Annotated in this window: 77 protein-coding genes, 3 tRNA genes, 1 rRNA gene and 1 riboswitch (1 of these 82 only partly in view); of the genes, 34 read left to right on the top strand and 47 right to left on the bottom strand. The window is 63.9% G+C overall.

Features of this window, described 5'->3' with window-relative positions:
* Nucleotides 1-246: 246 nt before the first annotated feature.
* The 3 genes from BLS26_RS22725 to BLS26_RS22715 all read right to left on the bottom strand — a co-directional run bounded on the left by BLS26_RS22725 (nt 247) and on the right by BLS26_RS22715 (nt 2150).
* Nucleotides 247-322 (bottom strand) — tRNA-Ala (locus tag BLS26_RS22725).
* A gap of 57 nt (nt 323-379) precedes the next feature.
* Nucleotides 380-456, bottom strand: a tRNA-Ile gene (locus BLS26_RS22720).
* A 203-nt stretch (nt 457-659) separates the two neighbouring features.
* Nucleotides 660-2150, bottom strand: a 16S ribosomal RNA gene (locus BLS26_RS22715).
* 884 nt (nt 2151-3034) lie between these two features.
* On the opposite strand from BLS26_RS22715, the gene BLS26_RS22710 reads away from it, so the two are divergent.
* Entirely contained in the window at nt 3035-5110 is a 2076-nt protein-coding gene (locus tag BLS26_RS22710) for a LysM peptidoglycan-binding domain-containing M23 family metallopeptidase (RefSeq protein ID WP_092514766.1), read from the top strand.
* Nucleotides 5111-5296: 186 nt separating this feature from the next.
* Complete coding sequence (locus tag BLS26_RS22705) at nt 5297-6925, top strand: SMP-30/gluconolactonase/LRE family protein (protein ID WP_092514764.1); 1629 nt, start codon at nt 5297-5299, stop codon at nt 6923-6925.
* Nucleotides 6926-7013: 88 nt separating this feature from the next.
* On the opposite strand, the gene clpB is transcribed toward BLS26_RS22705, so the two are convergent.
* Nucleotides 7014-9653: an ATP-dependent chaperone ClpB gene (gene clpB / locus BLS26_RS22700; protein WP_092514763.1), complete on the bottom strand. Its 2640-nt coding sequence runs from the start codon at nt 9651-9653 to the stop codon at nt 7014-7016.
* A 221-nt stretch (nt 9654-9874) separates the two neighbouring features.
* Between clpB and BLS26_RS22695 the strand changes: the two genes are divergently transcribed.
* Both BLS26_RS22695 and BLS26_RS22690 read left to right on the top strand, forming a co-directional pair.
* Nucleotides 9875-10651, top strand: coding sequence for an MOSC domain-containing protein (locus BLS26_RS22695; protein ID WP_092514762.1), 777 nt, complete (start codon nt 9875-9877; stop codon nt 10649-10651).
* Nucleotides 10652-10706: 55 nt separating this feature from the next.
* Nucleotides 10707-11753 carry a YeiH family protein gene (locus BLS26_RS22690; RefSeq protein ID WP_244541657.1) on the top strand — a complete coding sequence of 349 codons (1047 nt, stop codon included), beginning with the start codon at nt 10707-10709 and terminating at the stop codon, nt 11751-11753.
* A 1-nt stretch (nt 11754) separates the two neighbouring features.
* Here BLS26_RS22690 and BLS26_RS22685 read toward each other — a convergent pair whose 3' ends face one another.
* A complete protein-coding gene (locus BLS26_RS22685) occupies nt 11755-12471 on the bottom strand; it encodes a TIGR02594 family protein (RefSeq protein WP_092514761.1) in 717 nt (238 codons plus the stop codon).
* A 227-nt stretch (nt 12472-12698) separates the two neighbouring features.
* Between BLS26_RS22685 and BLS26_RS22680 the strand changes: the two genes are divergently transcribed.
* Entirely contained in the window at nt 12699-13565 is an 867-nt protein-coding gene (locus tag BLS26_RS22680; protein WP_092514760.1) for an alpha/beta fold hydrolase, read from the top strand.
* 97 nt (nt 13566-13662) lie between these two features.
* Here the strand turns inward: BLS26_RS22680 and metW are convergent, their stop codons facing one another.
* Nucleotides 13663-14331, bottom strand: coding sequence for a methionine biosynthesis protein MetW (metW, locus tag BLS26_RS22675; protein WP_172804667.1), 669 nt, complete (start codon nt 14329-14331; stop codon nt 13663-13665).
* A 1-nt stretch (nt 14332) separates the two neighbouring features.
* Entirely contained in the window at nt 14333-15550 is a 1218-nt protein-coding gene (locus BLS26_RS22670) for a homoserine O-acetyltransferase (RefSeq protein ID WP_092514756.1), read from the bottom strand.
* An 83-nt stretch (nt 15551-15633) separates the two neighbouring features.
* Nucleotides 15634-15713: riboswitch (SAM riboswitch) on the bottom strand.
* Nucleotides 15714-15877: 164 nt separating this feature from the next.
* Here BLS26_RS22670 and BLS26_RS22665 point away from each other — a divergent pair.
* The 3 genes from BLS26_RS22665 to BLS26_RS22655 are packed head-to-tail and all read left to right on the top strand — an operon-like array spanning nt 15878 to nt 18819.
* Nucleotides 15878-16726 carry a chorismate mutase gene (locus BLS26_RS22665; RefSeq protein WP_092514755.1) on the top strand — a complete coding sequence of 283 codons (849 nt, stop codon included), beginning with the start codon at nt 15878-15880 and terminating at the stop codon, nt 16724-16726.
* 57 nt (nt 16727-16783) lie between these two features.
* Nucleotides 16784-17881, top strand: coding sequence for a histidinol-phosphate transaminase (hisC, locus tag BLS26_RS22660; protein WP_092514753.1), 1098 nt, complete (start codon nt 16784-16786; stop codon nt 17879-17881).
* On the top strand, nt 17878-18819 hold the full coding sequence (locus tag BLS26_RS22655; protein WP_092514751.1) for a prephenate/arogenate dehydrogenase family protein: 942 nt from the start codon (nt 17878-17880) through the stop codon (nt 18817-18819). The genes hisC and BLS26_RS22655 overlap by 4 nt, the downstream gene beginning before the upstream one ends.
* A gap of 709 nt (nt 18820-19528) precedes the next feature.
* Here BLS26_RS22655 and BLS26_RS22650 read toward each other — a convergent pair.
* From BLS26_RS22650 to BLS26_RS22635, 4 genes are all read right to left on the bottom strand, one after another.
* Nucleotides 19529-19768, bottom strand: a complete 240-nt coding sequence (locus BLS26_RS22650; protein WP_092514750.1) for a hypothetical protein — start codon at nt 19766-19768, stop codon at nt 19529-19531.
* A 355-nt stretch (nt 19769-20123) separates the two neighbouring features.
* Nucleotides 20124-20351: a hypothetical protein gene (locus tag BLS26_RS22645; protein WP_092514748.1), complete on the bottom strand. Its 228-nt coding sequence runs from the start codon at nt 20349-20351 to the stop codon at nt 20124-20126.
* Between the two features lie 304 nt (nt 20352-20655).
* On the bottom strand, nt 20656-20883 hold the full coding sequence (locus BLS26_RS22640; protein WP_092514746.1) for a hypothetical protein: 228 nt from the start codon (nt 20881-20883) through the stop codon (nt 20656-20658).
* A gap of 267 nt (nt 20884-21150) precedes the next feature.
* The gene (locus BLS26_RS22635; RefSeq protein ID WP_092514745.1) at nt 21151-22338 is read right to left on the bottom strand and encodes a DUF2125 domain-containing protein; all 1188 of its coding nucleotides are present in this window, start codon (nt 22336-22338) and stop codon (nt 21151-21153) included.
* A 167-nt stretch (nt 22339-22505) separates the two neighbouring features.
* Between BLS26_RS22635 and BLS26_RS22630 the strand changes: the two genes are divergently transcribed.
* Nucleotides 22506-23105, top strand: a complete 600-nt coding sequence (locus BLS26_RS22630) for a gamma-glutamylcyclotransferase (protein WP_092514743.1) — start codon at nt 22506-22508, stop codon at nt 23103-23105.
* A gap of 148 nt (nt 23106-23253) precedes the next feature.
* Here BLS26_RS22630 and BLS26_RS22625 read toward each other — a convergent pair whose 3' ends face one another.
* The 3 genes from BLS26_RS22625 to ftsE all read right to left on the bottom strand — a co-directional run bounded on the left by BLS26_RS22625 (nt 23254) and on the right by ftsE (nt 25727).
* Nucleotides 23254-23970, bottom strand: coding sequence for a YdcF family protein (locus BLS26_RS22625; RefSeq protein WP_092514741.1), 717 nt, complete (start codon nt 23968-23970; stop codon nt 23254-23256).
* Nucleotides 23971-24055: 85 nt separating this feature from the next.
* A complete protein-coding gene (locus BLS26_RS22620; RefSeq protein ID WP_092514740.1) occupies nt 24056-25027 on the bottom strand; it encodes an ABC transporter permease in 972 nt (323 codons plus the stop codon).
* A 40-nt stretch (nt 25028-25067) separates the two neighbouring features.
* A complete protein-coding gene (ftsE, locus tag BLS26_RS22615; RefSeq protein ID WP_074831559.1) occupies nt 25068-25727 on the bottom strand; it encodes a cell division ATP-binding protein FtsE in 660 nt (219 codons plus the stop codon).
* Between the two features lie 185 nt (nt 25728-25912).
* Here ftsE and BLS26_RS22610 point away from each other — a divergent pair, with 185 nt between their 5' ends.
* Both BLS26_RS22610 and BLS26_RS22605 read left to right on the top strand, forming a co-directional pair.
* The gene (locus BLS26_RS22610; protein WP_092514739.1) at nt 25913-26800 is read left to right on the top strand and encodes an MJ0042-type zinc finger domain-containing protein; all 888 of its coding nucleotides are present in this window, start codon (nt 25913-25915) and stop codon (nt 26798-26800) included.
* A 39-nt stretch (nt 26801-26839) separates the two neighbouring features.
* The gene (locus BLS26_RS22605) at nt 26840-27217 is read left to right on the top strand and encodes a response regulator (protein WP_092514738.1); all 378 of its coding nucleotides are present in this window, start codon (nt 26840-26842) and stop codon (nt 27215-27217) included.
* A gap of 134 nt (nt 27218-27351) precedes the next feature.
* Here the strand turns inward: BLS26_RS22605 and BLS26_RS22600 are convergent, their stop codons facing one another.
* The gene (locus BLS26_RS22600) at nt 27352-29943 is read right to left on the bottom strand and encodes a TIGR02302 family protein (protein WP_092514737.1); all 2592 of its coding nucleotides are present in this window, start codon (nt 29941-29943) and stop codon (nt 27352-27354) included.
* 227 nt (nt 29944-30170) lie between these two features.
* Here BLS26_RS22600 and BLS26_RS22595 point away from each other — a divergent pair, with 227 nt between their 5' ends.
* Entirely contained in the window at nt 30171-31079 is a 909-nt protein-coding gene (locus BLS26_RS22595) for an NAD(P)-dependent oxidoreductase (protein ID WP_092514736.1), read from the top strand.
* 134 nt (nt 31080-31213) lie between these two features.
* On the opposite strand, the gene lysA is transcribed toward BLS26_RS22595, so the two are convergent.
* The 3 genes from lysA to argH form a co-directional block, all read right to left on the bottom strand.
* A complete protein-coding gene (lysA, locus tag BLS26_RS22590; protein WP_092514735.1) occupies nt 31214-32479 on the bottom strand; it encodes a diaminopimelate decarboxylase in 1266 nt (421 codons plus the stop codon).
* 11 nt (nt 32480-32490) lie between these two features.
* Nucleotides 32491-32763: a lipoprotein gene (locus BLS26_RS22585; RefSeq protein WP_092514734.1), complete on the bottom strand. Its 273-nt coding sequence runs from the start codon at nt 32761-32763 to the stop codon at nt 32491-32493.
* A gap of 198 nt (nt 32764-32961) precedes the next feature.
* Complete coding sequence (argH, locus tag BLS26_RS22580) at nt 32962-34359, bottom strand: argininosuccinate lyase (RefSeq protein ID WP_092514732.1); 1398 nt, start codon at nt 34357-34359, stop codon at nt 32962-32964.
* A gap of 106 nt (nt 34360-34465) precedes the next feature.
* Between argH and BLS26_RS22575 the strand changes: the two genes are divergently transcribed.
* Nucleotides 34466-35155 carry a redoxin family protein gene (locus BLS26_RS22575; protein WP_371360657.1) on the top strand — a complete coding sequence of 230 codons (690 nt, stop codon included), beginning with the start codon at nt 34466-34468 and terminating at the stop codon, nt 35153-35155.
* A 323-nt stretch (nt 35156-35478) separates the two neighbouring features.
* Nucleotides 35479-36405: an alpha/beta fold hydrolase gene (locus tag BLS26_RS22570; protein WP_092514731.1), complete on the top strand. Its 927-nt coding sequence runs from the start codon at nt 35479-35481 to the stop codon at nt 36403-36405.
* A 64-nt stretch (nt 36406-36469) separates the two neighbouring features.
* Here BLS26_RS22570 and BLS26_RS22565 read toward each other — a convergent pair whose 3' ends face one another.
* The 6 genes from BLS26_RS22565 to BLS26_RS22540 all read right to left on the bottom strand — a co-directional run bounded on the left by BLS26_RS22565 (nt 36470) and on the right by BLS26_RS22540 (nt 40513).
* Nucleotides 36470-36667: a putative motility protein gene (locus BLS26_RS22565; protein ID WP_092514730.1), complete on the bottom strand. Its 198-nt coding sequence runs from the start codon at nt 36665-36667 to the stop codon at nt 36470-36472.
* Between the two features lie 167 nt (nt 36668-36834).
* On the bottom strand, nt 36835-37716 hold the full coding sequence (locus BLS26_RS22560; RefSeq protein ID WP_092518417.1) for a 3-hydroxybutyryl-CoA dehydrogenase: 882 nt from the start codon (nt 37714-37716) through the stop codon (nt 36835-36837).
* A gap of 195 nt (nt 37717-37911) precedes the next feature.
* Nucleotides 37912-38856: an electron transfer flavoprotein subunit alpha/FixB family protein gene (locus BLS26_RS22555; protein WP_092514729.1), complete on the bottom strand. Its 945-nt coding sequence runs from the start codon at nt 38854-38856 to the stop codon at nt 37912-37914.
* Nucleotides 38856-39605, bottom strand: coding sequence for an electron transfer flavoprotein subunit beta/FixA family protein (locus BLS26_RS22550; protein ID WP_092514727.1), 750 nt, complete (start codon nt 39603-39605; stop codon nt 38856-38858). Before BLS26_RS22550 ends, BLS26_RS22555 begins: the two co-directional genes overlap by 1 nt.
* 127 nt (nt 39606-39732) lie before the next feature.
* Nucleotides 39733-40305: a cob(I)yrinic acid a,c-diamide adenosyltransferase gene (locus BLS26_RS22545; protein ID WP_092514725.1), complete on the bottom strand. Its 573-nt coding sequence runs from the start codon at nt 40303-40305 to the stop codon at nt 39733-39735.
* 13 nt (nt 40306-40318) lie between these two features.
* Nucleotides 40319-40513: a twin transmembrane helix small protein gene (locus BLS26_RS22540; protein WP_092514724.1), complete on the bottom strand. Its 195-nt coding sequence runs from the start codon at nt 40511-40513 to the stop codon at nt 40319-40321.
* Between the two features lie 167 nt (nt 40514-40680).
* On the opposite strand from BLS26_RS22540, the gene BLS26_RS22535 reads away from it, so the two are divergent.
* Nucleotides 40681-41541, top strand: coding sequence for a YihY/virulence factor BrkB family protein (locus BLS26_RS22535; RefSeq protein ID WP_172804811.1), 861 nt, complete (start codon nt 40681-40683; stop codon nt 41539-41541).
* Here BLS26_RS22535 and BLS26_RS22530 read toward each other — a convergent pair.
* A complete protein-coding gene (locus BLS26_RS22530; protein ID WP_092514722.1) occupies nt 41468-42766 on the bottom strand; it encodes an ATP-binding protein in 1299 nt (432 codons plus the stop codon). The two genes, BLS26_RS22535 and BLS26_RS22530, sit on opposite strands and share 74 nt — an antisense overlap.
* Before the next feature lie 85 nt (nt 42767-42851).
* Complete coding sequence (gluQRS, locus tag BLS26_RS22525) at nt 42852-43724, bottom strand: tRNA glutamyl-Q(34) synthetase GluQRS (RefSeq protein ID WP_092514721.1); 873 nt, start codon at nt 43722-43724, stop codon at nt 42852-42854.
* 121 nt (nt 43725-43845) lie between these two features.
* Between gluQRS and BLS26_RS22520 the strand changes: the two genes are divergently transcribed.
* Nucleotides 43846-44583 carry a DNA-3-methyladenine glycosylase gene (locus BLS26_RS22520; RefSeq protein WP_092514720.1) on the top strand — a complete coding sequence of 246 codons (738 nt, stop codon included), beginning with the start codon at nt 43846-43848 and terminating at the stop codon, nt 44581-44583.
* On the opposite strand, the gene BLS26_RS22515 is transcribed toward BLS26_RS22520, so the two are convergent.
* Nucleotides 44540-45427 (bottom strand): LysR family transcriptional regulator, encoded by an 888-nt coding sequence (locus BLS26_RS22515; protein WP_092518416.1) that lies wholly within the window; start codon nt 45425-45427, stop codon nt 44540-44542. The two genes, BLS26_RS22520 and BLS26_RS22515, sit on opposite strands and share 44 nt — an antisense overlap.
* Before the next feature lie 155 nt (nt 45428-45582).
* On the opposite strand from BLS26_RS22515, the gene BLS26_RS22510 reads away from it, so the two are divergent.
* The 6 genes from BLS26_RS22510 to BLS26_RS22485 all read left to right on the top strand — a co-directional run bounded on the left by BLS26_RS22510 (nt 45583) and on the right by BLS26_RS22485 (nt 53771).
* Nucleotides 45583-46557: a nitronate monooxygenase family protein gene (locus tag BLS26_RS22510; RefSeq protein WP_092514719.1), complete on the top strand. Its 975-nt coding sequence runs from the start codon at nt 45583-45585 to the stop codon at nt 46555-46557.
* A 53-nt stretch (nt 46558-46610) separates the two neighbouring features.
* Nucleotides 46611-47795: an ABC transporter substrate-binding protein gene (locus BLS26_RS22505; protein WP_092514717.1), complete on the top strand. Its 1185-nt coding sequence runs from the start codon at nt 46611-46613 to the stop codon at nt 47793-47795.
* A 21-nt stretch (nt 47796-47816) separates the two neighbouring features.
* A complete protein-coding gene (locus tag BLS26_RS22500) occupies nt 47817-49349 on the top strand; it encodes an acyl-CoA synthetase (protein ID WP_172804666.1) in 1533 nt (510 codons plus the stop codon).
* Nucleotides 49350-49599: 250 nt separating this feature from the next.
* Complete coding sequence (locus BLS26_RS22495) at nt 49600-50682, top strand: DUF2855 family protein (RefSeq protein WP_092514715.1); 1083 nt, start codon at nt 49600-49602, stop codon at nt 50680-50682.
* Nucleotides 50683-50860: 178 nt separating this feature from the next.
* A complete protein-coding gene (locus BLS26_RS22490; RefSeq protein WP_092514713.1) occupies nt 50861-52645 on the top strand; it encodes an NAD(P)/FAD-dependent oxidoreductase in 1785 nt (594 codons plus the stop codon).
* 157 nt (nt 52646-52802) lie between these two features.
* Nucleotides 52803-53771, top strand: a complete 969-nt coding sequence (locus BLS26_RS22485) for a peptidyl-alpha-hydroxyglycine alpha-amidating lyase family protein (protein WP_092514712.1) — start codon at nt 52803-52805, stop codon at nt 53769-53771.
* 140 nt (nt 53772-53911) lie between these two features.
* Here BLS26_RS22485 and BLS26_RS22480 read toward each other — a convergent pair whose 3' ends face one another.
* Entirely contained in the window at nt 53912-55669 is a 1758-nt protein-coding gene (locus BLS26_RS22480; protein ID WP_092518414.1) for a chloride channel protein, read from the bottom strand.
* A gap of 188 nt (nt 55670-55857) precedes the next feature.
* Here BLS26_RS22480 and BLS26_RS22475 point away from each other — a divergent pair, with 188 nt between their 5' ends.
* Nucleotides 55858-56415: an HNH endonuclease gene (locus BLS26_RS22475; RefSeq protein ID WP_092514711.1), complete on the top strand. Its 558-nt coding sequence runs from the start codon at nt 55858-55860 to the stop codon at nt 56413-56415.
* Between the two features lie 7 nt (nt 56416-56422).
* Here the strand turns inward: BLS26_RS22475 and BLS26_RS22470 are convergent, their stop codons facing one another.
* The 9 genes from BLS26_RS22470 to BLS26_RS35905 all read right to left on the bottom strand — a co-directional run bounded on the left by BLS26_RS22470 (nt 56423) and on the right by BLS26_RS35905 (nt 65321).
* The gene (locus tag BLS26_RS22470; RefSeq protein ID WP_092518413.1) at nt 56423-57307 is read right to left on the bottom strand and encodes an SMP-30/gluconolactonase/LRE family protein; all 885 of its coding nucleotides are present in this window, start codon (nt 57305-57307) and stop codon (nt 56423-56425) included.
* Between the two features lie 29 nt (nt 57308-57336).
* A complete protein-coding gene (locus BLS26_RS22465) occupies nt 57337-58419 on the bottom strand; it encodes an aldose epimerase family protein (RefSeq protein ID WP_371360656.1) in 1083 nt (360 codons plus the stop codon).
* Nucleotides 58416-59348, bottom strand: coding sequence for a Gfo/Idh/MocA family protein (locus BLS26_RS22460; protein ID WP_092514710.1), 933 nt, complete (start codon nt 59346-59348; stop codon nt 58416-58418). The genes BLS26_RS22465 and BLS26_RS22460 overlap by 4 nt, the downstream gene beginning before the upstream one ends.
* Nucleotides 59345-60139, bottom strand: coding sequence for a FadR/GntR family transcriptional regulator (locus tag BLS26_RS22455; protein WP_092514709.1), 795 nt, complete (start codon nt 60137-60139; stop codon nt 59345-59347). The genes BLS26_RS22460 and BLS26_RS22455 overlap by 4 nt, the downstream gene beginning before the upstream one ends.
* Complete coding sequence (yjfF, locus tag BLS26_RS22450) at nt 60136-61179, bottom strand: galactofuranose ABC transporter, permease protein YjfF (RefSeq protein ID WP_092518411.1); 1044 nt, start codon at nt 61177-61179, stop codon at nt 60136-60138. Before yjfF ends, BLS26_RS22455 begins: the two co-directional genes overlap by 4 nt.
* Nucleotides 61176-62159: an ABC transporter permease gene (locus BLS26_RS22445; protein ID WP_092514708.1), complete on the bottom strand. Its 984-nt coding sequence runs from the start codon at nt 62157-62159 to the stop codon at nt 61176-61178. The genes yjfF and BLS26_RS22445 overlap by 4 nt, the downstream gene beginning before the upstream one ends.
* Nucleotides 62156-63700, bottom strand: a complete 1545-nt coding sequence (locus BLS26_RS22440; protein ID WP_092514707.1) for a sugar ABC transporter ATP-binding protein — start codon at nt 63698-63700, stop codon at nt 62156-62158. The genes BLS26_RS22445 and BLS26_RS22440 overlap by 4 nt, the downstream gene beginning before the upstream one ends.
* Nucleotides 63701-63970: 270 nt before the next feature.
* Nucleotides 63971-64936 (bottom strand): galactofuranose ABC transporter, galactofuranose-binding protein YtfQ, encoded by a 966-nt coding sequence (ytfQ, locus tag BLS26_RS22435; protein WP_092514706.1) that lies wholly within the window; start codon nt 64934-64936, stop codon nt 63971-63973.
* A gap of 172 nt (nt 64937-65108) precedes the next feature.
* Nucleotides 65109-65321 carry a hypothetical protein gene (locus BLS26_RS35905; protein ID WP_157676550.1) on the bottom strand — a complete coding sequence of 71 codons (213 nt, stop codon included), beginning with the start codon at nt 65319-65321 and terminating at the stop codon, nt 65109-65111.
* A gap of 27 nt (nt 65322-65348) precedes the next feature.
* Here BLS26_RS35905 and BLS26_RS22430 point away from each other — a divergent pair, with 27 nt between their 5' ends.
* The 6 genes from BLS26_RS22430 (at nt 65349) to BLS26_RS22405 (ending at nt 70871) form a co-directional block, all read left to right on the top strand.
* Nucleotides 65349-66857 carry an AMP-binding protein gene (locus BLS26_RS22430; RefSeq protein ID WP_092514705.1) on the top strand — a complete coding sequence of 503 codons (1509 nt, stop codon included), beginning with the start codon at nt 65349-65351 and terminating at the stop codon, nt 66855-66857.
* A 194-nt stretch (nt 66858-67051) separates the two neighbouring features.
* Complete coding sequence (locus BLS26_RS22425) at nt 67052-68023, top strand: S1C family serine protease (RefSeq protein WP_092514703.1); 972 nt, start codon at nt 67052-67054, stop codon at nt 68021-68023.
* A gap of 198 nt (nt 68024-68221) precedes the next feature.
* Nucleotides 68222-69103 carry a hypothetical protein gene (locus tag BLS26_RS22420; protein ID WP_157676549.1) on the top strand — a complete coding sequence of 294 codons (882 nt, stop codon included), beginning with the start codon at nt 68222-68224 and terminating at the stop codon, nt 69101-69103.
* Complete coding sequence (locus BLS26_RS22415) at nt 69082-69480, top strand: hypothetical protein (RefSeq protein WP_092514701.1); 399 nt, start codon at nt 69082-69084, stop codon at nt 69478-69480. The genes BLS26_RS22420 and BLS26_RS22415 overlap by 22 nt, the downstream gene beginning before the upstream one ends.
* 58 nt (nt 69481-69538) lie before the next feature.
* Nucleotides 69539-70609: a phospholipase gene (locus tag BLS26_RS22410; protein ID WP_092514700.1), complete on the top strand. Its 1071-nt coding sequence runs from the start codon at nt 69539-69541 to the stop codon at nt 70607-70609.
* Between the two features lie 55 nt (nt 70610-70664).
* On the top strand, nt 70665-70871 hold the full coding sequence (locus BLS26_RS22405; RefSeq protein ID WP_092514699.1) for a hypothetical protein: 207 nt from the start codon (nt 70665-70667) through the stop codon (nt 70869-70871).
* 82 nt (nt 70872-70953) lie between these two features.
* On the opposite strand, the gene BLS26_RS22400 is transcribed toward BLS26_RS22405, so the two are convergent.
* The 6 genes from BLS26_RS22400 to BLS26_RS22375 form a co-directional block, all read right to left on the bottom strand.
* On the bottom strand, nt 70954-71622 hold the full coding sequence (locus BLS26_RS22400; protein ID WP_092514698.1) for a DsbA family protein: 669 nt from the start codon (nt 71620-71622) through the stop codon (nt 70954-70956).
* A gap of 40 nt (nt 71623-71662) precedes the next feature.
* Nucleotides 71663-72442 carry a sulfite exporter TauE/SafE family protein gene (locus BLS26_RS22395; protein WP_092518393.1) on the bottom strand — a complete coding sequence of 260 codons (780 nt, stop codon included), beginning with the start codon at nt 72440-72442 and terminating at the stop codon, nt 71663-71665.
* Nucleotides 72443-72533: 91 nt separating this feature from the next.
* A complete protein-coding gene (locus tag BLS26_RS22390) occupies nt 72534-73256 on the bottom strand; it encodes an LrgB family protein (protein WP_092514697.1) in 723 nt (240 codons plus the stop codon).
* Nucleotides 73253-73639: a CidA/LrgA family protein gene (locus BLS26_RS22385; RefSeq protein WP_092514696.1), complete on the bottom strand. Its 387-nt coding sequence runs from the start codon at nt 73637-73639 to the stop codon at nt 73253-73255. The genes BLS26_RS22390 and BLS26_RS22385 overlap by 4 nt, the downstream gene beginning before the upstream one ends.
* 60 nt (nt 73640-73699) lie before the next feature.
* Nucleotides 73700-74179, bottom strand: coding sequence for a PaaI family thioesterase (locus BLS26_RS22380; protein WP_092518392.1), 480 nt, complete (start codon nt 74177-74179; stop codon nt 73700-73702).
* Nucleotides 74180-74184: 5 nt separating this feature from the next.
* On the bottom strand, nt 74185-74616 hold the full coding sequence (locus tag BLS26_RS22375) for a thioesterase family protein (RefSeq protein ID WP_092514695.1): 432 nt from the start codon (nt 74614-74616) through the stop codon (nt 74185-74187).
* Nucleotides 74617-74722: 106 nt separating this feature from the next.
* Here BLS26_RS22375 and BLS26_RS22370 point away from each other — a divergent pair, with 106 nt between their 5' ends.
* On the top strand, nt 74723-75304 hold the full coding sequence (locus tag BLS26_RS22370; protein WP_092514694.1) for a TetR/AcrR family transcriptional regulator: 582 nt from the start codon (nt 74723-74725) through the stop codon (nt 75302-75304).
* 47 nt (nt 75305-75351) lie between these two features.
* Here the strand turns inward: BLS26_RS22370 and BLS26_RS22365 are convergent, their stop codons facing one another.
* Nucleotides 75352-75837 carry a hypothetical protein gene (locus tag BLS26_RS22365; RefSeq protein ID WP_092514693.1) on the bottom strand — a complete coding sequence of 162 codons (486 nt, stop codon included), beginning with the start codon at nt 75835-75837 and terminating at the stop codon, nt 75352-75354.
* Between the two features lie 188 nt (nt 75838-76025).
* Here BLS26_RS22365 and BLS26_RS22360 point away from each other — a divergent pair, with 188 nt between their 5' ends.
* From BLS26_RS22360 to BLS26_RS22350, 3 genes are all read left to right on the top strand, one after another.
* Nucleotides 76026-76304, top strand: a complete 279-nt coding sequence (locus tag BLS26_RS22360; RefSeq protein ID WP_092514692.1) for a PsiF family protein — start codon at nt 76026-76028, stop codon at nt 76302-76304.
* 128 nt (nt 76305-76432) lie between these two features.
* Nucleotides 76433-77518 (top strand): AbrB family transcriptional regulator, encoded by a 1086-nt coding sequence (locus tag BLS26_RS22355; protein WP_092514690.1) that lies wholly within the window; start codon nt 76433-76435, stop codon nt 77516-77518.
* Between the two features lie 697 nt (nt 77519-78215).
* A complete protein-coding gene (locus BLS26_RS22350) occupies nt 78216-79178 on the top strand; it encodes an IS110 family transposase (RefSeq protein ID WP_092509475.1) in 963 nt (320 codons plus the stop codon).
* Between the two features lie 417 nt (nt 79179-79595).
* Here BLS26_RS22350 and BLS26_RS22345 read toward each other — a convergent pair whose 3' ends face one another.
* A complete protein-coding gene (locus tag BLS26_RS22345; RefSeq protein WP_092514688.1) occupies nt 79596-80135 on the bottom strand; it encodes a disulfide bond formation protein B in 540 nt (179 codons plus the stop codon).
* A 146-nt stretch (nt 80136-80281) separates the two neighbouring features.
* Here BLS26_RS22345 and BLS26_RS22340 point away from each other — a divergent pair.
* Nucleotides 80282-80366, top strand: a tRNA-Leu gene (locus BLS26_RS22340).
* 84 nt (nt 80367-80450) lie between these two features.
* Here BLS26_RS22340 and BLS26_RS22335 read toward each other — a convergent pair.
* Nucleotides 80451-81449, bottom strand: coding sequence for a polysaccharide deacetylase (locus BLS26_RS22335; RefSeq protein ID WP_092514687.1), 999 nt, complete (start codon nt 81447-81449; stop codon nt 80451-80453).
* Between the two features lie 388 nt (nt 81450-81837).
* On the bottom strand, nt 81838-81920 hold the 3' portion of the coding sequence (locus tag BLS26_RS22330) for a hypothetical protein (RefSeq protein ID WP_092514686.1). The gene runs 2059 nt beyond the window's last position; 83 of the gene's 2142 nt are visible here — the last part of the coding sequence; its start codon lies off the right edge, out of view — the gene reads right to left on this strand; it ends in the stop codon at nt 81838-81840.

The following is an 81920-nucleotide window of genomic DNA, read 5'->3' as shown; positions in this document are numbered from 1 at the left end:
CATTTACAACTCACTCACCTCACTCATCTTGCGATGAGTTTCGATGCGCGAGCGCCGAAATGACCTGGAGATTATGAATTGGATTCCGCAAATTGCTTTGCAGATCCAAAACTCGGATCAATCTCCTCTTTACGATGTCAGAAATCCCGCAAGCGCGTCCCGTAGGACGCGACATGCGAAGTGATGTTTTGCGGACGATGTTCGAAGCGCCTTGCTGAAAGCATTGCATCGATCTTCAATTCCATCTGGTGGAGCCAGACGGGATCGAACCGACGACCTCATGCTTGCAAAGCACGCGCTCTCCCAGCTGAGCTATGGCCCCGTACCAGAAGACGAATGCTGTTTGCCGGCTAGTAGAGACGCATGCACTCGATCAAAGTGGTGGGCCTGGGAAGACTTGAACTTCCGACCTCACGCTTATCAAGCGCGCGCTCTAACCAACTGAGCTACAAGCCCTAACACGAGGGTCTTGCCTGCGCGCACCAGCTCACGCCGATGCAACGCACAACGCTAAGCCCCGGCGCGTGTTCGTCCGCAAAAGAAAGAGAAACGTAGACGGCGAAATCCCGCCAATGCAGCTCAACAATCCTGACGATCGTTGGCCACTGATGTTTCTAAAACGGCTCGATAGAAGCAAGCTTCTGAAGAACCATCCTTAGAAAGGAGGTGATCCAGCCGCAGGTTCCCCTACGGCTACCTTGTTACGACTTCACCCCAGTCGCTGACCCTACCGTGGCCGGCTGCCTCCCTTGCGGGTTAGCGCACCGTCTTCAGGTAAAACCAACTCCCATGGTGTGACGGGCGGTGTGTACAAGGCCCGGGAACGTATTCACCGTGGCGTGCTGATCCACGATTACTAGCGATTCCAACTTCATGGGCTCGAGTTGCAGAGCCCAATCCGAACTGAGACGGCTTTTTGAGATTTGCGAAGGGTCGCCCCTTAGCATCCCATTGTCACCGCCATTGTAGCACGTGTGTAGCCCAGCCCGTAAGGGCCATGAGGACTTGACGTCATCCCCACCTTCCTCGCGGCTTATCACCGGCAGTCTCCTTAGAGTGCTCAACTAAATGGTAGCAACTAAGGACGGGGGTTGCGCTCGTTGCGGGACTTAACCCAACATCTCACGACACGAGCTGACGACAGCCATGCAGCACCTGTCTCCGGTCCAGCCGAACTGAAGAACTCCGTCTCTGGAGTCCGCGACCGGGATGTCAAGGGCTGGTAAGGTTCTGCGCGTTGCGTCGAATTAAACCACATGCTCCACCGCTTGTGCGGGCCCCCGTCAATTCCTTTGAGTTTTAATCTTGCGACCGTACTCCCCAGGCGGAATGCTTAAAGCGTTAGCTGCGCCACTAGTGAGTAAACCCACTAACGGCTGGCATTCATCGTTTACGGCGTGGACTACCAGGGTATCTAATCCTGTTTGCTCCCCACGCTTTCGTGCCTCAGCGTCAGTATCGGGCCAGTGAGCCGCCTTCGCCACTGGTGTTCTTGCGAATATCTACGAATTTCACCTCTACACTCGCAGTTCCACTCACCTCTCCCGAACTCAAGATCTTCAGTATCAAAGGCAGTTCTGGAGTTGAGCTCCAGGATTTCACCCCTGACTTAAAGACCCGCCTACGCACCCTTTACGCCCAGTGATTCCGAGCAACGCTAGCCCCCTTCGTATTACCGCGGCTGCTGGCACGAAGTTAGCCGGGGCTTATTCTTGCGGTACCGTCATTATCTTCCCGCACAAAAGAGCTTTACAACCCTAGGGCCTTCATCACTCACGCGGCATGGCTGGATCAGGCTTGCGCCCATTGTCCAATATTCCCCACTGCTGCCTCCCGTAGGAGTTTGGGCCGTGTCTCAGTCCCAATGTGGCTGATCATCCTCTCAGACCAGCTACTGATCGTCGCCTTGGTGAGCCGTTACCTCACCAACTAGCTAATCAGACGCGGGCCAATCTTTCGGCGATAAATCTTTCCCCGTAAGGGCTTATCCGGTATTAGCACAAGTTTCCCTGTGTTGTTCCGAACCAAAAGGTATGTTCCCACGCGTTACTCACCCGTCTGCCGCTGACGTATTGCTACGCCCGCTCGACTTGCATGTGTTAAGCCTGCCGCCAGCGTTCGCTCTGAGCCAGGATCAAACTCTCAAGTTGGACTTGAAACTTCAAACCGGCTGATCACAACGTTTGACGAGGTCCCACCATTTTTTGCCAGCCGAAGCTGACAAGCTGCCTGCGATTCACATCGCGGGCAACGATGGTGTAACCTATGTAAACGTGTACCGCCGAAGTCTTTCGTCCGGCCCCAACACTTCAATACTTGCGTATTCAAGTAATCGAGGCCCGCAAGGACTCCGCCGTCCACGTTTCTCTTTCTTCATCTTCACTTGTCAAACAGCCCGGGATCGCTGGGACCCCACCCTTCCACTGCTGGAAGGCTCCGCTAGTTCCTCATTCCGACGACAAATAACAACCGATTGTTATCGGCTGTTTGAGTCACTCACCGTAATGAGGAGCTACACGGGCACGAACAGATGCCTTGGCCTCAGAGCCAATGCATCGCCGCGCTCAGTGGCCGGGTTATAGGCCCGCCCTATCGGACCTGTCAACAGCCATCGTCAACAAATTGTCGCATCATGTGGAAGAAATTTTCGGCGCCAAGAAGTCCCTATATTTAGGGGCTTTGCGCCGCACTTGAGCCACAATCCTGCGACGTTCTGACAATAAGGTAAGCATCGAAGCACCGGATGCCAGTGGGGGCTGCCGGTGTTGATCTACCAGGGCGATCTACTTCTACCCGGGAATGGCGATCTTCACGTGAACCCGTCGCCTTTCCCACACGGCCGCGAACTTCGAGAGATTTGCACACCATTGACGTTCGAGACTCCGGCCGGTCTTCTTCTGGCCTCTGATTCCCGAATATTTATGCGTGCGGCACGCCATGCTCCGGGATCGCTCCCGCAAAAGGGGCGAACAATACGGTTCCGGAACGGGCGAAGGTCTTGTCGAATGTCGATGGAATTTGGGGGGATACGGGGTTGAGCCAGAAGGCGTCACGCGGAAGCGGCTATGGGCGTGAAGCCGGGATCATTGATCTCGGCCACGAGCCGCCACTTTCCGTCGACGGCTCCGAGGCTGCGGTGATCGATCGCCGCCGCGTCTCCGTACAATGGTTTAGCGGCACTATCCTGACTGGTCTGTGCGGCGCGGCTCTCATCGGCGGCGCCGTTTTTGCGTCGCTCGACGGCGAAATGACCTTTGCCAAGGTTCCCGAACGGGTCGAGGGCGCCTTGCGCGGCGCGTTCGGCGCCAACGACCGCACCGTCACCCTGCACAAGAGCGACCGGCTGCCGCCGCCCGGCGAATCCAGCGCCTCGCGCAATGTGGTGAAGGTCTCCACCGTCACCCGCGTCGGCAACCGCGACGTGATGCGGGTACGGCCGTTCATCCGCATCTCCGGCAACCTGTCGATGACGACGAGCGACCTTTCCGCAAAAATTCCGCCTTTCAACGCCCAGCGCATGCTGACCGATGTCGGCAGTGCGGCGCCCGCCGCCTCCGACGATCCGAACGCGGCCGATGCCGCCGAACCCGATGCCGAGGTCTCCTTCGTCACCAAGGACCTCGCCTCGGTGCTGCCGAAGGCGAAGCTCGCAGCCGTGGTCGCGCTCGACGAAATCCTGTTGCGGGTACGCGACGCCGCCAACTGGCGCGGCGCCGGTGCCGGCGTGCGCTACACCGCGCTCGCCAACGCCACCGCGGACGCCAGCGGCGCCCAATCCGATATGAAGCTGGCCTATGCCACCGAGGGTAACGTCTCCGATCCCTATGCCGGCTTTGAAACCCGCGTGGTGCCGGAAAACGTCACCCTGCTGGCCAAGACCAAGGAACAGATCACCGGCGGCAACCCGTCCGGCGAACGCGTTCATGTCGTGAAAAAGGGCGATACCGTCACCTCGATCCTGCGCGATCAGGGTGCCACCCCCGATGAAGCCAAGGCGATCGCGGCCACGCTTGGTCCCAAGGGCCGCGACGGCGGCCTGAAGGAAGGCCAGAAGCTGCGCATCCTGATGGCGCCGGCAAGTCCCGGACCCGGGGTGCGGCTGCAGCCCTATCGCGTGATCGTCGCCAACGACACCACCATCGAAGCCGTCGCCGCGCTGTCGGACATCGGCAAATACGTTGCCGTCGACGTCCAGAGCATGAATACCGTTGCCGAGCCCGCCGACAGCAAGGACGACGACGAAGATGATGACGGCACCGGCGTCCGGCTCTACCAGAGCATTTACGAGACCGCGCTGCGCAACAAGGTGCCGGCGACCGTCATCGAGGACATGATCCGGATCTACTCCTACGACGTCGATTTCCAGCGCAAGGTGCAGCCCGGCGACTCCTTCGACGTGTTCTATGCCGGCGAAGACGAAGGTTCGGCGATCACCGAAAAGACCGAGGTGCTGTTCGCGGCCCTTACCGTCGGCGGTGAAACCAAGAAATACTACCGTTTCCAGACCCCCGACGACGCCGTGGTCGACTATTACGACGAGACCGGCAAGAGCGCGAAGAAGTTCCTGGTCCGCAAGCCCGTCAACAACGCGATCATGCGCTCGGGCTTCGGCGGCCGCCGCCATCCGATCCTCGGTTACGTCAAGATGCACACCGGCGTCGACTGGGCCACGTCCTACGGCACGCCAATCTTCGCTTCCGGCAACGGCGTGCTCGAAAAGGTCGGCCCCGAAGGCGGCTACGGCAAATATATCCGCATCAAGCACAATAACGGCTACGAGACCGCCTACGGCCACATGTCGGCCTTCGCCAAGGGCATGGAGCCCGGCAAACGCGTCCGCCAGGGCCAGGTCATCGGTTTCGTCGGATCGACCGGCCAGTCGACCGGCCCGCACGTCCACTACGAAATCCTGGTCAACGGCCGCTTCGTCGACCCGCTGCGCGTCAAGCTGCCGCGCGGCCGCTCGCTCGAGGGTCCGATGATGGCGGGCTTCGAGAAGGAGCGCGATCGTCTCGATACCCAGATGAGCAACCGTGGCAGCGGCGCACGGGTCTCCGATGCCACCGGCACCGCCGGCGCCCCGCCGGTGCGTCAGGTCAGCAATCGCTGAATTTTCGATAAGATCCTGACGAACTGAAATCGCCGGCACACGATTGTCGTGCCGATTTGGCCGTGCGCCGGTTTGGCCGTGTGTCGATTTTGTGGCTGCGGCACAGTGGTTTTTGCGACAGGTTTCGTTTGCCAAACCGTCATCCCGGACGAATACTCTCCTCCAAAATCAACGGGAGGTAGCGTCATGACGAGCAGGCTTGCATGCAGTGCGACTGTTGCTGCGATCATTCTCACCACCACCATTATCGGCGCTTCGGCGCAGACCTATGAGGTCACCAAACTCGTTCCCGGTTCGGCGTTCCATGGCGTGCACGGGCTCGGCATCGACAAGTCCGGGCGCCTGTTCGCCGGCAGCGTCGCAGGCGCCGCGCTGTACGAGGTCGATCTCACTAATGGCACGGCGAAAATTGCGATCCCGACGCCGGAAGGCATGGCCGACGACATCGCGTTCGCGCCCGACGGCACCATGGCCTGGACCGGCTTTCTCACCGGCGATCTTTATTCGCGCAAGGGCGACGGCCCGATCAAGAAACTCGCCTCGGGGCTGCCCGGCATCAATTCGCTCGCCTACCGCAAGGACGGAAGGCTGTATGCGACGACCGTCTTCCTCGGCGACACCCTCTATGAGATCGACGTCGAGGGCGTCAAACCGCCGCGCCAGATCATGGAGAAGATGGGCGGCCTCAACGGCTTCGAATTCGGCCCGGACGACATGCTGTACGGCCCGCTGTGGTTCAAGGGCCAGGTCGCCAAGGTCGATGTCGACAAGGCCGAACTGACTGTCGTCGCCGACGGCTTCAAGGTTCCGGCCGCGGTCAACTTCGATTCCAAGGGCAATCTCTGGGTCGTCGACACCGCGCTCGGGCAGCTGGTTCGGGTCGATCCCAAAACCGGCGCCAAGAAGATGGTCGCGCAGCTAAAACCCTCGCTCGACAACCTCGCGATCGACGACAAGGACCACATCTTCGTCTCCAACATGGCCGATAACGGCATTCAGGAGGTCGATCCGGAAACCGGCGCGGCCAAACAGGTGATTATCGGCAAGCTGGCGCTGCCCGGCGGCATCGGCGTGGTTTCCGACGGCGACAAGGACACCATCTATGTTGCCGACGTGTTCGCCTACCGCACCGTCGACGGCGCCACCGGCGAAGTCTCCGAACCCGCCCGCATGCATGCCGACGGCGTGACCTTGGAATATCCGATGAGCGCCACCGCCAAAGGCGACGACGTGCTGCTATCGAGCTGGTTCACCGGCACGGTGCAGGTGATCGACCGCAAGACCGGCAAGACCACCGAAATGCTGCACGGCTTCAAGGCCCCGCACGACGCCGTCAAGCTCAGTGACGGCAGCATTCTCGTCAACGAACTCGGCACCAAGTCGCTGGTGCGGGTCCAGGGCGAGCATGGCGATACCCGCACCCCGATCATCGGCCTTCTCGAAGGACCGGTGGGCATGGTCCAGGCATCGAGCAGCGCTGTTTACATTACGGAGGCTTTTTCGGGACAGGTATCGAAGATCGAGACCAACGGAGTGAAAGACGTGATCGCCAAGGACCTGAAGATGCCCGAGGGCATTGCATTGGCGCCTGACGGCAAGCTGATCGTCGCCGAAGTCGGCGCCAAACGCATCGTCCAGATCGACCCGGCGAGCGGGACCATCACCGAGATCGCCGCCAATCTGCCGATCGGCCTCGCCGGCGCCCCCGGCGGATTGCCGACCAACATCCCGACCGGCGTCGGCGTCGGCGCATCGGGGGTGATCTATTTCTCGTCGAACATCGAGAATGCGATCTACAAGATCACGAAGAAATAACCCACAACCGTCATGCCCGGGACATCTGCGCGAAGACGTGCTTCGCACTTTTGCCCGGGCACGACGTCGTCGTTTAGCTGAACCGTACTCAGTTCAACTTCCGCTTCGGGACCGGCGCTTCGAATTGCGCGATCTCGGCGGTTTGCGGCGCCTTGCCGTTGAAGGTCAGCACGTTGCCTTCCGAGGAAATCGCGACGCGGTCGCCGTCGGCGACCTCGCCGGCGAGGATCATCTCGGCCAGCGGATCCTGCAGGCTGCGCTGGATCACCCGCTTCAGCGGCCGTGCGCCATAGGCGGGATCCCAGCCCTTGGCCGCGAGCCAGTCGCGCGCCCCGGCATCGAGCGTGAGCACGATCTTGCGCTCCTCCAGCAGCTTTTGGAGGCGGGCGAACTGGATCTCGACAATCCGGCCCATCTCGCTCTTCTGCAGCCGGTGGAACAGGATGATCTCGTCGACGCGATTGAGGAACTCGGGCCGGAAATGCGCACGCACCATGCCCATCACCTGCTCGCGCACCTCGGAGGTGTCCTCGCCTTCCGGCTGGTTGACCAGAAACTCCGAACCGAGGTTCGAGGTCATGATGATCAGCGTATTGCGGAAGTCGACGGTGCGACCCTGGCCATCGGTCAGGCGGCCGTCATCGAGCACCTGCAGCAGCACGTTGAAGACATCCGGATGGGCCTTCTCGATTTCGTCGAACAGCACGACCTGATAGGGCCGCCGCCGCACCGCTTCGGTCAATGCGCCGCCCTCGTCATAGCCGACATAGCCGGGAGGCGCGCCGATCAGCCGCGATACCGAATGCTTCTCCATGTATTCGGACATGTCGAGGCGAACCATCGCGGTCTCGTCGTTGAACAGATATTCCGCCAGCGCCTTGGTCAGCTCGGTCTTGCCGACGCCGGTCGGGCCTAAGAACATGAACGAGCCCATCGGCCGGTTCGGGTCCTGCAGGCCGGCGCGCGAACGGCGCACGGCGGTCGCCACCGCCCGCACCGCTTCAGCCTGGCCGACCACGCGGTTGCCGAGACTGCCCTCCATCTTCAGGAGCTTGTCCTTTTCGCCCTCCAGCATCTTGTCGACGGGCACGCCGGTCCAGCGCGACACCACCTGCGCGATGTGGTTGGCGGTGACCGCCTCCTCCATCATCTCGCCGGGATTTTCCTTGGCCTCGGTATCGGCGAGCCTTTTTTCGAGCTCGGGAATCCGGCCATAGGCCAGTTCGCCGGCGCGCTGGAATTCGCCGCGGCGCTGCGCGTTGGCGAGTTCGATCCGCAGGCCGTCGAGCTCGCTTTTCAGCTTCTGGGCGTTGGAGAGCTTGTTCTTCTCCGCGCTCCAACGCGACGTCAGGTCAGCCGATTTCTCCTCGAGATCGACCAGCTCCTTCTGCAGCGTCTGCAGGCGGCTCTTCGAGCCGGCATCGGTTTCCTTCTTCAGCGCCTCCTGCTCGATCTTCAGCCGGATGATTTCCCGGTCCATCGAATCGAGTTCTTCCGGCTTGGAATCGACCTGCATCTTCAGCCGTGCCGCTGCCTCGTCCATCAAATCGATGGCCTTGTCGGGCAGGAAACGGTCGGTGATGTAACGGTTCGACAGCGTGGTCGCCGCCACCAATGCGGAGTCGGTGATGCGCACGCCGTGGTGCTGCTCGTATTTGTCCTTCAGTCCGCGCAGGATCGAGATGGTGTCCTCGACCGTGGGCTCGCTGACGAAGATCGGCTGGAACCGGCGCGCCAAAGCAGCGTCCTTTTCGACGTGCTTGCGGTATTCGTCGAGCGTGGTGGCGCCGATGCAATGCAGTTCGCCCCGCGCCAAAGCGGGCTTCAGCAGATTGGACGCATCCATCGCGCCGTCGGCCTTGCCGGCGCCGATCAGCGTATGCATCTCGTCGATGAATAGGATGATGCTGCCTTCGGCCGAAGTAACCTCCTGCAGCACGGCCTTCAACCGCTCCTCGAACTCGCCGCGATATTTGGCGCCCGCAATCAGCGAACCCAGATCGAGCGACAGCAGCTTCTTGTCTTTCAGGCTTTCCGGCACGTCGCCGTTGAGGATGCGCAGCGCCAGGCCCTCGACGATCGCGGTCTTGCCGACGCCGGGTTCGCCGATCAGCACCGGATTGTTCTTGGTGCGGCGGGACAGCACCTGGATGGTGCGGCGGATTTCCTCGTCGCGCCCGATCACGGGATCGAGCTTGCCGTCGCGCGCGGCCTGGGTCAGGTCGCGGGAGTACTTCTTCAGCGCGTCATAGGCGTTTTCGGCCGTGGCGCTATCGGCGGTGCGTCCCTTGCGCAGCGATTCGATTGCCGCGTTGAGATTCTGCGGCGTGACGCCGCCCTTGCTCAGGATGGTGCCGGCGTCGCTGCCCTTTTCGAGCGCGAGCCCGAGCAACAGCCGCTCAACCGTGACAAAACTGTCGCCGGCCTTTTCGGCGGCCTTTTCCGAAGCATCGAAAGCGCGCGCCAGATCGGGGGCCAGATAAACCTGCCCCGCACCGCTTCCGGAGACTTTTGGGAGTTTGTTGAGGGCGTCCTCGGTGGCTTTGAGGATGGCGCGGGAATTACCCCCGGCGCGGTCGATCAGACCGCCGGCCAGGCCCTCGCTGTCGTCCAGCAAAACTTTCAGCATATGCAGCGGCGAGAACTGCTGGTGTCCGTCGCGCACCGCCAGCGATTGCGCAGACTGAATGAATCCGCGCGCCCGCTCGGTGTATTTTTCAATATTCATTGTTGCTTTCCCTCGGCCTGCCGTTCCCACCCCTAAGGCATGAAAATGGCATCTTCATTGGGTTTCCGCGCGGCTGCGTTGACATTCCTCAACCGGCCGGCAGTCGTCGCCATCATTTTGTAGGCTTGATGCAAATGTGGGCATCGGCGGCCGAAACGGAAGAGGCCGGCCTGCAATTTTGGGGCGGTAGCGGGGCTTGAGGGAATCCCCTACAAGGCCGAATGACCTCGTCTCCGACCGCGACAATCGCCGGCATTTACCGCTATCCCGTCAAAGGCCTCTCCCCGGAACCGCTCGGCCAAGCCGCGCTTCTGCCCGGCGAGACGCTGTCGGCCGACCGCCGCTACGCCATCGAGAACGGCCCCTCGGGCTTCGACCCGGCCGAACCGAAATGGCTGTCAAAACCCCACTTCCTGATGCTGCAGCGGGACGAATGGCTGGCGCCGCTGCGCACCCATTTCGACGATGCGAGCCACGTCCTGACCATCCGCCGGAACGGTGCGGTGGCGGCCGAGGGCGACCTCGAAACATCAGAGGGCCGGACCGCGATCGAGCAGTTCTTTGCCCACCGATATGCCGGCGAGATCAAGGGGCCGCCCAGGATCCTAACCAGCCCGGGCCACAGCTTTTCGGACGTCGCCCGCAAGGTCGTCTCGATCATCAATCTCGCGAGCCTCCGCGCCATCGAGAGCATGGTCGACCACCCCGTCCACCCGCTTCGATTTCGGGCCAACCTCTATGTCGAGGGCTGGCCGGCCTGGCACGAGTTCGAGCAACTCGACCGGACGCTCGCCATCGGCGATGTCCGCCTCAAGGTGGTCAAGCGCATCGTCAGATGCGCCGCCGTCAATGTCGATCCCGACACCGGCGCGCGCGACCTCTCGATCCCGAACACGCTGATGCGCCGCCTCGGCCACAACGATTGCGGAATCTATGCCGAGGTCATCGCCGGCGGCAGCATTGGCGCGGGCGACGCGATCGCGACGATTGTGCATTAGTCTTGGCCGCGATTCCGGTATCGTGACCGGGCACGCAGCCCCCTGAGGTCATCTCTTGCTCGAACGCGTCATCCGCCTCCTGCCTGGCTTGATCCTCTGCGTGGCGGTAACCGTCGTCGCGATGCTGCTTGAGCGGGTGGAGGTCGGTTTTGCCGGCCAGCCTTACCTGGAAGCGCTGGTCATTGCGATCCTGCTTGGCGTCGCGATCCGAACCGCCTGGACGCCCGGGCCGACCTGGAGTGCCGGCATCCAGTTCAGCGCGAAGATATTGCTGGAAGTCGCTGTCGTGCTGCTTGGCGCCGCCGTCAGCGCCAGTGCCGCGGCGGCGCTCGGGCTGGCATTGATCTTTGGCATTGCCGGCATCGTGGTGGTTGCGATCGCGAGCAGTTACGCGATCTGCCGCCTGCTCGGCCTGCCGTTGCGGATGTCGATCCTGGTGGCGTGCGGCAACTCGATCTGCGGCAACTCGGCGATCGCTGCGGTCGCGCCGATCATCGACGCCGACAGTGACGACGTCGCCTCCTCGATCGCGTTCACGGCCGTGCTCGGCGTTGTCGTCGTATTATGCCTGCCGTTTCTCGTGCCGCTGTTGAAGATGTCGTTGACGCAATACGGCGTTATGGCCGGCCTTACCGTCTATGCCGTGCCACAGGTTCTGGCGGCTACGCTTCCGATCGGCGAGTTGAGCAACCAGGTCGGCACCGTGGTCAAGCTGGTCCGCGTGCTGATGTTGGGCCCGGTGGTGCTCGGCCTTTCGCTGATCAGCCGCCACCTTCCACCGCAACACCGGAGCGGCGCGAGCGAAGTCAGGACGACGAGACGCTCCGGCCCTGCGCTGCACGAACTGGTGCCATGGTTCATCCTCGGCTTTCTGATCGTCGCCGCCTTTCGGTCGTTCGGACTGATCCCGCAGGCCATGCTGATCCCGCTGGCAACCACGGCCAGCCTGCTCACCACCGTATCGATGGCCGCGCTCGGATTGGGCGTGGATGTGCGGGTCGTGGCCAACGCCGGTGTCCGCGTCACAGCCGCGGTCACCGCTTCGCTTGTCATCCTGGGCCTCATCAGCCTCGGCCTGATCCGTCTGCTGCAGATCGCCTGATCTAGCCGGTCGGCATGACGTAGGCGTAGATCCGGCCGCGCGAGATCGGCGCTTCCCGGACCCGATTGCCGTTATTGCCGGATATCATGATCGGATTTCCTGACGCATCGATGCCGGTAATGATACCGACATGGCCGCCGCCGCGTCCGCGACTCATGACGGCGATGGCGCCGACCTGCGGACCGGAAACGCGCTCGCCGTAATGCGCGAACGAACTTGCCATGTCGGAGCCGGTGCCGCGATAGCCGGAGTGCTGCAGCACCAGGTTCATGAACCGCGCGCACCACAGACTGCCGCGGCCGGTCGGATTACCGCCGAGGTAGCGCCGCGCTTCGGCGACGACGTTCGATGAGGTGAAGCTCGCCGCCATCGCGCCTCCGGTCGGCGTCAGGGTTGAATTCGCTGCGGCGCTTGCGCTCGCTGCGGCGCTTGCGTTCGGTGAGAAGCTTGCATGGGTGTCGGCAAAGCCGCCCGCCTGCATCTGCGCCACACCGCGCTCCCAGCGCGAACTTTCCGTCAGATGCCGACGTTGGATGTGAACGTAATGCCGCCTCGCGTGATGGCCGGCGTGATAGGCGCGCGCATGACGCCCTCCGCCATGATGAGACCGTGCGTGAGCGGGCGTGACGGATACGGCGATCGACGCCGAACATAGAGCCAGTGCCAGAACTCGAGGCGAGACACGAAGTGAGCGGAGAAACGCAAGCAACTGAATCATAGATCATCCTCTGTAGCCCCCCTTCCCCTGTCGCGTTCCTGCGGAAACGAACGCGGCGGCGGTTTTGAGATTCGGGGTGTGACGAGAGGAAGATTTCATGTGGCAGTGCGAAATCGATTTCGGGGTCATTCCGCGATGATTCAGTGGCCATAAGCGATCAATGGTGCCGCATTGCCGCCGCGAGAATTAACTGCAAATCTGGGGCCGGCCAACGAGAGGAAATGCCAATGCCCCATGCCATTGCGAAAGATAATGTCCGTCTGTATTTCGAGGAAGCGGGAAGCGGAACTCCGATTATTTTCCTGCATGAATTCGCGGCCGACCATACCAACTGGGAGCCGCAGATGCGCTACTTCTCGCGCGGCCATCGCTGCATCGCCTATTCGGCCCGCGGCTACACGCCCTCCGACGTGCCGCCGACATCGGATGTCTACACCTACAAGCATTTCTACACCGACGCGCTCGCCGTACTCGATCATCTCAACATTGCAAGAGCGCATTTCATAGGCCTGTCGATGGGCTCCTATTCGTCGCTTCAAGTTGGCCTCAACGCTCCGGAACGCGCGCTGTCGATGACGCTCGCCGCGGTCGGCTCGGGCTCGAATCTCGAAAATCTCGACGCGTTCCGCAAGCAGTGCCAGGCCAACGCCGTGCAGTACGAGACGACAGGCTCGATCGAGGTCGCCAAGGCTACGCGCGAGGCGCCGAGCCGGATTCCGTTCTTGCTGAAGGACCCGCGCGGTCACGCCGATTTCTATGCGGCGTTGGCCCGGCACAGCGCGCAAGGCTCGGCCAACACCATGCGCAGTTTTCAGGGTGGCCGGCCCTCGATCTACACCCTGACCGACGCGATCCGGAAGGTGCCGACGCCGGCGCTGATCCTGTGCGGCGACGAGGACGACAATTGCGTCGAGCCCAGCCTGTTCCTGAAGCAGCACCTGGCGGCGGCGGGACTGTCGTTCTTTCCGAAGTCGGGCCATGTGCTCAATCTCGAGGAGCCCGCACTGTTCAACGAGATGGTCGAGCGGTTCATTGCACTGGTCGAGGCCGGGAGGTGGCCGGTGCGGGATGCAAGGTCGATGAAGCCGGGGTGATCGTCTAGCTGTCATTCCGGGGCACGCGAAGCGTGAACCCGGAATCTCGAGATTCCGGGTTCGATGCTACGCATCGCCCCGGAATGACGGGCAACAGCTATTTCCCCTTTCCAGCCCTCGACAGCAAAAACACGCCCTGCTCGCCGAACATGTTCCAGACCCACCATGGCAGGTTCAGCGGCACCGGCCGGCCGTAGAGATCGAGCGCCACCGCGCGTTCCATCTTGACGTTGATCTCGCCGCAGAGCTCGACGAAATCCTTGATCGTGCAGAAATGGATGTTGGCGGTATCGTACCAGGTCGCCGGCAGATTTTCCGTGCGCGGCATGTGGCCGCCCACCAGCAACTGCAGCCGCATCTTCCAGAAGCCGAAATTCGGGAACGACACGATGGCGCGGTGCCCGATCCGGAGCAGGTTTTCCAGCACCACGCGCGGCTGCCGTGTCGCCTGCAGCGTCTGCGACAGGATCACATAGTCGAAGGCGTCGTCGGGATAGTTGAGCAAATCCGTGTCGGCGTCGCCCTGCACCACCGCGAGCCCCTTGGCGACGCAGCGGTTGACGCCCTCGCGCGACAACTCGATGCCGCGGCCGTCGATGCCGCGGCTTTCCAGCAGTTGCAGCAGTTCACCTTCGCCGCAGCCAACGTCGAGCACTTTTGATCCGGGCTCGACCATGCCGGCGACCAGCAGATGATCGGTGCGGTATTTCCCGATGCGTTCGGGCGCGATGCCGCCGAGCGGCAAACTCTGTTCCTGCAACGCCATCTCAACCACCTGTCGATCCCGGGCCACCTGAGCCCAACCCGCGCGCCTTGCCTGCGGATTCCAGGAAGGCACGGGAAATGTCGAAGAATTCGGGAACGTCGAGCAGGAAGGCGTCGTGGCCGCGATCGGTCTCGATCTCGGCGAACGACACCCGCGCGCTCGACGCATTCAGCGCATGCACCAGCGCGCGCGATTCCGAGGTCGGGAACAGCCAGTCCGAGGTGAACGACACCACGCAGAAGCGGGTCTTGATGCCGCGAAACGCCTGCGCCAGCACGCCGTTATGATCGCCGGCGATATCGAAGTAATCCATCGCCCGCGTCAGATAGAGATAGCTGTTGGCGTCGAAGCGCTCGACGAACGACGAGCCCTGATAGCGCAGATAGCTCTCGACCTGGAAATCCGCGTCGAACGAGAAGGTCGGCAAAGCGCGATCCTGCATCCGCCGTCCGAACTTGCGATGCAGCGCCGCGTCCGACAGATAGGTGATGTGCGCCGCCATCCGCGCCACCGCGAGGCCGCGATGCGGCAGGGTGCTGTTCTCGGTGTAACGACCCTGGTGCCAGTTCGGATCCGCCATCACGGCCTGCCGGCCAAGCTCGTGAAACGCGATGTTCTGCGCCGAATGACGCGTCGCGCAGGCGGTCGGCATCGCCGAAAACACCCGCTCCGGATAGGCCACCGTCCATTGCAACACCTGCATTCCGCCCATCGATCCGCCGACCACGCAAAACAGCGTATCGATGCCGAGACGGTCGAGCAGCATCGCCTGCGCGCGCACCATGTCGGGGATGGTAACGACAGGAAAGTCCAGCCCCCACGGCTTGCCGGTGGCCGGGTTGGTCGAAGCCGGCCCTGTCGAACCCATACAGCCGCCGATGACGTTAGCGCAGATGATGAAGTAACGGTCGATATCGAGTGGAAGGCCCTGACCGACCATGTTCGCCCACCAGCCCGCCTTGCCGGTCATCGGGTGCACATTGGCGACATGCTGATCAAGCGTCAGCGCATGGCAAATCAAGATGGCATTGGAACGGTCCGCGTTCAGTTCGCCATAGGTTTGATAGGCGATCTGGAACGGCGCGAGATCGACGCCGCAATCGAGTTTCAGCGGCTGCTCCATGCCGAACTTCGCCACCAGCGAGGTCGGATGATCGGCCTCATGGGCGCGATCCTCGCTGTGGATCGACGGGCTGGGTATCGACTGCACATTTGTCATATCGGCACCGGCCTCCTTAGCGGAGGTCCATGGACAGAATCAGGCCAATAAAAAACCCGGCCTGAACAAAGGTTCGGCCGGGATCACTTCTGTCCCCGGCCTGTTTAGCGAGTTGTTTAACGTGGCTGCAAGCCGGCCGGCTCAAATGACCACGGAGAAAGCCAAAGCTAGTCCCGGGCAGGCTTTTCGTCAAGGCTTGTCCATGGTTAACCGTCTCGCCGCAGCGCACGGTCCCGCACGTTTCCTTTGCTTTCATCGGCCGTCTTTCCTAATCAATGACTGCGTTTGCCGGCAATTTCGACCGATCCGGCATTGAGAGTTGAGAATATGTCCAAGGCACCCCCGGCTCCGCCCTCGCTGCAGGAGCTACGCAAAGAGATCGACGCGATCGACGAGCAGGTCCACCGTCTGCTGATGGCGCGCGGCGACATCATCGACCGGCTGATCCAGGTCAAGCAGACCCAGGAAGTCGGCTCGGCGTTCCGTCCGGCGCGCGAGGCCTCGATGATGCGCGAACTGGTCAAGCGCCATCGCGGCATCCTGCCGCTCGACACCATCGAGAGCATCTGGCGCGTCATCATCTCGACCTTCACCTTTGTCCAAGCGCCGTTCGCGGTGCATGCGGATGTTTCGGTGAGCGAGCCCGCGATGCGGGATTCGGCGCGGTTTCATTTCGGCTTCGTCGTGCCTTATGTGGCGCATTTCAGCGCCCAGGCCGCGGTCGAGGCGGTGGCGAAATCCAAGGGCGATCTGGCGCTGGTCTCGGCGATCTCGAGCCGCACGCCATGGTGGATCGCACTCGAAGCCGACGGCGCGCCGAAGATCATCGCCCGCTTTCCGTTCCTGGAACGCGCCGACCATCCGGCAGCGCTTCCGGTGTTCGTGATCTCGCGGGTCGCCGACGACGCCATGGACACCGAAGTCCAGATGTGGAGCGTCCGCGTCTCCGGCTGGAACGCCGACACGGCGCGCGCGCTGGCGCCGCTCGCGGAAATCGTCGCCGTGCCCGATACCGCCTTCGACGGCGCGGCGCTGCTGGTGTCGGATGCCGGCACCGGCTTTGAGAAGATCAAGATGGCCTTGATTGGGGCCGGTGCGTCGGTGCGTTCGTCGGCACTCGTCGGCAGCCATGCAACGCGCTATACGGTGCCCCCGAACGGGGCTGCCAGATCTTGAACTGCCAGATCTTGAACTGCCAAGTCCTGAAACGACCCTGACGATCCGGAGTTGACGATGTACCGCCCCGTGCCGAATCCCGGCATTCTCGATATTGCGCCTTACACGCCCGGCAAGACGCCGGTGCCGGAGCCCGGCCGCAAGGTGTTCAAGCTGTCCGCCAACGAGACCCCGTTTGGGCCGTCGCCGAAGGCGAAGGAAGCTTACAAGCAGGCGGCGGCGGGCCTGGAGGACTATCCGGAAGGAACTTCGCGGGTGCTGCGCGAGGCGATCGGCCGCGCCTTCGGGCTCGATCCCGACCGCATCATCTGCGGCGCCGGCTCGGACGAAATCCTCAACCTGCTGGCGCACACCTATCTCAGCCACGGCGATGAGGCGATCTCCACCGCCCACGGCTTCCTCGTGTACCCGATCGCGACCATGGCGAACGGCGCCACCAACGTCGTTGCGCCCGAGACCGAATTCACCGCCGACGTCGACGCCATCCTCAAGCGTGTCACGCCGAAGACCAAGCTGGTGTGGCTCGCCAACCCGAACAACCCGACCGGGACCTATATTCCGTTCAACGAGGTCAAGCGCTTGCGCGCCGGGCTGCCGCCGCAGGCGCTGCTGGTGCTCGACGCTGCCTATTCCGACTACGTGTCGCGCAACGACTATGAACTCGGCATCGAGCTGGTGGCGACCACCGAAAACACCGTGATGACGCATACGTTTTCCAAGATTCACGGTCTTGCCGCCTTGCGCGTCGGCTGGATGTTCGGCCCGGCCAACATCGTCGACGCCGTCAACCGCATTCGCGGCCCGTTCAACGTCTCGACCCCGGCGATGCTCGCCGCGGTCGCCGCCATCGAAGACACCGCGCATGTCCAGATGTCGAAGGCGTTTACCGAGACGTGGCGCAACTGGCTGACCGAGGAAATCACCAAGCTCGGCCTCAAGGTGACGCCGAGCGTGGCGAACTTCGTGCTGGTCCATTTTCCGCTCGACAAGGGCAAGACCTCCGCCGAGGCCGACGTGTATCTGACCAAACGCGGCCTGGTGCTGCGCGCGCTGAACAATTACGGCCTGCCGCATTCGCTGCGCATGACCATCGGCACCGAAGAGGCCAATCGCCTCGTCGTCGACGGGCTGCGTGACTTCATGGCGGCCAAGTGAGCGCCGCTCCGCTGTTCAACCGCGTCGCGCTGATCGGCTTCGGGCTGATCGGCGGCTCGATCGCGCGCGCCGCGCGGGCCCAGGGCCTGGCTGGCGAAATCGTCACCACGGCACGCTCGGAGAAGACGCGCGCGCGCGTCGCCGAACTCGGCATCGTCGACGCCGTGCTCGCGACCAACGCCGAAGCGGTCAAGGACGCCGACCTCGTCATCCTCTGCATTCCCGTCGGCGCCTGCGGGCCGGTGGCGCAGGAGATCGCGCCGTTCCTGAAAGCCGGCGCCATCGTTTCCGACGTCGGTTCGGTCAAAGGCGCGATCGTGCGTGAGATGTCGCCGTACCTTCCAGCGAGTGTGCATTTCGTACCGGCGCACCCCGTCGCCGGCACCGAGCACTCCGGCCCCGATTCCGGCTTCGCCGAACTGTTCATCAACCGCTGGTGCATTCTCACCCCTCCGGAAGGCACCGACGCTGCCGCCACCGAGCGCCTGCGTGCGTTCTGGGCCGGCATGGGCGCCAGGGTCGAGATCATGACGCCCGACCACCACGACCTGGTGCTGGCGATTACGAGCCACCTGCCGCATCTGATCGCCTACACCATCGTCGGCACCGCCGATGAACTGGCGCAGGTGACGTCGTCCGAAGTGATCAAGTTTTCCGCCGGCGGCTTTCGCGACTTCACCCGCATCGCGGCCTCGGATCCGACGATGTGGCGCGACGTGTTTCTGAACAACAAGGACGCGGTACTCGAAATGCTCGGCACCTTCACCGAGGATCTCTCGAAGCTCACCCGCGCCATCCGCCGCAACGACGGCGAAGCGCTGTTCGAACACTTCACCCGCACCCGCGCCATCCGCCGCGGCATCGTCGAGATCGGCCAGGACTCGGCAGCGCCGGATTTCGGCCGCCCGCATGCGAATCTGGAGAAGAAGGCGGAGTAGGATTACACGTCGCTCCATCAACTCGTCGTCCCGGCCTTGAGCCGGGACCCATAACCACGAATGTTGGTTGTCGGACGCAAGTCGTCGAACATCTCACCAAACAACCCCTGCCGCGGCGTATGGGTCCCGGATCGCGCTTCGCTTGTCCGGGACGACAAGAATTATTCTCGCGGCATGATCTGCCCGAAGTTTTGCAATCGACCTTGCCCTCGATATCAGAGGGCGCAGGGAAGACCGGGTGCGCGCCGCACCCGTGGTCTCATGTGCGATAGTTGCAACAAGATGGTGCACATGAGCATACAGGTTTGGCGGAGGCATCCGGCCTTCCCTGCGCAATGGCTTTACGGCTTATACGAGATCGTCCTGGTGACCCTGCTTTTTGTGACACCATCGCTCTCGGGCAGCGTTGGCTGCCTTCGAACTTGACGCCTGCATCGGGGCGTCGGACCCAAACGATTTCACCGTACACAGCAGCCCGTTCGTCTCGCGTGCTGCCGCGTCCACCGCCCCCTGTCCCTCGTTTGCGACGACGGCCGACGCCCCTCTGGCGGAACAGGATGGCGGGAGTCCTAAATCTGATTTGCCCGACGGCTCAACGGAAATATTTTTAGCCGAAGGGCTGGACAGACTTTTGGTGATTTGCCCGTCGTGCCATTTTGTCGCACGCCTCACGGCTTGCGTCGTTGGCGGAATCAAGCCGTCGAAAGCGTTAGCGCACGTACCCCGAATGCGGATGACGTGCGCGATGCGGCGCTGAAGTCACGGCCCGGCCGGTGTAGGCGGCCATCGCATCCGCCGCCGGGGGCGGCGATCCGGCATGAAGCACGTCGCCGTTCGGATGATAGAACGAGTACAGGCCGGGCTCCCCGATCGCGGCCTGGGCAAAAGCTGACGTTGCCGACGCCGCGGATAGAACCAGCGCAGCGGCCAATATCTTGAAATTATTCATTTGTTCTCTCCATCCATTCGACCCGTTGCACGCAGCGGGTTTTTTGAAACCGTCGTCAGGAGATGTGCGTTGATCGGCCTTCGGCCAGAGCGATTTCAATCACAGTGCCGCGACCGCAGCCTCTCCGGTATTTTTCCGCTATCGCGGAATGACGACGGCAGAAATGTAGGGCGGATTTAGCGCCAGCGTACCGTCATTCTCTTGCCCAGTAACGTAGCATCGGCGGATTACGCCTTCCGCCTTCGCTCGCAGAGCTTCGGCGGACAAGTCGGCTAATCCGCCCTGCACATCACCGCGCAAAAAGTACGGGCTCAGCCCTCACCGACCGAGCCCGCATGAGTTGAAACCGCGGATCTTATTTGACGGACCGGTGCCGCGCCGGCAGCGGATGGCGCATCATCACCGGCCGCGGCGCCATCGCCTGGGCATCGGCAGACGGCCGTGAATAACCAAGACCGAGACTGCTGTTCGGATGATAGAACGCGTACAGTCCCGGCTCGTCGATCACCGGCTGCGCCGATGCCGAAGTTGCGATCAAGGCCGACAGAATGGTAGCCGCAGCAAGAAACTTGAAACTGGTCATCTCTGCTCTCCTCGTTATCGACCCACGGTGATGTCATTGGGTCGTCAGAGAGCAAGACTGCGATAGCTGGCGAGGCATTCCCGCCGCGCCATCACGCTTTGGCGAGCGGCAGTTTACCGGGAGAGGGTGGTTAACTTCGCAGGGTGGGTTAGCGAAGCGTAACCCACCCTCTCGCTGGGGAAAGAGCAGAGGTGGGTTACGCCTTCCGCCTTCGCTCGCAGAGCTTCGGCGGACAAGATCACTGTGCAAAAAGTACGGGCTCAGCCCTCACCGACCGAGCCCGCATGAGTTGAAACCGCGGATCTTATTTGACGGACCGGTGCCGCGCCGGCAGCGGATGGCGCATCATCACCGGTCGCGCCTTCGCCTGGGCATCAAAGGCCGGCCGCGACGATCCTGCATGAAGCACGTCGCCGTTCGGATGATAAAATGCATACATGCCCGGCTCGTCGATTACCGCCTGCGCCGATGCCGAAGACACGACCAGCGCCGACAGAACGGCTGCCGCACCAAGCAATTTGAACGTAGTCATCTCTGCTCTCCTCGTTATCGACCCACGGTGTCATTGGGTCGTCAGAGAGCAAGACTGCGATAGCTGGCGAGGCATTCCCGCCGCGCCATCACGCTTTGGCGAGCGGCAGTTTACCGGGAGAGAGTCGTTAACTTCGTAGGGTGGGTTAGCGAAGCGTAACCCACCTTCTCGCTGGGGAAAGAGCAGAGGTGGGTTACGGCTTCGCCTAACCCACCCTACGCCGCGCTACGATTCCCGGTTATGGATCCCGGCGTTCGCCGGGACGAGTCAAAACAGCGGCGGGAGCTGCGCCACCTTGATCGGGCCGAAGAACACCGCGCCGTCGACGAAGCGCAACGGGAAGGCACGCGCCTTCTTGCCTTCGAGTTCGGCCGCGGTGCCGAACGAGTTGATGCCGGCGGCGACGCCGGCATTGGCGTTCTGCTTGACGACCTTGCCGAGACCCGGGATCGCCTTGTCGAGCGCGCCGAACAGATTGTTGAGGTCCTGGCTCTTCACGCCCGGCGCCACCTTGTCGAGCGTCGCCTGCGGCACGCCCTCCTCCAGCATTTTTTCGATACCGAGCGCCGGAATCACCTTCTCGATGCCGGCAACCGTCATCTGCAATTCGCCCTCGATCCGGCCGCTGGCGTTGAGGCCCAGCGTGCCCGCGGCAACCGCGACCAGGTCGCCCTGCTGGATCCGCGACCGCACGATTTCGACATGGCCGCCGGCGGCCTGAATCTCGCGGAAACGTTCCGGCCACGGCTTGGGCGCAAAATCCTTCAGCCCGCTCAGCTTGGTCTGGACGTCGGCATCGAACGGCTGCGCCAACAGCGGATGCACTTCCTGGATGGTGCCGCCTGAAATCTGCAGCACGGTTTCGATCACCGGATGATCCTGCGGCGAGCCCTCGGCGATGCGGCCGTGCAGCTCGACATGGCCGGCCTTCGCCAGCGGCGTCTGCACCGGGCCGTTGATGCGGTCGATCGCGGGATTGTCGAACACGATGGAGGCACGCTGCGGATTGGTCGGCAGCCCGGTGATGCTGCTGCGGCCGGTGGTCCAGTTCACCTTCATCGACGGCGGCTCGCCGCGGTCGGCAAGCGTCGCCGGCGCCTTGAAGTCGGCAATCAGCAGGTTCGGCTGATAGATCTGCGCGATCACCATGATTTCGCTCAAGCGCGCGGTGAAGGCCGACGGCGCCCCCGCCGTCTGCGACACCAGCGACACGCTGGCATCTTCACAACTCACTTCGAGCCGGAACGGATAGCCGGCCACCGAGCGCTTGCCGCAATCATAGACCCGGCCGGACTTGGCCTCCCTGGCTCGCCAGGCGTCGGCGCGGACGCCGACCTCGGAGGCCGCATAGAACCAGAAGCCGCTCCAGGCGATGGCAGCGACCACCAGCAGAGCGGGCATGATGAAGAGGCGCCAGAGCGGGCGACGGCGCAGTGCGGGGGTCATGTCAGGCATGCGGCGTCCTTTGGCCGGTGATTTTGTCAAATGTAAGCGCTTGGACATCACAACAAAAGGCGCTGAATTCACTTCGCTTCAGCGCTCTGTTCTGATAGCCATTTTCTGTTTGACGCGTTTTCTTTACGCGAACCGGGGTCCACTTCGCTCGAAAACGCTTAGCAAAAATGTCCTCGATTACCTTACACGACTCGGAATTCCCGACAGGCGACCTCTGGGTGTTCGGCTATGGCTCGCTGATCTGGCGGCCGGGCTTCGACTTCGTCGAACGGGTTCCGGCGCGGCTGATCGGCGAGCACCGCGCGCTCTGCGTCTATTCGTTCGTCCACCGTGGCACACCGGAAAAGCCCGGCCTCGTGCTCGGGCTGGATCGCGGCGGCGCCTGCCGCGGCATCGCGTTCCGGGTCGCGGAAAAGAACCGCAGCGCCACCGTCGACTATTTGCGCGAGCGCGAGCAGGTGACCTCGGTCTATCGCGAAGTGAAACGTTCGGTGTGGCTGGAGAACGAGGCGCGGCAGCGCGTCAGCGCGCTGGCCTATGTGGTCGATCGCGGCCATGTGCAATATGCCGGGCGGCTGACGCTGGCCGATCAGTTGCGTCACGTGCTGCAGGGCCACGGCCAGTCCGGCATCAACCGCGACTACGTGCTCGCCACCGTGAAGGCGATCGAAGCGGAAGGCTTTCGCGATCCGCAACTGCATCAGCTCGCGATGATGCTGCACGGCGAGCATGCGGTGCCGGTGCGGGATGGAGACGGCGGACGGTAGACTTCTCCTTCTCCCCGTTCTTACGGGGAGAAGGTCGGGATGAGGGGCTCTCTCCGCGACCGCAATGCTATCGATAGACCTGTACCCCCACCCGGATCGCAAGTGCGATCCGACCTCTCCCCGCAAGCGGGGAGAGGTGAAGAAGAAGTCAATTCGCCTGCGCGGTCGCCGGGCGCTGCGGCAGCGAGCCGGTCGGCTGATCCGACCATTCCGGCACCAGGTCGAAGCCGAGATCGGCCAGCCGCACGCGCACTTCCACGGCGACGTATTTGGCGTATTCCGACAGCAGCAGGCGGAACGTAGCACCGCTGCTCCACCACGGCTCGTCGCGCCATTTGTCGCCGACCACCGCGAACGGAATCAGCGTGATGTCAGGCATCGCATGCGACATTTCGGCGATGGCGCGCGGCATGTGATAGTTCGACGTCACCACGATCAGCGACTTGAAGCCGCGCTCGCGGGCCCAGCGCCGCGTCTCGGCGGCGTTGCTGCGGGTATTGATCGCGGAATAGTCGAGGTCGACGCAGCAGCGGAGCAGCGACTGGTTGTCAGGCAGCGTGCGGGAAATATCGCTGGCGGCACTGGTCGGGTGCACGCCCGAGATCAGCAGACGCTTGCCGTAGCCGCCGGCCAGCAATTCCATCGCATCCGACACCCGCGACGAACCGCCGGTCAGCACCACGATGCCGTCGGCGTTGCGGGCCGGCTGGGTCTCGACGCCGTGCAATTGCGCAAGAAAGGCAACGAACCCCACGACCGCGCCGACAAGGACGCTTGCAAGCGTCACCACGACAGCCCAGCGCAGCCGGCCTCGCGGCGGCGCGGCCGGCGGTTCAGGCGACCTATCGTCGGGTGGCAAGCTCATGTGGTTCTGCTGGTCCTCTCCCCCAGCTCAATTCTATCGGGTTTTCGGGCGAAGTGGAGTCTTGGATCGGATGGGAAGTGTTGGATCAGTCGATATCATCGAGCGTCGCGAACAGCGTGCGCCGCGAGGCCCAGGCGGTGATCGCGGCAATCAGCACGGCCTGCGCCGCCAGCGCCAGATAACCGGACGGGCGCAGCGAAAACGTCCCCAGCAAGGCCGCGAACTGGTCGCCCACAGGCGTGCCGGAAAACCAGCCGGCGATTGATTCGGAGAAGCCGAAGCCCAGCATCGCAGCACCGCCGCCGATCAGGCCGCCTTCAAGCCCGAGCCGGAGAAAATGCCGCAGGAAGCGGTTGGCGATGTAGGTATCGCCGGCGCCGACAAAGTGCAGCACCTCGACGATCGGGCGGTTCGCCGCCATGGCGCCGCGGGTGGCAAACGAAACCGAAATGATGGTCGCGATGATCACCAAAGCGAGAATGCCGATGCCGGCAAACACGGTGGCACCGGTCATCGAGCGCATCCGCTCGATCCAGGCGCGGTGATCGTCGACGCTGGCCGATGGTGCCACCAGCGTCACCCGGCTGCGCAGCGTGGCGAGGTCAAGCGTAGCGCCGGGTTGCACGCGCGCGACGATGACCCGCGGCACCGGCAACTGGTCGATCGACAATCCGCTGCCGAGCCACGGCTCCAGCAGTTTCGCCGACTCGTCCTTGGTGAACGGCTTGACCTGGACGACATAGGGCTGCGTGCGCATCGCCTCGGCCGCTGCCGCCGCATCGCGGTCGAGATCTCGGCCGGCCGAGGGACGCACCTGCACGGTGATTTCGCTGGCGACTTCCGACTGCCACTCGGCCGCCGACGCGCTGACCAACAAGACGGCGCCGGTGGTGATCGAGGCGAGGAAGGTCATGATCGCGACGACCGCGACCAGCGCGCGGCCGGAGATCGAGGCCCGCGGCACGATCGGCGACAAGTTGCGCGCCTGCGCCGCGACCCGCGGGCTGTCATGCCCGAGATCCACCAGCGGGATATGCTCTTCGCCAGGTCTAGCCATGAATACGCCTAGCCATCAATTTGCCCAGCCATTGAGGAGCCTACTCATAGATATGCAGCCGTCCCTGATGCAGCACCAGCCGCCGCGCTTCGTACTGGTCCATCAGCGTGATGTCGTGGGTTGCGATGATCACGGCGGTGCCCGACTTGTTCAGTTCGATGAACAGCCGCAGCAGCCGCCGGCCCAAGGTCGGATCGACGCTGCCGGTCGGCTCGTCGGCGAGCAATAATTGCGGCCGCGAGATCACGGCGCGCGCGATCGCCGCGCGTTGTTTCTCGCCGCCCGACAGGATCGGCGGCAGCGCATCCATGCGCTCGCCGAGGCCGACCCATTTCAGGAGGTCGATGACCTCGCGGCGGTAACTGGATTCGTCGCGGCCCATCACCCGAAACGGCAGTGCCACGTTCTCGTAGGTCGTCATGTGATCGAGCAGGCGAAAATCCTGCAGCACGATGCCGATGCGCTTGCGCAGGTCCGCGATCTGCTCCTTGCCCAGCAGCGAGACGTCGTGGCCGAACAGGTTGACCAGGCCGCGGGTCGGCCGCATCGACAGGAACAACAGCCGCAGCAGCGAGGTCTTGCCGGCGCCCGAGGGGCCGGTGAGGAACTGGAACGAATGCGCCGGGATCAGGAACGACAGGTCGCGCAGAATCTCCGGGCCGAGCCCGTACCGCAAACCGACATTTTCGAACCGAACCAAGCTCAGCTCCGCTCGAGTTGGGACTTGATATAGTCCTTGGCCGGGCTGCGCCCGGCGTGAACCCCGGCTGGAAACCCGGCACTGGCGGCGCCGTCAGCACAAAAGGGTTGTGCGTCCGTTATGGTTTCCGATTCGTTAACGGTCGCTATGTAGCATCCGGGCAAAGACACTGTGGAACGGGCTCCATGCACATCGTTTGCCCCCATTGTACAACATCCTACGCCATCAATCCGAGCACCCTTGGGGCTTCCGGACGCACGGTGCGCTGTTCCCGCTGCAAGGAGACCTGGCTGGCCCGGCCCGAGGACGCGATCGAAATGGCGGCCGCGGTCCCCGCCATGGCCGCCTCGCGCCAAGCGGCCGGAAACGATGCCGCCGCCGAATGGGACGCGATGGCGCGCGAGGAGAGTGGCCAGGACAGCGATCAGGACGCGCCCGAGGTCGACAGTCCGTCGATTTCCGCCGATTGGCCAGCCGAGGGCGAAAGCGCCCCCCAAAGCGGCGATTCCGACTGGCCGACGATCGCCCGGCAGGATGCCGAAGGCCATGAGGACATCCCGATCACCAGCCACCGCGAGCGGCTGGCGAAGCTGTTCAAGCTGCCCAGCCTGCCCCGCATTCCCTTTGCGCCGACGATTGGCCTGCCGACCGCCTGCGCGGCGATGGGCGCGCTGCTGCTGGCGCTGGTGATCTGGCGCGCCGACATCGTCCGCCTGCTGCCGCAGACCGCGACCTTCTACCGGATGGTCGGGCTTGACGTGAACCTGCGCGGACTGGCGTTCAAGGACATCAAGATCACCAACGAGACCGTCGAAGGCAAACCGGTGCTGGTGATCGAAGGCATGATCGTCGGCCAGAGCCAGAAGCCGGTCGAACTGCCGCGGCTGCGCTTCTCCGTCCGCGACGAACAGGGCGCCGAGATCTACGCCTGGAACGCCGTGCTCGAACAGCCGATGCTGAATCCGGGCGAGCGGGCCTATTTCAAGTCGCGGCTGGCCTCGCCGCCGCCCGAAGGCCGCAATATTGATGTACGCTTCTTCAACAAGCGGGATCTCGCCGGCGGCCACGCCTGAGCCTGATCCTGCGCCCCGCTCGCGAACGAGCCGAAAGCAATGCCGCGGATATTGATCGCCGACGACGAGGATTCGATGCGCACGCTGGTCGCGCGCGCCATCGCCATGGACGGCCACGAGACCGTCACCGCCGAGGACGGCGCCGAAGCGCTTGACGTCCTGACCCGCGAAAGCGGCGCGTTCGACCTGCTGCTCACTGACATCCAGATGCCTGTGATGGACGGCATCGCGCTGGCGCTGGCGGCGGCGCGCGATTTTCCGGATTTGAAGATCCTGTTGATGACCGGGTTCGCCGATCAGCGCGAACGCGCCTCCGGCCTCAATGCGATCGTGCACGACGTGGTGACGAAGCCGTTCTCGGTGGCGGATATCCGCACTGCGGTAGCGGACGCGCTGGCGGCGAGGAAGAGGGGGTAGCTTCCCCCTTGTCATCCCCCGCGAAGGCGGGGGATCCAGTACGCCGCAGCCTCTCGATTCTATCGCTGACGTCTTTGGAACACTGGATCACCCGCCTTCGCGGGTGATGACAGTGTCGCGCGGGATCAAGACCCTCAATAATCCTTCAGCAGCCGCTCGATGTAATCGAGTTCGATCTGCGGGCGCGAGGGATCGGCGAGACGGCGGCGCAGTTCTTCCAGAATCCGGCGCACCCGCTGCACGTCGATTTCACCGGGAATCTTCACCGAGAAATCATCCGTGAATTCGTTGTGGCGCATCGGGCGGCCGAGCGGGTCGGTGCCGTTCTGCCCGGCCTGCTGCCGGCCCTTGGCGTTGCCCGGGCCGTCACCGGGCTGGTCGCCGTCGCCCTGCTGCATCGCCTCCGCAAGGCTCTGCGCGCCCTTGCGCAGCGCTTCCAGCGCCTTGCCTTGCGAATCCACCGCGCCGTCGGCATTGCCCTCGCCGAGCCGGCCGCCGGCATCGCCCATCGCGCTATCGGCCTGGTCGAGACCGTCCTCGCCGTCGCCGGGCTCGGCGCCTTGCTGGCCGTCTTGTCCCTGTTGACCCTGTTGACCCTTGTCGCCGCGCTGCCCCGGGCCCATGCCGCGCTTGGCCAGTTCTTCCTGCAGCTTCTTGAGCCGGTCGCGCAGGCCCTGCTGGTCCTGCTGCAGGTCGCTCATGCTCTGGTCGCCCTGCTTGCCGCGCATGCGGTCGCGCCGGGAATCCTGGCCCTGCTTGAAGGTCTTGTCGCGCAACTGCTGCTGCTTGCGGATCATGTCGCCGAGTTCGTTCAGCGCCTGCTCCATGTCGTCGCCGCCGGACTGGCCGGGCTGCGCCATCTGCAGGTTTTCCAGCATCTGCTGCAGTTGTTCGAGGAGTTGCTTGGCCGCATCCTTGTCGCCGGAGCGCGACAACCGCTCCAGCCGGTCCAGCATGCTCTTGAGATCCTGCTGGCTCAGCATCTTGGTGTTGGGATCGAGCGGCCGCGCCAGTTGCTGCGGGTTCTTCTGCATTTGCTCGGCGAGCTGGCGCAGGAAATTATCAAGTGCGGCGCGCAGATTATCCGTGAGTTTCTTGATTTCCTCGTCGCTGGCGCCGCGCTCCAGCGCCTGCTTGAGCGCATCCTGCGCCGCGCGCAGCGCCTTTTCGACGTCGCTGATGTTGCCGTCCTCGATGGTGACCGCGAGCGCCCAGATGCTGGCGACGACATCGCGCAAGGCGGCATCGGTGCGCGCGGCTTCCAGTTGCCGCGCGATGCTGTAGAGGCCGAGGTAGTGGCCGGTTTCCGGCGTGAACAGTTCCGGCGCGATCATCAGCGCATCGAGCGCGGCGTAGACCTGCGAATTCTGGTTGGCATCGAGCGCCAGAATGCGGCGCTGCTCGATCAGCGCGCGCGCCAGCGGCTTGGTGAACAGCCGTTCCGGCAGCCGCATGTTGAAGGGCTCGCTCCTGCCCTCGTTGCCGGCCTCGTCTTTCGCGGTCAGGGTCAGCGTCACATCGGCGCCGGCATAGGGATCTTCGCTGAGATCCTTGACGGTCTGGCCGACGCCGTTGCGGGTGCGCGCGTTCGGCAGCACCAACGGAAACTGCGGCGCCTCGAATAGCGGCCGCGGCTCGGCCGCGTTGGCATCCCTGGGAATCGGCCTGCCGGATTCCGTGGCCTCGGAGCGGCGGGCGGCGAACTGGGCGCGGGCTTCGGTGACGCCGTAATCGTCCTCGAGCTTGTACGACATCTGCAGCGAGCCGCGGGCCTGACGCTCCGGATCCTTGGCGAGCGAGATCGAAGGCGGATGGTCGGGCGTCGCGGTGAATTTCCACTGCGGCTGGCCGGCCGGCGCGCGGACATGCGCGGTGCCGTCGGCGGCGATCTTGAAATGCCGCTCGTTGGTGCCTTGCGGTGCGGCTTCGCTCGGCGCGATTTCGGTGACGCCACCGCCGACCACGACGTCGATGCTGCCGCCGCTGGAGCGCACCAACAGCGCACTGCCTGCCGGAACCGACAGCGGCCCGCCGTCGGGCGCGCCGGCATCGCGGTTGGCGGCGGAAAGAATGATCGGCGGCTTGCCGGTATAGGCCGGCGGCGTCACCCAGGCGTCGACCCGGATATTGGCCGGCGCCAGCACGCCGTTCCAGTCGAACGCCGCGGCCACCCGCATGGTGCGCTCGTCGCCGGCGGCGACATAGGACGCCACCAGCATCACCATGACCAGCGCGCGCAGCGCCCAGGGATCGTGGATCGCCAGCCGCGGCGAAGGCAGTCCGGCGCGGATGCGCTTCAGCGAGGCCAGCGTGCGCTCGCGCTGCGCCTGCCACAGCGCCTGCGCGATCGGATCCTTGGTGGCCAGCGTATCGGTCAGCGCGGTGGCCGGACGGTGCCGGATGCCGGTGCCGCGGTCGAGCCGGCCCAGCGCCTCGGCGCGGGTCGGCCAGCGGAAACGAATCAGCGGATACAGTGCGCCGACGGCCAGCAGGGCGAACAGCGCAATGCCGATGGCGCGCGCCATGAACGGCAGCGCCAGCCACAGTCCGGCCCACGACACCACCAGGAACAGTCCGACCGCGCTCAACAGCCGGGCGAGACCCGGCCAGGCGCGCTCCCATGCGATCGCATAGGTCGCCCGTTGCAGGGCCTGCGTCAGCTGCAGCCGCGCGACAGCATCCGGCTCGCGCGCGGGCTGTGGGAGGTCAGGTGGGCTACCGCTCAATAAACTCTCCGGGTTGCCGGCAAATCAGCCTAGCACGGCGGCGGCAATGAGGCATCCCGCTTCAACGGGGTTCCCACACCCGGAAATACGCATAACACGAAGGCGTGACTGCCGGGCCGTGAGCCCGTAACGTCCGCCGTGACCGTAAAACTACCGGGAGAATCCAGCGAGAGAGCGTGAATCGCTTGGCGCGCTGGCAATGACGAAACAACAAGGAAAAAAACACCATGGAAATCGGATTTATCGGCCTCGGCAAAATGGGTTTCCCGATGGCGCGCCGCCTGATCGAGGCCAAGCATCAGCTCACCGTGTTCGACACCCGCAAGGAAGCGGTCGACAAGCTGGTCGCACTCGGCGCCCAGGCCGCCTCCTCGCCCAAGGATATCGCCGACCGTTGCGAGACCGCGATGGCGAGCCTGCCGTCGCTGCAGGCCTCGCTGGAGGTCGCGACCGGCGCCGGCGGTGTCATCGAAGGCAAGCGCGTCAAGCGCTTCATCGATCTCTCCACCGTCGGCTCGCACATGGCGACGAAGATTCACGGCCTCCTGGCGAAGAAAAAGATTATCCAGCTCGACAGCCCCGTCAGCGGCGGGGTCGGCGGCGCCGAAAAGGGAACGCTGGCAGTGATGGTCTCCGGCCCGCGCGCCGATTTCGAAATTGCAAAACCCGCGCTCGCCGTCATCGGAAAAGTGTTCTTCATCGGCGAAAAGCCCGGCTCGGCGCAGACCATGAAGCTCGCCAACAATTTCCTGTCGGCGACCGCAATGGTGGCGACCTCGGAAGCCGTGGTGATGGGCGTCAAATCCGGGCTTGATCCCGCCGTCATGATCGACGTCATCAACTCCGGTTCGGGGCTGAATACCGCCAGCCGCGACAAGTTTCCGCGCGCGGTGCTGCCGCGAACTTTCGATTTCGGCTTCGCCACCGGCTTGATGGTGAAGGACGTGCGGCTGGCGCTGGAAGAAATGAAATCGCTGGGCCTGTCGATGGAAGTTGCCGAAGCGGTCGGCCGGCTCTGGGAAGTCGTGATCCGTGATCAGGGCCCGGAGTCGGATTTCACCGAAGCGATCAAGCCGATCGAGAAAGCGGCGGGGGTGATCGTGGGTGGCGCGAAGGGTGCTCACGCAGCGAAATGATCTCGTCGTCCCGGCCTTGAGCCGGGACCCATACTCCGCGGCGGGTGTTGTTACGGGCAGTGTCTATTGGCACTGCCCGTACCCGTTAGATCACGCGGTATGGGTCCCTGCGTTCGCAGGGACGACGGCTTAACTCACAGCCACGGCGCGGGCTTGTCCATCGCGATCAGCTCTTCGACTTCCACGCGCGGACGCACGACCGCATACTGATCATCCTTGACCAGCACTTCCGGCACCAGCGCACGGGTGTTGTAAAAGCCGGACTGCACCGCGCCGTAGGCGCCGGCAGTCATGATCGCCACCAGGTCGCCGGCCTTCGGCTCGGGCATATTGCGGTCGAGCGCGAGGTAGTCGCCGGTTTCGCACACCGGACCGACGACATCGGCCGTGATCACGCGCGCGTCTTTGCTGGCCTCGCGGACTGGCAGGATGTCGTGATGCGCTTCATACAGCGTGGGGCGGATCAGATCGTTCATCGCGGCGTCGATGATGACGAAATTCTTGGCCTCGCCCGGCTTTACGTAGATCACGCGCGCAACCAGGATGCCGGCATTGCCGACGATCAACCGGCCCGGCTCGAACATCAGCGTGCAGCCGAGATTGTGCGTCACCCGCTTGACCATCGCGGCATAGGCCGACGGCAGCGGCGGCGCTTCGCGGTCCATGTGATAGGGAATGCCGAGCCCGCCGCCGAAATCGATATGCTCGATGTTGTGGCCGTCGGCGCGCAGCGTCTGCACGAAATCCGAAAGAATCCGGAACGCGGTTTCCATCTTGGACAAATCGGTGATCTGGCTGCCGATGTGCATGTCGGTGCCGGTCACTTCGATGCCCGGCAGCCTGGCCGCACGCGCGTAGACCTCGCGGGCGCGCGCGATCGGGATGCCGAACTTGTTCTCGGACTTGCCGGTGGCGATCTTGGCGTGGGTGCCGGCGTCGACGTCGGGATTGACCCGCACCGAAATCCGCGCGGTCTTGCCGGCCTCGACTGCGAGCTTCGACAGCAGTTCGAGTTCGGGCTCGGACTCGACGTTGATGCAGAGAATATCGTGAGCCAGCGCGGCGCGTAGCTCAAGCTCGGTCTTGCCGACGCCGGAGAACAGGATCTTGCTCGGCGGAATTCCCGCCGCCAGCGCCCGCTTCAGCTCGCCGCCGGAGACCACGTCGGCGCCGGCGCCGAGCTTCGCCAGCGTGCGCAGCACCGACTGGTTGGAATTGGCCTTCATGGCGTAGCAGACCAGCGTCTTCTCGCCGGCAAAGGCCTCGGTGAAAACCCGGTAATGGCGCTCCAGCGTCGCCGTCGAATAGCAATAGAACGGCGTGCCCACGGCGTCCGCGAGCTTGATGAGATCAACCGCCTCGGCGTGCAGCACGCCGTTGCGATAGTCGAAGTGATTCATGGTGAGCTAGCTCAGTTGCCCAGCAGCGGATCGAGCACGAACGGTTTCTTGCGGCCCTTGGACGCCGCAGGAGCCGCTTCGGACCCATAGGTCGAATTGAAGACGCCGGGCTGCGCGGCGCGCTCGGTCTCGGAATCTGCGGTCGCGGGCGCGGCCGACAGCGGCGGCGCGTTCGGCGGCAGATCAAGGCCGGCCTTGCGGCCGCAGCCGCCCAGCGCGAGCGCAGTGACGCTCAGCAGGATAATGGCCCATCCCGACGATGACGGGCGGTAGTTACTGATCACGACGAATTCCCCGCTAGAGCGTGATGACGAGCCGTCATCCCGCTCTGACTTCTTCGATTTGAGCATGATCTTTCCGGAAAACCGGTCCCCACTTTTCCGGATCATGCTCCGCGCGGCCGCACCATACAAAGATTGGCGCAGTCTGGCGAGACCCGAAGGCTGACGGATAACCATGAAATTGCAGCGAAATTTTTTCCTTCAGCCCAATTTTCGCTCTTTTTCGAGCCGCTTCAGCCAGGCTTTGGCCTGCGCCGTCACATTCTTCGGCGCGGTGCCGCCATAGCTGGTGCGGCTTTTGACGGACGCCTCCACCGACAGCACGCGCAGGGCTTCCGCCGTAATCTTCGGCTCGACCTCCTGCATCGCCTGCAGCGGCAGCTCGTGGAGGGCAACGGTTTGCTTTGAGGCGAGACCGACAATGCGCCCGGTGACGTGGTGGGCGTCGCGGAACGGCATTTTCAGGGTCCGCACCAGCCAGTCGGCGAGATCCGTGGCAGTGGCATAGCCCTCGCCGGCCGCCGCCTTCATCCGCGCTTCGTCAGGCACGAGGTCGATCACCATGCCGGTCATCGCCCGGATCGCCAGCGACAATGCGGCAAACGCTTCCATCGCGCCCTGCTTGTCCTCCTGCATGTCCTTTTGATAGGCGAGCGGCAGCCCCTTCATCACGATCAGGAGCCCGGTCAACGCGCCGATCACCCGGCCGGTCTTGGCGCGCACCAGTTCGGCCGCGTCAGGGTTGCGCTTCTGCGGCATGATCGAGGAGCCGGTGGTGAACTTGTCGGACAGCCGCACCAGACCCACCAGCGGCGAGGTCCAGATCACGATCTCCTCGGCAAAACGCGACATGTGCACGGCCGCGATCGACGCCGCCGACAGCGTTTCGAGCACGAAGTCGCGATCGGACACCGCATCGAGCGAATTGGCCATCGGCCGGTCGAAACCGAGCGCCTTGGCGGTAGCAGTGCGGTCGATCGGAAACGAGGTTCCGGCCAGCGCCGCCGCCCCAAGCGGCGATTCGTTCAGGCGCTTGCGCGCATCGGCGAACCGGCCGCGGTCGCGCGCGGCCATCTCGACATAGGCGAGCAGGTGATGGCCGAAGGTGACGGGCTGCGCGGTCTGCAGATGGGTGAAGCCCGGCATGACGGTGCCGGCATGTTCCAGCGCCCGTTCCACCAGCGCCTGCTGGAACGCCGCCAGCGCGGCGTCGGTCTCATCGATCGTGTCGCGCACGAACAGACGGAAATCGGTCGCCACCTGGTCGTTGCGCGACCGCGCGGTATGCAGCCGTCCGGCGGCGGGGCCGATCAGGTCGGTCAGCCGGCTCTCGACATTCATGTGAATGTCCTCGAGCGCGCGCTTGAACTCGAACGAGCCGTTGCCGATTTCTGACAAAATCGTGTCTAGCCCTTTGCCGATATTTTTTGCATCACTCGCGGTGATAATGCCTTGCGCCGACAGCATCGCGGCATGGGCCTTGGACGCGGCGATGTCCTGGGCATAGAGGTGACGGTCAACGTCGATCGAGACGTTGATTTCCTCCATGATCGCATCGGGACGCTCGGTGAACCGGCCGCCCCACATCTTGTTGCTCATGACTTCCCGTGCCCTGTCGTCTAAAGCCACTTATTGCCGAACCCGGCGAAACGCCGTGCCGGTTTCATTCGTAATATGGGCACTGCATAGCCGTATCTGACACAGGATGACAAACGATATGCCCGAGTTGCCCACCCCCCGCCCGGCCGTCACGCGCCGGATCCCGCTCGCCATCGGCGCGGTGGTGGTCGGGGCGCTGATCGGTTTTGCCGCGGTCTACGGCTTCGGCGCCTTCAAACGCGGCCCGGCCGGCGATTCCGCCTGTAACGGGGCGGTCGACCTGGCCCGCAAGATCGCACCGCTGGCGCAGGGCGAAGTGGCGGCACTGACCATGGCGACGACCCCGCTGCGGCTTCCCGACCTCGCCTTCGAGGATGCCGACGGCAAGCCCAGAAAGCTGTCGGACTGGCGCGGCAAGACCGTGCTGGTGAACCTGTGGGCCACCTGGTGCGTGCCGTGCCGCAAGGAAATGCCGGCGCTCGACAGCCTGCAGACCAAGCTCGGGGGCAAGGATTTCGAGGTGGTCGCCATCAACATCGATACCCGCGACGCCGAAAAGCCGAAAAACTTCCTGAAAGACGGCAATCTCACCAAACTCAGCTATTTCAGCGACCAGAAAGCCAAGGTTTTTCAGGATCTTAAGAACATAGGCAAGGCGCTGGGGATGCCCACCTCGGTGCTGGTGGACGGCCAGGGCTGCGAGATCGCCAACATTGCCGGCCCGGCCGAATGGGCCAGCGACGATGCGGTGAAGCTGATCAAGGCTGCCGTGCAGCCGACGAAGGCGGGATTCTAGGGCCGGCCTAACACTCGCTGTCGCGTTAACCTCCGTTTCCGCCAGATCGGACCGCGGCCCCTTGATTTTCCTCCCGGTAGGCCCAGTTCCCGACGATGAACGCCAAACGCATCCTCTTTCTCTGCTTCTTGCCCCTCTTTATCGCTCTCGCCTTCGTTGGCGTGCCGCTGCCAGTGACGCGGAGGGTCCGTCCGAACCAGCAGGAGCAAGGGCAAATGTTGGAAAAGGACAGTTAGTGATCAAACCACGGCTCCTCCGTCCGATTGACCCCCTGCATCCCTGGTTGCCGGCGGCACGCAGGCCTTGAACCGCCGGAAGCGCTGATGACGGCTCACTCTGACTTTCATCCCTTCAAATCGGAGAAGGCGCGGGAGCGATATCTGGCCCACTACGATTTGAGGGCCAGCCAATGGCCGGTTGCCGCAGAAGGCCGGCTTGTGGAGACCTCGGACGGGCAAACCTATGTCCGTATCAGCGGCCCCACCGATGCGCCGCCTCTTGTTCTGCTGCCGGGAGTGAATGCGTCCTCCCTGATGTGGCTGCCCAACATTTCAGACTTTTCGCAGAGCTATCGCGTCTACGCGGTGGACAACATTTACGACTTCGGACGGAGTGTGTGGAAGCGGCCGATGCTCACCGCCAGCGACCTCGTGAATTGGCTCGATGAGCTTTTTGCCCAGCTTGGGCTTAGCGAAAATGTCAGTTTGATGGGAGTTTCCTACGGTGGATGGATCGCGAGCCAGTATGCTCTCCGTTACCCGGGCCGGCTAAGGAAGCTGGTTCTGCTGGCTCCGGTGTTCACGGTGCTGCCTTTGCGGACAGCATTCATTCTGCGCGCCATGCTTTGCATGATCCCGCACCGGCGGTTCACGAAAAGCTTCATCTACTGGTTGGCCGCGGATGCCGTGGCCAAGAATGGCATCAGCCGCCAATGGGTCGATGCAATGGTGAACGATGGGTATCTCGGTCTCAGAAGCTTCAAATCGAAAAGGCTTGTCGTCCCCACCATCCTCACCGATGAAGAGTTGCGCGCTCTGTCGGTCGCGACGCTCTATATGGTCGGAGAGAATGAAAAGCTCAATTCGGCCCAAGATGCCTTGCAGAGGCTCAACCGCGTTGCACCTCATATTGCAACCGAGCTTGTCTCAAATGCCGGGCACGACCTGACCATCTCCGGCATGGCCGAGGTGAATACGAAAGTCCTCGAGTTCCTGGGGAAGACACCAAACCGCGGCTGGCATCGAATATAGGTCGCCGCGAACTTCCCGCGCAGCGCCCGAATCGGGAAGATCGAGCCGAGTTTAAAGCCGGCCTCTAGGCGGAAACGTCGAGATTGCCGCCGATTCCGGGACCAAGATTGGCGGTCGACGGCGAGGCCTGGCCGCCCAGCAGGGTCTGGACCGCGAACTTTTCGGCGTCCGAGTTGGACTTCATAATCGAGGTCGCGACCTGCATCTGGGTATTCCCCGCCTGCATGGCGAGCACGCTCGATACCATTGCCATCATGTCCATACGCAGAACTCCTCGTCGCCGAGGACCCTAGCGCGAGGTGGTTAATGAATTCTGGAAGTGGCGGTCCGTAGGGTGGATTAGCGAAGCGTAATCCACCGCAGTCTCGCAAAGGTGATGGTGGGTTACGGCTACGCCTAACCCACCCTACGGCACCGATGCTTGAGCCCTTACCGCGTCGGGACCGGCTTGTCGCCACGGTAGTCGTAGAAGCCGCGCTGGGATTTGCGGCCAAGCCAGCCGGCCTCGACATATTTCACCAGCAGCGGGCACGGCCGGTATTTGGAATCCGCCAGCCCCTCGTGCAGCACCTGCATGATCGACAGACAGGTATCGAGCCCGATGAAATCGGCCAGTTCCAGCGGCCCCATCGGATGGTGGGCGCCGAGCTTCATCGCCGCGTCGATCGCCTCGACGTTGCCGACGCCTTCATACAGCGTGTAGATCGCCTCGTTGATCATCGGCAGCAGGATGCGGTTGACGATGAAGGCCGGGAAATCCTCGGATACCGCGATCTGCTTGCCGAGCTTGGCGACGAAGCCCTTGGCCGCATCGAAGGTCTCGTCATCGGTGGCGATGCCGCGGATCAGCTCGACCAGCTCCATCAGCGGCACCGGATTCATGAAGTGAATGCCGATGAAGCGCTCGGGCCGGTCGGTCGAGGCGGCAAGCCGCGTGATCGAGATCGACGACGAGTTGGACGCGACGATCGCTTCCGGCTTCAGCACCGCACAGAGATCGTGGAAGATCTTGCGCTTGACCTCTTCCTTTTCGACCGCGGTCTCGATCACGAGATCGCAATCCGACAACCCGTCGAGCGTCTCGGCGGAAACGATCCGGTCCAGCGCCTGCTTGCGCGCGTCCTCGCTGATAATCTTCTTCGAGACCTGGCGCGACAGGTTGCCGTTGATGGTCGCCATCGCCGATTTCAGCCGCTCGGAGGACAGATCGTTCAGCACCACATGGTAACCGGCGAGCGCCGCCACATGCGCAATGCCGTTGCCCATCTGGCCCGAGCCGATCACGCCGACCTTCTTGATTGTCACCGCCATCTTGCCATCCACCGGAACGGCGCGCAGTCAGCGCCTGTTCATCTCTGAATCCCGGTTCTGATATAATCAGAATCGAGCCTTCAGTCCCACCTCTGGCGCGTTTTCTTCACGCAAAGTCGGTATCCGCTTCGCTTGAAAACGCCTGTCGAATAAACACCGGCCGGAAGTCGTTTTATCCGGCCGGTGCCTTGTTGGTTACTTTCCGAGCTTGCCGAGTTCCTCGGTCAGTTCGGGAACCGCCTGATAGAGGTCCGCGACCAGGCCGTAATCGGCAACCTGGAAAATCGGCGCGTCCTCATCCTTGTTGATCGCGACGATCACCTTGGAATCCTTCATGCCGGCCAAATGCTGGATCGCGCCGGAGATGCCGATCGCGATGTACAGTTCCGGCGCCACCACCTTGCCGGTCTGGCCGACCTGCCAGTCGTTCGGCGCGTAGCCGGCATCGACCGCGGCGCGCGAGGCGCCGACGCCGGCGCCGAGCTTGTCGGCGAGCGGCTCGATATATTTGGCAAAATTCTCGCGGCTCTGCATGGCACGGCCGCCGGAGACGATGATCTTGGCCGAGGTCAGTTCGGGACGGTCGCTCTTGGCGACTTCCTCGCCGACAAAGCTGGAGAGGCCGGGATCGGCTGCCGATGCGGCGTTCTCGACCGACGCGCTGCCGCCTTCACCGGCGGCGGCAAAGGTCGAGGTCCGCACCGTGATGACCTTCTTGGCGTCCTTGGACTTCACGGTCTGGATCGCGTTGCCGGCATAGATCGGACGCTCGAAGGTATCGGGCGCAACCACCTTGATGATTTCCGAGACCTGCATGACGTCGAGCAGGGCTGCGACGCGCGGCATCACGTTCTTGAAGCGCGAGGTCGCGGGCGCGACAAAGGCGTCGTAGCCCGGGGCGAGTGCCACGATCAGCGCGGCCAGCGGCTCGGCGAGGTCGTGGGCATAGAGCGGACCGTCCGCCAGCAACACCTTCTTGACGCCGGCGAGCTTCGCCGCCGCATCCGCAGCCGCCTTGGCGTTTTCGCCGGCGACCAGCACGTGAACGTCGGCGCCGAGGGCGGCAGCCGCAGTCAGCGCCTTGTTGGTGGAGTCCTTGATCGACGCATTGTCGTGTTCGGCAATCAACAGCGTAGTCATCAGAGAACCCCGGCTTCGGTCTTGAGCTTGGAAATCAGTTCGGCGACGTCCTTGACCTTGACGCCTCCCTTGCGGCCGGGCGGTTCCGATGTCTTGAGCACTTCGAGACGCGGCGTGAGGTCGACGCCGTAATCGGACGCGCTCTTGTCGTCGATCGGCTTCTTCTTCGCCTTCATGATATTGGGCAGCGAGGCGTAGCGCGGCTCGTTCAATCGCAAGTCGGTCGTGACGATCGAGGGTCCCTTCAGCTGCACGGTCTGCAGGCCACCGTCGACTTCGCGCGTCACCTTGAAGTCGCTTCCTTCGACTTCGAGCTTGGAGGCAAAGGTCGCCTGCGACCAGCCGAGCAGGGCTGCCAGCATCTGGCCGGTCTGGTTTGAGTCGTCGTCGATCGCCTGCTTGCCGAGGATGATCAGGCCGGGCTTTTCCGCGTCGGCGATGGCCTTGAGAATCTTCGCGACCGCCAGCGGTTCGACATTGCCTTCGGCCTTGACCAGGATGCCGCGGTCCGCGCCCATCGCAAGACCGGTCCGGATGGTTTCCGAGGCCTGCGCCGGGCCGATCGACACCACCACCACCTCGGTCGCCTTGCCGGCTTCCTTCAGCCGCAGGGCTTCCTCGACGGCGATTTCGTCGAACGGATTCATCGACATCTTCACGTTGGCGAGTTCCACGCCCGTTCCGTCGCTCTTGACGCGGACCTTGACGTTGTAATCGACCACCCGCTTTACCGGCACAAGAACCTTCATCGATCCTCTTTCGCTTGAATTCTGGGGTTTGATTGGCTTGGGCGCGGAACCTAAAGGTCCCGCTACCGGTGGTCAACGCGCGAAAGCCAAAAATCGGCCCGGCGATGCCCCTGAGCCGAGGGGTATTTTAGCGGTTCTGACCCGGCACCCACAGCACGTCGCCGGCCCCGTTGTCGTTGACGGCGCGGCCGGCCACGAACAGGAAATCCGACAGGCGGTTGATATACTGTATGGCAGCCTCGCTGACCGGCTCAGCCGGATTGGCGGCGAGTTCCACCACGATCCGCTCCGCCCGGCGACATATGGTGCGGGCGAGATGCAGGTATGCCGCGGCGGGGGTGCCGCCCGGCAGAATAAACGACGTCAGGGGCGCCAGATTGGCGTTCAGGTCGTCGATGTCGCGCTCGAGCCGCTCGACCTGGCTCGACACCACCCTTAAGCGTTCCGCCTTGCCGTCGCGCTGCGGCACGGCGAGGTCTGCGCCGAGATCGAACAGATCGTTCTGGATCAGGCCCAGCATTTTATCGAGCTCCGGCGCACCGGCCAGATGCAGCCGTACCACGCCGATCGCGGCGTTGGTCTCGTCCACGGTGCCGTAGGCGGCGATCCGCAGATCGAATTTCGGACGGCGCTCGCCGCTGCCGAGCGCGGTGGTGCCGTCGTCGCCGGTCTTGGTATAGATGCGGTTGAGTATGACCATCGGCTGCTTCCCCCTACCTGCCCATCGCCCAGACGGCGATCATGGTGATGACGATGGCGACGAATTGCAGCAACACCCGCAGCCGCATCAGTTGTTGCGACCGGTTCGGCGAGCCGCCGCGCATCATGTTGATAAGGCCGAGCAGCAGCACGATGGCGACCGCCGCAACGGCGATGGGAAGAACAATCGAACTCAGAAAGGATGCCATTGGCGCTACATAACACCGCCTTGGGCCGACTGCTACACGTTCACAGGGGTCAACGATCTGGCTTTTAATGCAATAATATCAGAAGGTCGCCGAATGCCCGGATCGAACAACCATTGCCAGACACAAGGTGGGACGTGAGGCAGGTCAGGTACGTCTACCATGTCACGATGGATGCGTTTTACACCTTCCTCGCCGACGACGGCTGGGCAATCGCGAGCCATATCGCGCTGTCGACGCTGATGGCGCTGTTTCCGTTCCTGATCGTGCTGACCTCGCTGGCCGGCTTTTTCGGTTCCAAGGAACTGGCGGACCAGGCCGTCAGCCTGTTGCTGGAAGTGTGGCCCAAGCAGGTCGCCGATTCGCTGTCGAGCGAAATCCACGACGTCCTGACCACCACGCGCGGCGACATCCTGACCATCGGCGCCGTGCTCGCGGTCTACTTTGCCTCCAATGGCGTCGAGGCGCTGCGGGTGGCGCTGAACCGCGCCTACTCCGTGATCGAGCCGCGGCGCTGGTACTGGCTGCGGCTGGAATCGATCGGCTACACGCTGGTGGCGGCGTTCACCTCGCTAGCGATGGCGTTCCTGATCGTGCTCGGGCCGTTGATGCTGGAAGCGGCGCGGCGCCACATCCCGTTTTTCGTCGAGACCAACGAGCATTTCCTCAACGTCAGCCGCTACGGCATCACCATCTCGGCGCTGATCGTGGCACTGTTCATCCTGCACGCCTGGCTGCCGGCCGGACGCAGAGGGTTTCTGCAGATCCTGCCCGGCATCATCTTCACCCTGGCGGCGTCGCTGGTGTCGGGCATCGTGTTCGGCCAGTATCTGGCGCGCTTCGCCAACAACTACGTCACAATGTATGCCGGCCTCGCATCGGTGATCATCGCGCTGGTGTTTCTGTATTTCATCGCAGCGATCTTCGTCTATGGCGGCGAACTGAATGCGGCGATCATCAAGTCTCAACTACCCCACGGCGTGTCGCTTCATGCAGCGCAGTCGCGAGCGCGCGCGGAGACACAGGCTTGACCAGAAAGGCGTCGGCGCCGGCCTCGCGCGCCGCGGTCTCGTCGTCGCCGCGACCCGACACGCCGATAACAGCAATCCGGCCGTAGGGCGCAGCTAGCGCACGTATCCTTTTGATGGCCTCGATGCCGTCGATGCCGGGCAGCACCATGTCCATCAGCACGGCATCGAACGCGCCTTGCGCGATCCGCTCGGGAGCGGCTTCGCCGCGGCCGATGAATTCGGTCTGATGGCCGAGTTCGGTCAGGATGGCGTTGAGCACGACGCGGCCGAACGGGTTGTCCTCGACGCTGAGCAGTTTGAGCGGCCGCTGGCCGGGCAGCGATATCTCACCGTCGGCGCCACGGCCGCCGGCTGGCTTGGAGGCGCGCGCACGCGTCAGCGTCACCGCCAGCGTGAAGGTGGTGCCGCCGCCCCGCCGCGCCGCAACCATGATGTCGCCGCCCATCGCGCGCGCGATCTGCTTGACCGATGCCAGACCGAGCCCGGCGCCACCGAAACGCGAAGCAATGCTGACATTGGCCTGCGAGAACGGCCGGAACAGCCGCTTGACCTCGTTGAGCGCGAGGCCGATGCCGCTGTCCGATATCGCGAAGGCGACGCCGACCTTGCCGGCGGCAGCCCGAAGCGGCACCGCCGTCAGTTCAATGGCGCCCTGCTCGGTGAACTTCGCGGCATTGTCGATCAGGTTTTCCAGTGCCGCGCGCAGCCGGACCGGATCGCCGACCACGAACGCCGGCAGTTTTTCGGAAATCTCGACGGACCACTGCAGCCCTTTGGCCGCCGCCCGTCCCGCCAGCGAATCGCCGGCGTTGCGCGCCAGCGCCCGCAGGTCGAACAGGTCCTGCCGCACGCTGGCATGGGCGCCTCGGCTTCGCGCGGCATCGACAAATAGCGTTGCCAGGCTCGACAGATGTTCGGCGCCGGCCTTGATGGTATCGGCCCAGCGCCGCTCGCGTTCGTCGAGATCGGACGTTGCCAGGAGATTGCTGATGGCGAGGATGCCGGTCAGTGGCGTGCGGACCTCATGGGCGAATGCCGCAAGTGCTGCCTCGACCATGCCCGGTCCCGACACGGCCGCGCGCCTGCGACGCGGCTTGGCGAGCGGTTGCTTGGCCGGCAGCTTCCTGGCCGCTGGCTTCCTGGCCGGCCGCTTTTTGGCGCGCTTCTTCGCCGGCCGCTTTTTGGTCAGCCCTGTTAAACGCCGTACGCGTGGTTTTGCCGACATGGTCCCCGTGTCCCCGCGGTACCCAGCATGCCATGTCACGGCGGCGCGAGTCACGGGCGGGTTTGCGGTTACCACAGCCGGTAAACTACGGCAGTTGCACCCGTTCCCGGATGTCCGCCGGGGTCGCCCCGGCCGCGCGCAGTTCGCGCAAAGCCATGGCCCCGGTCGATTTCGAGAGTTTTTGCCCCGATGCATCCGTCATCAGCGGATGATGACGGTAGAGCGGTTGCGGAAGCCCGAGCAGCGATTGCAGCAGCCGGTGCACGCTGGTCGACCAGAACAGGTCGCTGCCCCGCACCACGTCGGTGACGCCCTGCAGGGCGTCGTCGATCACGACAGACAGATGATAGCTGGTCGGCGTCTCCTTGCGCGCCAGGATGACGTCGCCCCAGTCCTCCGGCCGGGCGGTGACGGCCCCGCGCTCGCCATCGAGGCCTTCGCCAAGCTCGGTCCAGCCGAGATCTTTTGCCTGGGCGCAGGCCGCGGTCATATCGAGCCGCAGCGCGTAAGGCACGCCGGACGAGATCAGGCGCTTGCGCTCCTCCGGCGAAAGCGACTTTGCATCCCCCGGGTACAGCGGCGCCCCATCGGGATCGTGCGGCCATAGCGCGGCGCTTTGCTGTTGCGCGACCAGCCGGGCGATCTCGGTGCGGCTCTCGAAACTCGGATAGATCAGGCCGCTCGCCCTGAGTTTTTCGACGGCCTCACGATAAGCGTCAAAATGCTCCGACTGCCGCCGCACCGGCGTTTCCCAGGTGAGGCCAAGCCAGCCGAGATCCTGGTAGATCGCGGCCTCGAATTCCGGCCGGCAGCGCGTGGCGTCGATATCCTCGATGCGCAGCAGGAATCTTCCACCAGCCGCGCGTGCCAGGTCGAAGTTCAGCAATGCCGAACAGGCGTGGCCGAGGTGAAGATAGCCGTTCGGACTCGGCGCAAATCGGAAAACGGGTGGCGGCATCTGGCAGCATTCGCACGAACAGGGACTCTGTTACGATAGGAGATGGATGCGCGGGCAAAGGCAAGCGGAAGCGACGCCGTCCTTGACGGCTACGCCCGCGCATGACGGCTAGAAGGAAACAATGACGATCCATCTCAACACCCAGGCCGATCTCGAAGACGCCATTGGCGTGCTGGTCAAGCAGGACAGGCGGCTGAGGCCGATCCTCGAACTCACGGGCATGCCGGTGCTGCGGCAGCGCGAGCCGGGGTTTGCGGGGTTGGCGCACATCGTCTGCGGCCAGCAGGTCTCGACCGCGAGTGCCGCGGCGATCTGGGGCCGGCTCTCGGCGGCGTTCGACCCGTTCGATCATTCCGCCATCCGCAAGGCCCGCACCGACCGCCTCGGCCGGCTCGGTCTTTCCGGGGCCAAGATCAAGACGCTGAAGAACATCGCGCGCGAACTCGATGCCGAGCGGCTGAACCTCGACGTGCTGGCGGAAGAGGACGCCGACGCCGCGCACAACACGCTGACGGCGCTCCACGGCATCGGGCCGTGGACCGCCGACGTCTATCTGCTGTTTTGCCTGCGCCACGCCGACGCCTGGCCGGCCGGCGACATCGCGGTGCAGGAAGCCGTCAAGGTCGGGCTCGGTCTGGCGACACGCCCGACGCCAAAACAAATGGCGCCGCTGGCGGAGCCGTGGCGTCCGCTGCGTGGGGCGGCGGCGCATCTGTGGTGGAGTTACTATCGCGTGTTGAAGAAGCGCGAGGGCGTGCTGACGGAAAAGGTCAGTCCCGCCAAGGTTAGCCTCGCCAAAGTTAACCCCGCCAAGCCTAGCCTCTCAAAGTCACCCGGTCCTCGCGCGCGCAAGCGGTGACGAAGCCGATCACCGCGCGCACCGCGGGGAGATCGACCAGGTCCGGATGGGCCAGCAGCCAGAGGTCGGCCACGCTGAGGAGTTTTTGCGGCGCGACGCGCACCAGATCCGGATCGGCGGCGGCGACGAAACAGGACAGCGCCGAAATCCCGAGCCCGGCGCGCGCCGCCGCCAGCATGTCGCCCTGCGACGAACAACGCAGCACCACCGTTCCCTGCCGAGTGATGAAATCGCTCCAGCGCGCCAGCCGCTCGTTCGAGGCGCGGTCGGCAAAGCCGATGACGCTGTGCCCTTTCCACTCGTCGCGCCGTTCCGGCAGCGGCCGCCGCGCCGCATAGGCGCGCGAGGCGTAGAAGCCGGTGCCGAGCCGGCCGATCCGGCGGCCGATCAGGTTCTCCTCGCCGCTGTCGACCGGACGCAGCACCACGTCGGCTTCGCGGCGGCGCACGCTGGCCGGAAACGGATGGGTGATGATCTCCAATTGAATATGGTCGTGGGCGCGTAAGAACTCCCCGAGCCGCGGCATCAGCCAGTGCGAGGCCAGCGTCGCCCCGATCGACAGCTTGACCACGCCGCGGGCCTGCGCGCCGGTCGCCGACACCGCGGCTTCGGCGCGCAACGCCGCCGCCGCCATCGCCTCGACATGCTCGCGAAACTTGCGCCCCTGCGAGGTCAGCGACAGCCCATCGTTGGAACGTGCGAACAGGGGAATGCCGAGCTGGCTTTCCAGTTCGGCGACCTTGCGGCCGACCGTCGGGTGGCTGGAGCGGAGCTGGCGCGCCGCCGCCGCGAAGCTGCGGGTTTCGGCCACCGCAACGAAGGTCTTGCAGAGGTCCCAGTCCATCGTGCTCTCCCGCCGGATCGTGTTCATAACTGGATAGTCATCTGTTCAATATTGGACAGGCCGGCCTTGCCGTCCAGCGCTATAATGCACCGCATCAATCAACATGACAGCCGCGTTCCGGATCCGCCCGGGCCGCGTTCCCAGGGAGAGACCGCATGCCGTTGCCCGCTTCGCTTGTGAATACGCTCGAACTGCCGGTGGTCGGATCGCCGCTGTTCATCGTCTCCGGACCCGAGCTCGTGATCGCCCAGTGCAAGGCCGGCATTGTCGGCTCGTTCCCGGCGCTCAATGCCCGTCCGGTCGAAAAGCTCGGCGAATGGCTGAGCCGGATCGAGAACGAGCTCGGCGAATACAAGGCGCTGCATCCGGAGAAGAAGGTCGCGCCCTACGCCGTCAACCAGATCTGCCACGCCTCCAACGACCGGCTGATGAAGGACATGGAAACCTGTGTGAAGCACCAGGTTCCGATCATCATCACCTCGCTGCGCCCGCCGCAGGAAATCGTCGAGGCCGCGCATTCCTATGGCGGCGTCGTGTTCCACGACGTCATCAACGTCAAGCACGCCCGCAAGGCCGCCGAACAGGGCGTCGACGGTCTGATTCTGGTTTGCGCCGGCGCCGGCGGCCACGCCGGCACGCTGTCGCCGTTCGCGCTGGTGCGCGAGGTCAAGCAGTGGTTCAAGGGCACCATCCTGCTGTCGGGCGCGATCTCCGACGGTTTTGGCGTGGCCTCCGCGCTCGCGCTTGGCGCCGACCTCGCTTATATCGGCACCCGCTTTATCGCGACCGCCGAAGCCAACGCCGATCAGGCTTACAAGGCCGCGCTGATCGAACACGCCGCGCACGACATCGTCTATTCCAACCTGTTCACCGGCGTGCACGGCAACTATCTCGGACCGTCGATCGTGGCGGCGGGCCTCGATCCCGACAACCTGCCGGTCGCCGACAAGTCGAAGATGAATTTCGGCTCCGGCGGCAACATGAAGGTCAAGGCGTGGCGCGACATCTGGGGTTCCGGCCAGGGCATTGGCCAGATCGCCGACGCTCCGCCGGTTTCCGAACTGGTCGAGCGCATGAAGGCCGAGTTCATCGACGCCAGCGGCGACTTCCTGAAGCGGGCGCGAGCTTAAAATCGGCGCGACCTCGCTTCAACAAGAAAAACAGAGACCAAGGGACTGGAACGATGAAATTCTCGCGGCACATAGTGACGCTCGCATTCGCTCTTCTGGCGGGCGCGACAGCCCGCGCCGAGGACAAGGGCGAAATTCGCATCGGCCAGACGTTGCCCTACAGCGGACCGCTATCGGGCTTCGGCACCATCGGCCGGGCGGAACAGGCCTATTTCGAGAAGGTCAACGCCGACGGTGGCGTCAACGGCCGCAAGATCAAATTCATCAGTCTCGATGATGCCTACTCGCCGCCGAAGACGGTAGAGCAGACCCGCAAACTGGTCGAGCAGGATGAAGTGCAGATCATGTTCGGCTCCTTGGGAACCGCGACCAACAGCGCCGTGCATCGCTACCTCAACGGCAAGAAGGTGCCGCAACTGTTCGTGCTGAGCGGCGCCACCAAATGGGCCGACCCGAAGAACTTTCCGTGGACCATGCCGGGCATGGCGGCCTACCAGTCCGAGGGCGTGGTCTATGCCAAGCATATCCTGCAGACCAAACCCGACGCCAAGATCGCTATTCTCTCGCAGAACGACGACTTCGGCCGCGACTATGTCGCCGGTTTCAAGCGCGCGCTCGGCGACAAGGCCGCGACCATGATCGTGGCGGAAGCCAGCTACGAGACCAGCGCGCCGACCATCAGCTCGCAGCTGGCGACGCTGAAGGCCTCCGGCGCCAACGTGATGTTCGGCGTCGTGCTCGGAAAATTCACCTCGCAGATGATCAAGGGTGCGGCCGAAATCAACTGGAAACCTGATTTGTTCTTCGTACCGACCTCGGCGTCATCGATCTCGTTCCTGGAACCCGCCGGCCTCGAAAACGCCGTCGGCCTGATCTCGTCCAGCAACCAGAAGGACGCGATGGACGCGCAATGGGCCGACGATGCCGGCGTCAAGGATTATTTCGCCTTCATGAAGCAGTATCTGCCGAACGCCGACCTCAACAATTCGAACTATGCCGCAGGCTACCACTATGCCAGCCTGCTGATGAAGGTGCTGACGGCGTGCAAGGACGATCTTGGCCGCGACAACATCATGAAGCAGGCGGCGTCGCTGCGCGAGGTGCCGCTGCCGTTGCTGCTGCCGGGAATGACGGTGTCGACCGATGCCGACGACTATCTGCCGTTCCAGCAACTTCGGCTGCGCCGCTTCGACGGCAAGAGCTGGGTCGGCTTCGGCGAAATTCTGGACGACCGCTGAGCCAAGGCCGGGGAGAACAACGTGACATCGATCATCAGCGGCGACCGCAGCATCAGCTATCCCGACATTCAAGCCCGCATCGCCCGGGCGGCGACCGGATTCGGAGCGATCGGCCTTGGCGGCGGCACGCCCGTCGCCATGATGCTGCGCAACGACTTTGCGCTGTTCGAGGTGTCCGGCGCCGCTGCGGCGCTCGGCAGCCCCGTGGTACCGATCAACTGGCACCTGAAGGCGGAAGAGGTCGCCTACATCCTGGCCGACAGCGGCGCCGAAATCCTGGTCTGCCACGCTGATTTGTTGCCGCAGATTCGTGACGGCCTGCCCCCGCACTTGAAGCTGTTCGTGGTGACGACGCCGCCGGAAATCGCGGCCGCGTTCAACGTCGCGACACCGTTGACGCGGGTCCCCGAAGGCATGACCGACTGGGACGACTGGCGCGACACCCACGCCCCATTGCAAACGCCGGCGATCGGCAGCGCGCCGATGTTCTATACGTCGGGCACGACAGGCCTGCCGAAAGGCGTGCGCCGCAAGCCGATGCAGCCCGAACAGCAGGCAGCCTCCGCGCGCGTCGGCACCATCGCCTACGGCATCAAGGCCGGCGACGACCAGGTGATCCTGATGAACGGCCCGATGTACCATTCGGCGCCGAACTCCTACGGTATGCTGGCGTTCCGCAACGGCTGCACCATCGTGCTCGAACCGCGCTTCGACCCCGAGGACATGCTGCAACTGATCGCGCGCCATCGCGTCACCCACATGCACATGGTGCCGACGATGTTCGTCCGCCTGCTGCGGCTGCCGGACGAGGTGAAGCGCCGCTACGACCTGTCGTCGCTGCGCTTCATCGTGCATGGCGCGGCGCCCTGCCCGCCGCAGGTCAAGCGCGCCATGATCGACTGGTGGGGCACCGTCGTTCACGAATATTTCGGCTCGACCGAAACCGGCATTCCGGTGTGGCACTCGGCCGAGGAAGCGCTGGCAAAGCCCGGCACCGTCGGCCGCGCCATCGAAGGCGGCATCGTGAAGATTTTCCGCCCCGACGGCGAACTGTGCGACGTCAACGAACCCGGCGAGATCTTCATGCGCCAGGTCGCGACCTCGGATTTCGATTATCACGGCAAGGCCGAGGCGCGCGCCGAGGCCGGGCGCGATGGCTTGATCAGCGTCGGCGACGTCGGCTACCTCGACGCGGACGGCTATCTGTTCCTGTGCGACCGCAAGCGCGACATGGTGATCTCGGGCGGCGTCAACATCTACCCGGCAGAGATCGAGAACGCGCTGATCGGCATGGACGGCGTGCGCGACTGCGCGGTGTTCGGCATTCCCGACGACGAGTTCGGCGAACGGCTGTTCGCCTGCATCGAGCCGGAAACGAACGCTTCGCTCTCGCCGCGCGCCGTGCAGGAATTTTTGCGCGGAAAACTCGCCAACTTCAAGGTGCCAAAGGACATTCAGTTTCTCGACGCGCTGCCGCGCGAGGCCAGCGGCAAGATCTTCAAGCGCAAGCTGCGCGATCTGCATGCGGAAGGCGGGCTGCGCGCGGCGGTGTGAGACGCCCTCTCCACGTCATTGCGAGCCAACGGGTCGCGCGAATGCGCGCCCGATGACAGGCTCCGCGAAGCAATCCATCTTGCCGCACGAAGAAAGACTGGATTGCTTCGTCGCTTCGCTCCTCGCAATGACGGAAGAGAGGAAACCGAACAGCGTTTGAAACGAACAACGTTTGAAACGCTATTCGCTGTTGCAAAGCAGTCATCGAACCGGGCAATGATCGCGTCACATGATGAGCAGGGATAGAGCCATGCAGTCCACCGATTTCGTCGTCGCCCGCAACGATCTGCAGCAAAGCAAGATCATCGAGATGCAACTGCCCGACGCCGCATCGCTTCCCGATGAGGCGCTGCTGGTCAAGGTCACGCGGTTCGCGTTGACCGCCAACAACATCACCTACGCCGTGCTCGGCGATCAGCTCAAGTATTGGCAGCTATTTCCGGCGCCAAAGGATTTCGGCAACGTCCCGGTGTGGGGATTTGGCGAGGTGATCGCCTCGAAACATCCAGATATCGCTGCGGGCGAAACCCTGTTCGGCTATTTCCCGATGGCGACACATCTGGTCATCGAAGCCGCCGACGTCAGCAAGCGCGGCCTGCGCGATGCGGCCGCGCACCGGCAAGGGGTTTCGCCGGTCTACAACGCCTATGCCCGCGTCAGCGGCGATCCAGCGTTCGCGGGCAAGCAGGGCGACTATCAGGCGCTGCTGCGGCCGCTGTTCATGCTGTCGTTCCTGGTCGACGACTTCCTCGCCGAGAACGAAGACTATGGCGCCAAACGCGTGATGCTGTCGTCGGCTTCCAGCAAGACCGCATTCGGCCTTGCCCATCTCCTGCACGCGCGGGGCATCAAGGTGATCGGGCTGACCTCGGCCGGCAACACCGCCTTCGTCAAATCGCTTGGCTGCTACGACGAGGTCGTGACCTATGATCAGGTTACGTCGGTGCCCGCCGACTCGCCCGTTGCATTCGTCGACATGGCCGGGAATAGCGACTTGCGCGAACGGTTGCACCGGCACTTCGGCGAGCAGATGAAATATTCCGGACAGGTCGGACTCACCCACCGCGGCGTTTCGCCTGACGAACCCACCCTGCCCGGCGCCAAGCCGACGTGGTTCTTCGCGCCAGACCAGATCCGCAAGCGCGCGAAGGAATGGGGCCCCGGCGGCATCGACAAGCGCTTCGGCGCCGCATGGTCCGGCTTCGCGCCAAAACTCGATCAGTGGCTCGATGTGACCGAGGGTCGCGGGCCGGCCGCGGTGCAGACGGCCTATCTCGATACCCTCAACGGCCGCGTGCCGCCGAATCTCGGGCATATCCTGTCGCTTTCATAGCGTTTTCAAGCGAAGTGGATCCCGGTTCGCGTTAAGAAAACGCGTCAAAAGAAAATGCTTTGATCGACCGCCAGCGTATGACCGATATCTCCTCACGCTCTTTCTGCGCGCTCCCGAATGGGTATAGGCTCGCAGCCAGGGAAAACGCCGCACAGACGGCCGGTGACGAGAAACGCTCATGCTCGACAAGACCGACGATATTTCGGTGGCGGCCGACAACTGGCTCGCGCAATTCGAAGAGGCGGTGACCAGGCCGGACGATGGCTTGCTGACGTCACTGTTTTGCCGGGACAGCCATTGGCGCGACGTGCTGGCGCTGAGCTGGGACATCCAGACCATCAACGGCGCGGACGGCATCCTCACGGAAATCAAGGCGCACGCACGCGGCGCAGCGCCGCGTGGCTTTGCGATCGATCCCGACCGCCGGGCGCCGCGCAGGGTGATGCGCGCGGGCACCGACTGCATTGAAGCCATCTTCAAATTCGAAACCGAGGTCGGCCGCGGCAACGGCATCATCCGGCTGATCCCGGATACGGCCGACGGCAAGTTGAAGGCCTGGACGCTGCTCACCGAGCTCGGCGAGCTGAAAGGTTTTGAGGAACAGCTCGGCGCCCAGCGCCCGCGCGGCAGCGCCTACTCGCGCGATTTCCGTGGCCCCAACTGGCTCGATCTGCGCAAGGCATCGAACGCCTATGCCGATCGCGATCCCACCGTGCTCGTGATCGGTGGCGGCCAATCCGGCCTCAGCATCGCCGCCCGGTTGAAGCAACTGAATGTCGATACGCTGATCGTCGATCGCGAGAAGCGGATCGGCGACAACTGGCGCAAGCGCTACCATGCGCTGACGCTGCACAACCAGGTCCAGGTCAACCACCTGCCTTACATGCTGTTCCCGCCGAACTGGCCGACCTACATCCCGAAGGACAAGCTCGCCAACTGGTTCGAATCCTATGTCGAAACCATGGAGCTGAACTTCTGGACCGAGACCGAGTTCGAGGGCGGCGACTACGACGAGAAAGAAGGCCGCTGGACCGTGACGCTGCGTCGTGCCGACGGCAGCCAGCGCACCATGCATCCGCGCCATGTCGTGCTGGCGACCGGCGTCAGCGGCATTCCGAGCGTGCCCGAAATATCCGGCCTGAAGGATTTTGCCGGCAAGGTGATGCATTCCAGCCAGTATGACGACGGCGAGAGCTGGAAGGGCAAGCGCGCGATCGTTGTCGGCACCGGCAACAGCGGCCACGACATCGCGCAGGATCTGCATTCGAGCGGCGCCGAGGTCACCATGGTGCAGCGCTCATCGACCCTGGTGGTCAGCATCGAGCCCTCGGCGCAACTGGTCTACACGCCCTACAACGAAGGCACGCTGGAGGATAACGACCTGATCGCAACCTCGATGCCGCTACCCGTCGCGCGCAAGAGCCATGCGATAACCTGCCAAAAATCCAGGGAGCTCGATCAGGACCTGCTCGACGGCCTGGCGCGTGCCGGTTTCAAGCTCGATTTCGGCGAGGACAACACCGGCTGGCAGTTCAAATACCTCACCCGCGGTGGCGGCTATTATTTCAACGTCGGCTGCTCCGACCTGATCGTGAAGGGCGATATCGCGCTGAAGCAGTTCGCCGACATCGACACGTTTGTCGCTGATGGCGCCAGAATGAAGAGCGGAGAGCTCGTCGCCGCCGACCTCGTGGTGCTGGCGACCGGCTACAAGCGCCAGGAAGAACTGGTGCGCAAGCTGTTCGGCGAAGGCGTGGAGAAGCGCGTCGGCACGATCTGGGGTTTTGGCGACGGGCAGGAATTGCGCAACATGTATACGCGCACCGGCCAGCCCGGCCTGTGGCTGATCGCCGGCGGGCTGGCGCAGTGCCGCATCGGCTCAAAACACCTGGCGCTGCAGATCAAGGCGATCGAGGAAGGGCTGTTGCCGCGGGACGTGGGGCCAAGGGCGGTGACGGCATAAATCCATCAACGTCATTCCGGGGCGATGCGCAGCATCGAACTATGATGCGCAATTGCGCATCTGAGAATCTCGAGATTCCCCGGGGTGCAATTGCACCCCTGGGGTCTGGTCCTTCAGACCATCCCGGAATGACGGCAGCACTCAGGGGGGCACACACATGCCGGCCATTCTCGGCTCAGGCGACCATCGCTACCGTGTCGTCGAGAATTTCGCGAAACTCCCTGACGGCTGGAGCCTCACCGACGTCGCGTCCGTCGCGGTCGACAGCAAGGACCGCCTTTATGTGTTCAACCGCGGCGCCCATCCGATGGTGGTGCTGGACCGCGACGGCAATTTTCTTCGGAGCTGGGGCGAAGGGCTGTTCAACCGCGCCCACGGCCTGCATATCGACAGCGATGACCATCTCTACTGCACCGATGACGGCGACCACACCGTGCGCAAGTGCTCGACCGACGGCAAGGTGCTGATGACGATCGGCATCCCGAACAAGCCGGCGCCGTTCATGAGCGGCGAGCCGTTTCACCGCTGCACCCATACCGCGCTGTCGCCGCAGGGCGAGATCTACGTCTCGGACGGTTACGGCAATGCCTGCGTCCACAAATATTCGCCCGACGGCAGACTGTTGAAGACCTGGGGCGAACCCGGCACCGATCCCGGCCAGTTCAACATCGTGCACAACATCGCGACCGATGCCGACGGGTATGTCTATGTCGCCGACCGCGAGAACCACCGCGTGCAGGTGTTCGACGGCAACGGCAAATACGAGACGCAGTGGAACAACCTCCATCGCCCCTGCGCACTGTGCCGCTGCGGCGGCAAGCAGCCGACCTTCATCATCGGTGAACTCGGTCCGGGCATGGCGGTCAACCGCAAGTCGCCGAACCTCGGACCGCGGCTTTCGATCGTCGACGCCAAGGGCAACCGCATCGCGCGTCTCGGCGGGGAGAACGGCCCAGGCATCGAGGCCGGAAAATTCCTCGCCCCGCACGGTATCGCGGTGGATTCCAGGGGCGACATCTATCTCGGCGAGGTCGGCGTCACCGACTGGAAGACCAGCCACCCGGACACGCCAATGCCGCCGGAGGTTGGGGTCGCGCGCTGCCTGCAGAAGCTGGAGAAAATCTAGAGCGGCGGGCGAAAAAGCGACTCGATCGAATCATTTTCCGTCATGGCCGGGCTTGTCCCGGCCATCCACGTCTTCTCTTGCTGCAAGACCGCAAGACGTGGATGCCCGGCACAAGGCCGGGCATGACGGAGTGAACTTGATCAGTCCCCGACCGCCTCGCGCCGGCGCTGTTCGGATTCTTCCGCGTAGCGCTTCATGGCGTGGGCCTCGGTCAGGGTCCCGATCGGGCGGCGCTCGCCGCCGGCCTCCACCACCGCCAGCGATTCGGCTTCCGCCGCGTCGAAAACGGCAATGGCTTCCTGGATGTTCATCACGGGGTGCAGCACCACCTCGCGGTGATGCAGGATATCGATCAGGCCCTTGTCTTCATCGACATCGGCCGCGTGCGCTTCGGCGACCAGCGCCAGCCCGGCGTAGTGGCCCTCACCGTCGACTGCGACCACTTGCGTCTTGGAGCCGAGCGGAAACTTGGCCCGGAACTCAGCGATTCGAATATCGGCATTCACCGTGGTCAGGTCAGGCCGCATCAGCCGTCCGACCGTCAGGTCCCGGATCCAGCCGACATCGGCGGCGCTGCGAATGGTCTCGCCGCGCAGATGCAGCCGCCAGGTGGCAAAGGAGTAGCCGAACAGTTCGCGGGTGATCAGTGTCGAGATGATAACCGCGACCAGCACCGCGGTGGTGAGCCAGAGATTGCCGGTGGATTCCAGCGCGATGAACGACATCGTCAGGGGACCGCCGACCACCGAAGCCGACAGCGCGCTCATGCCGATCACGGCATAGACGCTGGGTTCGAGGTGGAAGCCCGGCACGATGGCGTCGACACCGGCGGCAAACAGCCGGCCGCCCAACGCGCCCATCAAGAGCGTTGCAAAAAACAGTCCGCCGCGAAAACCGCTGCCGAGCGAGACGATCGAGGCCAGCGCCTTGAGCAGGAACACGCCGGCGATGACCGCGAGCGGCAATGAGACGATCCCGGTGAAATGCAGCGCGCCGTGACCGGACGACATCACCTGCGGCGTCAACAGCGCCATGGCGCCGACGGCGAGACCGCCCAGCGCCGGGCGCAGCGGCGCCCACAAACGTATCCTCGTCAGCAAGGTCTCGCACAGCGCCACGCCGCGCATGATCGCGATCCCGAACAGTCCCGCCAGCAGCCCGAACACCGCAGCGATGGCGAGGTCGCGGCCGCGCACCTCGCCGAACGATTCGATGCCGATGCCGAGCGACAGCGCCGAAAAACCGTGGGTGACGAAGTAGCCGGCGACGGCCGCTACCCCGACCGGCGTGAGGCTCGCCGGCGTATAGCCGCCGATCACCAGCTCGAAGGCATAGAACGCGCCGGCCAGCGGCGCCCCGAACGCGCCGGCGATCGCCGCCGCCGCACCACAGCCGACCATGACGCGCTGGTCGGCCCGGCGGAGGTGAAATCCCCGCCCCAGCGAGGCGGCAAGCCCGCTGGCAAGCTGGGTATAGCCGGCCTCGAGGCCGACGGAAGCGCCGACGCCGGAGGACCAGATCGTCTGCAGCGCCACGATCACGCTGCCGCGAAACGACATCCGCCCGCCATGCAGGGCATTGGCCTCGATCGGGTCGATCTCGCGCGCCGGCCGCCAGCGCGCGATCAGCAGGAAGGCGATGCCGAGCACGAGCCCGCCCAGGCTCGGCACCAGCAGGGCCCGCAGCGGCTCGATCGAGAGCTGGCTCGAAAGCCGTTCCCGGATCGAAATATTGAAGAGTACGGCGTGAAGGCCCGCGACCGCCACGCTCATGGCGACCACCACCGCCCCGCTGATGGTTCCGATCAGCGCCGCCAGGATTACCAGGCTGATTTCATGCGCGCGGACGAAAGCCCGCAGCCGGCGTGGCGCCTCCAGATAGCGGCTCTTGGTGGTCATTTGGCGGGGTCCGTCTGCGGCAAGCGGCTTGGCGCCCGGTTTAGCGGTGTTTGCGCCGGTGACGCAATTGGGCAGGATCATGGCGGCCACGGATAAGGCCCGGAACGCTCTTCACAATCCCGTCACGCTGCCTGTAGTATGCAGACGCAATGCTGCTTCGCAGCTAACATGGGAGTCAGGAGCGTTACTTGAACGCACATGTCTCGCAAGGCGGTTGGCCGGTACTGGTGCTGAACGCGGATTTCCGGCCGCTGAGTTATTACCCGCTGTCTCTCTGGTCGTGGCAGGACGCGATCAAGGCGGTGTTTCTCGATCGCGTCAACATCGTCGAGCACTACGACCGCGCGGTGCACAGCCCGAGCTTCGAGATTCAGTTGCCGAGCGTGGTGTCGCTCAAATCCTTCGTCAAGCCGACCACCCACCCCGCCTTCACCCGGTTCAACGTCTTTTTGCGCGACCGCTTCGTCTGCCAGTATTGCCACGCGCATAACGACCTCACCTTCGATCACATCATCCCGCGCAGCAAGGGCGGCCAGACCACCTGGGAAAACGTGGTCGCGGCCTGTTCGCCCTGCAATCTGCGCAAGGGCAATTTGACGCCGCAGCAGGCACGGATGTTTCCGAGGCAACACCCGTTCGCGCCGACCGTGCATCAACTGCACCGCAACGGGCGGCTGTTCCCGCCGAACTATCTGCACGATAGCTGGCTGGATTATTTATACTGGGATACCGAGCTCGATCCGTAGCGCCGCATCAAGCCGCCGCGAGTTTCACCTCGGGTTCGGGCCGGCCACGCGCGGCGACATCCAGCACAAAGGTGCGGCCATGGTCGGGATCGGCACGCCTGGCGTCGTCTCCCATGTCTTGCCAGGCCGAGGTCACCAGCAGCCGCGACAAATCGCGACCGACGAAGGCGGGACAGCTCGACTGCCGTGCCGGCACGCGCAGGCTGCGCAGGTGCCGGCCTTGCGGGCTGTAGACGTCGACGCAGCCGCCGCCCCAGCGCGCATTCCAGATCAGGCCGTCGGCATCGACCACCGCGCCATCGATACCGCCGCCGCCGCGTCGGCGAACCAACGGCACCGGTGCGCCGCGCGGCAAGCCGGTCGCCGCATCGAGGTCGACACGGAACAGCACATTCTTCCCGGTGTCAGCGAAATAGCCGACGGCACCATCCGGTGAAAAGCAGATCGCGTTCGGAATCGTGATCTCGCCATACAGAAGCGACAGCTCGCCGCGATGAAGGGCATAGATCGCGCCCGCACCGGGTTCGGCGCGGCGTCCCATGGTGCCGATCCAGAACGTGCCGGACGGATGCACCCTTGCATCGTTCGACCGCGTCGCGGGATTATCCGCCTCCAATGGACGGAACAGTTCCATTCGTCCATCCGCCAGTGCGCGAACATAAAGGCCGTCGTCGGCGACGACGAGCTGGCGATGCGCGTCGATGCGCCCAAGCGCGCTGCCCATCACGCCGAGGGAATGGATCGTCGTTCGTCCACCGCCGAGATGCGCCTCGAACAGCCGGCGCTCGACAATGTCGAACCACCACGCCGTGTCGGTGGCGGCATCGTAGGTCGGTCCCTCGCCGAGGTGGCACCGCTCGTCACCGAGTACGGCGGTCGGGACCTCTTCCATCGCCACGTCACTGTTCATCGCATTCCCGGTCATGCCGTTGCGAACCGGTACAGTGTCTTGTGATGATAGATCTCGCCCGGCGAAAGCCGCGCGGTAGGAAAATCGGGCCGGTTGGGCGTATCGGGCCAGGCATGCGGCTCGAGGCAGATGGCATCGGACTGCCGGTAAAGCCGGCCACCTTTTCCGGGCATGCCGCCGTCGAGAAAATTTCCCGAATAGACCTGCAAGCCGGGCTGATTGGTGTGCAGCTCCATCACCCGGCCGGATTTCGGATCGGCGAGCCGCGCGGCGAAACGGGATTCTCCGCTTGCCGGTGCAAGGCAGAAATTGTGATCGTAGCCGCGGCCGGTTCGTAGCTGCGGATGGTCGTCGCGGATGCGCGCGCCGACATCTGCGCCGGCGCGGAAATCGAACGGCGTGCCGGCAACGGGACAAGGCGGCTCCGGCAGCGGAATGGCGCCGGCGTCAACGCCAAGAAAATGATCCGCGGCGACCGTGAGGCGGTGATCGAGAATATCGCGGCCCGAGCGCGCGCCGGCCAGATTGAAGAAGCTGTGATTGGTGAGATTGACGACCGTCGGGCGATCGGTTCGCGCCGTCATCTCGAGCGAGAGCTCCATCGGGCCGGTCAGGCGCCAGGTGACCTCGGCCTCCAGCGTGCCGGGATAGCCCTCTTCACCGTCAGGGCTGGTGCGCGCCAGCGTGACCGCCGGACGCGCGCCCTCCTCGATCGTGACGATCCGCCAATTATAACGATCGAAACCCTCGGGCCCGCCATGCAGCGCATTGGCGCCGTTATTGGCCGCAAGCTGCACCACGGCGCCATCGAGCGCAAAACGCGCGCCGGCGATGCGGTTGGCATAGCGTCCGACGGTGGCGCCAAAATATTGCCGCCGGGCGAGATAGCGATCGAACGTGTCATGACCGAGCACGATGTCGTCGCGGCGGCCGGCGGCATCCGGCACCAGCAAGGTCTGCAAGGAAGCGCCATAGGTCATGATGCGGGCTTCCAGGCCGTCGGCGTCCCGCAAGGTAATGCATTCCACTTCGCTACCGTCAGGCATCACGCCGAAGGACGAACGTGCCACGCGGGGCGTCAACAGCCGGTTCATGCCTTATCCTCGAATGGTTCGACCGTCCGACGTCGCCCGAGCAGGAAGGCATCGGCCACAAGTTGGAGCGGCGCAAGATCGACGTCGATCTCGCCGGTCGCGGTGAGCTCGACGAAGCGCCGGTAGAGCCCGGCATATTCTGCTTTGATAGCATCGACGTGCTGTTCGCTTCCGACAGACAGTTTCGCACCGCCCGACGACAAGGTCACCGGTCCGGTATCTGTGTCGAAGTGAATGTCCCAGCTCTGCGGACCGGTCTGGCGGAAATCGAATTCGGCCGAGATCGGCAATCCCGCGGCATCGCTCAACGCGAGCGTGGCCGCGATCGGCGCGTCGCGATTGGCCGGAAAGCAAAGATCCGCCGACGTCACGAACAATGGCTGCGGCAGAATCCGCGTCAGGATCGAGAGCGCGTTGATGCCGGGGTCGAACACGCCAAGCCCGCCCGGCTGCCAGATCCAGTCCTGGCCGGGATGCCAGACCCGCACGTCTTCCTTCCAGGTGATGCGGACGGCAGTGATCCGCCGGCCGGCCAGCAGTTGCCGCGCCGGCTCGACCGCCGGCGCAAAGCGCGAATGCCAGGTCGCGAACAGCGCGTGCCGCGCCGCCGCCGCTGCGGTCAGCAACGGCCCGATTTCACCGACGGTGGCGCCGGGCGGCTTTTCCAGCATCACATGCTTGCCCGCCGCGAGCGCCAGCGCAGCCTGCGCGCGCCGCACCTGCGGCGGCGTGCACACCGCCACCGCATCGATCGGCGGGCCGTCGCGTAGCAGCGCTGCGAGCGTCGGCGCATGCGGCACACCGGGAAGCGCGGCGTTCGGGTCGGCGACCGCGGCCAGCATCGCGCCTTCGGTCACTGCGATCGCCGGCACATGCTGGTCCCGCGCGATCTTGCCGAAGCCGACGATGGCGATGCGAAGCGGGCTCATGATTTCTCACCGGGCTCAACCGCCGTGGACGACGCCGGCGCGGATTCCTGGACCGACACCTCGTGTCCGGGGACCGATCCCTCGTGGCGGCGCAATCCATTGTGGATGACCTCGATCATCGCCGCCGCTGCCGCTTCGGCGTCCTGGCCGACGATCGCATCGACGATGCGCTGATGCCACGACAGCACCGTCTCCCGGTCCTGGGTCTCGACCGGCGCGCTGAGCAGAAACGAGGCCCGCAGCGCCGCCTCGATAACGTTGCCGATCGAGCGCATGAACAAATTGCCGGAGGCGTTGGCGACCGCCAGGTGCAAAGCGAGATCGGCATCGGCAAAGGCGACCGAGTCCGAGGGCTCGCGCCGCATCCGCTCCATACTCCGCCGCAGCTCGGTGATGTCAGCCTCGGAACGGCGGGCCGCCGCAAGTGCTGCCGTGCGCGGCTCGACGGCGAGACGTATTTCGGCGAGATCGTTGAGAAAGCGCCGGTCGATACCGGCATCGAGATGCCAGGCCAGCACGTCGGCATCGAACATGTTCCAGGCGCCGCGCTCGCGCACGACGGTGCCGACCCGCACCTTGGTGGTGAGCAGGCCCTTGGCCACCAGCGTCTTGACGCTCTCGCGCAGGACCGGCCGCGACACGCCGAACATCGCCGTGAGCTCGACATCGCCCGGCAGGCGGACACCTTCGGCGTAGCGGCCGGCGATGATGTCGACGCCGATGCTGCGGGCGACCTCGGCGTGGTTGGAATGCGCGCGCCGCGTCCGGATGACGACAAGCGGGGAAATCATGGCTTCAAAACTCCTGACTTCAAAACTTCCGGCTTCAAAACTTCTGGCTTCAGAACTCCCGGCGTCAAAGCTCCTGCCTTGGCGGCGCGGGCGCGCCGAGCAATACCGAGCATTGCCTGCTGCAGGCCGATGAAGGCGAACAGCAGCATGCCGGTCACGATCTTGGTCCACCAGCTCGACAACGTGCCGTCGAAATTGATGTAGGTCTGGATCAGGCCCTGAATCAGAACGCCCAGCAAGGTGCCGATCACCGACCCCTGGCCGCCGGTCAGCAAGGTGCCACCGATTACCACCGCCGCGATGGAATCGAGTTCGACGCCGACCGCGGACAGGGAGTAACCCGCCGCGGTGTAGAACGAGAACACGATGCCGGCGAGGCCGGCAAGAACGCTGGACAGCATGTAGATGCGCACCGTCATGGAGCCGACCGGAATGCCCATCAGCGCCGTCGTGACGCGGCTGCCGCCGAGCGCGTAGACGTTGGCGCCAAAGCGGGTGAAGTGCAGCAACACGGCGCCGGCAGCCACCACCGCTAGCATGATGAGCGCGATCGCGGTAAGCCGGCCGCCGCCGGGCAGCCGCAGCGCGAAGTCCGACACCGTCGCGTAGATCGGCGCGGTGATCGGCGTCGATTCCGTCGAGATCAGAAAGCTGCTGCCGCGGGCGAGGAACATGCCTGCCAGCGTCACGATGAAGGGCGGCATGTCGAAGACGTGGATGATCGCGCCCATGGTCGCGCCGAAGGCGGCGCACAGCGCCAGGATCGCGACGAAAGCGACCAGCGGCGGCACGCCGAGGCGCTCGACCATAACAGCGACGAAGACGGTGGTGAATCCGATCACCGAACCAACCGACAGATCGATGCCGCCGGAAATGATCACGAAGGTCATGCCGGTGGCGACGATGCCGAGAAAGGCATTGTCGGTGAAGAGATTGGCGACCACCCGGGTAGAGGCAAAATTGGGAAACTGCGTCGCGCAGAGTGCAAATCCGATGATCAGAACCATCGCGGTGATGGCGGCCGGCGGCAGTCTCCTCATGAGCGCGTCCTCCACTGCGCCGCTCCGGCGCTGGAAAGACGCGGCGATTGCAGCAACAGCACGATCAGCACGACAGCCGCCTTGACCACAAGGTTGAACTCCGGCGGATAGCCCGACAGCAGGATGCCGGTGTTCATCGCCTGAATGATCAGCGCGCCGACCATCGCCAGCACCAGGCTGAAGCGGCCGCCGAACAGCGATGTGCCGCCGATCACGACCGCCAGGATGGCGTCGAGCTCGAGCCAGAGCCCGGCATTGTTGGCGTCGGCGCCCATGATGTCGGCGGCGGCGATGACGCCGGCAAGTGCTGCGCACAGGCCGCACCAGACATAGACCGCCAGAATCATGGCGCGGGTGCCGATCCCTGCAAGTTCGCTTGCCCGGGCATTGCCCCCGGTCGCCTCGATCAGCAGGCCGAGCGCGGAGCCACGAACCATCGCGCCGGTGACAGCCAGCATGCCGAGTACGATCACGACCGGCACCGGGACGCCGAGCACGGCGCCGTTGCCGAGCCACACGAAGTCGGCAGCGGTAAAGGTCACGATGCGGCCCTCGGTAATGAGCTGGGCGATGCCGCGGCCGGCGACCATCAGGATCAGGGTGGCGACGATCGGCTGGATGCCGAGCACCGCGACGAGAAAGCCGTTCCATAGCCCGCACAGCAGCCCGGCGCCGAGTGCCGCGGCAATCGCCAGCGGCACGCCGTGCCGGTCGGCAAGGCTGGCGGCGATCGCTCCCGATATCGCCATCACCGCGCCGACCGACAGATCGATGCCGCGCGTCGCGATCACCAGCACCATGCCGAGCGAAAGCAAGGCGACCGGTGCGCCGCGGTTGAGCACGTCGATCAGGCTGCCGAACAGACGACCGTCCTGCATCCGCAGGTCGAAGAATTGCGGCGAAACCATACGGTCGACCGCGAGGATCACCAGCAAGGCTATGATCTGGGCGAGGCCGCGGCGTTGCAGGCTGAATGTCATGGCTGGGTCGCCTCCGCGCCGGCGGCGCTGCCGGCCGCAATCGCCGCCAGAATATTCGAGACGTCGATGGCGTCGCCCTGCAACTGGTCGACATGGGCGCGGTCGCGCAGCACCACCACCCGGTCCGAATAGGTCACGATCTCATCGAGCTCGGAAGAGATGACCAATAGTGCCAGCCCGTCATCGCACAGATCACGGATCAGACGGATGATCTCGGCGTGGGCGCCGACGTCGATGCCACGCGTGGGCTCGTCGAGCACCAGCAGCCGAGGCGCGGTGGCGAGCCATCGCGCCAGCAGCGCCTTCTGCTGGTTGCCGCCGGACAGCAGGCCGATCGGACGCTCCGGCTCCGGCGGGCGGATGTCGAGCAACTTGATGAAACGCGACGCAATCTCGTCCTGCTCGGATCGCGACAACGGCCGGGCGAGACCGCGTTTGGCCTGCAGCGCCAACACGATGTTTTCGCGCAACGAGAGCTCGGCAATGATGCCGTCGATCTTGCGTTCTTCCGGACAATAGCCAAAGCCATGGGCGACAGCGTCACGTGGCGAATGCAGGCGGACCGGTTGGCCTTCGACCAGGGCCCGGCCGCTATCGGCGCGTTCGGCGCCGAACACCAGCCGCGCCGTCTCGGTACGCCCGGACCCGAGCAGGCCGGCGAGGCCAACCACCTCGCCATGGTGAAGGACGAGATCGAACGGCGACACGTAGCCTGCCTTGCCATAGCCCTCGAAGCGCGCGCAGACCTCGCGCACCGGGCGTGCGTGCTCTGCCGCGCGCGCGCTGGTGGTCTCCGCGAGCTCGCGGCCGAGCATCATCCGTATCAGTTCGATGCGCGGCAGCTCGGCGGTCATCCGTTCGCCGATCAGGCGGCCGTTGCGCAGCACCGTGATGCGATCGCAGATTTCATAGACCTGGTCGAGAAAGTGGGTGACGAAGAGGACACCAATCCCGCGCGCGGCCAGCTTGCGCATCACCGCGAACAGAATCTCGACCTCGTGACGATCGAGGCTCGCGGTCGGCTCATCGAGGATCAGCACGCGCGCCGACAGGTCCACGGCGCGCGCGATGGCGGTGATGTGCTGGACCGCAACCGAATAGTTGCCGAGCGGTGCCGCGACGTCGATATGCAAATCGAACTCCGCCAGCAGCGCGGTGGCGCGGCGGCGCATTTCGGCGTCACGGACCAGGCCGAAGCGGGTTGGCTGCCTTCCGAGATAGAGGTTCTGCGCCACCGACAGGTTCGGCAGCAGATTGACCTCCTGATAGACCGTGGCGATCCCGGCATCGAGCGCGGCCCGCGCCGACCGTGCCACGACCTCGGCGCCGCCAAGCCGGACAATGCCGGCATCGCGCTCGAACACGCCGGTCACCACCTTGACCAGCGTGGACTTGCCGGCGCCGTTCTCGCCGAGCAGCGCGTGGATCTCGCCGGCCCGCAAGGTGAAATCCACCTGCTGCAGTGCCTGCAGTGCGCCGAAACTCTTGCTCAGCCCGCGCACTTCCAGAAGCGCAGAACCGGGGTCGGGACTTGCATTCATGCCGACATCACTCCCGTCAACGTCCGCGCCGGCCGCGGACGTCGGGCATGTTTGCCTTGTTGGGCGGACTAGAGCCTTTTCCGTTCCGATTGAATCGGAACGGGGCTCTCGATTCTTGTTTTGACGCGTTTTCTACCGCAGATAAGTCTACGCAATCTGCGTAAACTTGATAGCTATGCGAACCGGCGTCCACTTCGCTGGAAAACGCTCTGGTCGAGAAGGGTTTCGCCGCCGGCGCGGTCCACGGGCCGGCGGCACAACACCGGCGGATCAGTAGCCGAGGCCCTTCTTGCTGTCATAGACCTTCATCGGATCGTCGGCTGCCGTATAGAGCTTCGATTCGGTCTGGATCCACTTCGGCGGTGTCGTGCCCTTGCCCTTGTAGGCGATGATGGCGTCGAGCGCGGGGCCGGCCATGTTCGGCGTCAGTTCGACGGTGGCGTTGGCCTCGCCGGCCGCCATCGCCTTGAAGATATCGGGCACGGCGTCGATCGATACGGTCAGAATATCCTTGCCCGGCTTGAGGCCGGCTTCCTTCATCGCCTGGATCGCGCCGACCATCATGTCGTCGTTATGGGCATAGACCGCGCAGAGCGACTTGCCGCCGCCTTCGGCCTTGATGAAGCTCTCCATCACTTCCTTGCCCTTGGCGCGGGTGAAGTCGCCGGTCTGGCTGCGCACGACTTTCAGGTTGGCGTGCTTGGCGACGACGCTGTCGAATCCCTTCTTGCGGTTGGCGGCGACGCTGGCGCCGACGGTGCCCTGCAGCTCCACGACATTGCAGGCCTTCTCGCCCACGGTCTTCGCCAGCCATTCGCCGGCGACGGCGCCTTCCTGCACGCTGTCCGAAGTGACGGCCGTGAGATAGAGATCCTTGCCGGACGGATCGATGTCGCGATCGAGCAGCACCACCGGAATCTTGGCCTCCTTGGCTTCCTTCAACACCGCATCCCAGCCGCTCGATACCACAGGCGCGAGGAAGATGGCGTCGACGCCCTGCGCGACAAAGGAGCGGATCGCCTTGATCTGGTTCTCCTGCTTCTGCTGCGCGTCGGCGATCTTGAGATTGACCTTGCGCTTGGTGGCCTCCGATTTGGAGACCGTGGTCTCTGCCGCCCGCCAACCGGATTCCGAACCGATCTGGGAAAAACCGACGGTGAGTTCGGCGGCGACAGCGGGAAGCGAGAGAGTGGTGGCAGCCAGTGCCGTGGCCGCAAGAAGGGCTTTGATGGTCATGAGGCGCGTCTCCCAAACAATGTTTGTCGCGGCGCCCGGCCTCACCAATCGGTGTCCAAGCACCTTTGCGGCTACCTGTCGCGGTAGCGGAGGGAAGTATTCCATGGGGAATATGGTCTGACTAGTAATATTATTTTACTAATTAGATCCGGTGTTGATCGATCGCCCTCGGTCAACGGCTGCCGGAAAACTGGCAATCCAAGGATGAGCCATCAAAGATATTCACGCCAAACGGACGATTGTATGGCCCTGCCATTGATGGAGCGCGGCTGAATCCGGATCGCTTCACGCTGGTGCCCAACTCTGTCAGGATATTTTGCAGGATATTTTGCAGGATATTTTGGAGGCGGCGTACCACCGCGTTCGAAACAAAAAAGAGCGGCATCAAGACGCCACAAACGGAAACGCCCCCATGCTCATCCCGATCGCCGACGTGCCGCGCTGGTATGCCGACCGCAAGCCTAAGGACGCGATTGCCGTCAGCCATGGCGCCGATGAACTGAGCTGGGAACAACTCGAGCGCAACGCCAACGCCCGCGCCCGCGCCTTTGCCGCCAAGGGCGTCAAGCCGGGCGATTTCGTCGCCATTGGGCTGCCCAACAGCAACGCGTTTTTCGAAACGACTTTTGCGGTGTGGAAATGTGGCGCGACGCCGACGTCGCTGACCTGGCGGCTGCCGCGCGGCGAGGCCGCAGCCGTGCTCGACATTCTCAGACCGTCGTTGGTGGTCGGCGGCCGGCCGGACTGGAACGCACCGAATTCGCTGCCGGCCGATTTCGTACCCGAAGGTTTCTCGGACGAACCGCTGACCAACCCGGTGGCGCGTTACTGGAAGGCGATGACCAGCGGCGGTTCGACCGGCCGGCCGAAGGTGATCCTCGATCACAGACCCGCGGTATACGACACAGCCGTCCCATCGGCGCTCGGCATTCCGCAGAACGGCTCGCTGCTCAATCCCGGCCCGCTCTATCACAATGCGCCGTTTATCGCGACGCACACCGCGTTGTTCTCCGTCACCGGCCTGGTCAAATTCGACGCCGGGGAAACGCTGCGCCTGATCGAGGCCAACAAGGTGCAATGGGTCAATTTCGTGCCGACCATGATGCACCGGATCTGGGCGCTGCCGGACGCGGTGCGTAATTCCCACGATCTCTCCAGTCTGCAGATCGTGTTTCACATGGCAGCTCCGATGCCGCCCTGGCTGAAGGAAAAATGGATCGAGTGGCTGGGGCCAGAGCGGATCTACGAACTCTATGGCGGCACCGAGGCGCAGGGCGCCGCGGTCATATCAGGCGTCGAATGGCTGGCGCACAGGGGCTCGGTCGGCAAGATCGGCGACACCAGCCGCCTGAAGATCCTTGGCGAGGATGGCAACGAGGTCGCCACCGGCGAGACCGGCGAGATCTATTTCCTGCCCAATGACGGCGCCGGCAGCACCTATCACTATCTCGGCGCCGAGCCGAAGCGCCGGCCCGACGGCTGGGAATCGCTCGGCGACATCGGCAGGCTCGATGCCGACGGCTATCTCTATCTCGGCGACCGGCTCGCCGACATGATCCTGCGCGGCGGCGCCAATATCTATCCTGCCGAAGTCGAAGCCGCCGTCACGGCACATCCTTTAGTCCGCTCCTGCGTCGTCGTCGGCCTGCCCGATCCGGAATTCGGACAACGCGTGCACGCCATCCTCGAGCTCGACCCGGCAACCGATGCGCAGGCGGTCGCCGGCGGCATGGCCGCGTTCCTCGCCGATCAGCTCAGCCGCTACAAGCATCCGGAAAGTTTCGAAATCGTGCATGTCGGCCTGCGCGACGATTCCGGTAAAGTCCGCCGCACCCTGCTGCGCGACGAACGCGCCGGCTGGATCCAGGAAAATCGCGATTTCAGGATTGTGCCGGCCCGGGCGCACGCCAAGGCGGAGTGAGCGGCGGCGGCTCGGGGCAGACGATCCCGCACGGCGCAGCCCCCGTGAAACCCGGGATCTCCTTGATTATGACGCGGTTATGAGTCGCATGGCGGCTCGTTTTGAGAGACACTTCAAAGACGGCCGTTTGCAACATAGATTGTCATCAGCTCGCGCGTCCGCTGGAAGCGCACCCGCTGGCCAGGAGACCATCGATGCCCTCTTTGACCGAATGGAAGGTACCGCCAGCCAACCAGCCGCGCCCGGGCGACTACGGTTTCGATCTGGACCGCACGCTGTCGTCGGTGGTTGGACTGCACTCGATCATCGCGCCCGACGCCTTCAGCGCCGAAACGCTCGGCACCGAACGCGCCGGCAATGGTGTGCTGATCGATGACGGATTGGTGCTGACCATCGGCTATCTCATCACCGAGGCCGAATCCGTCTGGCTGCATCGCGGCGACGGCCGCGTCGTGGAAGGCCACGCGCTCGGCTTCGATTTCGAATCCGGCTTCGGCCTGGTGCAGGCGCTCGGCAATCTCGACCTCGATCCGTTGCCGCTGGGCTCCTCCGCCGCTACCCAAATCGGCGACCCCGTCGTGGTCGGCGGCGCCGGCGGACGCACACGATCGGTCGCCAGCCAGATCGCGGCCAAGCAGGAGTTCGCCGGCTACTGGGAGTATCTGCTGGATGAAGCGATCTTCACCCATCCGGCCCATCCCAATTGGGGCGGCACCGGCCTGATCTCGAACCGTGGCGAGCTGCTCGGTATCGGCTCGCTGCAGCTCGAACGCGAGCGCGCCGGCAAGCCCGAGCATGTCAATATGATGGTGCCGATCGACCTGTTGAAGCCGGTGCTCGACGATTTGCGCAAGTTCGGCCGCGTCAACAAACCGTCGCGGCCCTGGCTTGGAATGTTCTCGACCGAGATCGACAATCGCATCGTGGTGGTCGGTATCGCCAGCAAGGGTCCGGCGGCGCGCGCCGAGCTCAAGACCGGCGACGTCATCCTCGCCGTCAACGGCGACAAGATCACCAGCCAGACCGACTTCTACCGCAAGCTATGGTCGCTCGGCCCCGCCGGCGTCGACGTGCCGCTCACGGTCTATCATGAGGGCGTCACCTTCGACGTCACGCTGACCTCGACCGATCGCGCCAGGTTCCTGAAGGCGCCGCAGCTGCATTGAATCTGCCAATATCCTCGGATCTACCGCGGTCGGCGTTCCTTTCCGACGGTGGCGCAGTCCCGCATTCTTTTGCAATCTCTGGATGTTTTTCCGGCTGGTGATATTATGGGCTGAGGGGCCAATTGCGGTCCTTTTTCGAGATTGAGGTGCCGCCGTCATGATGTGCGGCAATATTTCATCACTTTTTTGGGGGCGATGATGACAATGACACTTTATGGCTCGCGCGCCAAACGGATCGCGATTTGGCTTGGGGTATTCGGCGGCGTCGGGCTGCTTATCTGTATGGGATGCATACTGTATGACCGCACCCACGCGGATTCTTTTGTGAATTGCGCCGGCAAGTTTCCAACGCGCAATGCTTCGGAGCCTGCCAAATCCGGCGATGATGAAGCGGGCGTCTTGCGCATCGTGGATTTCTGGCCCCAACCGGTGGGAGTTTCGGACGGCATATGTATCGTCGTCGCGGGCGTTGCGAAGAAAACCGCCGATGCCGAGGCGGATGCCAAGCGCGCGCGTGTAGAGATACCGCTTCTGCTTAACAACGTTCCTGTGCCGCTTGCCTACAAGCCAACGGCAAAGGCAAGTTCTGAGCCTCAAACCTTGATGTACGAGTTCAGCCGCTCCGACAGTGCGAAGTCCGGCTCGTCAACATTCTGGCGGGACCTGCTTGCCGGCAGGGCGAGAGAAGGAACCCCCAAATTCGGCGTCAGCATCTCGCGAGCCGGCGACAACACTTCGGGACCTTCAGCAACCCGAGCCATCGAAATCACCGTGTACAGCATTCCGATTCTGCTGTCCGGCGCGGCCGCGACTGTCTTGCTGACCGCCGCATTTGTGATTTTCGCCGCGAATTCGACCGTGCTGCGCGACAGCACCATAACAAGGTTGAGCGTTGCAACTGCTGCAGCGGCCGACGCCAAGCCTGCCCTCGCCGAGGATCCTGCCAACGCCGACCTCAAGCAGAAATCAGACGATGCCACCGCAGCGGCGGCGGCGGCAGCGAACCTGGCTCAAGTTTCGACCAACCCCTCGGCACGTTCAGTCTCGGGCGAACCCAGATGGCGCTGTGGCTCGGCCTGACGGCCGCGGGCTTCATCTTCCTCTGGCTGACGCTTGGGTTCTACCTCGATGTCATCACCGCCGCGATTCTCGTGCTGCTCGGCATCAACGGCGCCACGGGGCTGGCCTCCATCGCCATCGACCATGTGACGGCACCAGCCGTTCCGCCGCTCCCGGCAGTGTCGAAGAACTTTTTCAGCGACCTGATTTGCGACGGCAGCGGCGGCGCCCAGTTGCACCGCGTTCAGGTGGTCATATGGACCTGCATTCTGGCCGTCATCTTCTTCTGGAACACGGTCTGGAATTTCACCTTCGTCAATTTCGACCCCAATCTGCTGTTGCTGATGGGGATCGCCAATTCGATGTACCTCGGCTTCAAGCCACGCGAGACACCTTGAAGGCCGTCGTTGACGTCCGTATACCGAATAGCGTCAACGACAAAAGCGAGAGCGCCGGATGAGCGAGGCCGTGGTGGACGACATCGTGGCCGTGCTGCCGCCGCTGCTGCAATCGCTGGAGACGCTTGGCTTCGTCGCGCGCCACCTCAACCCGCCGGATTTCGGCCGCGTCATGGAAGCCGCAGGCCAACCCGACGAGGCGTTGCGCGCGGTTCGTCCGCGGCTGGCGCAATGGCCCGAGGAATTTTCCGGTATCAGAACCGCACTCGAAACCTCGAGCGACGCGGCGCTGGCTTCGTTCGACGGCCTGCGCACCGTGCAGAACGGCCATGGCGACCTCGTCAGCGTGTTCAAGGCGCTGCGTTACGCGCCGCGCGCGCAGGAGGCGCTGTATGCGCTGTCGGCGAAACTGCCGCCGGTCAGTGAATTCTTCGTCGATCCCGAGCTGCGCGATGACGCCGATCTCACGGCCCGGCTCGCCGCGCCCGCCAACGACAACACCGGCATCTTTCACGACGCCAACGAGCCGGGCAGCCGCGGCGGCTTCTCGTTCTACGTTCCCGAATATTACACGCCCGATCGCCCGCTTCCGCTCGTCATGGCGCTGCATGGCGGCAGCGGCAACGGCCGCGGCTTCCTCTGGAGCTGGCTGCGCGATGCCCGCAGCCGCGGCGCCATCCTGATCGCGCCGACCGCGACCGGCCAAACCTGGGCGCTGATGGGCGACGACACCGACACGCCGAACCTGATGCGAATCCTCGAACAGGTGCGCTCGCGCTGGAACATCGATTCGAAACGAATGCTGCTAACCGGGATGAGCGACGGCGGCACCTTCTGCTACGTGACCGGTTTCGAGAGCGCCTCGCCCTTCACCCATCTGGCACCGGTGTCGGCAACCTTCCATCCGCTGATGGCCGAAATGGCCGATGCCGAACGGCTGCGCGGGCTGCCGATCCATATCGTGCACGGCAAACTCGACTGGATGTTTCCGGTGCAGGTGGCGCGGCAGACCAGCCAGGCGCTGTCAGCGGCCGGCGCCAACGTTACCTATCGCGAACTCGACGATCTCAGCCATTGCTATCCGCGCGAGATGAACGCGGAGATTTTGGCCTGGCTCAACCGCGCATGAGGTGCGGAACCATCTTCGGCTCGCCACGTTATCAGAGGAACCGGAGGGATTATCAATGCAGACGTTTATCGGAATGATCTTGGGCGCACTGCTGCTGGTATGCGGCGTCTATGTCTACGATTCCATGCAGACGTCAACCGTGGCAAATGGCCAGGCCACGACGGCCAACCGCACCATCGTCAATTGGGATGTGGCGGCGACCGACTGGGCGGCGCTAAAGACACGCGCCCATAGCGATTGGGTCAAGATTTCGTCGAAGTAAGCGCGGCAGCACTCGCCGCAACGATAAGGGCGCCCTCGTCTCGGACGGGAGCGCCCGTTTCGTCTGAGGTTGAATTTTGACGCTAGCCCTTGCCCGCCTTGGCCTTGCGGGCGTCGGCGATGACCAGTTCGAATTCCGCCATGGTCAGCACGCCGGGCACACGGAATTTTCCGACGATGAAGGACGGCGTGCCTTTGAAGCCGAACGCCAGCGCCTGATCGTTGTTGCGGGCGAGGATGGCGTCGATCGCCTTCGCATTGGTCTCGAGGTCGCGCTTGAGGCGGTCCATGTCGATACCGGCGCCCGACAACAATTCGCCGATCCGCGGCTCGGTCAGTTTCGAGGCGACGCCGATCATGGCCTCATGCGCGGCCATGAACTTGTCCTGGTATTTGGCGGCCAGCGCCATCCGGGAAGCGACCTTGGAGACCGGTCCCAGGATCGGCCAGTCCTTCAGCACCAGCCGGACCTTGCCGTCGTCCTGGATGACCTGCCGGAGTTCCGGATCGATCTTGCGGCAATACGGGCAGTTATAATCGAACCATTCGACGATCGTGATGTCGCCGTCGACATTCCCCGCCGCGGGGATTTCCGGGTCGCGCAGCACCAGCGCTTCGGTCAGAACCTCGTCATCCGCGGCTAGCGCCGGACGCGACATCGCGGCGGCGCCCAGCAGCGCCGCGCTCACGCTGAGCAGGCCGAGCGCCTCGCGGCGGCTATGGTTCCGGGCTCGATCGTTGGTTCGGTTCATTTTACTGGTCTCGCGGGGGCTGGCCTGCCCAATTATACGGTCACAACGCGGTTATGTTACGCACCAGCATATAGAGCGCCACCGCAATAATGACCACCGCGAACACAATGTTGAGCGCGCCGCGCCGCTCGGCGAGGTGCCGCGCCGAACGCGTGCCGGCCAGGCCCCCCAGGATGCCGCCCGCCACGAACAATCCCGCCAGCGCCCACGACACCAGGCCGGACCAGGCATAGCTCGCGGCCGTGGTCATGCCGAACGCGGTGACGGCGACCAGCGAGGAACTGACCGCATTCATGATCGGCATTCCCGTCGCCAGCATCAGGGCCGGCACGATCAGGAAGCCGCCGCCGATGCCGAAGAATCCGGACAGCGTGCCGGTCGCCAGGCCAAGGCCTGTGATGGCCGGCATGTTGGACATCGAAATCTTGACGTCGGGCAGCCCGATCCGCGACCGCGTCTTCAGCATCAGCATGGCGATGACCAGCATGATCAGGGCGAACAGCGCCAGCAGCTTCTGGCCTTCGACCATCTTGCCGAGGATCGAGCCCCCGAAGGCGCCGACGATGCCGGCCGCGGCGAACACCAGCGCGCAGGACCAGATCACCGTGCCGCCGCGCGCGTGGTTGGAAAGATTGATCGCGGCGTTGGCGGCAACCGCAATGGCGCTGGTGCCGATCGCGACATGGGGTTCGGGCACGCCGACGACATAGACCATCAGCGGCACCGCGAGAATCGAACCGCCGCCGCCGACCAGGCCGAGCGAGAACCCGACCAGCATGCCCGATGCCAGTCCCAGCAGGCTTTGCGTTGTGGAGATGATCAAGACGAGAGACTCACGTGTACGGCGGGACCATAGGAGGAATTTCCATAGATCACTAGGCCCGTAGCACAAAGCTGCACTGCAACAGCGCTTAGCGCACCAATAATGTCACGGCGAGCGGCACCAGCAGCGACGTCACCAGTGCATTCAGGCTCATGGCGATGCCGGCGAACACGCCGGCCACCGCATCGACCTGAAACGCCTGAGCAGTCCCGATGCCATGGGCGGCAAGGCCGACCGCGAAGCCGCGGGCACGGAAGTCCGTGATGCCGGTCCGGTTCATCAAGGGGGTGACGATGATCGCGCCCATGATACCGGTCAGGACCACCGAGACCGCGGTCAGCGACGGATCGGCATGAAGCGATTCGCTGATTCCCATCGCAACCCCCGCGGTGACGGATTTCGACGCCAGCGACAGGATGATGCCGCGCGGCAGGCCGGCCACCTGCGCCAGCACCACCACCGAGACGATTGCGGTGATGGAGCCGATCAGCAGCGCCACCAGCATCGGCAGGATAGCCGCCGCCACCACCTTGCGATTTTCATAGAGCGGCACCGCCAGCGCCACGGTGGCCGGCCCGAGCAGGAAATGCACGAACTGCGCGCCGCCGAAATAGGTGGTGTAGGAGGTGCCGGTGGCCAGCAGGAACACGCCGATGATCCAGATCGAATGCAGCACCGGATTGGCGAGCGCATGCCGGTTGGTTTTCAGCGAGACCGCGTCCACGGTCGCGTAGGTCAAGAGCGTCACCGTCAGCCACAGCAGCGGCGACTGCGACAGGTAGACCCACAGCGAGAACGGATTTTCGCTCATGGCTTTTCCCCTCCGCGCGTCATCATTCGGCTGGCGGCGAGGAAGGTCGCGACCGTGACCAGCAGGGTGATGACGACGGACACCGCGAGGACGACGAGGATAGCGACGCCGTGCTCGGCCAGCAGATCGAGTTTCTGCACCACGCCGACGCCGGCCGGGATGAACAGCAGCGACAGGTGTGCCAGCAAGCCCCGGCTGGCGCCTTCGACGCCGTCGCCCTGCAGCGGTCCGCGCGCGAGCACCGCGAAACGGTCTCGCGCCAGCAGCAACGATAGCAGAATGATCAGCCCGACCACCGGGCCCGGCATTGGCAAGCCGAGGCCGCGGACCATGACTTCACCGGCTAACTGGCAGAGCAGGATCAGGCTGAGGCTGGCAATCATGCGACCGTCCGCGTTGGGGCAACGACCGCATCAGGTCGCCGCAGCGGACGGTTGTCAATATTAGGCCGGGACCTGCGTCCTCTCCGCTGTAGGTGACGCTTCGCGGCGCGGCAGCGCCATCAGCGTACCGGTCATGGTCGCGATCAGGGTTTCGACGCCGTCATGGATCGCATAGGCGCGGCCCTCGCAGATCGTCAGCGTGCGGCCGGGTTTCACCACGGCAGCGCGGAACACGAAGTGTTCGCCGCGCGCCGGCGCCAGCAGGTTGGTCTTGAATTCCACGGTCAGGATATCGGAGCCGGCGGGCATCAGCGTGAAGGCGGCGATGCCGCAGGCGTTGTCGAGCCCCGCGGTGATGATCCCGGCATGCACGAAGCCGTTCTGCTGGGTGAATTCGGGCGCGTAGCCCATCGCCAGTTCAATTTCGCCCGGCTCCATCCGCGCGATCGAGATGCCGAGCGTGCGCATCGCGCGCTGGCGCTCGAAGGTGTCGGTCGCAATCGCGCGATAGTTCGGATTCTTCGGCTGGAACGACGACATGCGCTTCACGCCATCGCCGGTTCGGGATCGAGATGATCAAGCGCGACGTTGCGAATCGCGGGCGCGAACGGCGCCGATTTACGTGCCTGCCGGTCCATGTGGACGGCGGTGATTTCGCAGGTCGCGGCGACCTCGCCGGTCTCGGCGTTGCGCATCTCGTGCCGGAAGCGGATCGATTTTTCGCGGATCTCCAGCAATCGGCTCGTCACCTCGACGATGTCGCCGGCCAGCAGTTCGCGCTTGTAGGCGATGTTCTGCTGGACGGCCGCCATGCCGCGGCCGGATTCGCGCAAGTAGGACGGCATCAGGCCGAGCCGCGCGAACAGGTTCCAGTTGGCCTCGTCGAATTTGCCGACATACCACATGATGTTCATGTGCCCGACATGGTCGCATTGCCAGGGATAGACCGTGCCGCGATAGGTCGCGTCCGTCGCCATCGTTCGCTCCCGCTATTTTTCGCTATCTTTTCAGTCTGATACGGTAGCGTATCAAGACCGTAACGGGTTAGCAATACGGTACCGTATCAAGAATCGGTGAGAGCACATGGCCGGCGGCAAGGGCGACATCGGAACGGAGGGCATTGGAAAAGAGAGCTGGATCGAGGCCGGTTTTGCCGAAATCGCCCGCTCCGGCGTCGACGGCGTGCGGGTGGAAGTGCTGGCGAAAAACCTCGGCGTCACCAAAGGCGGCTTCTACCGCCGCTTCCGCGACCGCGCGGCGCTGCTCGAGGCCATGCTGGCTGACTGGCGCGACGGTCGCATTGCCGCGATCGAGAAACAAACCAGCCTCGATGGCACGAGCGCACGCGAACGACTGAAGGCGCTGATCGCGCTCTATTCCGAGCGGATGAATACCGAAGGCATGGGGATCGAGCTCGCGATCCGACAATGGGCCCGGTCCGACGAATTGGCGGCCGCCGCCGTCGCCGGTGTCGACGCCGCGCGTCTGAAGAATGTCGGGCAGCTCTACCGTGCCACCGGCCTGCCGGCCGAGGAAGCCGACGCGCAGGCGTTCCTGTTCTACTGCTTCATCTTCGGCCAGAGCCTGCTGTTTCTCGAGCGGGGCCCGCGCAAGCGCGCGCAACTCGTGGCGAAGTCCGCCGAGAAGCTGATCGATGGAGAATGATAAACGCGGCCGGACGATTGATCCGGCCGCGCCTGATTGCGTAAGACTTACGCCGGGCCCTTCAGCTTGCTGTTGCACTCGCTGTAATAGCCGCCGCCCTTCTGGATCCACTTCAGGCCGCCGTTGCCATTGGTGGTCTTGTTGGCGTTGTACTGGTCGACGCAAGTGTGCATGCGACCCTTGCCGGGGGTTTCCTTGGCGTACTTCGGATCGATCGCGCTCGGAAACACCGCGGGTCCGGACGGCGCAGCGGGCGCTGCCGCGGGTGCGGCTTCCTTCTTGGCTTCCTTCGGCGCGGGAGCAGGCGCCGGAGCGGCGGCGGGCGCAGCCGCGGGTGTCGCGGTGGCATCCGCACCGCAATTGGCCTTGCGGAAGTCGTTCCACTTCTGGCCGGCGAGCGTGCCGGCGGTCTTGGCGGCCTGGTATTTCGCGCTGCATTCCTGCGTGGTCAGGGCCTGCACCGGGGACGTCGCCGCAAATGCAATAAAACCCGACACCGCAACCGCACACAATATCTTGGCTTGAATGGTCATCCTTGGTCTCCTTGGGACAGTCATCTGCAGTTCCCATCCTAGCGCACGGGGAATTTGCGACAACGCGCCGGGCGATCCGACGTTCAAAATATTGTGGCGGCGAAATCGCCTTATGACCCGATCCATTCATTTGCGGTTCAGCATTGCGGCGCGACGGTTGCGGCCTTGTTTCAAACCGAGGTGCCCCCATGACCAGGATTTCCGCCTTTGCCACCGCGACCGCCATCGCTTCGCTGCTATTGATGGGCGCCGCCTCGGCGCAGACCACCGCGCCCGCCAAGACCGAGGCGCCCAAGGCCGATACCAAGGCGCCGGCGGAAAAGAAGGCCGAGAAGCCCCGCACCGCCGCCTCGCTCGAATGCTCGAAGGAAGCCGACGCCAAGGGCCTGAAGGGCAAGGAACGCAAGAAATTCCGTTCCGAATGCAAGGCCACCGCCGCGAAGGCTGACAAGCCTGCCGCGAAGTAACTGAGCTTTTGCGTCTTACCCTCCCCTGGAGGGGGAGGGAAAGAAACATTTGCGATTGCGACGCGGTGCGCATTGCTGCACCGCGTTCGCGCATTTGTCCCGCTCGAGCGGATTTGCCATAAGGTGGCGTGAACCTGATCCTCGCCTCCGTCGCATCGGCCCTTCCCGACCGCGCCAATCTGCTCAAGACCCTCGAAACGCTCGCCATCGGCGCTGCGGGCGGCCTGCTGTTTTTGTGGGCAGGCCTGCCGGGTGGGCTGATCTCGGGCGCGATGACCACGGTGGGCATCGCAGCATTGGCCGGGCGGCCGCTCGCGGTGCCGCCGCTGCTGACCCAGACCGTGCTGGTGCTGCTCGGGATATCCCTGGGTTCGCTGGTGTCGCGGCAACTGATCCAGCATGTCTCCTCCTATCCGCTGACCATCGGGCTCCTCGCGCTCGCGACCTTCTGCTCGACCTTCGGCTCTAGCCTTTATTTGAAGCGCGTTCACGGCTGGGATTCGACCTCGGCGTTGCTGGCCGGCAGCCCCGGCGCGCTGTCGCAAATCACCATTCTCGCGGTCGAGAAGGGCGCCGATGTCGCCGGGATCGCCGTGGTGCAGACCATGCGCGTGATCATCCTGACGGCGGCGCTGCCGCTCCTGGTCGCGCTCAGCGGGATCTCGGCGCAGCCCTCGCCTGTGTTCGGCACCGCGACCGCCTCGCCACTTGAGCTCGCCGCGCTGATCGCGGCTGCGATCGGGGTCGCGCTGCTGCTGCGGCTGGCAAAATTTCCGGCGAGCTGGATGTTCGGCGCGATGATCGCCTCCAGCGTGCTGCACGGCACCTCGCTGATCGAGGGCGGCCTGCCGAACTGGATTCGCAACGTGGCGCTGGTCGGCATCGGCGCCCTGATCGGCTCGCGCTTCGCGCGGATGCGAATCGCGACCCTGCTCAAGCATGTCAATGCCGGACTCGGCTCGTTCGCGGTCGCGATCGTGATTTCGGCGATCTTCGTCACCGTCATCGTACTGACCACCCATGTCCGCTTCGCCGACGTCGTGGTGGCGTTCGCACCCGGCGCGATGGACGCCATGCTGGCGCTGGCGCTGACCCTGCATATCGATCCGATCTTCGTCGGCGCGCATCATCTCTCCCGCTTCGTGTTCGTCTCGATTACGACGCCCGGCATCGTCCACCTGTTCGGACGGCCGCAGGAGGATGTCGACGATTAGGGGGGCCACACCTCCGAGCCCTCCACGTCATTGCGAGCGCAGCGAAGCAATCCATCGCGCCGCAGTAAGAAAGAATGGATTGCCGCGTCGCTTCGCTCCTCGCAATGACGTTGCAAGACATCCGCTTTTGGTCTCGCGACGCGATGCGCCCGGAGTTTTGCAAGAAATCCTTGCCCTCGATATCAGAGGGCGCAGGGAAGACCGGGTGCGCGCCGCACCCGCGGTCTCGTACGCGATAGTTGCAACAAGATTTGCGCACGAGCATACAGGTTTGGCGGAAGCCTCCGGCCTTCCCTGCGCAATGGCTTTACGGCTTATACGAGATCGTCCTGGTGACCCTGCTTTTTGTGACACCATCGCTCTCGGGCAGCGTTGGCTGCCTTCGAACTTGACGCCTGCATCGGGGCGTCGGACCCAAACGATTTCACCGTACGTAAAGACCACGCTCGTCAGTCGCGACCTTACGTCCACCGCTCCCTGCCCCTCGTTTGCGACGATGGCCAACGCCCCTTGTGTCCAAAAAATTTGGCAGAATGAGCGAACGGGCGGTTGCGGACCAACCGCCCGTTGCTGGAACTGAGCCCGTACGCCCCAAAGGCGACAGAGCCTGTACCAGAGCGAGGGACAGCTCCGGCGTCTTCCTCAACCCGAACAGTTGCAAGGGCTTCGAGCCCGTACCGAGCAAGGAAGGGAGTGGATGATGGCACAAGATGATCGCATTGTCGTGGGCATCGATGTGGCAAAGGACAAGGTGGATGCGTGCATTCGCTCGCTGTCATTGCGTCAGGTCTGTCCGAACACGGGACAAGGCCACCGCAAGCTGGTGGCCTGGCTTCGCAAGTACAAGGCAACCAGGGCTGTGATGGAGGCGAGCGGCGGTTACGAGCGTGACTGGGCCAAGCTACTGCGCCAGGCCGGTGTCGAGGTGCGGATCGTCGACCCCAAACGCGTCCGCAGCTTCGCGCTATCGGCCGGCCGGCTGGCAAAGAACGATGTGATCGACGCGGAGATGATCGCCTGGTTCGCCGAGATATTTACCGAGGCGCCGAGCCAGACCCACGATGCCGCACGCGAGGAGTTGCTGGCGCTGGTGAAAGCGCGCATCGGTCTGGGTGATCTCAAGACGCGCTTGCAAAGCCAAAACGAGCATGCTGCACCAGGACTGGTTCAGAAAACGCATGCCCGCGTCTTGAAGAATCTGGTCAGTGAAATTGCCAAGCTCGAGGCGGCAATTGCGGCCAAGATCAAGGCCTCGCCACACCTTGCCGAGCGTGCCGAGATCATCGAGAGCGTGCCGGGCCTCGCCGAAACGACCTCCGCCAACCTCATTGCGGGGATGCCGGAGCTTGGGCAGGTGAGCAACAAGATCGCCGGTGCGTTATTAGGCGCCGCCCCGTACGACGACGATAGCGGCCATCGGCGCGGTGAGCGTCATATCAAGGGTGGCCGCCGCTGGGTCCGCAACGCCATCTACATGCCCTGCCTCGGCGCAGCCACGCAGAACAACCCGGTGCTCAAGGCCTTCTACGACCGCCTGATTGCCAAGGGAAAGAAGCCGAAAGTGGTGCTTGTCGCCTGCATGCGCAAGCTCATCGTCATCCTCAACATCATGATCGCACGACGGCAGAAATGGGATCCCAGCCGTTACGCACTGAACTGAGCGAGCGCACCTCACCGCGCTCGGTCATCGACCGAGCGCATGCCAAGCCAACAGACCGGAGAGCGGACGGGGTCAAGGCCGTAAGCCGCCGAAGGCGGGGCGCGCCCCGCACCAGCCTTGAGGCCCGGCCGATCGCCGGTTTACTTCAGCACAGTTGCTCTGGTGGGACAGGATGGCGGGAGTCCTAGATCTGATTTGCCCGACGGCTCAACGGAAATATTTTTATCCGAAGGGCTGGACAGGTTTTGTTGATTTGCCCGTCGTGCCATTTTGTCGCAGGTGGCGTCGGAAGATTGTGCTTGTGCCCGGAGTGGAATCAACTTCGTAGGGTGGGCAAAGCGTTAGCGTGCCCACCATGACACCTCGCGAGCAATAGATGGTGGGCACGGCGCAAGCGCGCCTTTGCCCACCCTACGCTCACGCCCGCCGCGTTAAAACCAAACCCCACGCCGCAATGGACGCCATCGCCAGCGAGATCAGCACGTTGTAGCCGGCGAGCGAGAGGCCGAGAAAACGCCACTGCACCTCATCGCAACGCACCACCTTCACGGTGTCGAGCCGGTCGAGCAGGCTGCCGGCCTTGCCGAAATCCACCACCGGACCCGAACAATCGGTCGGGCCCTGCCAGAACTTCCATTCGACCCCGGCGTGGTAAGTGCCGAGCCAGGCATTGGCGAGCGCGGCAAGCACCAGCAGCGCCAGCCCCGCCAGCAGCACCTGACGCGGCGCACCCTTGGCCGCGAGCAAAGCGACCAACAGGCCGAGCGGGACCGCCAGGTAATAGGCGTAGCGCTGTTCGAGACAGAGCGGACAGGGCACGATGCCGAGCACCAACTGGAAGAACCAGGCCCCCGCCAAGGTCACTGCTGCGATCAGCGCCACCGCCAGCGCGGCCGACAGCGCGGGATTGGCGGAAAGGCGCGACTGCGACGGATGGGCGGCGGCATAGGATGTCACGGGAATCTCCTGCAAAATGGTCCTATCCCGCGGACGCGGCACTGTCGAGGCAGCCAACAATCACATCCGCGCGGGTTGACCCGGGCAGACCTGCAGCTATATTCCGCCCGCTTCGCGACACCGCCCCTTTGGGCCGATGTCCGAATGCCCCTGTGGCGGAATTGGTAGACGCGCTCGACTCAAAATCGAGTTCCGCAAGGAGTGCTGGTTCGATTCCGGCCAGGGGCACCAAGCAGCTTGTCGAGAAAAGGTGCCATTCATGCGGTGAGCCGATTTGAAAGCTCAAACGCCACTACATTTAAGGCCGCAGATCCATCATTTCAGGCTGGCCGCCTTCAGGATTGCGTCGGTATCAGTCAGCCAGACCGCGTCATCCGCCTTGAGGCGCACGAGAACACGGCGCAAGGCGGCCGCCCCGTCGGGCGTGCCTATTACAAAGGGATGGATTCCGATAACGACGGTCGTTGCTTCTCGCGCAGGGTCGGCGCGGGCTTCCCGGGCCAGCTCCAATACGTAGTCCAGCCAGAGCGCTTCGATCTCGACGGGCGTTTTCATCCGTGCCAGTTGCTGGCCCATGTCGACCGTGACGACCGGATAGGGCAGCAACACCAACGACCCGTCCGGCGTCTTCAGGCTTGAAATGATGTCGGAATCCATCTGGTCGAGGTTATAGGTGATGCCCTCGGCCGCCATTGCCTGCATCGTGTCGCCATCGGCATAGACGCTCGGAGACGACCAGCCGGTCGCTTTAACGCCAGTCGTGCCGGCGATCAGATCGAGCGTCGCGCGGACGTAAGCTTTCTGTTCGGCGAGCCCACGGCCGAGCGGCAGGATGTGGTTGCTGTTGTTCATGCCGTGGGCGACGATTGGCGCATTCGGCAGTGCTGCGCGCAACTCCTTCCACACCGACGCGTGTGCACCGGGAAATTCGGCGTTCAGCACGATGCTGAGCGGAACATCCAATTCCTTGAACAATCGGCCAACGCGCGCTATGCCCCAGTCAATCGCGTATTGACGGAAAGCCTCGTTGACGAGGTCCGGGTTACGGGTCGCAAGGTCCGGACGGAAGACAGGGCCTTGGCCGAAGCCGAACTCCTCGACAAATAGTGCGAAACTGACCGCGACCTTTTTGCCGGCAGGCCAGGCGGCGACATGGACCGGGTCGCGCGCAAAGCCAGTGACCCGGTCAATTCCACCTTGCGCAAACGTCGAAGCGGGAAACTGAGCGGCGAGCAGCAACGCCATTCCGGCGATGAAGCCGATCTCTCGAGCCGCTGCGCCCACAAGAGGCTTGAAAAAGTCGCCCTCACGCATTCGCCATCCTGACAAGACGTCCTTGGCCTTGGCTCGCTCCTCAAGCCTCGGCTGGCGCGCCGCGGAGCTAATCCTGGTTATAAGGGAGTTTTTTTATCACGCATTCCTTGATTCTCGGAAAATGATTCGAGTCGGCGTTAGATCGAACGACTTCGCCAACGGCCAAATCTACACACTCCTTCGCATGAAGACCGGTTCGATTCGCGGCCAGGGGCGCCAGCCTTCGCTGCTGCGCAGCTACGGCTTGGCAGGCCAGTTTACCGCGCCGTAGCTCGCAGAGCGTAGGCGGGCCACGCAAGATCGCAAGGGCGAAGCGTGGCTACCCACGCTGCGCTCGTCTTTGGATGCGGCGGATCTTACGTCCCGCGTCCCCGCGCCTGTTTCCCGGCTACATCAGATGAAAATCGTGCCAATCGAGCTTGGCATCATGAACCGGCGAGGCCTCGAGATGAACGTCACCCTGTCCTGGGT

The sequence above is a fragment of the Afipia sp. GAS231 genome, from assembly GCF_900103365.1.
GTDB lineage: Bacteria > Pseudomonadota > Alphaproteobacteria > Rhizobiales > Xanthobacteraceae > Bradyrhizobium.
The sequence above is the reverse complement of the archived record's forward strand: the minus strand, read 5'-3'. Positions and strand labels throughout refer to the sequence as shown.

What these genes read in the sequence shown, in the direction of transcription:
- BLS26_RS22705 (WP_092514764.1), top strand. Translation starts at nt 5,297, where the DNA reads ATGACGAGCAGGCTTGCATGCAGTGCGACTGTTGCTGCGATCATTCTC.
- clpB (WP_092514763.1), bottom strand. Translation starts at nt 9,653, where the DNA reads ATGAATATTGAAAAATACACCGAGCGGGCGCGCGGATTCATTCAGTCT.
- BLS26_RS22695 (WP_092514762.1), top strand. Translation starts at nt 9,875, where the DNA reads ATGACCTCGTCTCCGACCGCGACAATCGCCGGCATTTACCGCTATCCC.
- BLS26_RS22685 (WP_092514761.1), bottom strand. Translation starts at nt 12,471, where the DNA reads ATGATTCAGTTGCTTGCGTTTCTCCGCTCACTTCGTGTCTCGCCTCGA.
- BLS26_RS22680 (WP_092514760.1), top strand. Translation starts at nt 12,699, where the DNA reads ATGCCCCATGCCATTGCGAAAGATAATGTCCGTCTGTATTTCGAGGAA.
- metW (WP_172804667.1), bottom strand. Translation starts at nt 14,331, where the DNA reads ATGGCGTTGCAGGAACAGAGTTTGCCGCTCGGCGGCATCGCGCCCGAA.
- BLS26_RS22670 (WP_092514756.1), bottom strand. Translation starts at nt 15,550, where the DNA reads ATGACAAATGTGCAGTCGATACCCAGCCCGTCGATCCACAGCGAGGAT.
- BLS26_RS22665 (WP_092514755.1), top strand. Translation starts at nt 15,878, where the DNA reads ATGTCCAAGGCACCCCCGGCTCCGCCCTCGCTGCAGGAGCTACGCAAA.
- hisC (WP_092514753.1), top strand. Translation starts at nt 16,784, where the DNA reads ATGTACCGCCCCGTGCCGAATCCCGGCATTCTCGATATTGCGCCTTAC.
- BLS26_RS22650 (WP_092514750.1), bottom strand. Translation starts at nt 19,768, where the DNA reads ATGAATAATTTCAAGATATTGGCCGCTGCGCTGGTTCTATCCGCGGCG.
- BLS26_RS22645 (WP_092514748.1), bottom strand. Translation starts at nt 20,351, where the DNA reads ATGACCAGTTTCAAGTTTCTTGCTGCGGCTACCATTCTGTCGGCCTTG.
- BLS26_RS22640 (WP_092514746.1), bottom strand. Translation starts at nt 20,883, where the DNA reads ATGACTACGTTCAAATTGCTTGGTGCGGCAGCCGTTCTGTCGGCGCTG.
- BLS26_RS22635 (WP_092514745.1), bottom strand. Translation starts at nt 22,338, where the DNA reads ATGCCTGACATGACCCCCGCACTGCGCCGTCGCCCGCTCTGGCGCCTC.
- BLS26_RS22630 (WP_092514743.1), top strand. Translation starts at nt 22,506, where the DNA reads ATGTCCTCGATTACCTTACACGACTCGGAATTCCCGACAGGCGACCTC.
- BLS26_RS22625 (WP_092514741.1), bottom strand. Translation starts at nt 23,970, where the DNA reads ATGAGCTTGCCACCCGACGATAGGTCGCCTGAACCGCCGGCCGCGCCG.
- BLS26_RS22620 (WP_092514740.1), bottom strand. Translation starts at nt 25,027, where the DNA reads ATGGCTAGACCTGGCGAAGAGCATATCCCGCTGGTGGATCTCGGGCAT.
- BLS26_RS22610 (WP_092514739.1), top strand. Translation starts at nt 25,913, where the DNA reads ATGCACATCGTTTGCCCCCATTGTACAACATCCTACGCCATCAATCCG.
- BLS26_RS22605 (WP_092514738.1), top strand. Translation starts at nt 26,840, where the DNA reads ATGCCGCGGATATTGATCGCCGACGACGAGGATTCGATGCGCACGCTG.
- BLS26_RS22595 (WP_092514736.1), top strand. Translation starts at nt 30,171, where the DNA reads ATGGAAATCGGATTTATCGGCCTCGGCAAAATGGGTTTCCCGATGGCG.
- lysA (WP_092514735.1), bottom strand. Translation starts at nt 32,479, where the DNA reads ATGAATCACTTCGACTATCGCAACGGCGTGCTGCACGCCGAGGCGGTT.
- argH (WP_092514732.1), bottom strand. Translation starts at nt 34,359, where the DNA reads ATGAGCAACAAGATGTGGGGCGGCCGGTTCACCGAGCGTCCCGATGCG.
- BLS26_RS22575 (WP_371360657.1), top strand. Translation starts at nt 34,466, where the DNA reads ATGACAAACGATATGCCCGAGTTGCCCACCCCCCGCCCGGCCGTCACG.
- BLS26_RS22570 (WP_092514731.1), top strand. Translation starts at nt 35,479, where the DNA reads ATGACGGCTCACTCTGACTTTCATCCCTTCAAATCGGAGAAGGCGCGG.
- BLS26_RS22565 (WP_092514730.1), bottom strand. Translation starts at nt 36,667, where the DNA reads ATGGACATGATGGCAATGGTATCGAGCGTGCTCGCCATGCAGGCGGGG.
- BLS26_RS22560 (WP_092518417.1), bottom strand. Translation starts at nt 37,716, where the DNA reads ATGGCGGTGACAATCAAGAAGGTCGGCGTGATCGGCTCGGGCCAGATG.
- BLS26_RS22555 (WP_092514729.1), bottom strand. Translation starts at nt 38,856, where the DNA reads ATGACTACGCTGTTGATTGCCGAACACGACAATGCGTCGATCAAGGAC.
- BLS26_RS22550 (WP_092514727.1), bottom strand. Translation starts at nt 39,605, where the DNA reads ATGAAGGTTCTTGTGCCGGTAAAGCGGGTGGTCGATTACAACGTCAAG.
- BLS26_RS22545 (WP_092514725.1), bottom strand. Translation starts at nt 40,305, where the DNA reads ATGGTCATACTCAACCGCATCTATACCAAGACCGGCGACGACGGCACC.
- BLS26_RS22540 (WP_092514724.1), bottom strand. Translation starts at nt 40,513, where the DNA reads ATGGCATCCTTTCTGAGTTCGATTGTTCTTCCCATCGCCGTTGCGGCG.
- BLS26_RS22535 (WP_172804811.1), top strand. Translation starts at nt 40,681, where the DNA reads ATGGATGCGTTTTACACCTTCCTCGCCGACGACGGCTGGGCAATCGCG.
- BLS26_RS22530 (WP_092514722.1), bottom strand. Translation starts at nt 42,766, where the DNA reads ATGTCGGCAAAACCACGCGTACGGCGTTTAACAGGGCTGACCAAAAAG.
- gluQRS (WP_092514721.1), bottom strand. Translation starts at nt 43,724, where the DNA reads ATGCCGCCACCCGTTTTCCGATTTGCGCCGAGTCCGAACGGCTATCTT.
- BLS26_RS22520 (WP_092514720.1), top strand. Translation starts at nt 43,846, where the DNA reads ATGACGATCCATCTCAACACCCAGGCCGATCTCGAAGACGCCATTGGC.
- BLS26_RS22515 (WP_092518416.1), bottom strand. Translation starts at nt 45,427, where the DNA reads ATGGACTGGGACCTCTGCAAGACCTTCGTTGCGGTGGCCGAAACCCGC.
- BLS26_RS22510 (WP_092514719.1), top strand. Translation starts at nt 45,583, where the DNA reads ATGCCGTTGCCCGCTTCGCTTGTGAATACGCTCGAACTGCCGGTGGTC.
- BLS26_RS22505 (WP_092514717.1), top strand. Translation starts at nt 46,611, where the DNA reads ATGAAATTCTCGCGGCACATAGTGACGCTCGCATTCGCTCTTCTGGCG.
- BLS26_RS22495 (WP_092514715.1), top strand. Translation starts at nt 49,600, where the DNA reads ATGCAGTCCACCGATTTCGTCGTCGCCCGCAACGATCTGCAGCAAAGC.
- BLS26_RS22490 (WP_092514713.1), top strand. Translation starts at nt 50,861, where the DNA reads ATGCTCGACAAGACCGACGATATTTCGGTGGCGGCCGACAACTGGCTC.
- BLS26_RS22485 (WP_092514712.1), top strand. Translation starts at nt 52,803, where the DNA reads ATGCCGGCCATTCTCGGCTCAGGCGACCATCGCTACCGTGTCGTCGAG.
- BLS26_RS22480 (WP_092518414.1), bottom strand. Translation starts at nt 55,669, where the DNA reads ATGACCACCAAGAGCCGCTATCTGGAGGCGCCACGCCGGCTGCGGGCT.
- BLS26_RS22470 (WP_092518413.1), bottom strand. Translation starts at nt 57,307, where the DNA reads ATGGAAGAGGTCCCGACCGCCGTACTCGGTGACGAGCGGTGCCACCTC.
- BLS26_RS22465 (WP_371360656.1), bottom strand. Translation starts at nt 58,419, where the DNA reads ATGAACCGGCTGTTGACGCCCCGCGTGGCACGTTCGTCCTTCGGCGTG.
- BLS26_RS22460 (WP_092514710.1), bottom strand. Translation starts at nt 59,348, where the DNA reads ATGAGCCCGCTTCGCATCGCCATCGTCGGCTTCGGCAAGATCGCGCGG.
- BLS26_RS22455 (WP_092514709.1), bottom strand. Translation starts at nt 60,139, where the DNA reads ATGATTTCCCCGCTTGTCGTCATCCGGACGCGGCGCGCGCATTCCAAC.
- yjfF (WP_092518411.1), bottom strand. Translation starts at nt 61,179, where the DNA reads ATGAGGAGACTGCCGCCGGCCGCCATCACCGCGATGGTTCTGATCATC.
- BLS26_RS22445 (WP_092514708.1), bottom strand. Translation starts at nt 62,159, where the DNA reads ATGACATTCAGCCTGCAACGCCGCGGCCTCGCCCAGATCATAGCCTTG.
- BLS26_RS22440 (WP_092514707.1), bottom strand. Translation starts at nt 63,700, where the DNA reads ATGAATGCAAGTCCCGACCCCGGTTCTGCGCTTCTGGAAGTGCGCGGG.
- ytfQ (WP_092514706.1), bottom strand. Translation starts at nt 64,936, where the DNA reads ATGACCATCAAAGCCCTTCTTGCGGCCACGGCACTGGCTGCCACCACT.
- BLS26_RS35905 (WP_157676550.1), bottom strand. Translation starts at nt 65,321, where the DNA reads ATGCCGCTCTTTTTTGTTTCGAACGCGGTGGTACGCCGCCTCCAAAAT.
- BLS26_RS22430 (WP_092514705.1), top strand. Translation starts at nt 65,349, where the DNA reads ATGCTCATCCCGATCGCCGACGTGCCGCGCTGGTATGCCGACCGCAAG.
- BLS26_RS22425 (WP_092514703.1), top strand. Translation starts at nt 67,052, where the DNA reads ATGCCCTCTTTGACCGAATGGAAGGTACCGCCAGCCAACCAGCCGCGC.
- BLS26_RS22420 (WP_157676549.1), top strand. Translation starts at nt 68,222, where the DNA reads ATGACAATGACACTTTATGGCTCGCGCGCCAAACGGATCGCGATTTGG.
- BLS26_RS22415 (WP_092514701.1), top strand. Translation starts at nt 69,082, where the DNA reads ATGGCGCTGTGGCTCGGCCTGACGGCCGCGGGCTTCATCTTCCTCTGG.
- BLS26_RS22410 (WP_092514700.1), top strand. Translation starts at nt 69,539, where the DNA reads ATGAGCGAGGCCGTGGTGGACGACATCGTGGCCGTGCTGCCGCCGCTG.
- BLS26_RS22405 (WP_092514699.1), top strand. Translation starts at nt 70,665, where the DNA reads ATGCAGACGTTTATCGGAATGATCTTGGGCGCACTGCTGCTGGTATGC.
- BLS26_RS22400 (WP_092514698.1), bottom strand. Translation starts at nt 71,622, where the DNA reads ATGAACCGAACCAACGATCGAGCCCGGAACCATAGCCGCCGCGAGGCG.
- BLS26_RS22390 (WP_092514697.1), bottom strand. Translation starts at nt 73,256, where the DNA reads ATGAGCGAAAATCCGTTCTCGCTGTGGGTCTACCTGTCGCAGTCGCCG.
- BLS26_RS22385 (WP_092514696.1), bottom strand. Translation starts at nt 73,639, where the DNA reads ATGATTGCCAGCCTCAGCCTGATCCTGCTCTGCCAGTTAGCCGGTGAA.
- BLS26_RS22380 (WP_092518392.1), bottom strand. Translation starts at nt 74,179, where the DNA reads ATGTCGTCGTTCCAGCCGAAGAATCCGAACTATCGCGCGATTGCGACC.
- BLS26_RS22375 (WP_092514695.1), bottom strand. Translation starts at nt 74,616, where the DNA reads ATGGCGACGGACGCGACCTATCGCGGCACGGTCTATCCCTGGCAATGC.
- BLS26_RS22370 (WP_092514694.1), top strand. Translation starts at nt 74,723, where the DNA reads ATGGCCGGCGGCAAGGGCGACATCGGAACGGAGGGCATTGGAAAAGAG.
- BLS26_RS22365 (WP_092514693.1), bottom strand. Translation starts at nt 75,837, where the DNA reads ATGACCATTCAAGCCAAGATATTGTGTGCGGTTGCGGTGTCGGGTTTT.
- BLS26_RS22360 (WP_092514692.1), top strand. Translation starts at nt 76,026, where the DNA reads ATGACCAGGATTTCCGCCTTTGCCACCGCGACCGCCATCGCTTCGCTG.
- BLS26_RS22350 (WP_092509475.1), top strand. Translation starts at nt 78,216, where the DNA reads ATGATGGCACAAGATGATCGCATTGTCGTGGGCATCGATGTGGCAAAG.
- BLS26_RS22335 (WP_092514687.1), bottom strand. Translation starts at nt 81,449, where the DNA reads ATGCGTGAGGGCGACTTTTTCAAGCCTCTTGTGGGCGCAGCGGCTCGA.